Source organism: Nocardia sp. CA-120079 (assembly GCF_050955745.1).
GTDB lineage: Bacteria > Actinomycetota > Actinomycetes > Mycobacteriales > Mycobacteriaceae > Nocardia.
Genome location: NZ_CP192088.1, coordinates 4171404 through 4284983 on the forward strand (window position 1 = coordinate 4171404; position 113580 = coordinate 4284983).

The following is a 113580-nucleotide window of genomic DNA, read 5'->3' on the forward strand; positions in this document are numbered from 1 at the left end:
CCCGGCGGCGTCCGGCGGTCCACAGGCAGGCCGCCAGCAACAGTCGTGCTTGGACGAATGCTCTTGGGCGATGCTGAGTTCCGATCTCGCGCACCATCTGGTCGGCGCGGACGCAGGCTTGATCAGCCAAGTGGTCGGCAAGCAGGAGCCGGATGGCGGAGTCTTGTTCCAGTTCGGCGATGCTGGCGTGAATCGTCGTGTCCTGCTTGCGGTATGGCGGCATCCGCCGGAGTGCGTCGCGGGTCTCGGGCGGAATCGGCAGACCGAGGCGGATGCGTTCGTTGACCATGCGAGCGGCCAAGCGCGGCAGTGACTCGCGCTCGGCGATCGCCGCACCTTCGGTCAGGCGTTGGTCGGCGGCGGCGAGGTCGCCGCGTATTGCTTTGATACGTGCGCCGGTGCCGAAGCTGGCGAGCAGGAACCAGACCGCGCCACCGTGGCGGCCGAGATCAGCGCTCGAATCGAGTAGCTGCTCGGCTTCGTCGAGGCGGTTCTGCTCGTAGCGTATGGAGCCGAGTAGGGCGCCGGACATCCGTGATCCGTAGGTTGGCGAGCGGCCACGACGCGTGCGGGTGATTGCGGCATTGAAATGTTCTTCGGCGGCGGCGAGGTCGAGCTGTTCGAACGCAGCCAGACCGGCGACGCACCTGCCGTACATCACCCCGAACGGACCTTTGCTGCGACGGTGATATGGGGCTGCCCATTGCTGCCAGCGGCGGGCCTCGGTGAAGTCGAAACGGTCGAGTGCATCGATGGACGCGAGATTCGCCGCGTTCGTGGCGGTGAACGGGGTGTCGGCGTCCTCGAGATGCCGGGCCAGGAGGTCTGGCAGACCATCGAATCGGTCGGTGACGAACTGTGCCGCGCCCGTGATCGTTTCCGCCTCGATCCGCAGTTTGGTCGCCTCGGTACCGGTTGCCGCACCGGCGTCGAGTGCGGCGGCTACTTGCTCCAGCGCCAGCCGAACCTGCTCGGAGCGCTGTAGTCCGACGTTGGCCCAGGCGCGGCAGATCTGTAGCCTCGGCCGCGACTCCGCCAGGCGTTGTGGCAGTTTCGTCAGCAAGCCGAGGAACGTCGCCATGCGAGAGCCTTCGATGAGGTCCATGGCCCGTCGTTCGACCAGATCCGCGGCGTAGTCCGGATCGTCGGCTGCCAGTGCGTGATCGACTGCGGCGGTGACGATCTCGTGTTCATCGCACCACTCGGCCGCACGGCGGTGCAATTGTCTCGGACGTGCGGGATCACGGCGGACAAGTCGGCGCTGCAAGTAGTCGGCGAACAGGTGGTGGTATTGGAACCACTGGTCCTCTTCGTCGAGGCGGCGCAGGAACAGGTTGCGGTCGGCTATCTCTTCGAGTAGTTCCTGACTGTCGGATCGGTTCGTCAGCCGAACCGCCAGATCGGCGCACACTCGCTCCGTGATCGCCGTGGCCAGTAGGAATTCCAGTAGCGGAGGCTCGAGTGAGTCGAGCACGTTCTCGGCGAGGTAGTCGGCAAGTGCCCGGTGGCGGCCGGTGAGCTTGTCGATGAACGCGCCGGGATGATCGTGGCCGCGCAACGACAGCGATGCCAATTGCAGTGCGGCAGGCCAGCCTTCGGTCGTTTCCTGCAGGCGTTTCACCTCGTCGGTGGACAGCGACAGCCCACCGGAGTCGACCAGGAAAGCACTCGTTTCGTGAGGATCGAAACGCAGTTCCGCGACATCGATTTCGACCAGTTCGTCGCGTACCAGCATGCGACTCAGCGGTAGACACGCTCTGGTCCGGCTGGCGATGACCAGCCGCAGGTGATGGCAACCGTGCTCGAGCAGGTAATCCAGTGCGGCACATGTGGTTTCGCCGCGAACCCGATGCCAGTCATCTATCACGAGCACCATCGCCTGCCCACCCGAGTGGATTTCGTCGATCAGCGCGGACAGCACGTATCTTGCAGTGTCGGAAGATCGTTCATCCAGTAGCGTGCCGAGTTCACGCGCCAGCTCCGGAGCTACGCGCCGGATTGCCTCGACCAGATGGGAGAGGAACCAGGCGATATTGTCGTCGTCAGGGTCGGCTGTCAGCCATGCCACCGGTATGTCCTCGGCCGCCAGCGCTGTGGCCCATTGCAGAGCCAGGGTGGTCTTGCCGAATCCGGCCGGTCCGTGGATCAGCGTCAGGCGCCGGTCGCCGCCGCTACGCAATAGGGTGAGCAGCCGCGTGCGCGCGATCATCGTATGGGGTGCGGCAGGCGGACGGAATTTCGTTGCCGTGCTGGGCGGCGGGGGCGGTGTCGCCACATCCGGGGTGTGCGAGGCCACGGGAACGGCTGTGGCCGAACGGGATTCGATGACTGTTGGCGGCAACGCCAGAGCGTCCACCGCCTGGCCGGTCTCATGTTGGACCCGCCGCAGCATTTCCCCGAACTCGATCGCCGACCTCGGCCGGTCGGCCGGCTTCGCCGCCATGGCCGCTTCGATCGCCGCGCACACCGCCGTGGGGATGTGCTGATCGCGCAGAGTGGGTGCGGCGGCGGTGGCGATCCGGGCAAGTTGCACTTCCAGCGGTTCACCGGTGCGGCGCCCGAATGCGGCTCGCCCGGCCAGCAGGCAGTGCAAGGTAGCGCCCAGGCCGTAGATATCCGAGATCGGGTTGGGCGTCGCGCCGCCGAGTACCTCGGGGGCGGTGAATGCGGGCGTGCCCTGGATGGTGCGCAGGGATGAGGTGGTGCCGTCGCCGAATTGTGCGATGCCGAAGTCGGCGAGCTGGGGTTCGCCGTAGTCGGTGAGCAGAATATTGCCGGGCTTCACATCGCGATGCACGATGCCGATCGCATGGGCGGCGGCCAGCGCCGCGGCCATCTTGACGCCGATCGAAAGCACCTCCGGCCAGCGCAGCGGTCCCGAATCCCGCAGCACAGTCTCCAGCGATCCGCAGGCGTAGAACGGCATGACGATATACGGGCGGCCGGTGGCGGTGATGTCGACCTGCAGCACCTGGAGGATGTCGGGGTGTCCGAACAGCCGCCCTAATGCACGCTGTTCCCGGAGAAATTGCTCGCGCTCGCCGCCGCTGACCTCGGATCTGAGCACTTTGACCGCGACGTGGCGTTCGAGTGCGTATTCGTAGCAGCAATACACGACGCCGAAGCCACCATGGCCGACTTCGGTCGCGTCGCCGAATCCGGCCGCCGCTAGTTCCGCCGCGATTCCGCTGGGGAGGTCTCGCTGTGTCGCGGCCCCGTCGAGCTCGTCCATCGAATATTCGCCGGCACCTCCGAGTCAGAGCATCCACCCCGACCTGTGCATCAACGATAGCGCCGTTGCGGACACGCGGTAACCAGGCGCTCTTCGAGGTCGACAGCGACGGTATCAGTCGAGGTCGGCGCGGTGAGCAGTGATGACATCGACGATGAGATCGACGGTGTATTCGAACTCGCGATCGCGGTCCAGCGCGCCAGCTGGGGTGCGGCCAGGGTGACTTGTGGTAGCCCGGATGCCTCGAGCGCGTGCCGGCGTTCGGCGATTCCGTCGGCGTCGCTGATGCCGAATGTGTGAGGCGGCGGAATTCGTATGCCAGCGCACGCAGGCCGGCTTTGATCGAGTCCGTCGGCTCAGGCATTCGGAGTTGCTCGAGAATGTGTTCGGCGACGGTGTCGAGCAGGTCGTCTTTGCCGTCGAGGTCGGGATAGAGGCTTTTGGCGTCGACGCCCAGCGTGCGGCTGACGGATCGCATGCTCACCGCGGCGATGCCCTCGGTGTCGATCACCGCGAGCGCGGCGTCTCGAATCGACGCGCGCGAGAGCTGTGCCTGCGCATTCGGTGGCCGTCCGCGCCGAGGCGGCTCGGTCGTCGCTGCTGCGCTGGACTCGGCGACCATCGGCGCGCGCGTCGAGGAGATCAACTATCGGGCTGTTCGATGAACTCCGGGTAGACCGTGCAATGGCGGACCGTGCCTGATATCTCGGGAAGTTCGAGAGGTGTTGTCCACGTTCGGAAGTCGTCGTAGCAGTCGCTGTAGAAGTATCGGTGCTCGGTGTAGGCGTCGAAGTAGATGCGCCAGCCACCGTCGGGGAGTGCGATGACGCACTGTCCTTCGACGGGAGCGCCCCAACCGGCCCAATCGTCGGTCGCCACAAAGGTGTACGGGCCGAGCAGGCGGTCGGCGACGGCGAGTTCGATGTATTTGGTGGACTCGTTTTTGGTGAACGCGTAGTAGCGCCGGTCGACGCGGACCACGGTGGTGTCGATATAGCCGTAGGAGGTGTTGTCGGGCTGGGCCAGTCCGATCATCGGCCTCGGTACACTCCATGAGCGCAGTTTCGAGTCGGCGGTGATCAGGTGCGGTGTGAACCGGTAGCCGTCGGAGAGTGACACGATAACGTTGATGCTTCGGTCCGTATCGATGAACCACTCCGGTGCCCAAGTCGATGTCACGCCCGGTAGCGGCACCGTGATGTCGTAGAGGTGACTCCAGTTCAGCCGGTCCGCGCTGTAGGCGAAGCCGATGGTTCGCCCTTCCCAGCCGGTGGTGTAGGTGAGGTAGTAGTAGCCATCGACATTGCGAAACACGCTGGGATCGCGCAGCAGGCCCGCCGGCGGCCGGTAGGCGGGCCCGGACAGCTGCCGGAAGGTGATCGCATCGTCGGATTCGTAGACGTACAGATCGGTTTCGCTGTCATTGGTGAATGCGGTCATGGTGTATCGCGGTACCGAACGCGGTGGCTGCGTCGCCGCGGCGTGCCCGGCGGCGGGCAGCGCTGCGGCCAACGCCAGCAACGATCTTCGGCTGAGCGGCATGCGCTGATTGTGCCGTGAAGTCGTCTGAATATTTGTCGACACGCCGCGTGGTATCGGTGGGCCTAAAGGCAAGGCCTGTCCGGCCTTTCGAGATCAATCCTTGCGCATCCAGGCGAGCATGATGCGAGCCTTGCGGAGTCGCCAGCCTGCCGATGTCCGCACCGCGGTGCCGGCCAGTCGCAGGCCGCCGGTCTGGTGGGGCGGTTGGCCGTCGCGGTAGTAGTACACGAGCGAGTTCGCCGAGGCCGCTGCCTGGTCGCCGTCGACCTGCACCAGCAGATCAGTGGTCGTGTGCTGAGTGAGTTCGCCCTCGACCTGAGACTGCCGCATGAACTCGGCGACCTTGTCGATGCCGCGGACTTGGATGCGCGGCGAGTGAACCTCCACATCATCGGTGAAGACGGTGTCGACATCCTCGTACCGCACCTCGTCGAGCAGGCGGGCGAAGCGGGTGAACAGGTCGGCGATTTCGATCCGGTCGGCGATCAGAGTATCCGTGGACATGACATCCTCTTTCGTTGGTAACACCAACATTGGCAACGCCAACTATACATAGTTTTCATTGGCTGTGCCAATGAAATATGGAGATGTCGTCGATCACACCCGCGCACGCCCGGCTGCGGTGGCGGAATGTATTCTGCTGCAACGGGTTTGCGCGATGCGCGTCCTGGCTCGATGTAGGTGGCGACTTCGCCATGGGCTCCCACTGACAACGCGGATCGCCGCCGTGCGATCCACGCGTCTTGCGTAATCCCCAAGTACCGCAAGGCCTCGCGCTCTGAAAATGCCAGTCCCGCCGACGAATAGCGCAGGATTTGGAACCCGCGCTGGCCTCGGGCGCCGCACAGTGTCGGCAGGCTGGTCACGCGAGGTGTTCGTAATGCTGCCGATCAGATGGCGACAGCATCGCGAGGACCACAGCTCCTCACCACAGCGCCGCGGCAATGGGTGGCAGATCGTGGGCGGTGCGGATGCCTGGTGCTGCGGCACAGAGGTGGGGGATGGTGTTGACGGCGCGGTTGGCCGCGTAGGTCGGCGATGCGGCATTCGCCTGGGTCGACGTTTCTCCGGGCAGTAGGTCGACCTCGAGGGGTGTGTCACCTTCGACCGAGATATGCCATCCGGTCGGGCGTAGTGGCCAGTCGGTGCTGATGTTGGTGCTGCAGTATCGGGTTGAGCGGAACTGCAGTAGCGGTTTGCCGCGGCGGGTGCCGGAGACTGTGATCCGTTGTGCGATAACGGTTCCCTTGCGGAATACGGCGGCGCCGACCTGGACGTCCTGGTTGGCGGTGGCGAGTTCGCCGCGGACCTCGATTGCGTCGAGTGGTGGGCCGAAGGCGTCGGCGGCCAGGCGCAGTGATGGGCCGATTGTGCGGCGGGCTTGGGTCAGGCGGTGCGGCTCGAATGTCGCTTGGCTTGTGCCGAAGCCCATGCCGAGCAGTGTCCATGGGGTTTCGGAGTCGGTGAGGTCGGTGTATTCGTCGATCATCATGTGGTCCAGGCGTTGTTGGATCGAGCCGAGTGTGATGGGGATGGTTTCGGTGATGAAGCCGGGACTGTGGCCGGTGCTGTGGATCGAGGCTCCGCCGGACCAGCATGCCGCTTCCACGCGTGCGTAGAGGGCTTGATCCATGCTGGTCGGATGATGGAATATGCCGTGGGTGGTCACGATATTCGTGCCGGTGGCCAGTAGTCGGCAGACGGTGTCGATGTCGAGGACGCGCGGTGTGTAGACCACGCAATCGGCACCCAGTTCGATGATTTCGTCGATATGGCCGGTGGCGGTGATTCCGGTGTCTGTCGGCAGTTGGCACAGGCGGCCCGCGTCGGTGCCGATTTTGTCCGGGGTGTGGGTGTGGACCCCGACCAGCGTGAGGGTGGGATGTTCGATGAGGGCGCGCAGAGCGGGTCGGCCGACATTCCCGGTGGCCCACTGGACTACCCGGTGCCGTCGCGCCGTTTGCTCGATTGTGGTGTGCGGCAAGGGATTCGTTTCGTCTCGGTGGCGGCCGGTCGGTGTCACGGTCGCCCCAGGCGCAAGGATGCTGCCCATCGGCCGATGCTCCACCGATATCGTCGGCTACTCCGAAACAGTCTCTGCGCCGCGGTCGGGTCGAGGTAGAGCCGAGTGAGTGTGGTGCTGCTGATGCGCCAGCGACCTGTCGCTCCGGTCACGGCGGTCAGCCGCGCGTATGTCATGACGGATCCGCCTGCAGGCGAGTCGATTTGATGCCTGTGATCACCCACCGGCCATCGCGAATGCCATAGTCGTGTCCACATCGGTGTCATCGGCGAGTACGGTGCCGAACGCGGACACATCCCTGGTGTCGAGAGTGCGGAAATAACGCGCTTTGAGCGACTCGATCACGTTGATCGCCTGCAATATCTGTGGATCCACCGCGGTTTCCACTCGCCTTCCTGGTTGTCGACGATCGGTACCTGCCGCGCCGTCGTGAAAGAAATTCCCGCGGCCGCCCAGTGCTATCGAATATTCGATGAGATCTATCGAATAGATGGCAAAATCGTAGGTTGGTGGTGAACACGCGTCAAGCTGGGCCGGAGGGTTCGTCGGCCGCGAGTCCCCATTCTCGGCGGAAGTGGCGAGTCCTTGGGCTTGACGCGTTTTCGCAGGCCCGCTTAAGGTGCTGTCAAATATTCGATGCACTACATCGAATATTCGATAATGATCGTTGCTCTGCCGCTGGAATTTCTTCACGACGGTGCCGCAGCCGCGATCGTCGACAACAGGAAGAGCAGGAACAGCGGGTGGATCCGGATGCAATGCAGGCGATCAACGCGATCGAGTCGCTCAAAGCGCGCTATTGCCGCACTCTCGACACCAAGGACTGGGCGGCAGTCGGCTCCGTCCTCGCCGATGACATCGACGTGGACACGACGGCGCTGGGCGGTATCCGTGTCACGGGCGCGGCGAACTACGTGGCTGCGCTGCAACGTGATTACGGCGACGCGGTGACGGTTCATCACGGGCACATGCCCGAAATCGCGATCACCGCCGCGGGTGCGGCGACCGGAACATGGGCGGTGCAGGTGCTGCTGGTCAAGCCGGACGGCAAACGCCTCCTGGCATTCGGCCACCACAACGATACCTACGGCATTCGCGATGGCCGGTGGGTGATCACAGGCATCAAATCGACTCGCCTACAGGCGGATCCGTCATGACCTATACGCGGCGAACCTTCATGATCGGGACCGGGGCGGCGGCCTTCGGTCTGGCTGCGGCGGTGTCGGGACGTGTGTCCGCGGCTCCCGGTGACGAGGCGCCGCCGGATCCGACGGCGGCGGTGGCGGCCGTCTGTGCGATCAAACAGGTCAAGGCGCGCTATTTCCGGGCGGTCGATACCAAGGACTGGGAGCTACTCGAGCAACAGGTCACGCCCGACGTCGTGATCGACACAACCGGGTCGGCCGGAATCGTCACGACCGGCGCGGCCGCCTTCATCGCGTATCTGAAGCTGACCGTCGGTGCTGCCCGGACCGTCCATCAGGGGCACATGCCCGAAATCGAGGTGCAGTCACCTAACACCGCGACCGGGGTGTGGGCGCTGCAGGATCTGTTGATCTTTCCGGGCAACATCCGAGTCATCGGATTCGGGCACTACCACGAAACCTACGCATTCGACGGTGATCGCTGGCGCATCAAAAGCTCGAAACTCACCCGCGTCTACCTCGACCCGCTCGCGGAGGAGAAACTGTTCGGTATGTGAGGACCGTGTCGCCCGGTCAGGCCTCGGGCCGGGCAACACTGGTGATCGCGGTCGTTATCCGGATCAGGTGCTGGCCGATGGTCTCGGTCTGTTCCCGCGGGAGTTCGCCGAGGGGGTGGACCGAGAGCAGTAGCGCCGCGTGTCCTTGCGGGTCGAGTACCGGCGCGGTGATGGCGGATATCGGGTGGGGCTGAGCGGAGGTGACGTCCGGAAATCCGAGCGTGGTGAATTCCACGCGTAGCTGGTCGAGGGTCTCCTGGATATTCGATGGGAGTGCGATCGTGCCGGTGTCGAGCGTGCCGATGAGGCTGGCGGCTTGTCCGATGGCGGGTGAGGTGTAGTCCACATCGAATCCGCGGCCGCGAATCCGGTTCAGCGCCTCGTTCAGGCGCTCGGCTATCGCCGTATTCGTGGACGCGGCCCGCTGGATCCAGGCGCGGCGTTCCTCGGCGGTGTCCCAGGCCGCGAACACGGCGCCGAACGGCGGCGCGTAGGGGATGCGATCACCGGGCCATGGTCGCTCGCCGCCCTCGAACGCGGTGATCACCAACGAGTCGGCGACTCTCTCGGTTACCGATGCGGCATAACCGAATTCGGCCGTAAGCCCGACCGCGGCGGCCCGCGCGGCCTCGACGAATGGGCGCGTGTTCACCGCCGCTGCCACGACGGCGAGCCCGGGGCCGAGCGCATAGGCCTTGCCCGCTGGATCGCGGGTGGCCCATCCGCGGTCGCACAGGGTCTTCAAGATCGCATGCGTGGTAGCCAGGGTCATATCCAGTTCGCGCGCGATGTCGCTGTAGCGGAGGCGCACGTTGCCGCGACGTGCCAGCAACTCCACGACATCGATGACACGTGCGGTCGGTGCCGAACTCGCACCACGCATCTTGACTCCCTTCCCGGTCTGCCCTACGGTCGAACCATCGAATATTTGATAGAGGTTATCGACTATTCGATAACCCTATCTGAGGGTGACTCGCGACGCAAACCGAGGGAAACATCCATGGCCCCACCGGACATTCTCATCACTGTCCACGAACTGACGCAGGCAAAAGCGCGATACTGCCTGGCCGTCGACACCCAGGACTGGGTGGCCCTCACCGATCTGATGGCCCCGGACATCGAACTGGACGTCAGCCACAGCAACACCGGCGTCCCCGTCATCACCGGCCGAGACAACGCGGTCGCGATGATTCGCACCGCGCTGACCGGCGCTCGCACCGCCCATCAGGTCCACACACCGCTGATCGACGCGGACGGCGACGAGGCCAGCGTCATCTGGGCCATGCAGGACCGCGTCGTATGGGACAACGGGTCGGCAGTGACCGGATACGGGCACTACCACGAACGCTGGGTACGCCGCCGCCACGATGGCTGGAAACTCGCCTCGCTCACCTTGACTCGGCTGATCACCGAACAATCCGGCCCGACAGACAGATAGAGGCATTCATGATGGCGCGGGCAACGATGCCGGTGACTTCGACCGAGATCGCGGAGCGGTCCGCGGTCGGTGAGATCAAGCAATGGGCGGGCGGATATCTGCGCCGTCATCCCGGTGCATCACTGGAAACCGTCGGTGGACAGGTCATCCTGGCCGTGCGAGCGATCCAGTACCTGTTCGTCGACATCGTCACGGGCAAGTTCCCGTTCCGTGAATTCGTGCTGCAGGCGGTGTTCATGGCCAAGACCTCCTACGTGCCGACCATCGCCGTGGCGATCCCGATCAGCGCGACGATGTCGATTCTGTTCGGCCTGCTGGCCGGTCAGGTCGGGGCGACCTCGCTCGCCGGTGCCGCGGGGGGCTTGGCGGTGATCCGGCAGGCGGCGCCGATGGTTACGGCCATCCTGTTGGCCGCTGCCGTCGGATCCGCCATCTGCGCCGACCTCGGAGCGAGAACGATCCGCGAAGAGATCGACGCGATGGAGGTCATGGGGGTCTCGCCACTGCGGATGCTGGTGGTGCCCCGCTTGGCCGCAGGCATCGTGGTCGCGCTCGGGCTGACGGTTCTGAGCGCCTTCGTCGGATTTCTGGCCGGATACCTATTCAACGTCTATGTCCAGGACGGCACCTCGGGAAGCTATCTGGCTACGTTCTCCTCTTTCGCCAGGATCGGCGACCTCTATCTGGCGATGGTGAAGGCCGTGGTGTTCGCCGTCATCGTCACCGTTGTCGCCTGTGAAAAAGGCCTGAGCACCAAGGGCGGTCCAGGAGGCGTCGCGAACTCCGTCAACGCCGCCGTCGTCGCATCCATCATCATGCTCATGCTGGTGAATGCGGGATTCACCGAGTTGTACACCATCCTCTTTCCGAGGACGACGCTCTGATGGCGTCGCGCTACTATCCGCCAGGAATCCGGCCGGTCGTAGTAGCCGGGACCACGGTGGCGGTTCCGGTCATGCGGCTGGGGTACATGGTCACCTTCTTCGGCCGTGTACTGGGCGGTATTCCCGTGGTGCTGCGGCACTATCGCGCGGAGTTCCTCCGTATTCTGTCGAATGTGACGTGGGGAAACGGCTCCATCGTCGTGGGCGGCGGAACCGGGCAGGTCGTTCTCGTGCTCGGCGCAGCGGCGGGGGCGATCGTCGCCATCGAGGGCTTCAGCGCACTGAAACTGCTTGGCATGGCACCGGCTACCGGGATGATCGCCTCGACGGCGGTGACCCGTGAATTGGCGCCCATCATGTCTTCGATCGCCTTCGCTGCGCAGGCGGGCTGCCGTTTCACCGCGCAGTTGGGATCCATGCGCATCGCGGAGGAGATCGACGCTCTCGACTCGATAGCGATCCGCCCGATACCGTACCTGGTCACGACGAGGATGCTGGCTTCGATCGTGGCGATGATTCCGCTGTACCTGGCCTGCCTCGCGACCAGCTACCTGGCCGTCGAAATCGTCGTCGGTCTGTCCGGCGGCCAGTCCCCAGGTACCTACGAACACTATTTCCGCTTGGTGCTCAGCGGCACCGACATTATCTATTCGCTGTCGAAGGCGCTCGTCTTCGTCATCATTACCACGACGATCCAGTGCTACTTCGGTTTCTACGCCTCGGGCGGCCCGCAAGGGGTCGGCGTGGCGGCCGGGCGTGCGATGCGCGCGAGTATCACCGCGATGATCTTCGTGAATCTGCTGATGACCATGACGCTGTGGGGCTTCGACTCCGGCGCGAGAATCAGTGGGTAACAGATGTCGATTGCGTTCGAATCCGACGGCAAGGTCCTGCCCGACTGGCAACTGCTTCTGCGCGGGACTGCCTTTCTCTTGGTCATCGTGACGGCCGCGGCCCTGATGATCGCCAGATCGCAAGGCGTATTCCGGCACACCGTGCGCGTCACAGCGGTGCTGGTCAATGTGGGCGACGGCTTGCCGGTGAAATCCGATGTGAAGTATCAGGGCGTTCTGGTCGGTCAGGTCGACAGTGTGACGCCGTCGAGCGACGGCGGCCCGAATTACGTGCAGATCGATCTGAAACCCGAACATGTGCAAGGGATTCCGGCGACGGTGACCGCACGTGTGGTGCCGAGCAACGTATTCGCGGTGCCGTCGGTCCAGCTGGTCTACCAGGGCGGCGGTGCACCGCTGGCCGCGGGTGCGCACATTCCCGAGGACCAGAGCCTGGATACGGTCCGGCTGCAGACATCCTTGACCGCGCTGAGCCGAATCGTCGCCGCCGCAGGGCGTTCGGAATCGGATCCGACACTCGGGGTCTTGGCCGTCGTCGAACGCGCCACCAGCGGCCGCGGCGCCGAGGCCGTCCGGGCCGGTGCCGAACTGACCCGTATCTCGGAGGCGTTCAATGCGGCGATGGCTCCCGACGGGACCGCATCGACACTCGATGCACTTGCGGATGCCCTTGCCGGACTTCGGAACTCGGCGCCCGACCTGATGAGCGCAGTGCACAATGCGGTGGGGCCGATGCGTGCGGTGGCAGGGCGCAGCGACCAGCTGGCGACCTTGCTGGCGGGCGGGCTGACCACCTCCACAACGATCGGCACCGCCTTGGGGAACAACACGGCGACGATCACCGACATGACCGCGAAGCTGTCCCCGGTGGTCGGCACTATCGCCGTGGGAAGTCGCAATTTTGTCCAGATGACCACGTCGCAGACCCGGTTGGCCCGGACGTTTCTCGGGCTGTGGGACACCGCGGATCAGAACGTCACGGCCAAGGTCATCGTCGAGCTGACGCCGCATCGGCAGTACACCCGCGCCGATTGCCCGCGCTACGGCGATCTCGAGGGGCCGAGTTGCCGCACGGCCCCGGTCGGTGGGCCCACCATCATCGGCCCGAATGCGGCTGCACCGGCGAGTTATTCGTCGCCGATCGGAGGAAATGTGGGTCCGGTCGGTAGCAGTCAGGAGCAGCAGCAGATCGAATCGATTCTCGGCGTCGGGCCGAATCCCGCGGCAGACATCCTGTTCGGCCCCTTACTCAGGGGCAACGACGTGAAGCTCGCCCCGGCACCGGATGCCCCGACAGGAGAGCCGCGATGAGCTACCGCAAACCGTTGCTCGGCCTGATCCTTTTCCTGGTGGTCTCGATCGGGCTGACCTGGACGATGTACGTGACACTGTCACGTGACGTCAGTGGGAAGACCGACACGTACTCCGCGATCTTCACCGACGTATCGGGACTGCACGCGCGCGATGACGTACGCATGGCCGGGGTGCGAGTCGGGCGAGTAAAAGCTGTCGAACTCGAGGGAACCCGCGCGAAGGTGACCTTCGAGGTCCAGCGCGGCCAGGTGTTGTACGGCAACACGGCAGCGTCGGTCATCTATCAGAATCTCATCGGGCAGCGCTATGTCGGACTGTCGCTGCGGGAATTCGGCGATCCGAAGGTCTTGCCGCCGGGCGGACAGATCCCGGTCGAGCACACCGAGCCTTCGTTCGATATTTCCAAGCTGCTAAACGGATTCGAGCCGCTGTTCAGCATGCTCGATCCGAAACAGGTCGACAACATCAGTGCGGCGGTGGTGCGGGCGCTGCAGGGCGACGATGGCGCGATCACCACTTTGATCGCCGAAACCGCTTCGCTAGCAAAGGCATTCGCGGGGCCGGACCAGGTGCTGGGGCAGGTGATCGACAATCTCGGCGCGGTACTGGGTGATATGTCCAAGCAGAGCGGCAATCTGAAGACGGTGGTGCAGCAGACGCGCAGGATCTTCGATGCGTTGGCGCAGCAGCGTGATGTGCTGTTCGAGCAGGTCGATTCGATCTCCGGTGTGCTGGGCCGTGCCGCGGAAGTAGTGCGCGGTGCCAGTCCCTCGATCAATGCGTTCGTCGATCGGCAACCAGGATTCGCCCAGCACTTCATGGACAACAAGCAGAAGTTCGCCGCGCTGGGTTTCAATTTGCCGTTCCTGCTGAAGGGAATGGCCCGGGTTACCGACAACGGCGCCTATGTGGACGCGTATCCCTGCGATGCGCAGGTCAGCATGCTGCCCGGATTCGATCCACTACTGGCGGCGATTCTCGGGGCGAGCAACCCCGGCGGCAAGGTCGAGAACTCGGCGATCTGCAGGTGAGGCAGCGATGATACGACGACTGAAAAGTGTATGGCAGGGTATGCGCGCCCGCCCGCTCGAGGACCGCAGCAAATTGGGGATCGGCCTGGTCGCGGTCACCGTGGTCGCGGTGGTGCTCGGGGTGACGGTATTCGTGAATTCGATGCACCTGGGGGAGCAGACTTATCGGGCCGATTTCGCGCAGGCCGCGGGTCTCGGCTCCGGCGATGCAGTGACCCTCGCGGGTATCCAGGTCGGCACTGTGACCGGGACGAGGCTGGCCGGGGACCACGTGGTGGTGACCATGAAGCTGCGCCGCGGCCTACCGCTGGGGTCCGATACCGGGGCCGCCATCAAACTGACGACGCTGCTCGGGTCGCGCTATGTCGAACTCCGTCCCGCCGGGTCGGGCCACCTGCGCGGTAATTCGATCGCGCTGTCTCGTACCGAGGTGCCCTACGACCTGCAAACCGCACTGCAGAATGCCACTACGACCTTCAGCAGCATCGATGCCGATCGGGTCGCGCGGACGATGAATGCCTTGTCCGAGCAACTGCGCGGTACACCGGCGTTGATGCCCGAAATCCTCGGCAATATCAGGTCGCTGTCCTCGGTGATCGCCGATCGTCGCACTCAGATCGGTTCACTGCTGAACGGTACCGAGCAGGTGCTCGAGGTGCTGCACGAGCAGCAGGCGGACCTGGCGGCGATGGTCGGTCAGGGGCGAAATGTGTTGGAGCAGATCATTTCTCGACGGCAGGCGATAGAAGGGTTGCTGACGGCGGCCACCACACTTGTCCAACAGCTGAAGCCCATCGCGGTGGATGACGGGCCGGAAATCCAGCAGCTGATCACCGATCTGACGCAGATGACGGCGATGATCGCCGGGCACGACGACCTGTTGCGCAACATATTGCAGATCCTGCCGGTGCCGTGGCGGTTGTTCGCGAACGCATCGGGGTCCGGCCAGGAATTGGCGGCCAATGCGCCCGACGGCATGTTCATCGATTCCTTCATGTGCGCGCTGAGCGGATATGCGAAACAAGTGAACCAGCAACCGTATTACCAGGACTGCAAATGAGTAGCGTGATTCGAGGAGTGAAGCTGGCGTCCGTCGCGCTCATCGGTGCCGTGGTCGCCGGATGTTCCAGCGGCCCGCCGGGCGGGCTGACCGATACCTCGATCACCATTACCGCGCAATTCGCGAATGCGAATGGTTTGTACACCGGCAATGCCGTCTCGGTACTCGGTATGCGGATCGGCAAAGTCGTCGACATCCAGGCGCGGGCGACGCACGTCGACGTCACCATGGATATCGACAAATGGGTCAAGATTCCGGCCGATGCCCTGGCGGTTGTCGTGTCGGACTCCGTGCTGACCGACCGGCATGTAGAACTCACTCCGGTATATCGCGACGGTCCGGCGCTAGCCGACCACACCGTCTTGAGCACCGATCGCACCAGGACCCCGGTGGATTTCGACAGCCTGCTCGCGATGGTCGACAAACTGTCCACCTCGCTGGGAGGGGACGGCAAAGGCCAGGGACCGGTCGGTGGTCTGCTCGATGTGGGCTCGCAGATCGTGGCCGGCAATGGGAATAATCTGCGCGATGCGATGAGCGAACTGTCGCGCGCAATGCAGCTCGGTCCGGACAATGGAGCTGCGACTCGTGCTGCCGTGACCTCGGTCGTGCAGAACCTCGATGCTTTGACCGCGGCCGCGGCCCGTAACGATCAGGCATTGCGAGAATTCGGTTCCGGTGTGCGGACACTCAGCGATATACTCGCCGACCTGAATTTGGGGGCGGGGGACACCGGGGCGAAACTCAATCAGATCATCATCGCGATGACCGATCTGCTGCAGCGTAATCAAGGCAATCTGCGGGCACTGGCTTCGAATTCGAACACGATCACCAAATCCATGGCCGACTACAACGACAATCTGGCGGAATTTCTCGACGTCTTTCCGCTGGTGACCGACAACGCGTACAACGCGATCGACCAGAATATCGGCGCACTGCGCGCCACGGTCGACTTGAACAAGTTCTTCCTCGACGGCCAGATGTTGAAGGCGGTCTGCAACCTGTTGGGGCTGAAGGAGCTCGGCTGTGCGACCGGAACCGCGCGCGATATGGGACCCGACTTCGGTATCGGCCAGATGCTCGCTGTCATGGCCGGCGCACCGCCGAAATAGCAGGGATGACTCGACTATGACGAAATTCGGTTCGCGACAACGCCTTCTCCGCATCACCGTGGTGGTGGCGGTATCGACCGCTGCCTGCTCGGCCACCGCCTGTTCGGTGACCCTGGACAAGCTCCCATTACCGGCGCCGGGCATCGGCGGCGAAAGCTATGGCTTGACGGCCACCTTCGCCAACGCGCTCAACCTGCCCGCCAAGGCGAAGGTCCGGCTCAATGGCGCCGATATCGGTGAGGTCGAGTCGATGCAGGCCGAAAACTACACGGCCGTGGTCGTGATGCGGATCAAATCCGGTGTGCGGTTGCCCGCCGGGACCACCGCTGAATTGCGTTCGGCCACACCGATGGGTGACGTGTTCGTCGCGCTCACCCCGCCCGCCGAGCCGGATCCCGCGGCTCCCGATCTGGGCGACGGCGCGCGCATTCCGCTGGCGTCGACATCGGCTGCGGCCACCATCGAGGAAGTTCTCACCAGGGCGGCCCTGTTCGTCAACGGCGGCGCCATCGAGAACATCACCAGCCTGGCCAATAGCCTCGGCGCGGCTGTCGGCGGGCGCGGTGATCGCCTGGCCGAACTGATCGAACAGACCAGACAGTTGGTGAACAATCTCGCGGTCCGGTCCGACCGGATCCGCGAAATCCTCGCGGCGACGGCCGATCTGAGCGCGACGATCGCCACGCAGCGGGCCGACGTCAGCGACGTTCTCGCCGCGGCCGGACCGGCCCTGGAGGTCATCGGCGATAACACCCGCGGCATTATCGATCTGGTCGGTCAGGTGAACCGGATCACCCAGCAGATCGCCCGATACCCCTCGGTCAACGGTACTAGCGACCGCAGCTTGATGGAATCGGTCAATTTGCTGGCCGACGGCATGAACACGGCAGCGAACAATCCCGACGCAAACCTCGACGCACTTATCGGACTGATCCCGCTGATCATGAAGGTGACGAGTGCGTCGTCGGCGCACGTGAATGTCGATGTCGCCCGGCTCGCGATCGGCGCGCTGCCGGATCCGAATACTCCGGCCGATGCTGGCGCCAGAATGCCGGACGCGACCGATTGGGTGAATTTCATCGGATCGCTGGAGTACACCCTCAACCGCTTGCGAGAAAAGGTCGAGCCGGGCCGATGAACACAGCCGTGATTCTGGAACCACCCGCGCGGGCGCTGGTATACACGGCGCGGCAAATGTCGCGCCACCGCCTGCTGACCTCCTGCATGGGCCTACTGCTCGTACTGGTCCTCGGGCTCGGATACCTGCTGTTGGGCTCTCTGCAACTCGATCCGTTCCGGTCGCAGTACCAGCTGCGAATCGAACTGACCCAATCCGGGGGACTGTTGCCCGATCAGGACGTCACGCTGCGCGGCGTCCGGGTTGGACGCGTGCGGTCGGTGGACGTCGATGGCGACAAGGTCGTCGCCGTTGCCGAAATCCGCTCGGGGGTGCGGATCCCTCGCGTAGGTGAGGTACGGGTCGCCTCGTTGTCGGCTGCGGGCGAACAGTATCTGGACTTCCTGCCGTCATCCGAGAACGGGCCATATCTGTCCGACGGTGACGTCGTAGGCAAAGAGCACACATCAACACCGGTTACGCTGGCCACCATGCTCGCCAGCATGAGCGGCACGCTGGCGCAGCTGGATCCGGCCCAGATCGAGGCGGTAGTGCGCGAACTCGGTGCGAGTTCTGCAGCACCGGAGAAACTGGCTGCCATCGCCGACGGCGGTACGTTCCTGCTCTCGACCCTGGATTCGGTTCTGCCGCAGACGGTTTCGCTACTGCACAACAGTAAGACAGTGCTGTTCACGTTGCGCGACGTCGCTCCGGGGCTGCAGGCGACCGCCGCCAACCTGTCACAGACGATGGCCGGAGTCGGATCGATGACCGGCGGCTACCAGACCCTGGTCGACAACACGCCGGGTGCGCTCACCGCGGTGGACAAGATCATCGCCGACAACTCGCCGATCATGGTGCAGTTGCTCGGCAACCTGGCCACCACGTCACAGATGGCCTACGTGCATGTGCCCGCGCTGCAAGAATTCTTCTTCCCACAGCAGCGCACCGGCTCGACGCTCGATGCCATCATCTCGGCCCTGCACGACGGCGGGGTGTGGGCCATTGCGAGTGTCTACCCGAAGCATGCGTGCGACTACGACCTGCCTCGCCTCCCGGGCACCATTCCGGATTCCCCGGAACCGTACCTGCACGCGCGGTGTACGGATACCGACCCGTCGATGATGCCACGCGGGGCGGCGAACGCGCCGCGGCCACCCGGCGACAACACGGCGACCGCTCCGCCCGGCGTGGATCCGCAGCAGCGCGCGGACCCGACACCGACCGGGCCGTACACCGTTCCGCAGCCGTACGGCGGCCCATTCGTGCAAGGGGGAGGGGGATAGCGCAGCGGGGGAACGACGATCGTGAACAGGAGACAAAGATGAACAAGAGCTCGGTGATAGCAATGGACAAGGTCGACGACTCGGTCTCGGGCGACGGCGGAAGTGTGACGTGCGATCAGTTGTCGGTCGCGAATCCCGATGTGAGCCACGATGATTCGGCGTTGCCGACCGTCGGTGCGGAAGTTTCCGCCACCGCCGCCACCACTGAGGACGACGCCGCTGAGGACGGTGCGGTCGCGGTCGCGGACGCCGTCGAGGACACCGGAAAATCCGGCCGCTCATGGCGCCGATGGCTGCCGCGTCCGCTGACCGGGATCCTGATGCTGTTCGTGGTGGTGTCGGTCATGCTCGCGGCGGTGTTCGGTTGGAAACTCGAGACCCGCAATGATCACGAAGCCGCTGGCACCGCGGCGTTGGCGGCCGCCGAGGACTACGCGACAGCGCTGACCAGCATCGACTCCTCACATATCGACAGCGATTTCGCGACCGTCCTGAACGGGGCTACCGGGGAATTCAAGAGCATGTACAGCAAATCGGCCGATCAGCTCAAACCGATGCTGCTGCAGGCCAAGTCGGTGAGCAAGGGACACGTCGTCGCCGCGAGCGTGCAGTCCGCTTCCGAGGACCACGCCGTGATCATGCTGTTCGTCGACGCCGAGATCACCAACATGACCAACCCGACGCCCCGCATCGACCGCAACCGCATCTTGATGACCATGGACCGCGTCGACGGTCGGTGGCTGACCAGCAAAGTCGAGCTGCCGTAGGCGGTCGGCCCGGGTACCCAACTGAAAAGACCGATACCGAAATTCGAGAAGGAGAGGTGAATCTCCGTGACCACCAGTGCGATCAGCGACATCTACTACGACCCCTACGATGTCGGACTCAATGCCGATCCCTACCCGATGTTCAAGCGGCTCCGTGAAGAGCTGCCCATCTATTACAACGAGCAGCACGACTTCTACGCGATCAGCCGGTGGGCCGATGTGAATGCGGGACTGCTCGATACGGGCACTTACAGTTCCGCACGCGGGGCCATCCTCGAGCTGATCAAGGCCGGAATCGAGATGCCGCCCGGAATTCTGATCTTCGAGGATCCGCCGGTCCACGATATCCACCGAAAGCTCTTGTCGCGCATGTTCACTCCGCGCAAGATCCGGGAACTCGAGGACAAGATTCGCCAGTTCTGCGTCCGCAGCCTCGATCCGCTGGTCGGTACCGGTCGGCTGGATTTCATCGCCGATATCGGCGCGCAGATGCCGATGCGCACGATCGGCATGCTGCTCGGCATTCCGGAGGAGGATCAGGAAGCGATCCGAGACTTCGCGAACGATCAGATGCGGACCGAGGAGGGCAAGCCGATGAAGGCCGCCTCCGAGGGACTGGCGACCGGCGACATCTTCTCCGCCTATATCGATTGGCGTGCCGAGCATCCCTCCGACGACATCATGACCGAGCTGCTCAACGTGGAGTTCGAGGACGAGCACGGAGTCGTACGACGCCTGACCCGCGATGAGTTGCTGATCTACGTGAACGTGGTTGCCGGTGCAGGTAACGAGACCACGACAAGGCTGATCGGTTGGGCGGGCAAGGTGCTCGCCGAACATCCCGACCAGCGGCGCGAACTGGTCGAGAACCCGCGGCTCATTCCGAACGCGGTCGAGGAACTGCTCCGGTTCGAGCCACCGGCACCGCACGTCGCGCGCTATGTGACCCGGGATGTCGAATTGCACGGCCGGACGGTTCCGGAGGGCAGCGTGATGATGAAGCTGATCGGCGCGGCGAACCGTGACCATCGCCAATTCCCGCCGGACGGAGACGTTTTCGATATCCATCGCGATACCCGCCAGCACCTGACCTTCAGTGTGGGGACGCACTACTGCATGGGCTCGGCGTTGGCCCGGTTGGAAGGCCGGATCGCGCTGGAGGAGATCTTGGCGCGCTTCCCCGAGTGGGAGGTCGACACGGCCAATACCAAGCTGTCGCCCACCTCGACTGTGCGTGGGTGGGAAACATTGCCCGCCTTCACATCCTGACCGACGAATCAACACAACGAAAAGAGGTAATCATGACCGGACGGGTCGAAGGAAAGGTCGCATTCATCACCGGCGCCGCGCGCGGCCAGGGTCGTAGCCACGCTGTGCGGCTGGCGCAGGAAGGCGCCGACATCATCGCCATCGACGTCTGCAAACAGCTCGACAATGTGCCGTTTCCGATGCCGACACCGGAAGATCTGGCGACCACCGCCGATCTCGTCAAGGCCGAAGGTCGGCGCGTGGTCACGGCAGAGGTCGACGTGCGCGACTACGCGGAACTGAAGGCGGCGGTCGACGGCGGCGTCGAGCAGTTGGGCCGACTGGACATCATCATCGCGAACGCGGGCATCGGCAATGAAGGTGGTCTGCTGGTCGATCTCGAGGAAAACCTGTGGGACGACATGATCGGCGTCAACCTGGGCGGTGTCTGGAAGACGGTGAAAGCCGGTGTGCCGCACATGATCTCGGCTGGTCGTGGCGGCTCGGTAATCCTCACCAGTTCGGTCGGCGGTCTCAAGGCGTACCCGCATGTCGGCCACTACGTGGCGGCCAAGCACGGTGTGGTCGGTTTGATGCGCACCTTCGCCGTCGAGTTGGGACAGCATTCGATCCGGGTCAACTCGGTGCATCCGACTCATGTCAGCACGGATATGTTGTTGAACGAGGGAACTTTCAAGCTGTTCCGACCCGACCTGGAGAACCCGGGCCCGAAGGATCTCGAGCCGATCTGCCAGATGTTCCACACCCTACCGGTGCCGTGGGTGGATCCGATCGATATCAGTAACGCGGTGCTCTACCTGGCATCGGAGGAATCCCGCTACGTGACCGGCGTACCTTTGCCGATCGACGCGGGCAGCATGCTGAAGTAGGGATGTCGGCGGCCATGACACAGTCGAAGAAGTTGGTCATCGGGGCCAGCGGGTTCGTGGGAAGCCATGTGACCCGGCGGTTGGCGACCGACGGTGCGGACGTGCGGGTGATGTTGCGCCCCACCAGTTCGACGCTGGGTATCGACGACCTCGATGTCGAGCGCGTTTACGGTGACGTCTTCGACGACGTCGCATTGCGCTCGGCGATGAAAGGGTGTGACGTCGTCTACTACTGTGTCGTGGACGCACGGATGTGGTTGCGCGATCCCGCGCCCCTGTTCCGAACCAATGTCGAAGGTTTACGGCATGTGCTGGACGCCGCCGTCGCGGCGGGGCCGGAGAAATTCGTCTTCACCAGTACCGCCGGAACGCTGGCAATCAGCGACCAGCGCCCGGTCACCGAGGGCGATCCGCACAATTGGAACGACGGCGGTCCCTATATCGCGGCCAGGGTCGCGGCCGAGGATCTCGTGATGCGCTACGTCCGGGAGAAATCCCTCCCGGCGGTGGCCATGTGCATCTCCACGACCTATGGCCCCGGCGACTGGGGGCCGACACCGCACGGTTCGGTGATCGCCCGGGTCGCCGCCGGGCGGTTTCCCTGCTATTTCGACTTCTCCTCGGAGGTGGTCGGCATCGAGGACGCCGCGCGTGCGATGGTCCTCGCGGGCTCCCGCGGCCGCCCCGGCGAGCGGTACATCATTTCCGACCGTTACATGAGCAGCCGCGAGCTCCATGAGATAGCCGCTGCCGCGGTGGGCGTGCGCGCACCGCGCATCAAGTTGCCCCTGGGAATGCTCTACCTCGCTGCCCGCGGCAACGACCTCGCCGCCCGTCTGATGAACCGCGACCTTCCCTTCGCCACAGTTGGTTTGCGCATGGCCGAGTTGATGTCGCCGCTAGATCACAGCAAGGCCGAGCGTGAACTCGGCTGGAAGCCCGAGCCGGTGGAGAATTCGATCCGCCGCGCGGCGGAGTTCTTCGAGCACCGCCGACGGGGACGGCAAACGGGATAGACGGGCAGCGGCGTGCCATCATGAGGCCATGGCCGCTCGCGAGGGTGACGCTCCGAGCGTCGAGGACAGGGTCGCGCGGCCGACCAACGCCGATGTCGCGCGGCTGGCGAACGTTTCGACCGCGACGGTCAGCTATGTCCTGAACAATGCCGAGGGCAAGCGGATTTCGGCGCGAACCCGGGAAGCGGTGTACGCCGCTGCCGAACAGTTGGGGTATCGGCCGAATGTCGCCGCGCGGAATCTGGCACGCGGCAAGGGGGGCGTGGTGCTGTACGTGGTGCCGCGGGTGGCGGTCGGTGACATGCCGATCGAGGCCGGTAACCGGATGACCACCGAACTCGCCCGCCACGGGTTGTTGCAGGTGCAGATCTTCCAGACCGAAGACGATCAGCAGGTCGTCGACGCCATCGGCAATCTCGATCCGACCGCGGTCGTCAGCATGTTTCCGCTGAGCGCTCGCGTACGCACCGCGGTGCGCGCGGCGAAGGTGCCGCATATCGAGATCGGACTGTTGCCCGCGCTCGGGGATCCGCTGCTGTCGGTCGGCACGTTGCGGGTCGGGCATCTGGTCTCGCGTGGGCACCGTAGGATCGCCTTCGCCTATACCGGAATCGCGAAATGGCGTGCCCTGGGCGACTATTGGTTCGAGGGCGTCGACCGGGCGGCACGCCTGCACGAGCTGCCGTCCGTCAGCGTCGGCGAGGTCACTCCGGACAATGTCGCGGCTGTGGTGGCCGGCTGGGTGCGCGACGGGGTGACCGCCGTGTGCGCACAGAGCGATGAGATTGCGGGCCTGGTGCTGTACGGCATCCACGAAGCCGGACTCCGCTGCCCCGACGACCTCGCTGTCATCGGTGTGGACGCAAACCCGATGGGAGCGTTCAGTTCACCGCCCTTGACCACCGTGGAGTTCGATCCCACCGCGGTCGCCAACGCCGCGATCGCGGCAGTCCTCACCGAGCTGGGGTATCCCGTGCTATCGGCTCCTGAGCCCACGGAGATCGCCCGGCTCGTCGTGCGCGCCTCGACCTAGACCGCGCGCTGCGAATATCGCCTATCGGAAATTCTCGTGGCAGGACGGCCTCGACGTAGGCTCTGGACAGCGCGCGGTTAAGCGCTTGATCCGGTGAAATCACCTCTACCAGCCGCATCCCCGGTGCGCGGGAACACCGTTGCCGCCGACAATCCGGGTCGACCCGCTCAGTGGCTGATATAGACCGACTTGATGTTGAAGTAGGACTCGATGCCCTTCTTGCCGCGCTCGCCGCCCCACCCCGACTGTTTGTGGCCGCAGATCGGCATCGAGGGGTCCGCCGCGAGCGCGGTGTTCACCCAGATCTGGCCGGCGCGGAGCTCGTTCACGACGCGGTGTGCGCGGCCGAGGTTTTCGGTCCAGATGGAGCCGGCGAGCCCGTAGTCGGTGTCGTTCGCGGCGGCGATCACCTCGTCCTCGTCGTCGAACGGGATTACCGAGCCGACCGGCCCGAAGATTTCCTCGCGGATGAGGCGCATGTCGGGGGTGGTGCCGGTGACGATCGTCGCCTCGTAGAAATAGCCGCGGCGGTCCATTGTTTTGCCGCCGGTTACCACCTGCGCGCCGCCGGCCACCCCGTCGTTCACGATGCCTTCCACGCGTTGGCGCTGCTTCTCGCTGATCAGCGGCCCGAGGACCGAGTTGGGATCATCGCTGCCGCCCATCGGCAGCATCTTGGCGAAGGCGGCGAGCCCGTCGACGACCTGTTCGTAGATGCCGCGCTGAACGTAGATGCGCGAGGTGCAGGAGCAGTTCTGGCCCGACCCGGCGAGCAAGCCCATGCCGGCACCCATGATTGCTTTGTCCAGATCGGCGTCGTCGAACATGATCAGCGGTGATTTGCCGCCGAGTTCGAGGGTGAGGCGCTTGAGGTTGCCTGCGGCCGCTTTGACGATCAGTCGTCCGACCTCCGTCGACCCGGTGAACGCGATCTTGTCGACGTCCGGGTGCGCGGTGAGCGCCGCGCCTGTGGTCTCACCGTAGCCGGTGATGACATTGAGGACACCGTCGGGCAGGCCCGCCTCGCGGAAGATTTCCTCCAGTTTCAGCGCGGTGAGTGGTGTCTCCTCGGCGGGTTTGAGGACAGCGCTGCAGCCCGCCGCGAGTGCGGGCGCGACCTTGAGCATCGCGACGAAGAACGGGCCGTTCCAGGGGATGATGAGGCCGACGACGCCGACCGGCTCGAGCTGAGTGAAGGTGTGGTAGTTCTCGAAGTGTCCGAGTAGTCCGTCGGATACGAGGTTGCTCGACTCGCCGTGGATCTTGCCGACCCAGCCGGCGTAGTACACCAGCATCTCGAGCGACACCTTGATGATCTGGCGCGCGGCCATCGCGTTCATGCCGTTGTCGCGGGCCTCGATCTCGGCGAGCTCGTCGGTGCGGGCCCGGATGATGTCCGCGGCGCGGAAGAGCACCTCCGCGCGGTGCGCGGCGGGCAGCTTGCGCCAGACACCCGACTCGAATGTTTCGCGTGCCCGGGCCACCGCAGCGTCAACGGTCGCCTGGTCGGAATCGACGACCTCCGCGATCAGCTCCTCGGTGGACGGGTCGAAGACCGGGATGATTCCCGAGCTAGGGCTTTCGACCGCAGGATCGATGTCGATGGTGTTACTCAATGTCCCTCATCCTTTCGCCGAGCCGCTCCGACACGGAGAAGCGCGATGCCTTCAGTTGTTGAGAACCCTGCGCTGTGCAGCACAGGAAAGATCTGGCCGCCTGCCGCCCGCAGGACTCGGGGCAGCGCCGACGGTTGGTCGAGGCTGGCCTTGCGTCCCGAGGCGAAGGATTCATGGTCGTTGTGGCTGAAGCTTAAGCGCTTAACCAGAACAGGTCCAGTACCTATCGATCCCGAGCCTGCGCACCCTCTCGGACGTAATGGGCACCGGCTGGTACGCCGCCGTCGCCGCCGAAGTACGGCCCGGCGCGACCGTCGTCAGTGACGGCGCGGTCGAGCTCAGCGCGGTGAGCAACTGTTCGCCGACGGCTACCGCGCCATGGACGACCGCCGGGCCGTCAAAACCCCTTTGCGCCCCTGACGGGTCGTCGGCGTGCACGGACTGGTCGGTGATCCAGCGGGCGTCGGGGGAGGCCCTCCTACGGCCGTCTCGCGCGATGTCGTCGCCACCAGGTCACGGCCCATACGGCGTGCAGGGTGCCGAGGATGAGTAGCACGACCACGCTGTCGAGGTTGGTTGCTACCGGATGGCTCGGTCCGAGTCTGTCGATGGCGCGGTAGATCAGGGTGAGATCGGCGGGGAGGGTGAAGGTCACCATCGCGGCCAGACACAGCGCCGTTCCCAGGACGAGGACGACGCTGTAGACGCGGACCGCGCGGCGTTCGTGCGATGGCAGGCGGAGGCTGGGATCTTCTGACGTGTCGGATCGGCGAAAGATGATATACCGCAGCCGGTTTCCGAAATAGCGTGCATATGCGATGCCGTCGCCGTACAGGTCGCGACATGCGGTGAGGTCCTGCAGCACGAAATAGATGTCCGTGCGCATGAACACCATGAACTGAAACGGCAAGGGCAGCAATGCGATCACGGCGAGCGCGGCCAGAATCCGGTGCGGCGTCGTTGCCTGGGCGGTCGCAGCCGCGAACACCACGGCGACGGCCGCGACCGAAAAGTTCGTCGACATACCTGCCAGATAGGCGGTGAGCCGATGTCGCCGTGGCGCGAGTTCGATTCCGCTGATATCTGTTTCGGCCACCAGGAACTGCAGGCGCGTTCCCAGTCGGATCCGGGCGTGCACGCCGGTCGCCCGCGCGACGACGAAGTGTGCCAGCTCGTGGACCAATACCAGCGACCACCCCGCGGTGACGCTGAGCGCGAGCACGACGCTGCCCGCAGGACTCCAGAGCAGGTTATGGAAACTCGGCAGCAAATCGGGCCGTACGGCGAGTGTCGCGATTGCGGCAACCATGAGACAGGCGAACAGCACTGGAAAGACCGGGCTCAGCGCGAACCGCACATGCTCGGGGCGTATCCACGCAAACGTTGCCGGTCGCGGCGGGACGCACGGCACCGGCCGCCCATCGACCTCGGCCACGAACTCGAGCTCCATCAGCGCCGCTACGAAGGACAGCACATCGAACTCGCGTCCCTCGGCCTCGGCCAGCCGCCCGGCTGCCTGTTCGATTGTGTGGCCGGCTCGCAGGTACTCCAGTGCGGTCGCCCCCGCCCTTGGGAGTGCCACGAACTGCCGAGTCTCGAACCGGCCTACGATCCACTCGTCGCGATCGGGCCGAGTCGCCAAGTCGTGCAGTCGGATTCGACTGTCGGGTCGCGGAGTGAGCGTCGTGCGCGCGTCGGTCACGGCGGGCCGCCGCATGCCGGGCAGTCCGGCCGAGAGGTAATGCGGTCGGGCGCCGACGCATCCAGACGAACCAGATTCACGTCATAGCGGAACCCTGGTTCGATCGGCGGGGCACCGGTCAGCGTCGCGAGCGCGAAATGCGTGAGGAGAGTGCCGGTGAGGGTCGCCGATACGATGTTGACCGGATGCCAGGGCAGTTGTGGCGCAAGGCTTTCCAGTGTCGTCTCAGGAGGCAGCCGCATATCCGCCTGTTCGGCTCGGTGATCGTGCAGGCATTCCCAGCAGGCACTTTGCCCGGGGCTGTGCAGGCTGCCCGACACGGTCGGGCCGTGGTAGCCGCCGACCACCCAGGGCACGCCTGCGGACAGGCACGCCCGGTTGGCCCATCGGCGGATCGTGCGCGGCTGATCAGCGCACAGGGCGAGCAGGTCGTATCCGGTTTCGAGCAGTTCGGCCAGGTCGGACTGCTTTGTTATCCGCCGCTGTTCGCCCGTGACCCGCACATCGGAGTTCAGCGCGCGCAAGTGCTGGACCGCGGCCTCGACCTTCGATCTGCCGATATCGTTCTCCCGGAACAGGATCTGGCGATTGAGGTTGGAAAGTTCCACCACGTCGGCGTCGACGCAATGCAGCTGTCCGACACCGGAGGCGACCAGGCCCTGCGCCACGATCCCGCCGGTTCCACCGACACCGACGAGCAGAACGCGGGACCGGCGCAGTCGAAGTTGCACGTCCCAAGCGCTGACCCGAGCCGTCCGGTCTATCCACCGAAAGAACGCCACACCGCGCGAATAGCGCTCCAGCTCCCGCTCCGAGAATTCCACCGGCACCGGAGCGCCGGCATCTTCGAGCAAGCCCGCGTCCGACAACTGTTGCATCGCGTCGGCCGCGGGCACTCCCGGATAATCGGACAGCACCACGTCGACTATCTCGTCGGGCGATCTGGTGCCATCCAGTGCGCTGATCAGAACCCGCACCCAGCCATCCGGATCTTCGATTTCCACTCCGAGGCCGTGGACCGTGGCACCGATCCTGATATTGCCGTCGATCGTGACATACCGACCGTGTTCCGGTTTGATCCGTGGCCGAAGCATCCGTTCAGCGCGCATTCGGCCTACCGGGCATACAACTGCTAATTGCCGCCATTACCGCCGCTGTCGCCGGTGGTCTCCTTCTTGTCCAGCGGCCGGATCACAATCGCCGCGCGCTTCTCGGCCGTGGATTCAGCAGGTGCCTTCTCGCGCTCGTTCTTCATCGGAACTCCTTCCATCGAAAACCGGACGACGAAGTTGGTCACCGCTCATCGAACTGCTGCGGACCCGTCGACCGCCGGACGAACGGGGGTCTTGTCGACTGCTTTCGCCATGACCACACTCCGTATCATCGGATACGTGCACACCCGAGACGGGTGACTGACGATTCGATGGTTCGCCGCTCGGGCGGTGGAAGTCAACGACGGTAATCCCAAGAGTGGGAAGAGATTTCGGCATTCGGGTGTCGTGCGAGCTGCCCGGAAGGGGTGGGCCGTGGTAGCCGACTACCACCTCGTCGGGCGATCTGGTGCCATGCTCTGCAGCGAGCCGATATCGGCACGGATCTGCGCCAGCGGTGGAACCAACATGGTGCCCGCGTCGAGCATCGGGGCCAGCACTCGGACGATCTGGCCATCGTGGGTTTGAAAGTCGCAAAGCGGGCCAACTCGGACATATCTGGAGCTGTTCCCCGAATACCTAGGAATCGCCATGACCGAAACACCCACCGGGTTGTATATCGAGACGTCGCCGACGGCGACACGGTCGGTTACCGAGCTCGTCAACGATGCGACCGAGCAAATGGCCCGCCTGATCCGGGACGAGATCAAGCTCGCGGAACTCGAAGTGCAGAGCAAAGGCAAACGTCTGGGACGCGGCGCGGTTGTGACCGGTGCCGGTGCGCTCGCGGCATGCTATGGCGCCGCCGCCGTCATCGCGGCGGTGATCATCGCCCTCGCCGGTCCGCTGTCCGGCTGGGCCGCCGCGCTGATCGTCGGAGCGGTGCTGCTCCTCGTCGGCGCCGCCTTGGCCGCTATCGGCAAGAAGGACCTGCAGAAGGGGGTGCCTCTGGTTCCGCGGGAGGCGATCAGCGGACTACAGCAAGACATCCATGCGATCAAGAGCGGAGGATAGCGATGCGTGATGAGAGCACTCCTTCAGTCGGATCGCCCGAGGCGGAGCTGCTGCGCGCCGATCGCGACCTGGCCAGACAAGAGCTGGGACAGACTATGGCGGAACTGACCGGCAAGCTCGATGTGAAGGGCAGAGCCGAGGCCGAACTGCATCAGACCGTGGACAATGCGCGCGCCAAAGTGCATCATGCGGCGGAAACCGTGCGGGAGAAGCGTGAGAGAGTCAGCGCCGCAACGCAAGACCGCGCCGTACAGTTCGCCGCCGTGACGCGCGGTCGTCCGGTGCCCGTCGCGGCCGCGGTGACCGCCGCGATCGCGGCCCTGGTGACCTGGCTCATCCTGCGTGACCGACGCAACTTGGGTAAAAGGCGGCCAACGCGCCACCGGCACTGATATGCAAACCCGCACCATCTGCTGACCCTGCGCACTGCCGGAGATGTTGGGCGGCAACATGTTCGGCACCCCGGATGTCCGAGTCGCAGCCCGTAGGGGTTGCTCTCGGACGGTACTATTACCTTTCGATCACAGATGTGGTCGACTGAATCACGTGGCCCGGCACGGGCTTTGAGGCACGTGTCGGCGCGCGACAGCCGATGAAATGTGGGGAAAACTATGAGCGCCACCAAGTTCGCCGCCACCGCCCTGCTCGCGATCGGTGCGACCGGCATTACCGCAGGCGCCGTGCAGGCCCAGCCGGTAGCAGCCGACACCACCGTGCAGGCGACCGATCACGGCATCAACTTCGTCACCGCACCGACAGCAGACCGCCGAGGAGTCAGCACCACCATCGAGGCCGGACGGTTCACCGTGGCCGCCGATGCTCTTTCGATCACCCTCACCGACGCCGTAGGCAGTACGGTGACCTCGATTCCGCTGGGGCTGCAGACCGCGGCCGGGACCGTCGCCCTCACGCCGGAGATCGCCAATGACGGCCGAACTCTCACCCTCACAGCGCAATCCGACACCACGCGGACCGCGCAGGCAATCGATGAGGCCTCCGACACGATCGCCCGCAAGCAGTACAACGCCGGGATCGGCGCGCTCATCGGCGCCGGGATCGGCGCGGTGATCGGCTTCTTCCTCGGTGGTGTCGGTGCCCTCGTCACCATCCCGATCGGCGCGGGCATCGGCGCCCTGATCGGCTACTCCACCCCCTGATTCCGGATCACGAGCACTTCGAGTCCCTGTGTGCCGCTGCCGAACAGCAGCGGTGCACAGGGACGTGCTCGACGACAAGAAGTTCTTCCTGCCCTACAGCGGTACCGCGGTCGTGCGCGGCGTCGTCCTGGACCGCTACCAGCAGTTGCCAACCCTGTTGGGCACGATTTCCGAACACCTCACCGACGAGCTGATGCAGGACCTCAACGGCCGCGTCGATATCGATGGCGAGGATCCCGCCGATGTCGCCTACGACTGGCTGAAGATCGAGAAGCTGGTCGAATAGCTAATTGTCGACCGGGGGTTGCAGGCTTATACGGTCGGCGAGGGCGTCGACGGCGTCCGCGTCGGCGTAGGCCTCGGTGGTCAGTTCGAGGAATGCGGCCCAGCGGTTTATCCGTGGTGTCCAGCGTTGGATATAGGCGTGGGCATGTTCGAACTCACCTTGCGTGCCGCTTATTCGCGCACGTGCAGCCGCTTCGGTGGCGGCCTGTACGGTGTGCTGGGCCAATGCCAATTGTTCTCGGCAGTGGTCGGCGTCCGGGACTTCCTCCCGCACGGTGTCGGCTTCGACGCGCAGGTTGCGGATGACTCCGGCCAGTCGGGGGTCGGCCGGCCCCGACCGTGGGGCGGAGGTGCCCGCGGCGATGGCTTTATCGCGGCGTTCACGTCGCCGCCGCTCCCGTTTCTCGGCCAGCGCCACTTGCTTACGGTAGGTCTCGGTGTCCGCGACGGTTACCACGGGATAGGTCAATACTGCTGTCGCCGAGAGCATTTCGACGCCATTGCTGTCGCAGACCTGGATGGTGACCTGGTCCAGCGGCCGGTCGGGGTCGGGTTCGTCCTCGAGGCGGGCATCCAGGACCGCGTTTCGGTATTCGATCATGATGTCTGCGACGACCCGATCGAACACCGCGGTGCCGACCTCGATGTGGTTGGTGCACGTGCGGCCGGTGCAGTCATCGGGAATGCCGAATTCGCCGTAACCGGAGTCGACAACGGATTTCCCGGTCGGACCGCTGCCGACAACCTCCCAGGTGTAGGTGTTGGATTGCGCTACTTCGGCTCGCTCCACACAGTCCTCGGACATGGCCTGACCGTACTTCATGAAGGTGCCGGGAATCGGGTTGTTCTCCGAAGCCGTCGAGATACGCCGTCGAGCCCGGCGCGTCGGCTCGGACAGCACCCTCGATCCCATCGGCGAGATCCGTTATTTGTGCTGGTTGCCGGGTATGCGAGCGGCAGGAGGTGAGAAGAGAATGGTTGCTTTGTTGCTGGTCCTGCTGCTTGCGCTGATCTTGTTCGGCGTGGGGTTCGCGGTGAAAGCTTTATGGTGGGTCGCGATTGCGGTCCTGGTGATCTGGGCGCTCGGCTTTGTATTCCGGTCGGCCGATACCGCGGGGACCCGCGGTCGCTGGTACCGCTGGTGATGCCGCGCTCACCGGAGGGGGCCGGTATGCGGATGGGCCTGGAAGAATTCCCACATGATCTGGTTGGCGTTGAGCGATGCGGTAGCGCCGACCAGTGGTTCGGGGGCGATCGGCGGCGAGCCCGGCCAGGTGTGCCCGCCGCCCAGCAGCGCGTATAGCTCGACGGCGCCGTTTACGGGGCACGGGTACCGGAACAGGGTGACATCGCCGGCAATCCGGCGCTCTTCAGGCTCTGGCCCGCAGCCGTTGCGTTGCGCCCAAGCGGCCGCCTGCGTCGGGATGTTCGCCGGTCTCGGGCTGTCGACGCCGCTCGGCATGGTGCCGCCCCGCCCGGCGGCGGAACCCGAACCATCAGCCGACGGCAGCAACTTGGCGTTGGGACCGGGTCCGCCGATGTAGGCGACGAACGGGTCGGCTGTCCCGTGAAACGCGATAACGGGTATCGGACGCGCCGGATGGCACCAGGGGAAGTCCTGCAGTCCGGCTACCGGTGCGACGGCCGCGATCCGGTCCGCGAGCTGACATGCCAGCGACGAAGTGGTGAAGCCACCCATCGATAGGCAGGTGACGAACACGCGCCGCAGATCGACGCACAGTGTCGATTCCACATGCGTTAGCAGTTCCGCGAGATAGGCGATATCGTCGCTGTTCTCGCTGAAATCCCAGCGCGGCCAACCAGGTTCGTCGAGTTGCGGAGTGACAAGGATCATTCTTCATCGTGAGAGGTAGGTTCTCACCACTGTGCCCGCTGTGGGGCGCGGTGTCGATGGGTGGAAAAAGCGATCGAACTTGTCGGTGGCGACCGCAATACTGTCGCGTGCCGATGAATTCGAGCCGCCGGTCCCGTCTCAACCACTGTGGCGAGATCCGATGAATCGGTAACGCGCCACACCTATTCTGTCGAGACACTCTGGAGGTACACCCGATGTCAGCCGAACTTTCCGCCCCCGCCTCGGGAGGGCGGACGCCGACCGTCATCCGGGTACTGGTACTCGCGACCTTCGTGGTGATCCTGAACGAAACCATCATGATCAACGCGATCCCACGGCTGATGGCCGACCTCGAGGTCACCGAGCGGGCGGCTCAGTGGGTGTCCACCGCGTTCATGTTGACGATGGCGGCCGTCATCCCGACGACCGGCTGGTTCCTGCAGCGGGTATCGACCAGACGGGCCTATGCCGTGGCCATGGGGGTCTTCCTCGCCGGTACCGCGCTGTCGGCCGTCGCGCCGTCGTTCGCGGTGCTGCTGCTCGGACGGGTCATTCAGGCCGGCGGCACCGCGGTAATGATGCCGCTGCTGATGACCACACTCATGACCGTTGTGCCCGAACAGGACCGCGGCCGGGTGATGGGCAATGTCACCCTTGCCATTTCGGTGGCGCCCGCGCTCGGTCCGGTGGTCTCCGGGATGGTGCTGCAGATCGGTTCGTGGCGTTGGCTTTTCGTGCTGGTCCTACCGATCACCGCGGTCGTCACGTGGCTGGGTCTGCGTCGGCTGGAGAATGTCGGTGAACCGCAGGCCGGGGCGATCGACTCGGTCAGCGTGGTGCTCGCCGCGCTCGGATTCGGCGGGCTGGTATTCGGGCTCAGCCGGTTCGAGAGCGACAACCTCACCAGCCCGGCTCTGATCGTCGCCGCGGGTTCGGCTCTCATCGCCGTATTCGTCTTCCGTCAGCTGCGCCTGCAGCGCACCGGCACCCCGCTGTTGGATCTGCGGGTCCTGCTTTCCGGCACCTACGCGAAGGCGCTGGTGCTGATGTCGGTCGCGTTCATGGCGATGCTCGGCTCGATGATCCTGTTGCCGCTGTATCTGCAGAATCTGCGTGGCCTGAGCCCCTTGCAGACCGGCCTGCTGGTGATGCCGGGTGGGCTGGCGATGGGTTTGCTCGGACCGACGGTCGGCCGCCTGTTCGACCGCTTCGGTGGACGCGTACTGGTCATTCCCGGCTCGGTCGGGATCGCCGCGGCGCTGGGCGGATTCACCCAGATCTCGATGTCCATGCCGTACTGGCAGCTGCTGGCACTGCACATCCTGCTGATGGTGTCGCTGGCCGCCGCCTTCACCCCGGTCTTCACCCTCGGGCTCGGCGCGCTTCCACAGCACCTGTACTCGCACGGCAGCTCCATGCTCGGCACGCTGCAGCAGGTCGCCGCGGCCTTCGGCACCGCCCTGGTGGTGACGGTGATGTCGGCCCGCAGCACCGGACTCGTCGCCGATGGCACCGACCCCGTCACGGCCCACCTCGACGGCATGCGTCTGGCCTTCCTGGTCTCCGCCGCCCTGGCACTGGTCGTGATCGTCATGGCCGTGCTGCTGCCGAGCCGGGCGGCGGCCGCTCCGGAGGAAGCCGAGGAACTCGACACCGCAGTTCCCGAATTGGTCAAGAACTGACCGCAATTCGGCACGACGAACCCCTGGTCCCGTTTGCTTGGGTTCACGCGGTCGTCGCAACACTCTCGATTTGAGAGGTTGCGGCGATCGTGTCGTTTCAGGAGGATTTGGCCCGGTTCGGTGATCAGTTGGTGCGGCTGGTGGACCGTTCGGTCACAGCGAATTTCACTCCCACAACCGCGAGCACGGCAATGTTGGAAGGTCTTCGGTCACGTTGTCATCGACCGTGACAACGACCTCCGGCGATCCATGGGCCAGCTCATCGGCGACATTCTGGGCCTGTTCGGCCGACCCCTGATAGTCCAACCTCAGCGCACCGGATTCGATCCGGATGTGTCGCGGCCTACGCATGTCCACCACTCCCGTTCCGTTGATGGCCAAATTGCCTGGTAACGAGGGTGAATCCGCACCCGGGACCGATCCATATCGTGACCCGTTGGTCGGTATACGTTCGGTGTATATCGCACCAGTGACGGGAGATCTAGGCTCGGTGCGTTCAGGGGCTCAATACATCAAACAACCAGTTCAACCACTACGGGAGGAGACAACCAAACGATGACTGACACAACGACCGCATTCGCCCGAGAAGCAAAGCCGCAGCGGCACAAGGTGACTGGTGACGTTCACCTGCTGCTGCGCCGAGGGACTGAAGTGCTGTTCGGCCAGCGCCAGAACACCGGCTTCGAGGATGGAGCCTGGCATCTGCCGAGCGGTCATCTCGAAGCCGACGAATCGGTGGTCGACGCCCTGATCCGCGAAGCCAGGGAAGAAATCGGCGTGACCATTGCGCCAGAGGATGTGCACTTCAGCCACATCATGCACAACTCGTCCTCAGGCGGGCGCATAGCGTTGTTCTTCATCGTGGACACATGGCAGGGGGAGCCAACCAACCTGGAACCTGAAAAGTGCAGTGCGCTCGAATGGTTCGCGGCAGGTGCACTGCCCGATCACATGATCCCGTACTGCCGCACAGCGATGGACCGCGTCGCGGCTGGCGACTCGTTCTCGGTCTACGGCTGGTAGATCACTGTGCCTCCGTCTGGCCCGGTGGTGTGCGTCAGCTACCTGGCGCAGGCGGAATTGTGGACCGTGCCCGTATTCCCTCTCGCCAACCACGGAGCGGAAATCCGCACCATCGAATGGTCGGTAGCGGCTGACGGGCCAATGACAGCGGCGGTGCTCGCATCTCTGGGGGCACCGACCCTGCTGATTGCCAACGACATTGGCGACGATGAGCACGGCCGAGGGGTTGCCCACTGGCTGGAACAACGCGGGGTCCAGCGTGCCTTCGCGATCAGGCCGGATGTCGTCACACCACGAATCGTCGTGAGTGGCGACGACCAGCACACCCGCACCTGGTTCGCCCATTTGCCGGGCGTTGTCGCCAGTTTGGAGCGTGCCGACCTGTCGCCGCTGGCGGATGGGGCATTCGTTTACCTGGATTGCTACGAGCTGATCGAATCAGGTGCACTTCGCGTGATCGAGGTCGCCCGTGCCGCCGAGGTGCCGCTGTTGCTCAATCTCGGTGGCTCCGTGCTTTCCACTGAGGTGGCAGCTGCTGTACGCGGGTACTCCGGCCTGCTGGTGCAAACGAACGTCGATGACACTGCCCACGCCGATGCGCCAGCTCTGGCCCGATCCATCTTGGACCGGACTCGTGCAGCCTGGGTAATCGTGACCGCTGGCGCCCATGGTGCCGTCGGGCTCAGTCGGTCGGAACGGGTCTTGGTGCCAGCGTTTCCGGTCGAGGTTCGACATACGCACTGCGCGGGTGCTGCCTTCTCGGGTGGCCTGCTTTATGGGCTCTGGGCTGGCTGGTCCGTGGGGCAAAGTATGTTGCTCGGATCGGCCAGTGGGGCACTCCGGTGTGCACGACACCAAGGTGCCCCTCTGCCGACCTTGGCCGAACTGCGGGCATTCATCGACAGTCGCCAACAGTTCGCCGCCAGCTAGAACAACCGCCACTCATCCATCCAGCCAGTTACTTCCGCGAAGCGCGCACGGCTCATCTGTTTCTTCTTGGCCTCCGCGTCGGACTCATCCTTGGCCCCGTACTGCCACCACGCCTCGTTCGTCTGCCGATCCATAACCAAGAACCGATCCTTGACGGCTGGCCCGCGTATCACGAGCGACACCGTGAACGACTCCGCGACGACTGCATGCACCATCGAGTGGTGCAGCGCGTAGCTTGTGCCCACCGGCTCCTCTCGAACGTGCAGCACTGGCAGCTTGTTCGGCTCCACCTGTTCGTCCAGCTCGGCGTTGCCGAACAAATAGTGCCGGTAGTGCCCGCGCAGAATCTTGCTGGCGTAGGACCAGCGGTGATTGTGCGGGCGGTCGAAGTAGCCCGGCGGGAATACATGCAGCCGTACCCGTACTCCCGGATCGTCCTCGCTGGCCAGCACGATTTTGTCCAGGATGTCGTAGTGCTCGCACAGGTCGAGCAGCTCGGGCCGGTTGGGTAGCTCCTCCAGCCGTGCACGCAAAATTCGCGGTTCGGCCGCAAGTTCGTTCAATGCCTCACGACAGTTCAGCTCGACATCGTCGATGTCGCCCCAGTCGATCCAGCGCAGATTTTCGGCGATCCGATCCATATCGTCCATTGGGTTCACTCCTCGGGCTTGGCGCTGGACTTCCACAGGCGGCAGACGGGCACAATGTCCTCGTAGGCCGCGCAAGAGGACTGGCCCATCACCACCTCTTCGGCTGGACACCCGCCCATGCAGGCACCGGCTTTGCACCCGCCGCATGAGCTTTCGGCGAGGACACTGGTGAACAACTCGAACTCGTTGGCACTGTGGTTGAGCTGTACTTGCCCCTCGACCATCTGGGCGAAGTGCAGCTCGGTGTCGAACAGGTAGGAGCAGACGTAGCAGCGGCCGTCCGGGAAGATCGAAATCCGGTCCAGTGTTCGGCCGATGCACCCTTGATAGCCCTCGGCGGCGTAGCGCTCCATCTGATCGCGCCGGGCGTACGTTGGCTGGTACCACACTCTTGTCTTGTACTGGGGCGCAACATCATTGAGGGTGTCGCAGAAACTCACCCATTCCGGCGGTGTCATGGCCATATCCGGATTGCCGTGCCCGGTGCCGATGGTCGAGAAGACGTGAAACTTCACCAGACTCACACCGAGGACATCCGCAATGTCGAGGAGTTGGAACACATCTCGTTCGTTGGCCTTGTTGACCGTGCAGATGATGCGAGTGTCGAAGCCGCGTTCGGCCAGCTCCCGCGTGGTTTTTATGGCTTCATCGAACGTGCCGGCACCACGCACGACATCGTGGGTCTTGCGGCTGCCACCGTCGAGACTCACCTGTACGTAGGCGAAGTCCTCCGGCACGAGCTGCCGGAAGCGCCGAAGTGCCGGTTTCTGGGCGTTCGTCGTGGTGATGACGTGCTCGTAGCCGAGCTGTTTGCTCAGTCGGATCACCTCGCGGTAGTGGGGGTGGAGCGTCGGCTCGCCACCGAGGATGGTCAATTTGCTCCCGCCCAGCCGACGCCACGTGGTGAGCGTGTCCACGATCTTGGGCAGCGGCATCTTCAACGCCCGGTCTAGCCGTTCGCCCATGTAGCAGTGCTCGCAGCGAAGTTGGCACGCCTCGGTGATGTAGAGGTACACGTTGCGGAAGCGGCCGTAGGCCACGCGGTCGATTCGGTCCGGCTGAGGAACGATGGCACCGCGCGGCATGCGGGCGTGGCCGTACCCATCACTGCTCGGTTTGAGGCTGGGCATGGGCAATGGAACAGTAGTCATTGTGCAGAACTCCGTGAAATGGGGTTCCCCCAAGGCCGGGTAGTTAGTGTTTTCGCTGGTGGCGCAAGCGGTTTGAGGATTTCGGGCATAGGGCAACGGAGCTCGTTGGTTCAGGAAGTCGACCAAGACAGCCTGTTGCCGAGGAGCTCCGTTGCCGTTTCATTCTCCCCTGCCTCCCGCGTTGGCGGCGATCACCCGGTCGGTGACCGTGGCCGCGGGCCGATTCGCTGCCGGTCATCTGGGCGAGTTGACCGTGGTGGTGCCCTTCGAGCTTGTCGACGCGGTCCTCGAGGAAACCCGGTCGGTGCAGCGCCGGTTGCGTGATCTCCCGTCTCGGGTCGGGGTCTATTTCCTCCTGGCGATGTGCTTGTTCCCCGAGGTGGGTTATCGGGCGGTCTGGGACAAACTCACAGCCTCGCTGACCGGGATACCCTTGCCCGCCCCGACCGCGAAAGCGTTGCGGGACTTGCGCCGTCGGGTGGGGGTCGCGCCGATGCGGATGTTGTTCGATGTGCTGGCCGGGCCGTTGGCGCAGCCGTCGACTCCGGGGGTTCGGTTCGGGCCGTATCGGATGGTGTCCTTCGATGGCTGCACCTCCCAGAAAGTGCCCGCCACCGCCCGGAACCGGGCCTGGCTGCGTGCCACCGCCCATTACGCCTACCCGATGCTGGAATTGATGACGCTGGTGGAGACCGGAACCCGCGCGGTGATCGGGGCAGTGTTCGGACCCACCGAGCTGGGCGAGACCGGCTACGCCTGCAAGCTGCTGCATCTACTGCGCCCGGACATGCTGGTGTTGTGGGACAGGGGCTTCGACAGCAACGACTTCCTCGTCAAAGTCTGCGCGACCGGTGCCCAAGTATTGGGTCGGTCGCGCAGCAACCGGCGCATCCCGGTCCTGACCCGCCTGGGCGATGGCTCATATCTGGCGGTCATCGCAGGGATCCCGGTGCGGATCATAGACGCCCAGATCACCGTGACCTGCATCGACGGCACCGTGTTCACCGCCAGCTACCGCCTCGTCACGACCCTGACCGACGCCCGCCGCTACCCGGCAGCGACGCTAGTGGCCCTCTACCACCAGCGGTGGGAACATGAATCCGCCTACTACGCGCTGCGCCACACGATCATGGCCGGACGAGTTCTACGCTCGGGCGACCCCGTCGGCGTCGAACAGGAAATGTGGGCCCTGCTGGGCCTGTACCAAGCGCTGCGCATCGTGATGGTCGACGCCGCCGAATCCCGTCCAGGTACCGACCCGGACCGCTGCAGCTTCACCATCGCTTTCCACACCGCCCGTAACCAGGTCCTCACCGCGGACGGGGTCGTCCCCACCGGGACCGGAAGCGGCCTTCTAGGGCGGATCGGCGTCCGGATCTTGGGGCACCTGCTACCACCACGCCGGCAACGGGTCAGCACCCGCAAGGTCAAATCACCGATGTCGCGCTACAACGAGCGCCTCGACGACGGACGCCCCGACACCAGCCGCACCGTCACCAATCTCGACCTCGCCATCGTAGTGCCCGACACCGAACAACTCCCGCTCCCAACCACTTCCCGCCACGACAGCCGCACCACTCCCGACCAGCGCCGACGCCACCGGATCCTGACCCTGCTCGACACCGACCCCACCCGCTTGTGGCGAGCCCGTGACATCGCCGCCCACTTCGGCGACATCACCCTCAACACCATGTACAGACAGTTGACCCGGTGGGCCGAGGACGGCCTCATCCACAAACTCGGCCCAGGCCTCTACAGCACCACCGCCTGGTCACCCGAAACCCTTGCATGACAAGCGAAAACACTAACTACCCGGCCTTGGGGGTTCCCCTGAAGTAGTGGACATCTGAGATAGCGGGACCGATGGTCCCTGGAAGGATGTTCGCCATGCCTCGTCCGCGTCGATCGTATTCGCCTGAGTATCGGGTGGAAGCGGCGCATCGAGTGATCGATTCCGGCCGGCCGGTGCGGGAGATCGCCCGTGAGCTGGACGTGCACGAGAACCTGCTGCACAAGTGGGTGCGAGAAGAACGCCGCCGTATGGCCGCGGCAGGCCAGAGCGGTGGCCGGGCTCGCGATGACGGTGGTGGCCAGCCACTTTCAGCCGATGAGCGCGCGGAATTGGTGCGGTTACGGGCGAAGGTCGCCGAGCAGGCCAAGGACATCGTGTTCCTGGAAAAAGCCTCGGCGTACTTTGCGGCACGGCATCCAAAGTGAGCAGGTTCGAGCTCATGGCGGCAGAGTGCGCCGGTCTCGACGTGACCCGGATGGCCGAACTGCTCGGCGTCTCGACCTCCGGCTACTACCGGTTCCTGCAGGTCCGTGCCAGCGTGGAGCCGTCGGCGCGGTTGCAGCGGCGCCGGGATCTGGAGGTGAAAATCCTTGCCCACCACCGTGCATCCGACGGCACCTACGGATCGCCCCGGATCACCACCGACCTGCTCGCCGAAGGCGAACGGGTATCGAAGAACACCGTGGCCGCGATCATGGCCGATCTCGGGATCGAGGGCATCAGCCCACGCTCGTTCAAGACCACCACCATCGCCGATCCAGCAGCATCGTTCCCGCCGGATCTGGTCGGACGTCGCTTCGACCGTGGCCGGCCCGACCTGGTCTGGTCCTCGGATATCACCTACCTGAGCTGTGGTGAGGGCGAGATGTTCCTATGCGCGATCCGCGACGAACATTCCCGGCGCGTACTGGGTTGGGCAGTCGCTGACCATATGCGCGCCGAGTTGGTCGTGCACGCCGTGGACCGCGCCGTGTTCGTCCGTGGTGGCCGCTGCCGGGGCACGATTCTGCACTCGGACAGGGGCAGCCAATACACCGCTGCCGTGACCGCCCAAGCCTGCGCCTGCCACGGCTTGCTCCGGTCGGCAGGAGCCACCGGGATCTGCTGGGACAACGCCGGCGCGGAATCGCTGTGGTCGAGTTTCAAGCACGAGTGCTACTACCGGCACACCTACGCCACCAAGGCGGAATTGGTTGCCGCAGTTGACAATTGGATGCACTTCTACAATCATCGGCGGCGACACTCGGCGATCGGGATGCGCTCACCGATCGACTACGAGCAGTCCCTCAAAGCCGCCCCCGAAGCAAGCTAACGCTGTCCACTTTTTCGGGGGAACCCCCAAGGCCGGGTAGTTAGTGTTTTCGCTTGTCATGCAAGGGTTTCGGGTGACCAGGCGGTGGTGCTGTAGAGGCCTGGGCCGAGTTTGTGGATGAGGCCGTCCTCGGCCCACCGGGTCAACTGTCTGTACATGGTGTTGAGGGTGATGTCGCCGAAGTGGGCGGCGATGTCACGGGCTCGCCACAAGCGGGTGGGGTCGGTGTCGAGCAGGGTCAGGATCCGGTGGCGTCGGCGCTGGTCGGGAGTGGTGCGGCTGTCGTGGCGGGAAGTGGTTGGGAGCGGGAGTTGTTCGGTGTCGGGCACTACGATGGCGAGGTCGAGATTGGTGACGGTGCGGCTGGTGTCGGGGCGTCCGTCGTCGAGGCGCTCGTTGTAGCGCGACATCGGTGATTTGACCTTGCGGGTGCTGACCCGTTGCCGGCGTGGTGGTAGCAGGTGCCCCAAGATCCGGACGCCGATCCGCCCTAGAAGGCCGCTTCCGGTCCCGGTGGGGACGACCCCGTCCGCGGTGAGGACCTGGTTACGGGCGGTGTGGAAAGCGATGGTGAAGCTGCAGCGGTCCGGGTCGGTACCTGGACGGGATTCGGCGGCGTCGACCATCACGATGCGCAGCGCTTGGTACAGGCCCAGCAGGGCCCACATTTCCTGTTCGACGCCGACGGGGTCGCCCGAGCGTAGAACTCGTCCGGCCATGATCGTGTGGCGCAGCGCGTAGTAGGCGGATTCATGTTCCCACCGCTGGTGGTAGAGGGCCACTAGCGTCGCTGCCGGGTAGCGGCGGGCGTCGGTCAGGGTCGTGACGAGGCGGTAGCTGGCGGTGAACACGGTGCCGTCGATGCAGGTCACGGTGATCTGGGCGTCTATGATCCGCACCGGGATCCCTGCGATGACCGCCAGATATGAGCCATCGCCCAGGCGGGTCAGGACCGGGATGCGCCGGTTGCTGCGCGACCGACCCAATACTTGGGCACCGGTCGCGCAGACTTTGACGAGGAAGTCGTTGCTGTCGAAGCCCCTGTCCCACAACACCAGCATGTCCGGGCGCAGTAGATGCAGCAGCTTGCAGGCGTAGCCGGTCTCGCCCAGCTCGGTGGGTCCGAACACTGCCCCGATCACCGCGCGGGTTCCGGTCTCCACCAGCGTCATCAATTCCAGCATCGGGTAGGCGTAATGGGCGGTGGCACGCAGCCAGGCCCGGTTCCGGGCGGTGGCGGGCACTTTCTGGGAGGTGCAGCCATCGAAGGACACCATCCGATACGGCCCGAACCGAACCCCCGGAGTCGACGGCTGCGCCAACGGCCCGGCCAGCACATCGAACAACATCCGCATCGGCGCGACCCCCACCCGACGGCGCAAGTCCCGCAACGCTTTCGCGGTCGGGGCGGGCAAGGGTATCCCGGTCAGCGAGGCTGTGAGTTTGTCCCAGACCGCCCGATAACCCACCTCGGGGAACAAGCACATCGCCAGGAGGAAATAGACCCCGACCCGAGACGGGAGATCACGCAACCGGCGCTGCACCGACCGGGTTTCCTCGAGGACCGCGTCGACAAGCTCGAAGGGCACCACCACGGTCAACTCGCCCAGATGACCGGCAGCGAATCGGCCCGCGGCCACGGTCACCGACCGGGTGATCGCCGCCAACGCGGGAGGCAGGGGAGAATGAAACGGCAACGGAGCTCCTCGGCAACAGGCTGTCTTGGTCGACTTCCTGAACCAACGAGCTCCGTTGCCCTATGCCCGAAATCCTCAAACCGCTTGCGCCACCAGCGAAAACACTAACTACCCGGCCTTGGGGGAACCCCAAAATAAGTAGCGGGGCAAGCAGATTTGCCGCTCCGTCGATGGTGTTGGTGGTGTCGAGCTGAGTGACGGCAATACCGGAGTCGGTGAAGCCCGCTCGGATACCGGCAGCCGTCTGGTGGTAGCGCTGCAACCTGGCCTTGAACAGCCGGGGCGAGTCGCCGCGCCGTGGATGCAACAAGCCACCGCAGTGAGCGCACTGCCAGGAGTCATCCCGGCTGGGTATCGCTGGAAGTCGGGGATCGCGGATGGGATCACGCTCGCACTGGTGGCACACCTTTCGGTTCTTCGCCCGCTGCTTGAGCGTCTTGGCGTCGGTTACGACTTCGATCGCCTCGATATGACCGGGTGGCGTCAACGCCCAAAGGGTGGTGAGCAGTTGGTCGACCTGGCTCGCAGAACCGGGGAAGTTGTCCAGCAGCACGGTATGCACGTCCGGATCGGCGTGCGCGGCATCGAAGTACGAGCGCAGCGCTTCCCCAACCGTGAACTCGTCAATCCAGCCCAGCCGTTCGCTACTGGTCGCGGTGGCGGCCAGTACGTCTGTCGGCACGTGCTCGCGCAGTCGGAAGATCCGCCGCTCTGGTGCCGATCCGAGGCGCAGTGTGAGAGTGGTTTTGCCTGCGGCCGGTGGACCGAAGATGGGTACAACAAGGGACAGGGCCACGGCCTACTCCTTTCGTTTGAGAGCCTGAATGTGTCCGGTCCCCAAGCTTCGGATTTCGGCCAAAAACCCACCACGACCACGGCGAATACGCGATATACATGGAACGCATACCGATCACGGAAACCAGTGGTAGCGTTCTCCGACCAGGGCAAACGGGGGATAAGGCAACCCTCGCGGACAATCCGGAGCGGTTCACATGACCGAAACGCCGCAGTACCAGCGCTATTGCGCGCGCTGCAGCAACCGTTTGAGCCGCTACAATGCCGAATCAGTGTGTGGCGCTTGCGAAGTCATGGCACGGGGGCACCGGCATCGCCCGCCGACGCTCCCGCCGGACTTTTGGCAGACCGACCAAATGCGCGATGCGCTCGCCACCTGGCACATGGGCCGGGTCTTCTTCGCTTACCGCAACCACCCGTATCACGGACAACAGCTGCCGCAGGAACTTATGGGCAGTTGGCTCGGTATGACACAGGTGCAGATCAGTCGAATCGAAAAGGGTTCAGCGCCAGAGCAACTGTCCAAACTGACGCGGTGGGCGCAGATTCTCCGTATTCCGCCCGAGTTGCTGTGGTTCAAGCTGCCCGACGAGGTGGGTGCGGCAGCCGTATCCATCGAACCTGCAAGCACGACAGGTAATAACGCGCTGGCGCTTGCACGCTGGTTGGCTGGCGATGGAACTGGCACCCCACCAATTAGTCACAGTGACGATCTGGAGCGGGTGAGCTTGGCGCTGGAGGACGCTCGCCGGTACTTCGACGGCTCGGTCCTGGAGTTCTTCCGTGCTCAACTTGCGCGTTGCAAAGCCGACGACGGTTCCCTTGGTCCAGCCGAGGCGTTGCCACTCACGCTCGCCGTGCTCGGCGCAATCCGACGGCACAGCAAGGATGTTCAGTCAGATGTGCGTCGGCAACTGTTGGTGGTTGGATCGGATGGCGCGGAATTCGCAGGGTGGCTGTACCGCGACCTCCATGACCCGGTGACGGCGACCTTCCTGTACGACCGTGCGATGGAGTGGGCGCAGGCCGCGGGCAGCCTGCCCATGCAGGGATACGTCCTGCTCAAGAAATCCCAGATGGCCTATGACTCGCGCGACGCGGGGACGCTGCTCGGATTGGCGCAAGCCGCCAAAGAGGGGCCGTGGCAGCTTCCGATCCGGGTGCAGGCGGAGGTTGTGCAGCAGGAAGCATTGGGACTCGCCATGATTGGCGAGCCAGCAGCCACCGTCGAACAAAGCCTTGGTCAGGCTCAGCACCTCCTCACCGAGGCCAGCAGTGCCGACGACCAAGGGTTGGTGAGCTACTTCAACGAGAGCACGCTTCTGGTTCGCTCAGCCTGCTGCTACACCGAGGCGGGCAAGCCGCAGCGGGCCACTGAACTGTTCGGTCAGGTGCTCGCCGATGGGGGACTGTCCCGGCGCGATGCTGGTTTCTTCAGTGCTCGACAGGCAAAAGCACTCGCACTCAGCGGCGAACCAGACGAGGCCGCCACGGTGGCAACCAAATCGGTCGCGGTGGCGCGCGAGACCCGTTCGGAGCGCACGATGAATGTCGTTGTGGATGTAGTGCGGACGCTCGACCCTTGGAACCACCGGCCGAATGTGCGGCAGCTCCGTGAAGCCTTGATGCCGTCGCGCTAAGCCGTGAGCCAGTCCGCAACGATGCGGATCACTTCGGCCTGGAACTCCTGGCTTTTCGGGTTGAGGTACTGCGGATCGTCATGGACGGCGAATCCGTGCTGTGATCCCTCGATTTCGATCAGCTCAACGGGTGCGGTGAATTGGGCGACGGCAGCACGGGAACCGTCGATTGGGACCAAGGTGTCTGCGTTGCCATGGACGATCAGAGTCGATCCCTTGATCTCGCCGAGGACTTCGTTCGGCTTCAGCCAGAACACCTCATTGAGCAGCGGCCGACCATGCCGCAGTGTCGGCGTGAACTGGATCGCTCCGGTTTCGTTGAGTTCTTCGGCCTTCTCGTCGGCGATCACATCGTTCGTCCAGTAGTCGCGAGTGTCGATGGTGCGCTTCTTGTAGTCGAACTGGGGGTTCAGCAGCACCAACCGAGATAGGTCTTCTGGGCGTTTGGCAGCGTAGTAGGCGCAGATTCCACCGCCGAAGCTGGCACCGAGCAGCGCCAGGTCACTGGCGCCCGTGGCGTTCTGCACAGCAGCGAGGCTGACGCGGATGTCGTTAAGGATGGCGGAGAGGGTCAGTTCCTCTTGGCGGCCTTCGCTGTCGCCGTGGCCACGGAGATCGAAACGGAGCGAAGCGATTCCAGCCTGAGCGAGGCCATTGGCCAGGCGGGCGAAGAATCCGCCCTCCTCGCGGGTGACCCCGCCACCATGCACCAGAACGACGGCGTGCGTCGTGGGTTGATCGGGAGTGACGATAGTCGCAGCCAGGTGCAGGCCGTCGAGGGTACGGATGCGGGTGATGGTGCTCGTCGGAACCACGGAGCCAGTCAACCAGAGCAGCCACACCGCCGCCAGACGATGATTACAAAGCGAGAACCGCTTCCTCGGCCGTACTGCGTGGCTACAGTAGCGCGATGCCGGACGTCAACCGCTACCTATGCCGTGACATCAACGGCGAAGCACATATTGTCCATCGAGCTGAGCTGGTCCGGCGAAGGTCCGTCTATGCGTTGATACAGGACGCGAACGATGTTCTGTTGCTGCGCGATAGCACTCGCACCGAGGCGCCGTGGGACATCCCGGCGGGGCGATGCGTTGTTACCTGCTGTAAATCTGCAACTGCGCACTCGTCAGCGTGGAGATGTGCAGGCCGACCTGATCAGCTGGCGTCAAGGTCGGCACGAATCGCGGGTGACGCTTGATGGTTTGGCTTCGGCCTCTGGTCCGTCACTGGTGAGTGATGCAAAGCTGGCGCTACTTCCCGTCCATGGGCAGAATGATGCTTTAATTCTGATCGGCGACAATACGGTTTTCGAAGGTCAGGCCGAGCACATAACGCGGTGCTCATCGCAGTCCATTTGCCGCGTGTCGTGCGGGCAGTAGGAGACACCAGCGAACACCTGCGAAATGGTCACCGAACGGCCAACCAGCACATGCGGAATGTGGACGCGGAGGTAGTCAGCTCCACGTACCACAAGCCACCGCATCCGCCTGCAATGTGATGCTGGTGCGGGCGCGTGACCGGTGCTCGCACGTACTCACCGATCCCGACGAACAGCAGCCGACCACCTTAGCCCTCACCGCCTGACCGACAGTCGGATCAGCAGCGACCGCACCTCATACACCCGCACTTGGACTCGATCTCGCGCCAGGTGCAGGACGCTGTCCTCGGCAGTCGAAGTTTCGCCCCTGTGCGTATTTGACATCGACTCACTCATCACCGGGCTCTGCATTGAGTTGTTCCAGCCGAATTCGGAAGTCATCGATTAAGCTGTCAGTGGTAAGCGGGGAGTCGAGATATGTGTACGGCAGCACCTTGGGTGCCAACTTGTGATATCGCGCCATGTAGTTTCCGCACTCGCTGGCAGATAGGCTGATGCGGGTACCCTCACGGTACCAATGGCGTCTTAACCATCGATAAGTTCCGCCTTCTGGCAGATAGAGCAGGTTTCCTTCATTCTTCTTCTGGGCGATGAACTCCCCTTCGTGGTAGTATCTCTTATCCCAGGTTCCCGTTTCTATCGTTCCTACCAGCGGTGGGTAATAGTACGATAGACCGTATAGCTGTCCGAACGAAAGTTGCAGACCGCAGTTGTGCCATCGGATCAGATATCTATTGGATCCATGAGAGTACTCCGTCGTGTACCTGTCTTCCACTGAGGTTTCCGTTACGAGGTCGCCCGTGAGGAGGTCTTCGAGTATCGAATCGAGTTCGGTTACTAGTTCGTCAAAATCTGCTCGGCCTTGTTCTCGTATTTCCTCGACTCTTCTCTCAATGCGAAGGCGTTCAACCTCTTTGTTGCGATACTTTTCCTTGGAGCGCATGGCTATATCTGCCAACATTAAGTGAGACGTATTCTTGACAGGGCGGCTTGCTTTGGTAATAAATTCCATCGCGGCGCGTGCATCCGAATATCTTTTCGGCGGGCTCTTCTCGAGCAGTCGAGTCACGAGTTGCCTCACCAGTGGCGGGAGCTCCTGAGGTAGGGGTGGTGGCAGCTCATCACGGTGTTGGCGGCGAAATTCTTCGGCTGTCGGTCCAGGGAATGGTCTCGTGCCAGTGAACATCTCGTAGGCGATGATGCCCAGGGCGTAGAGATCGGACTTTGCCGTTGCAATACCACTTTCCAGGTATTCGGGTGCCATGTATTCGAGGGTACCCTCGCCGCGCCGCGTTGCTGTGGAAGTGGCTTCACTGAGATCCCGGGATATTCCGAAATCTGTCAAGCGCCATTGCCCTTCCAGCAGTAGCACATTCCCTGGCTTGAGGTCTCGATGTACGATTCCGATCTCTGCGAGTTCCTGTAGCCCGAGTGCAATCTGGCGAAGAATATCCAATCCCTCACTGGTGGGAATGGGGGAATTAGATTCGGCTAGCCGGGCCTTGAGGCTTTGGGATGCACGGGGCATCACTATGTAAATGGTCCCATCATCGACCGCATACCCGAGGTGTCTGACGAGATGATTGCTGGTCGTTGCGGCCCCGACCTTCTGTCCGATTTCGATCTCGCGACTGTGTACCCGCCTTGCGAAATGATCGGACCCTGTCTGAATTACTTTGACAGCGACGGGCTTCCCATCATCTGCGTTGCCGCTGTGAACGGTTGCTGACGCTCCCTCGCCCAAAAGAGGGGAAGTCTCGTTGTATTTCCAAACTCTTCCCTCAACATCTGTGATTCTCTTCATGACCCGCCTGAAGGCTGCTATCTGACGTTGTGATGTGGATGCTCGCGCATCGGGCCAGCAGGTTTCTGTCTGCGGACCATCGCAGTACCAGCGTTGGAGCTCTGTGGGCTTGAGCGTGCCGACCGGCTTCGGACGATCCGCCATGCGTCCTCACGCGGTCGGCCACGGCAAAGCCCTACCGCATCCTAGTGATTGGGCAGTGAGCCATCGCAGGATACTACCTCCCGGGGGTAGCAGCCCAGTTGAAGCACCTCGCGTTAGTTCTTCAGCATTGGGCTTCACATAACGCCCGATCGATCTCGTCGGCCGTATGTGCCAAACGGACCGTACTGAGCGAACTCATCCGTTCGGGGATGCGGGGACAGGGGTTCCGCGAGGACGTGGTTGGGGGTGCTTGTCAGCATGAAAGTGGCGTGACCTTGGATCAGATCGGCGTGCGGCGGTACACCCCGGAACACCCCCCAAAACATCCCGGAACTACCTCCCCGCTCGTGCTGATGCAGGTAGACGGGGTGCGGATTTTGCGAATCGGAGGGGCCAGGCTACCTGGGCGTCGATGCCCAGCGCTGGTCCCTACCCGTCAGCCTGCCGCTGGGTACCCCGCCGGGTGCCTACTGGTGCGATCTGGATCGCTGGCCCTTCCACGGTCAGCGGGTTCGGGTTGTGGCACGTTGGGCCCACCATGTGGCCGTCGAACGACGCGTCATGGGCCGCACGCTCGCGTCTGAGTGCTGTGGTAGGTCCCTGTGAAACGGCCCCGGACCCTGCATGCATTGAAGCTCGAGGATGGTGGCTGCTCGGCCCAGCGGCTCGGCTCGATTGCGTCACCACGTCGGGCCGTATGGCGATCAGCCTCCGCAGGTCAGCGGATTACAAACGGATTCCCCACGGGCGCACCGGAATTGATCCAGACCGTCTTGGTTTCCAGGTATTCCCGGATGGCGTCGATACCGTTTTCCCGTCCGATGCCGGAATCCTTGAATCCGCCGAATGGCGCCATGAAACTGACGGCGCGATAGGTGTTCACCCACACGGTGCCGGAGCGAATGCGGTCGGCCATGCGTAGGGCACGGCCGATATCATTGGTCCAGACGCCTGCGCCGAGGCCGAAGCGGACATCGTTGGCGAGGGCGACGGCATCGTCCTCGGCGTGAAACGGAATGACGGCGAGTACCGGTCCGAAGACTTCTTCTTGGGCGATGCGCATCCGATTGTCGATGCCGGTGAAGATTGTCGGTTCGATGAACCAGCCGTTACCGCATTCCGGGCGCGTCGCGGGCGCTCCGCCCAAAGCCAGTGTGGCGCCTTCCTTTTCGGCGATCCGAAGATAATCCAGCACCTTCGTGTACTGCGCCGGTGTTGTGATCGGGCCGACCTGGGTGTGGTCGGACATCGGGTCGCCCATGCGGGCGGTGCGTGCGAGTTCCACTACGCGCGTGACGAATTCGTCGTGAATGCTGTCCTGGACGAGCAGTCGCGATCCGGCGATACAGGTCTGGCCGGTGGCGGCGAAAATGCCGGAGACGACTCCGTTGACGGCGGCGTCGAGATCGGCGTCGGCGAATACGATATTCGGGGATTTACCGCCCAGTTCGAGACTCACGTGCTTGAGGTCGCGGGCCGCGGCCTCGTTGATTGCGCGCCCGGTGAAATCGGATCCGGTGAAGGTGATCTTGCGGACCAGCGGATGCTCGACCAGGGCCGTACCGACGTCGGCGCCGGAGCCGGTCACCACATTGATCACGCCCGGCGGCAATCCGGCCGCATGGAACAGCCTGACCAGCTCGATCGTGGAGGCGGAGGTGAATTCCGACGGTTTGATCACCACTGTGCAGCCTGCGGCGAGGGCCGGGGCCAGTTTCCAGGTCAGCAGCATCAGCGGTGAATTCCACGGTGTGATGATGCCGACGACACCGACGGGCTCTTGGCGGGTGTAGGCGAAGTAGCCCTTCTTGTCCAGCGGCAGCACCGTCCCCTCGATCTTGTCGGCCAGTCCGCCGTAGTAGTAGAACCACTGCGGCAGATAGCTGAGCTGGCCGTACATCTCGGCGAACAATTTGCCGTTGTCGCGGACCTCGAGTTCGGCCAGTCGGTGCGCATGCTCGGCGAGGGTGTCGCCGAGGCGGCGCAGCAGTGCGCCGCGAGCGCTCGCGGTGAGTTCCGGCCAGGGACCGCAGGTGCAGGCCCGGTGGGCGGCCTGCACCGCGGCGTCGACATCCTCGGCGCCGCCTTTGGCGATCCGGGCCCATGGTTCGCCGCGATACGGGTTGTCGGTGGGCAACCACTCGCCGCCGATCGGCTGATGGTCACGCCCGTCGATGAACATCGGATACTGCTGCATGGCGAACCTCGGTGTCAGAAGACTCTGCGACCGATCATGAGTGATGATGAAGGCAGTTGAAAAATAAAAAGAATTGATGCCCGTATTTCCGCACGGCATATGAGTCCGGTGCGTGTCGCGATGGGCGTCTGTTCGACCAGAACCGTTCGACGGCAATCGATCTGGTCAATCCATTGTGGTTTCGCTGCGGTCGACGAGTCGGGCCGAGGGCCAGCGCCCCTCCGCTACCGCGGTGCGCACCTGCCGGATGAGTTCGGCCGCAACGACTTCGGCCGCAGCGGGTACGCGGCCGGTGCGCGGTATGCCGAGGACGATCAGGCGCCATACCTCCGGCTCGCATACCGGTGCGGCGCTGAGTGTTCCGCTGGCGACATCATCGGCAATGCCGACGCCGGGCAGGATCGTCCAGCCGTGCCCGCCGAGCACCAGCAGTTTCTGTAGACGCAGTGAATTGGTCTGGACGGTCACGTCGAAATTCACCTGCGTCCGCGCGGAGGCGCCGTCGATGAGGGCACGCAGCGCATGCCCTGGCGCGGGCATCACCATCGGATGGGACGCAACCTCGGCCAAGGTGACAGGACGGTCGGCATGCAGGCCGTCGCTCGTTGGTGCGACCGCCCAGAGCCGTTCCCGCGCAAGCGGTTCGACATTGAGCGACGGTGTGCTGGTCAGGTTGTACAGCAGGCTCAGATCCAGGTCGCCGTCATCGAGCCAGCGTTGCAGGTGTCCTGAATAACCAGTGAGCACGCGCAATTCGATGCCGGGATGATCGTGGGCGAGCGCCGACACCAGTGGTTCGGCCAAGAGGTCGGCGGCGCTCTCCAGCAGGCCGACGGTGACCACCCCGGTGACGACTCCGGGCGCCGGGCGGAGCTCGGCGCGGGCGCGATCGAGTTCGTGCAGGGCCCGCCGCGCCCGCTCGACCATGACCGTCCCGGCCTCGGTCGGGCGCATACCCTGCCGGGTGCGCTCGAACAGTGCGACACCGAGTTCCTGTTCCAGCATCCGTATCTGCCGGGTGACGGCCGGTTGGACCAGGTGCAGCAACTCCGCGGCCTTGGTGACGCTGCCGACCTCGGCCACCGTGACCATGGCCTTCAACTGCTTGAAGTCCATCCGCTCCTCCTGCGCATCGCGAACCGGCATAGTGGTATCAGAACTCAGCATTTTACCCAGGCCGGTATTAGCTCTCATGATGATAGTGGCGGGTGTGTATTGCCGAGGGGCGAGAGGAAGTCGTCGTGCACGAGCTCAACGAGGAAGAAACCGCGATCGTCGCGGTGGTGCGTGACTTCGTGGACCGGGAGGTCAAACCGGTCGCGCAGGAGCTCGACCATACGAACACCTACCCGGAGAAGCTGATCGACCAGATGAAACAGCTCGGCATCTACGGGCTGGCCATCCCGGAACCGTGGGGCGAGGCCAAGGTGTCCACGCCGTGCTACGCCGCCGTCACCGAGGAGCTCTCGCGCGGCTGGATGAGCCTGGCGGGGGCGATGGGCGGTCACACGGTGGTCGCAAAACTGTTGCTGGACTACGGCACTCAGGGGCAGAAGGACCGCTACCTGCCTCGGATGGCGACCGGCGAGCTGCGCGCGACCATGGCGCTGACCGAACCGGGCGGTGGATCGGATCTGCAAGCGATGCGCACGACAGCCCGCCGGGTCGGCGAGGAATACATCGTCAACGGGTCCAAGACCTGGATCAGCAATGCCCGCCGGTCGGATCTGGTCGCCCTGCTGTGCAAAACCGATCCGGCCGCGGACCCCGCGCATCGGGGGATCAGCATTCTGCTGGTGCAGAAGGGGCCCGGATTCACGGTGTCGCGGGATCTGCCCAAACTCGGCTACAAGGGTGTCGAGAGCTGTGAGCTGACCTTCGACGATATGCGGGTGCCCGTCTCGGCGCTGCTCGGCGGGGTCGAGGGCGCGGGCTTCGCGCAGATGATGCGCGGTCTGGAGGTCGGGCGGATCCAGGTGGCATCGCGTGCGCTCGGCGTCGGTCGGGCCGCGCTGGAGGATTCGATGCGCTACGCCCAGCAACGGGAAAGCTTCGGCAAACCCATCTGGCAGCACCAGTCCGTCGGCAACTATCTCGCCGATATGGCGACGAAACTGACCGCCGCACGCCAGTTGGTGCAGTACGCGGCGCGCCGTTACGACTTGGGCGAGCGCGCCGATATGGAGGCCGGGATGGCGAAGCTGTTCGCCTCCGAGACCGCCATGGAGATTGCGCTCAATGCCGTGCGCGTGCACGGTGGCTACGGGTATTCCACCGAATTCGATGTGGAACGCTACTTCCGCGACGCGCCGCTGATGATCGTCGGTGAGGGCACCAACGAGATTCAGCGCGGTGTGATCGCCCGCCAGCTGATCAGCCGTAATCGGATCAACTGAGTTGTCCGGCACCGACTTTCCCGGAAGGCACTGCATGCGCCGCCCTCTCGAAGACATCACCGTGGTCGCGGTCGAGCAGGCCGTTGCCGCCCCGTTCGCGACCCGTCAGCTCGCCGATCTCGGTGCCCGCGTGATCAAGATCGAACGCCCTGGTGGCGGCGATTTCGCCCGGCGCTACGACCGAACCGTCCACGGGGAGTCGAGCTATTTCGTGTGGCTCAATCGAGGCAAGGAGAGTGTCGAACTCGACGTCAAGGATCGCGCCGACCGCCGACTCCTCGATGCGATGATCGCCAGGGCCGATGTATTCGTGCAGAACCTGGTGCCTGGTGCCGCCGAACGGCTCGGAGTCGACGCCGAAACGCTGCGCGCGGCCCGGCCGGAGCTGATCCACTGCTCGATCTCCGGCTACGGCCCCGACGGTCCGTTTCGGTCGAAGAAGGCCTACGACCTGTTGCTGCAATGCGAGACCGGGCTCGTGATGTCGACGGGCACACCGGAAGTGCCCGCCAAAGCGGGCTTCTCGATAGCCGATATCGCCACCGGTATGTATGCCTACAGCGGCATCCTCACCGCGCTCTACGACCGGGTGCGCACCGGTATCGGCGCGAGTCTGCATGTCGCGATGATCGATGCGCTCGGGGAGTGGATGAGCCAACCCGCCTATTTCTCCCGCTACGGCGAGGAACCACCGCGCCGCACCGCGGCGAAACATCCATCGATCTCTCCATACGGTCCGTTCCGCACCGCCGACGGCACCGTATTCCTCGGTATCCAGAACGAGCGCGAGTGGACTGCGCTGTGCGACACGGTGCTGGGACGGACCGATCTGATCGAGGATCCGCGGTTCGCGACCAATACCGATCGGGTGGCACACGACGGCGAGTTGACGGTGCTGCTGGAGCGGGCATTTGCCGCATTCGGGACCGATGAGGTGATCGAGCTGCTGGAACAGGCCGGTATCGCGAATGCGCGGTTGCGCACACCGGCCGAGTTCACCGAGCACCCGCAGCTCGCGGCCCGTGATCGTTGGCGGCCGGTGGATACACCCGGTGGGGTAATGCGGGCCATGCTGCCACCGGTGGTGGGCGGCTGGGAACCGGCGATGGGTGCGGTACCTCGGATGGGGGAGCACACCGCCGCCCTGCGCGCGGAATTCGCGTCGGCAGAACATGTTTCGAAGGAGTCGCCGGCATGACCGAGGTGGTCGAACGCGCCGAATTGCTGGTGCCCGGTCCGGCGGAGGCGCTGAGCGGGCTGCTCGGTGTGCCATTGCCCGATCTCGACAAGGGACTTCCGCTCCTGTGGCACTGGATCTACTTGCTCGAACGACCCGCACAGGCGGACCTGGGACCCGATGGTCATCCAATTCGCAATACCGTTCCGGCGCCGCCGGGGCCGGGGCGACGCCGGATGTGGGCCGGAGGGCAGGTGCGCACCCGCGGTGCGCTGGTGTGCGGCGAACCGGCGACGAAACGAACGACAGTGCTGTCAACACAGCAGAAGCAAGGGCGCAGCGGTGCATTGACCTTCGTCGTCGTGGGCCACCAGATACTGCAGGGCGATCGGATCATCGTGGACGAACGCCAGGACATCGTCTACCGCGACGCCGTCGAGGCGACCGGAGGAACCGGCGTACCAGAACCGGGCCGGGACGCGAAAGTCCCTCCTGCCGAAAACGAATGGGCCATCGACACCTCGCCGACCCTGCTGTTCCGGTACTCCGCGCTCACCTACAACGGCCACCGCATCCACTACGACCGCGACTACGCCCGCGATGTCGAGGGCTATCCCGGTCTGCTCGTACACGGACCGTTGCAGGCGCTGGCCATGGCAGAGGCCGCCCGGGCCCGCGGCTACACCGGTGACCAGGTCTTCGACTATCGGCTGCGGTCGCCGCTGTTGGACCACCAAGGGCTGGTCGTCTCGGCGACCCCGCGCGACGGTGCGTTGGTGACCGTCGCGCGGGACGATTTCGGACGGCAAACCGCTACCGGGACATTGCATTCCGCCGACTGACGACGTGGTGGTCAGCGCCAGGCGGCGCAGCGGTTAGGCGTTGGCCTTCTCGTACGCCTGGGCTACTTCTGCTGAAATCCGTCCGCGGGCCGACACCGCGATGCCTTTGGCGCGGGCCCAGTCGCGGATGGCGACGGTGCGGGCGCGGTCGTTGGCCGTGCGCGAGGTCTGGCTCTTGCCCCGGGCCGCGCGGCCGATTCTGCGAGCGCTCGAGGCCCAGGGCTCGAAGATGCCGCGCAGCTGGCCGGCGTTGATGGTGGATAGGTCGATCTCGTATTCGACGCCGTCGAGGGCGAAGGCCACTGTTTCCTCGGCAGCGGATTTGCCGTCGAAGTCATCGACGAGCGTCACAACGACCTTGCGTGCCATGGGCATTCCTTTTCGTTGGTGGACAGCGGGGCAGAGGATCGTAAGCAGAGGGTCGTGATCATAACGAGCGGCCGCGCGACGATCGAAGCTGCCCCGAATCGAACCCGGACGTGCGCTGTTCCTGGGATTCATTCCCGGCGAGCTGGTTTCGACCAAGCGGTCGGTTCAGTGAATTGTCAGCGATCTACGCCCTGATTGTTGATGAGCGAGGACTCATGTGGGGTTTGTGGTTCGGTCTCGGAGCTGAACGGCTACCCTGGCGACATGTTGGCAAACTACCTGCGGCGAGTTGATCTGCCCGGCAAACGGAGTGGCTCAGGGGTGCGGACGAGCCGAAGCGTTTGCGAATCGTGAGTGCGGTCAATGCATCCGAGCAGTCGGTGCCCCGCGCTGAAGCACAGGTCATTGCCCTGTGCAATCAGAAAGGCGGTGTCGGTAAGACCACCTCGACCATCAATCTAGGCGCTGCGCTGGCCGAATGCGGGCAGCGGGTGCTGCTGGTCGACCTCGACCCGCAGGGCGCGTTGTCCGCCGGGTTGGGTGCCGTGCTGAACGACCTGCCGTGCACGGTATACGACCTGCTCGGGGGATCGGGAAAGCTGATCGACGAGGTGCTGATCAGGACTCACGTCGACAATGTCGATCTCCTGCCGAGCAATATCGATCTGTCCGCGGCCGAGATTCGGTTGGTCAACGAGGTCGGCCGGGAACATTCGCTGCGGCGGGTACTCGACCCGATTCGGGACCGCTACGACTACATACTCATCGACTGTCAGCCGTCGTTGAGCCTGCTCACCGTGAACGCGCTGGCCTGTGCGGACGGTGTGATCGTCCCGATGGAGTGCGAGTTCTTCTCGCTGCGCGGGGTCGCGCTGCTCACCGATACCATGGACAAGGTGCGGGACCGGCTGAATCCGGGCCTGAGCCTGTTCGGCATCGTGGTCACGATGTTCGACCAACGCCTGCTGCATTCGCGTCAAGTACTGGCTCGGGTTGCCGAGGTCTTCGGCGACCAGGTCTACGACACGGTGATTTCGCGGACGGTCCGCTTCCCCGACGCCAGTGTTGCCGGTGAACCCATCATCACCTGGGCACCTCGATCCGCCGGCGCCGAGCAATACCGGGCCTTGGCCCGCGAGGTCATCCACCGATCCGGCCGCTGACCCCAGGTCTACGACATGCGCGACCACGCCGCATCGGGGTAGGGTCGCCGTGCTCTGCCCGATCGCCCGATCTTTCGGATGTCGTCGGCGCCGTCACACCGACGAGGAGGACCCGGTGAGTCGAAGGGGTATCCGCCGCGCCGGGGACCATGCGGTCGTACTCGGTGGCGGGATCGCGGGTCTGTTCGCGGCCCGTATTCTGGCTGACCACTATGCGGTGGTGACCGTCGTCGAGCGAGATCGGTTGTCGGCCGCGGAAACCAAACGCCGCGGCACTCCGCAATCGCAACATTCCCACGGCCTGCTGATGCGCGCCGCCGATATTGCCGAGTCTCGGTTTCCCGGCCTGATCGACGAGCTGATCACCGATGGTGCGAAGGCCGTCAGCGCATTCGACGATTTCCGGGCGATCTTCTTCGGAAACGTCCTGTATCGCGCTGAATTGGGCAGAACGTCCGTTGCCGCCAGCCGGCCATTTCTGGAATCGCATGTGCGTGCCCGGGTATCGGCGCTGCCGAATGTGACGATATGGGACGACGCTGTCGTAGCCGAGTTGGTCGCCTCCGATACCGGCGTCGGCGGAGTTCGGGTGCTGCGCCGGGAGACCGGCGGCGAACCGGAACATGTCCATGCCGATCTGGTGGTCGACGCGATGGGCCGGGGTTCACGAGCCGGTGCCTGGCTCGAGTCGCTGGGGTACCGGCGGCCACGCGAAGATCAGGTGCCTGTCGATATCGGCTACGCCACTTGCCATTTCCGCCTGCCGCTGGACGCGGTCGGCGGCGATCGGATCGTCCTGGTGGGACCGATGCCGAGTCGACCGCGCGGGTTCGGTTTCGCGGCACAGGAGGGGGATTTGTGGGTGCTCTCGGCGTTCGGCGTCGGGAAGGAAAATCACCCACCGGCAAGTCCGGACGCATTGCTGGATTACGCCGCAGTGTGTGCGCCCGACGATGTCGCTACCGTAATCCGCCGCGCGATACCTGTCGACGACGTCGCGACCTATCGGTTCCGCACGGCGATATGGCGCCGATACGAACTGCTGAATCGTGTTCCGGGCGGGATACTTTCGATCGGCGATGCGGTATGCAGTTTCAATCCGATCTACGGCAGCGGAATGACTGTCGCGGCCATTGCGGCGGATCTACTCGATGAGGTACTCCAGCAGGGGACCGACGATCTGCCACGCCGCTATTATCGCCGCGTCGGCCGCATGCTGCGCACCCCATGGTGGCTGACAAAGGTCAGCGATATGACGATGCCCCCCGTCGAGCTCGGCTCACCAGGGGTGAAATCACTTGCGCATTCAGGCTTGAACAGGATGTTCCGGGCAGCGGCGGACGATCCGGCGACTGCGGCGAAATTCCTCGATGTGCTGAATATGACGAAATCCCCACTGCACATGTTCGATCCACGGGTCGCCGCCGCGACGATGGGATTGCATCGTTTTCGAGGACGCCGTACCGCGTAGGCCGACCGTGCCGGCCCGGCACAGATTCGTTCTGTGCCGGGCCGGCACCGCTGTTCCCGGTCTCGGGACCAGCGCTACCCCGGACCTCGCCGAGTATTTCCGATCACTCGGCCAAGGCGCGCCGCAGAGCTCCGGCCAGTTCGGCGTTCTGCCGCTGTGACACCTCCGCGGACAGGATCGCTTGGGAGCCGTGGAACGTGCCGCGCCATTGGTGCAACTCGACCGACACTCCGGCCGCCATCAGGCGCAATGCGTAGTCGATGTCTTCGTCGCGATTCGGGCAGAACTCCGCGGCGGCGATGTAAGCGGGTGGCAGGCCCGACAGATCGGTGGCCCGCGCCGGAGCCGCGTACCGCGTGGCGGGCGTGGAGCCCAGGTAGTGCCCCCACATTTGCGCGACTTTGTCGCGAGTCACGAACGGCGTATCGGTGAAATTCCGCTGCGACCACGTCTCCTGCCGGTCATCGAGCCCGGCCTGGTGCAGCAGTTGGAAACGGATCGGCGGTCCCTGTTCGTCGCGCGCCCGCAATGCCACCGCGGCCGCGAGGCCCGCGCCCGCGCTGTGGCCGCCGATCGCTATGCGCGTCGGGTCGATGTCGAGTTCGGTTGCATGCTCGGCAGTCCATTTCAGCACCGCGTAGATGTCATCGTGTGCGGCGGGGAACGGGTTTTCGGGAGCCAGCCGGTAGGCCACGGAGATCACGGTCGCGCCGGAGCCGTTGGCGAGCATGGTTGCCCACGGATGTTCTGTATCGAGATCACCCATCACGAATCCGCCGCCGTGCAGCCACACGATGGCGCCCTGGGACTGGTTCGGACGATAGATCCGCACCGGTACATCGGGATCGGCTGGGACCGTGCGGTTTTCGATGTCCAAGTTCGCGGTATCGGTAACCGGTATCGCGGCGGCCAGCTCGGCGAGCTGTTTGCGCGCGGTGGAGGGGTCGGACAGGTCGGACGGCGGGAACAGCGAGAGGAATGGTTCGAGTTCGGGATCCATGACAGTTATCCTGGCGATCAGCCGCTCGGAGTTCATCCGCCAACCGTCGGGCATTCCGGCCTCGCTCCGCGACGAGCGCCGCATATCCTCCAGTGATGGATGCCTTGGTGGTCCGATTGTCGCAATTGGATGTGGAAGCGGAAGGCGCGCTGCGCGTCGTGATGTTCTACGACACCCTGATGCGCCGGCGGGTGGATCTTCCGGCGCTTGCTCGGGCCTCGGCGGTCCTGGCCGAGTGCGTGACCGGTATTCGACTGCACGGCACGGGACGAGTGAGCCGATTCGCACCCGACGGGCGGGAAGTGTCGGGTCCGCCGCCGTGCACGTCCACCACTGGGACGATCGTCCTCGATGAGGAGGAGATCGGCACGGTCTGGCTGGAACGCACCGACATCTCCCGCTCGCTCGACGAGCTGCTGTTGGAGCGGCTCGCCATCGCCGCGGCGGCGGTCGTCGAGCGATACGGCCCAGCACGCACCACTATGGCCGACCCGGCCCTGGTCGAACTGGTGATCAGCGCCGACAGCGATGAGGCGGCCAGGGCTCGCGCATTGCGGCTCTTGGGTTTTGCCGCAGACCTGCCGGTGCGCGTCGTGGCCGTTCGATCTCAGCTACCGCTCGACCAGGTCGGTGGCTTGATCTGCCCAGCCCGCCCGGTGAAGGCGGCACCGCTGGCGGAGGTGGGTGTCATCCTGGCCACGACTGTGGACCCGGCCAGGTTTCCGGCAGGCGTACGTGCGGGCATCGGAGCCGCCGATCGCCCCGACCGGTCCTGGCGGGAAGCCCGGACCGCCCTGCGTTTCGCCACCGCGCGCAGCCCGATCGTCCGCTACCAGGACCTCGGGGCGCTGGCCTTGCTCGCGCAGGTACCCCAGGAGGCTGCGCGCGATAACGCCGATGTGGCCGCGATCGCCGGAATGGCCAGTACTTCGGAGGATTTGGAGACGCTCGACGCCTACTGCGCGACCGGCTCGCTGCGTCGGGCGGCCGAACTGCTGCACCTGCACCACAGCAGCGTCGCCCGCCGCCTCGAGCAGATCGAAAAGATGACGGGCATCGAACTCGCGGAGCCCACCGGACTGTTGCGGGCCAGGCTCGCGCTCACGGCGTGGCGGCTGCTCGACGAGCGAATTTGACCAGCAGCTTTCCGGAAAAGAAATCCTTTGTCCCAGACGGGTCGGCGGCGGCGCATGGGCGATAATTGGTTGGTGATGTCTTCGCCAGGATCTCCGATCATCGGTGCCGCGGATGCGCCGCCCGGCCAGTCGGGCGCGCGGTCCGCGGTCGGTAGCTTCCGCTTCTGGTTCGCCAGCCGCCGGTGGGAGTGGTCGCCGGAGGTCTACCGGATGCACGGCTACCGGCCCGGGGAAATCGAGCCGACCACCGAACTGCTGCTGGCCCACAAACATCCCGACGACCGCGAACACGTCGCCGAACTCATCGCCCGTTCCGTCGACCGCGGCGAACCGTTCTCGAGCCGCCACCGGTTCATCGACACCTCCGGGGGCGAACACAATGTCATGGTGGTCGCCGACCGAATCCTCGACGACGACGGCCAACCGGTGGGCACGACCGGTTTCTATATCGACCTCAGCGCCACCCTCGCCGAAGCCGAACGTGAAGCGCTCGAGGTGCGTTTGCCGGAACTGATCGAGGCGCGTGCGGTGATCGAGCAAGCCAAGGGTGTGCTGATGCGGCTGTACAGGATCAATGCCGAGCAGGCGTTCAAGGTGCTGATTTGGCGCTCGCAGGAAACCAATGTCAAGCTGCGCGTGCTAGCCGAACAACTGCTCGCCGAGCTGGCCTCTGTCCCAGCGCCCGAACCCGCGACCGTCGCCACCTTCGATCACGTTCTGCTGACCCTGCACGAACGCATACCCAAGGACTGACCGAACCCGATTTCCCAGCAGCGAGAGGTTGCGCCGCCGATGCCGGGCGTCGGCGAACTACGGTGTGGCGGTGGTACTGGAACCGAATGACCGGTTTGCTGGATTCGTTGTGCAGGCTCGGCTTGGTCATGGCGGTAGCAGTGATGTGTATCTGGCCGAGGATCCGGAACGGGCGCGGCCGGTATCGCTGAAGATTCTGGGTCCCGAGGACAGCCGGTCATCCGAGGCGCGTGCGCGATTCGTGCACGAATTCGACATCCTGTCCGTGCTGCGGCATCCCAATATCGTGCGGATGTACACCCACGGCGAAACCGACGGCAGGCTGTGGTCGGCGCACGAGTACGTGGCAGGCACAACAGGTGCGATATTGGTGCCGATGCCGCACCGGCAGCCGGACCTGCGGCGGGTGCTGCACGTGCTCACTCGGGTCGCGGCGGGTTTGGATTTCGTGCACGCCAACGACATCGTGCATCTCGACGTCAAACCGGCGAATCTCTTGGTGGGCACGGACGACCCTGCGACGGTGAAACTTTCGGATTTCGACCAGGCCCGATGGCTGCACCGGCCCGAACCGCCCCTGGCCACAAATGGTTTCGTCGTCGTCTCGGTGCCATACGCCGCACCCGAGCTGCTGCAGGCGGGCGCTGTATGCCCGGCGACGGACCAGTACGCACTGATCTCCACCGCCATCGAGCTGCTCACCGGCCGCCCGCCGTTCCCCCGCGGAAATCTCATGGCCACCGCGCAGGCCCACCTGCACGATCCGCCCCCCGATATCTCCGCCCGCCGACACTGGATCCCACCCGAGGTCGACTCGATCGTGCACCGTTCGCTCGCAAAGGATCCGAGCGCCCGCTACGACACCTGCGCCGAACCCATCGCCCTCCTCACCGAGGCACTCCGCGAGACCCGGCCGGTCAACCCCTTCCTGAAGCGGTTGAACACGGCGTTCACCCGATCGGCGCTACGCCGGTAGCGGTATCGGCGGCGACGACATTCCCGACCGGGCCGGGCGAATTCGAATCACCCTGATTTTCACGATGTGGAAAAGGTGTTGCTTATTTCCGCGTGCGTCCGCAAGGTGAGTCGAGATATTCGCCCGGCGTAGTCGGTATTCCGGAGTGTCGTCCACCGAGAGAAATGCGGGTTATCGAAAAATATGACGACCTGCCGACAAGATGAGATATCGGTTGAACTGAGCTCGCTGCGGCCGCTGCTATTCACCGTTTATGTACCCGCGGCGGCGTACGGGATCGGTATGGGGGCCGCGGCGCCGGTCATGATATTGACCGCGCTCGACTTGGGCGCATCGGTTGCGGTAGCCGGATTCTGTGTCGCGCTGGTCGGGCTCGGACAGATATTCGGAGACATTCCCGCTGGTCAGGTCGTATCCCGGCTCGGTGAGCGGGTATCGATCATCGGCGCGAGCACTGCGGGCGTCATCGGTGTCCTATTGTGCGTGCTCGCGACCACGGTGCCGATCTTGTGCGGGGGCCTGGTTATCGTCGGGCTGTCGAACGCGATATGGGGCCTGGCCCGGATGAGCTATTTGTCGGAGGCCGTGCCATTCGAACGCAGAGCGCGGGCAATGGCGCTATTCGGCGGTTCCATGCGGTTCGGTTTCTTCGTCGGTCCATTTCTCGGTGCCGCCGCGATCACGGTAATCGGCACACGCGGCGGATTCGTCGTCCAATTGATTGCGATAGCGGTGGCCGGATGGCTGATGGCCCGGCTTCCGGACCCGCGGACCTCGGCCGTCGGGACCATCCGGCAACCGTCGCTGTCCTTACTCGGCGTCGGCAGAGCTCATCGCAAACTGTTGCTGACACTGGGCGCGGGTTCGTTGCTGATGGGTGCCGCGCGTTCGTCGCGGGAAGCCGTGCTGCCGTTGTGGGCCGATCACCTCGGCACCACCGCCGCCACGGCCAGTCTGATCTTCGGCATCGGGGCCGGTCTGGATGTGCTGTGCGCGTATCCGGCGGGCCATCTGATGGACCGGTACGGCAGACGATTCATCGCCGTGCCGTCGCTCACCATCCTGGCCCTCACGTATTTCGCTGTGCCGCTGACCGATTCGGCACTCACTCTCGGCGTCGTCGCGGTGGTCATGGGGATCGGCAACGGGATCGGTAACGGCGTCATCATGACCATCGGCGCCGATATCGCCCCTGCGGCAACCCGTGCCGAATTCCTTGCCGCGTGGCGGCTCACCCATGACGGTGGCTTTTTCGCCGGTCCGATGGCGATCAGCGGATTGGCGGCGGTCGGTCCACTGGCTGTCGCGGTCCTGACCATCGGCGCCGTGTCGGCGCTCGGCGCCGTCGTCATGGGTCGATATATCCCCGTCTACATTCCCTGGCCCAACCGGATCGACCGAAAGGTGGCCGCACAATGAGTGCGCGAGTGCGTAGCAGGCTCTTCATAGGCGCGATAGTTGCCGTAACCGTCGCAATGGCGTTGAGCGCCTGTGGCGGTGGCGATGTTCGTAAATCCGGTGGCGTCCCGCTCTTTCGCTATCAAGGCTGGGCCTCGCAGGTCACGATTCCCGAACTCGCCGAGGATCTCGGCCTTTTCGAAGGCAAGGTGAAACTGGACTGGCAGGGAAACACCATCAGTGGTCCACAGGATATCCAGTCGGCGGCTACCGGTCAGGTCGACTTCGGGGGCGCTTTCGGCGGTGCGGTGGCGAAGCTGGCCAACGCTGGTGCGCCGATTACCGCGGTGCTGAACTACTACGGCTCCGACGACAAGACGTTCACGGGGTTCTACGTTTCCGGGAACAGCCCGATCACGACGCCGAAAGACCTGCTGAACAAGAAGATCGGCGTGAACACGCTGGGTGGCCAGTCCGAGGCGGATATCCACGACGCGCTGAAGAAGAGCGGTTTCGACGAGGAACAGATCAGATCGGTTCAGTTGGTGGTCTTGCCGCCGCCGAATACCGAGGACGCCCTCCGGCGTGGACAGGTCGACGTCGCCGCCTTGAGTGGACAGTTCCAGCAGCGGGCAATCGCGAACGGTGGTCTCCGTGCGGTGTTCACCGACTACGAGGAATTCGGTCCGTTCAACGGCGGTCAATACGTCTTTCGCAATGACTTCCTCGCTAAGAACCCGGCCAGTGTCGAGGCATTCGTGAGTGGAGTCGCCAAGGCGATCGAATGGCAGAAGACCACACCGCGTGATGAAGTCATCGCCAGGTTCGCTCAGATCATCGAGAAGCGGCAACGTCCGGGCGAGGATGCTTCGTCGGTGAAGTTCTGGCAGTCGGTCGGGGTGCCCGCCCCCAGCGGGGTAATCGCCGACACCGATTTCCTGCGCTGGGAGAGTTGGTTGCGGGATACCGGCGGGATCACCGGCTCCTTCGAGCCGTCGAAGTTCTTCACCAATAAGTTCAATCCGAACGCACCGAAGTAATACGCGATCATTCAGTGGGAAAGACGAAGTCGCGGATGAGCGCTGCGAGTTCGAGGGGGCGATCGCCCTGGACCGAGTGCCCGGCGCCGTCGACGACCGCGACCTGGGCGCCGGGGCGGCGGCGGCGCAACTCCGCGACGTCGGCGTTGTCGACAACTGGTGATCGTGCGCCGCGTACGAGCAGTAGTGGTGCTTGTACGGCGGATACGTCGTCCCACAGTGGGCTGAAGTCGACCGACCCGTCGGCGGTGGGGCGGAGTCGGTCGTAGCGCCAGATCCAGCGGCCGTCGTCGCGCGGGCGTGCGTTGTGTAGGACTCCGCGCCGCAGCGACTGGACCGAGCGGCTCGGATTGTGCGCGACGGTGCGCTCCAGGATCTCGTCGAAGGATCCGAAATCGGTGGGGCCGTTGACGAATGCGACTATCGCCGCGGTCTTGTTCGGGTTGTCGCCGGTGCCCGGGGTGACGTCGACGATGATCAGGCGGCGCACCAGGTCCGGGCGGCGCGCGGCCAGTCGCACTGCGGTCAGTCCACCGAGGGACATACCGACAACCGCCTTCGCCTGTGCCGCGACGTAGTCCACGGCAGTGGCGACCGCATTGGCCAGCCGGTGCGGTGTGTACAGATGGTCGGGCCACCAGTCGGAATGGCCGTGGCCGGGCAGATCCAGTGCGACGAGTGGGCGGTTCAGCGCCAGCGCCACGGTGTCCCAGGTGTGCGCGTTCTGCGCGCCACCGTGCAAGAGCACCAACTCCGGCTCGCCCGCACCCCAGCGCAGACCACTGATGTGGCGACCGGAGCCGATGTCGATCGAGAACCGTTGCACCAGGGGCGGACCGGACCAGGGCAGCCCGGCCTCGGCCGCATTCTCGGCGAACAGTCCGAATTCGTCATAGTCCGGTGTTGTCATCTGAGCACGAAACCCTGTTTGTCGAAGATGGATTCAGCTGAAGTGGACGATCGAGAGCAGTCCGACGATCAGTGAGTACGTTGCGAACGGTAGCAGGGTGCGAGTTTGGAAGTGCCGCTCCAGATAGCGCACGGCCAGCCAGGACGACGCCCCGGACACGATGGCGCCGACGAGTATCGGCCCGCGGATGCCGTCGGTCTCCGGTCCGAACAGTTCCGGTAATTCCACGATCCCGGCGCCCAGGATTGCCGGAGTGGCAAGCAGGAAGGCGAATTTGGCCGCGTGGGTGTGTTCGAGACCGCGCCACAATCCCCCGACCATGGTCAGACCCGCGCGGCTGAACCCGGTCAGCAGGGCGCCGGCTTGCGCGAATCCGATGCCTACGGCGTCGCGCGTCCCGAGGGCGGCCAGCGGCCGGTCGGATTGGCGGGCCGGATGCGATGCGGCGGTGAGGGCGAAACGTCGCCCGTATTCCGCCAGCGTCGGCTCATTGCGCCGGCGCAGCCCCTCACCGATCACCAACACCACGCCATTGAGAGTCAGGAAGATGGCCGCATCGATGGGCCCCTCGAACAAAGCGTGCAGTGGATGGACGAGCAGCGGCCCGAGGATGGCGACCGGCGTAGAGGCGATCACGATCAGCCAAGCCATTCGCTGCGGAACGGTATCCAGCCGCCGGGTGCGCAGCGTCATGACGAAACCGGCGATTATCGCGCTCCAGTCGCGCCAGTAATACCCGAGCAACGCCACCGCTGTCGCCACGTGTAACGCGACCACGAACGCCAGGTAGGGATTGCCCGCGCCGGACTCGTTCTGGACCAACAACTTCCGCCAATCACCGCCCACCCATGCGGCGATCAGCACGGAGTGACCGAGGCTGGAGATCGGAAACAGCTCGGTGACCCCCTGCACCGCACCGATGACAGTCGCTTCGAGATAGGTGATCATCGCGGACGATTCTCGCACGTGCCCGACAGTGCTTCCGGCTGGGACCAGCACCCTCCGATTTGTCCGAATACCGGTTCTCGCAGCACCTTTCGTGAGTGTGTTGCCGACCGCCGACTTTCCACGGCGTTCGCCGAGCTGAGCACTGTTGCGCCGCCGGTGGTCGCGGCTGGACTCTGCTGCGTCGTGATACGCGAGCCCTGCTGGCGGCGTCGTGCACGGAAAGGCCCGCGATGTCCAGCAATTCGTCGGCGAGCATCGAGCGAACTTCATCGCGTGGAGCAAGGCACCATCGGGGCGAGAAGGTCGACTACCGTGCAGCGACACTCACAAGGAATGCGGCGATTCAGTGCGCGCCTTGGCCTCTGGGATCGGCACCGGGGCCACACACGAGAAGTTTTCGACCTGCCCGGCGACACAGTGTGCCGCCGGGCAGGTTCCTTCCCCGTTCGCTGCGCAAACGCCGCCACGTCGCACAGCGCTGCCATGCTAGCCCAACCGGCCCGCAGATCTATGTCGCCACGCCGACGTTGGCGTGTTCGGCGTGTTCGAAGCCGATGCGTGCACGTCGATGCACGAGGCCGCCCGACGACCGAGGCATAAAGCACCGTGTCGCAGTGGAGCGCGACCGCGGTAACTACTGCGCCGCAGCGGGTTCGGTCGCCGGGGCCGGCAGTCCGGCGAGTCGGTGCGGCGCGAGTAGGGATTTCACGGTTGCGGCGGGCAGCAGACCGAGTTCGATGGCGACTTCCTCGACGGGGCGGCCGGTGTGCAAGGCCTGCTTGGCGATTCGGGCGCTGGCGGCATAGCCGATGTGGGGAGTGAGGGCGGTGACGATGCCGATGGAGCTGCGGACACCCTGTTCCAGATGGTCGCGGTGCGGGGTGATGCCAGCGACGCATCTGGTTGCCAGGGCCTCGATGGCGGCGGTGAGGTGGGCGGTGGTGCGGAGCAGGCTGTAGGCGATGATCGGCTCGAAGGCGTTGAGCTGGAGCTGGCCCGCCTCGGCGGCCATGGTGACGGTCATATCATTGCCCACAGCCGCGAATGCGACCTGATTGACGACCTCCGGGATAACCGGATTGACCTTGCCTGGCATGATCGATGATCCGGCTTGCATTGGGGGAAGCGAGATTTCACCCAGACCGGTCGTCGGTCCCGAGGACATGAGCCGCAGGTCGTTGCAGATCTTGGACAGTTTGACCGCGACGCGCTTGATGATGCCGGAGACCTGTACGAACGCGCCGCAGTCCTGGGTGGCTTCGATGAGGTCGGTGGCCGAGGTCACCGGAATCCGAGTGATTTCGGCGAGATGGGTGCAGGCCAGCGCCGGATAATCCGGGTGGCCGTTGATCCCGGTGCCGATCGCGGTGCCACCGAGATTGCATTCGCGCAGCAGTGCGGTGCCCTCGTCGAGGCGGGCGCAGTCCTCGCGCACCATGATCGCGAAGGTGCCGAACTCCTGCCCGAGCGTCATGGGTACGGCATCCTGGAGCTGGGTGCGGCCCATCTTGATGATGTCGGCGAATTCGATTGCCTTGCTGTCGAATTCGACCGCCAGCCGACCGAGTGCGGCGACCAGATCGTGGATGTGGTGCACGATGGCGAGTTTCACCGCGGTCGGGTAGACGTCGTTGGTGGACTGGCCCAGATTCACATGGTCGAGCGGGTCCAGTTCGGTGTAGCTGCCGCGTTCGTGGCCGAGCAACTCCAGCGCCCGGTTGGCGATGACCTCATTGGCATTCATATTCGTCGAGGTACCGGCCCCGCCCTGGATGGGATCGATGGGGAACTGGTCGTGCAGTGCACCACCGCGGATCTCGTCGCAGGTCGCGTCGATAACGTCGGCACGGCGCGAATCGAGCAGGCCGAGGTCCCGGTTGGCGCGGCAGGCGGCCTGTTTGACCGCGGCGAGCGCGGTGATCAGGGCCGGGTAATTGCCGATGCGGTCGCCCGTAATGGCGAAATTGTCCAGCGCACGGGCGGTGTGGACGCCCCAGTAGGCCTCGCGCGGCACCGCGCGGGTGCCGAGGGAATCGCGTTCGGTACGAGTGCTTTCGGTCATCGAATTCCTGTTCAGTTGGATGTGTGCGGGAGCGGCTGTGTCGCGGGGTGATTCGAGAGTTCGCCGAGCAGGTTCGTCGTCATCCACCGGCGCAGCTCGCTACCGGACAGGCCGAGGTCGACCAGGTAGCCGAGCTTCGCGAGTGCGGCCTCCCTGGTCATATCGCCGCCACCGATGGCACCGGCAGCGCGCATGGCCCGGCCCGGTTGGTAGCGGTCGAGATCGACTGTGCCGCTGTCACAGTGGGTGATGACGACTACCGGCGTTCCCCGAGCGGTGGCCGCGCGGATCGCCTCGACCGTTGCCGAACCGTGCAGTGGCAGCGTGCCTGTGCCGTAGCACTCGAGTACCAGCCCGTCCTGGTAGTGGCGCAGTGCCGTATCGAGGAGGTCCGGATGCATTCCGGGAAAGACGGTGAACAGGCCGACGGGTGGGCTGTCGCTGCGTGGTCGCGGCTCGGGCAGTCGCGGTGGTGCGGGCGGCGGTGTGCATTCCCGGACCGTGGTGAATCCGTCGTAGTCATCGCAGGCGCGTTTACTGGCCCGCACGGCCGGATGCAGCGACTCGCCGAAGGCGATTGACGTTCCCGGAACGGTATGGGTGGCAATGCTGTTCAGCGCAAGCGTCAGGTTGCTCCGCGCGTCGCTACCGGGCAGGCCTAGCGGGATCTGCGCTCCTGTCAGCACGACGGGCACCTCGATATCGCGCAGCTCGAATGCCATCCGAGCGCCTACATAAGCCATCGTATCGGTGCCGTGCACAACGACGACTCCATCCGGTTGCCGCTCCGCTATACCGGAGCGGACGCGTGCGGCGATCCGGCAGCCGGTATCGGGCCCGGCGTCGGCACTATCGATGACCTGCTCGAGTTCGGTGTAGTCGAACCGAACCGCGATGCCGTACTCGCACTCGAATCGTGCAATGGTGTCTGCGATTTCGCTGCCGAGTCCTCGGCGAGGCCGCAGTCCGTCACCGTGGTCGGCCATCCCGAATGTGCCACCGGTGTAGAGGATGTCGACACTGATCTGCGAAAGGCGGTGCGGCACCGTCGCGATCGAAGTCACGAGTGCTCCGCTCCGGCTTCCGGCATCGGAGCGAGCACGTCCGGATCCAGTCGACCTCGCACTCGGAACCAACCCACCACCATCGCCGCGACGACCAGCAGGAATGCCGCCAGCGTGATGCGCCCGATCTCGTCGTCGAAGAACATCAGCAGAATGACGGCGAGTAGGAAGCCGAGGGTGAGGATATTGAGCACCGGTGCGAAGGGCAGCCGGAAGGCGGGCCTGCGGTATCGCCCCTGCTCGGCTCGGCGCACGAAGATCCAGTGGCAGATCATGATCGATGCCCAGGTGCCGACGATGCCGAGTCCGGCCAGATTCAGCACGATCTCGAAGGCCTTTTGCGGCATGACCAGATTGAGCACCACGCCCGCGATACCGACCACGCTCGTGATCAGAATGCCGCCGTACGGTGCGCCATTGCGGTTCATGCGCTGGGCGAAACGTGGTGCGGTACCGGCCACCGCCATCGATCGCAGGGTGCGACCGGTCGCGTAGAGACCGGCATTCAGGCTCGACATCGCGGCGGTGAGCACCACCAGATTCATGACGTCGGCGGCGTGCGGGATGCCGATCGAACTCATCACCGTGACGAACGGACTTTGACTGGGGGAGTAGGCCGTCCACGGCAGCAGCAGTGTGAACAGGACGACCGAGCCCGCGTAGAACAGGATGATCCGCCACATGATGGAGTTCACCGCGCGCGGCACCACGAGCCGAGGATTGTCTGCTTCACCCGCTGCGACGCCGATCATCTCGGTGCCGCCGAAGGCGAACACCACACCGAGGGCGATGGTGAGCATGGGCGCAAGGCCGCGGGGGAACAGTCCGCCGTGATCGGTGATCGTCGAGATGCCGGGGTCGTGCCCGCCGACCGAAGTGCCGGTGACGATGAATCCGATGGCCAGCACCATGAATACGACGATGGTCCCGACCTTGACCAGGGCGAACCAGAATTCGAGCTCGCCGAACAGTCGCACCGACATCACATTGAGCGCGACGACGACCGTCAGAGCGATGAGCGCCAGCACCCACTGCGGCACGGGCACGAAGAACGACCAGAAATGCGCGTAGAGCGCGACCGCCGTGATGTCGGCGACGAGGGTCGTCGACCAGTTCAGGAAGTACAGCCAGCCCACCGAATACGCGCCGCGCTCACCGAGGAATTCGCGGGCATAGGACACGAACGCCCCGGACGAAGGCCGGTACATCACCAGTTCGCCGAGTGCGCGTACGACCATGAACGTGAAGATTCCGCACACGATGTAGACGAGGGCGAGGGACGGTCCGGCGAGCGACATCCGACCGCTGGCGCCGAGGAACAACCCGGTGCCGATCGATCCGCCGATCGCGATCATCTGCATATGGCGCTTGCGTAGCCGTTTCTGGTAGCCGAGGTCCCCGATATCGATCCGCGGTGCGGGCGTGGTGGCGGCGGTCGACTGTTGGTCGTGATGTTGCATCGAAAACCTTCCGTGGGCCGGATCCAGCCCCGAAGAAGTAAGGCTGTCAGGCTGTAAGACAGGTTGACTGTAATGGGGGTCACAGCGGCTGTCAATGCCATACTTGGTCGCGTGACGGTCGAGGAAGGGTACGTGCAGCGCATCGGCGCCACCGAAGCGGTCTTTCGTCGGCTGAAGAGCCTCATCCAGAGCGAGGATTACGCGGTGGGCGATCGGCTGCCGGCGGAGTTGGCGCTGGCCAAGCAGTTCGGGGTGAGTCGGCCGGTGGTCCGCGAGGCGCTACATGCCTGCGCCATCCTCGGACTCACCGAAACCCACACCGGCCGAGGCACTTTCATCGTCTCCAAGAACGCCGATACCCAGCCGACCTTCGCGGGTGTCGGTGCCGGTGATCTGATCGAGGCGCGCAGGCTCGTCGAAATACCGGCCGCCGGATTCGCCGCCGAGCGCCGCACGCCGGAACAGGTGCGGCAGCTGTTCGAGATCCTGGACAAACTGGCGGCGGCCCCGGACGCACACGAATGGGTGCGCTACGACGGCGAATTGCATACCGCAATCGCGGCCGCGAGCGGCAATACGATGCTGACCGCCATGGTCGCCGACACCCGCCGCGCGTTGGATCTGCAATCGGAGTTCTTGAACCTGACTCAGGACCGCCGCACCGATTCCGACCGCGAGCACGAGGCCATCGTGCGGGCCATCGAGGCCGGTGCGCCGGAAGCCGCGCGTGCGGCGATGACCGATCACCTCGAGCGAGTCGCCGAAACGGTCGCCCGCATCGGCGCCTGAGCGGCCTACCGTCGCGGTTCGGGCGGCTGGTGTGTGCGCTGGATCGTGAGTGATGCGGCGAGCAGGCGTGAGTTGTTCGGATCGGCGGGATCGACACCGGTGAGTTCGGCGATGCGGCGCAGTCGATAGCTGAAGGTGTTGGGGTGCACATGAAGTCGTGCCGCCGCGGCTTTGCGGTCGGAGCCGTAGCGCAGGTGTGCCTCCAACGCCTCCAGAAGATGGGGGTTGCTCAGCAGTGGCGTGATCCGCTCGGCCAGCCGGTCGCGGGCGTGGCCCGGTCGGGTGAGTTGGTATTCGAGCAGCAGATCATCGAGTCGGTAGGTTCCGGTCGGGCGGCCGAGCAGGCGTGCGAGCGTTGCGAGTTCGGCGACTTCCGCGGCGGCATCGGGCAGTTCGGCGCGCGGGACCGCCGGGCATTCGGCCAGATGTGCCGACGCGCCGAATTGTTCGGCGAGCTCGGCCGCCAGCGCGGCGTAACGGGTCGACTCTGGTTCCTCGGAATACCTTGGGAGCAGGGCGATTCCGGTGGACCCGTCGAAAGTTACCAGGGCGGTGCCGTTGCTGATCGTGTCCAGGGTGCGGTGCAGGATCCGTATCCGTCGCCGGGCCAGTAGATCGGCGACGGAGGTGGGCTGGTCGTCGGAATCGATATGGATACCGAGCACCGTGTAGCGGTCGCTGAGCGGGGTGTCGGCGCGGGCGGCCTGTTCATCGGCGGGTTGGCCGCGCAGTAGTGCCGAGCACAGTTCGCGGCGGGCTTCCCGCTCGGCGTTGTAGATGGATTGCTCGACCGCCGTGTAGGTCTCGACGACGATGATATTGATGTGCTTGAGCAGATCGAGCAGGCGGGAGCCGACCTGGACCAGGTCGGCCATTTCTTCGGGCGTCGCGAGTGCGGCGGCCTCGGCGAGCACCGATTGCGCCGAACCGTGGATTGCTTCGATCAGGATCGACAGCGGAAAGCGGTCTTCGGCATGCCGCTCGGCGACCGGTGCCACGAAGGTCGCGACCTCGGCTCCGGTGAATTCGCGGTCTTCGCCGATGGCGTGCAGTACGGCGCGGCCGCAGGCATAGATGGCGGGCAGCACCTCCGCGGTGAAATGGCCCTCGGGCAGATCGGTCGCGGGCGGCGTCGCGCCGAGGCCCTCGGCGAGCATGCGCTCGGAGATCTGCGGCCATCGGGTCAGTAGCCGGGTCACCAATGGAGCGTCTCGGATGGCCGAGGTCGTAGCGATTGCCATGCGCCGATTGTTGCCGACGACAGTGGCCCGTTCAACGTTTCGGTTTTATCAACCAGAACTTTGTCATCGACGACAAACCCGCGCGGACTTTATTCGTCATGGCGTGTAGTGACGTCAGCTAATGACCGTTCTAGATTTCGAATACCGCGTAATCACGATGGCGGCCATCACATTTCGTGCGATTTGTGACCTGTGGCATAGCGACCGGCGTGGGGCGGAACCGATCGGAATGGGAAGTACGAAATGTTTGCAATGAAGCAACGCGGCTGTCGCGCCTTCGCGGGTGCCGCCCTCATCGCTGGACTGTCCGTGGCGCATGGGCTCGGAATCGGTGCGGCGGGCGCGGAGCCCGCCGAATCCGATCAGCAATTCCTCGTCGAACAGATCAACGCGGGACTGGCCCCGGCTCCGGACGGGCGACAGCCACAGGCCATCGTGGATACCGGAAGTGGATCGGGCTGGGCGAAGAGCATCGCCTCCAATACCGTCGGTGAGGGGCCCGAAACGACCACGGCTCTCGCGGCTTTCGCGTACGGCCTCGCGCACCCGGATGTCGCGCCAGCGGGTGCGAACCGGTGGGACTGCACGCCGAGTGCCGAGCATCCGAACCCGGTGGTTTTGCTGCACGGGACCTGGCTCAACGCATTCGACACTTTTGCCTATCTCTCGCCGCAGTTGGCGCGGGCGGGATTCTGTGTGTTCGCCTTCAATTTCGGGCGATCGGGGCTGATGGAGGGCGGTGGGATCGGGGCGGTGCTCCCCGGTCGCTACGGGGTCGGTCCGATGGCCGAATCCTCTCGCCAGCTGGCGGATTTCGTGGATCGGGTGCGCGCCGCCACGGGCGCGGAGAAGGTCGACATCGTCGGCCATTCACAGGGTGGGACGGTGGCGAATCAGTATCTGAAATTCGACGGGGGCGCAGATAAGGTCGGCAAGCTGGTCACTTTCGGTGCCACCCACCACGGCACGTCGTTGATGGGCATCGCGTTGCTGGGGCGGGCCATCAATAACCTCGGTGTGAATATCCTCGGCTTCTACGAACCGATCGTCGGGCTGTCGAATATCGAACAGGCGGTGGGGTCTTCGTTCTATGCGCGGCTCAACGCGAACGGCGATACCGTGCCCGGTGTCGATTACACGGTCGTCGGGTCGCGGTACGACGAGGTCACCAACCCCTATAACTGGACATTCCTGCAGGCCGGGCCGGATGCCGCGGTCGACAACATCACGCTGCAGGACGGCTGCGAACAGGATCTGTCCGACCACCTGACCATGATGTATTCACCGCGTTCGGCTTCCATCGCGCTCGAGGCCCTGGATCCCGCGCACCATTCGAATTTGGACTGCAGCTTCAACCCATGGTTGATCGGAGGTGGCGGCGCCCTCTGAGTTCGACCGATGAACCCTGCCCGAACCCCCCGAGCCGGGCAAGGTGTGCACTTCCCACTCTCGGGAGGTTTGACGACCTGAGTGAAAATTGACTGTGCCACTGTCCGTACTCGGGTCCATACGAATCGGACCGTGGTTACGGGTCAGCACACCCGGTTGCACCTGACCGCGGTAACGACACAGCAGGAGACCTCGGTGATGCAGCGGGCGCGGTTCGATCCGGGCGAACTGCGGGCGATGGTGACGAGGCTGGAGCGCCTCATCGCCGAAGCCAACCGAACCGTCGTCGAACTGAAGGCCGCGATCGAATTCGCGGAGGTGGAGTCGGTCGCGGTGTCCGACGAGGCGCGTTCGGATGCGGCATCCGTGGAGGTGTATTCGGATGCGGCATCCGTGGAGGTGCAGTCGGTCGCCGCACCTGTTGCGGTGCATTCGAATGTTCCGCCTGTTGCGGTGCATTCGGACGGTCCGCCTGCTGCGGTGCGTACGGATTTCGCAACTGCGGCAATGCGGTCGGAAACCGCCTCAGGTCGACCGACGACAGACCAACCCACAGCAAGTCGGCACCGCCCACTCGTGCGCGAGCCCGCACCAACTCCGTGGTCCCGTCGGACAGTGGACACCCCGTGGTCGCAACGCACCGTCCGTCCGCGCCCGGCGAGACCGAAAGCACCCGCCGAACCCCCCACATCCCCTGCACCGGAACCGATCCCACTCGCAGCCCCAGCCGCACCGATAATCCAGCGAACCCCGCCCCGACAACCCACCGCGGTCCACACGGGCCGCGAGCCCGCCGTATCGGCACCGACTGGTTCACTGCGTGAGACCGCGGACCCGGAAGCGATTCGACCGTCCACGGATGTCCAAGCGCCGAAGATAGTTTCGCCACCGGTGAATATCCGGCAGCCAGATCCTCTGCCGCCGTCGGCGAATGTCGCCGAGCCCGTCGCGGTGGCAGTGCCGGTGGATGTCGGGGCACACCCGACTCCACCTCTGCCCGTCGATGTCCGAGAACCTGTGACGGCCCGACCGCAGCCTGTGGATGTTGGCGAGCCGGACCCAACGTCGCAGCTGCTGAATGCCGCCGAGCCCGCGGCGCTACCGGCAGACGTTCGGGAGCCGCAAGCAGGTCCGCGGCCGACCGATATTTCGGAACCCGAGACGGCACGCCCGCCGATGGACGCCGGGGCGCCCGACCAGGTGCCGGCGCCGGCTGATGTCGCGGAGGCGCTATCGGAAGATGATCGCGAGTTCGAGCCGGCGCTGCTACCGGCCGAGGTTGCGGAGCCAGCGGCGGAGGCACTACTGCCGGAGGATGTTCGCGAACCCGAGACTCTGTCGCTTTTGGTGGGTGTTTCGGAACCCGAGTCGATACCCGCGCCAGTGGACGACATCGAGGCACCTGCGGCTGTGCCATTCCTGGTGGAGTCGGTGTCCGCTGGCGCGGCGTCACCGGGAGATATCCGGGAACCGGAAGCCGTGTCGGCACCGAGTGGTCCGCTTGGCGAGACCGCGAACCCGGCGGCGATTCGACCGTCGGCGGAAGTTCAAGCGCCGGAGGTAGTTTCGCCGGCCGGTGATGTTCGGCCGTCGGATCCTCTGCCGCCGACGATGGATATCGCGGAACTTGTACCGATCAAGGTCGCAGAACGCCCGGCTCCACCTGTGTCGGTCGACGTTTCGGATCCCGAGTCGATACCCGCGCCGGTGGACGACATCGAGGCACCTGCGGCTGTGCCGTTCCGGGCGGATGCTGCCGAGCCCGCGGGGGTGGCGCTGCCGACGGATGTTCAGGACCCGGGGGCGGTGTTGTTGTCGGCTGGTGTTGTGGAGGCTGCGGGGGTGGCGCTGCCGACGGATGTTCAGGACCCCGGGTCGGTGTTGTTGCAGGCTGATGTCGTGGAGGCTGCGGGGGTGGCGCTGCCGACGGATGTTCACGACCTCGGGTCGGTGTTGTTGTCGGCTGATGTCGTGGAGGCTGCGGGGGCGCTGCCGACGGATGTTCAGGACCCGGGGTCGGCGTTGTTGCAGGCTGATGTCGTGGAGCCAGCGGCGGAGGTACTGCCGCAGGATATTCGCGAACCCGAGGCTATATCGCTTCGGGTGGACGTCAGTGGGGCGGATGAGGTGCCGCTACCAGCTGACGTTTCAGTTCCCGAGTCGGGACGCGCGCCGGTGGAAATCGAGGCACCCGGGGCGGTGTCGTTGCCAGCAGGTGTTCGGGAGCATGAGGCGCGGCCGCTACCGGCCTATATCTCCGAGCCCGAGATGGCACGCCCGCGGGTGGATTTTGCAGCGCCCGAGATGGTCCCGTTGTCAGCGGTTTCTGCCGGGCCTGCGGAAGGGGCGTTACCGGCGGATGTCCGGGGGCTGGAGGCAGTGCCGGTACCGGCGGACGTTCAGCAGCCCGACGTGGCATCGTTGCCGGTCTATGGGCAAGAGCCGGGGTCGGTTCCGTTGCCGGTCTATGGGCAAGAGCCGGGGTCGGTTCCGTTGCCGGTCTATGGGCAAGAGCCGGGGTCGGTTCCGTTGCCGGTCTACGGGCAAGAACCCGAGTCGGTACCGCTGCCGATCTACATGGGTGAGCCCGGGGTGGTGTGGCCACCTGCGGAGGAGTTGAAGCCGGAGACTGTGCCGCTGCCGGTCTATGTCGAGACGTCCGAGGCGGTACGGCTTCCGACCTATCCTGACATCGAGATGCCGTGCTCCCGTGCGGGTTCCGTCGATTCGGCGAAGCCGACGACCGCTGTCGAGTTGGCGGCGCAGCACGGTCTGGACATCGTCGGGTTCGATGGGCCGAATGTCGATAAGTATGTTGTCGGGGAGGTGACGGCAGCGGTGGATGACATGCTCACCAGATATCCGATCGCCTTGCGCGGCATACGGATTACCGACCCGAACGATAGCGCGCCCGCTGCGCATGGGCCGTCTCCGGCATTGCCGCAATCGGATGCGTCGGCGATTTGGATGGTGCTCGATGGCGGTGCATTGGCGACCTTGGTCCCGGCCACCGGGAGTGCGCAGCCGCGTAGGTGGTTGCGGCGGCGGCGCCACGCCGACAGGCCGGTGTACGCAGCGGTCGTGCGTGAGTTCGGTTGTGCGCTCGATGTCGCGGGGGACTTTCGGGCCCGGCACGAGGCGCAGCGCCGACTGATCACCGAATCACTGCGTGGCAGTGCGGATCTCACCTACAACCCGCTGGATCCGAGCCCCGCCCTGCTCGATGCGTTCACCGATGTCGCGCTGCACGGGGATCGGGCGGGGAAGTTGGCGAAGGAGTTGCACGACATGCTGGTGAAGATGGCGCGAGCCGAGTCGACCGACCTGTCGGCGTGATCAGGGCCAGGCGTGCATCTCGACTTGGGCTGGTTCACAAGACGGGTGATCGTTGGCTTGTGTGTTGACGGAGTCTTGGTCGCCGACCCTCGGTAGCCACCGGATTGTTCGTTACCGTCAGCGCGTTCGATTGCCCGCGTTCGGGAGGATCAGCGGTGACGGAGATCGGAGCACAACGATCCGACGAGCGGGCGGGCGGTGAATTCGGCGCGTGGCTCGCCTTCACCGGCTGCCTCATCGCGGTATTCATGCAGATGATCGACGTGACCATCGTCAACACCGCACTGCCGAATCTCACCGCAGACCTGCGGGCCGCGCAATCAGCGCAGGTGCTGGTTGTCTCCGGCTATTCGCTGGCCTTCGCGTGCACCCTGCCGACCGCGGCGCGCATCGGCGCGATCTTCGGCCGCCGCACTGTATTCCTGGTATCGGTCACGGCGTTCACCGCGGCCTCGGTCTGGTGCGGGATATCCTCCAGCGCAATCGAATTGGTAATCGCAAGGATTGGACAGGGGGTCGCGGGTGCCGGGATGGCGGCACAGACCATTGCCATCCTCATCGCAAGCTTCCCACCGAATCGACATCAACAGGTCTTCGCGCTCTACGGTGCGAGCGCCGGATTCGCCGGCATGCTCGGGCCGATCCTAGGCGGTGCGCTGGTCACCGCCGATATCGGCGGACTCGGTTGGCATTCGATATTCCTGATGAACCTGCCCATCGGTGTGCTCGCCTTGGTTCTCGGCTTCAAATATCTGCACCTCGGCAGGCCGCTGGAACGCGATCGCCTCGACCTGGGCGGCGTGGCATTGTCCACCGTGAGCCTGTTCGCCTTACTCGCCGCTCTCGCGGATATTCAGCAGAATGGTTGGCGGCCACGGCCGTTCGGCGTTATCGCCGCGGCCTTCGCGCTGGGCGCGGTGTTCTTCGGCTACGAGCGCCGGCTGGTCCGGCGCGGCGGCAGTCCGCTGGTGCGTCTGGATCTGTTCGCCGATCGCGGCTTCGCGATCGGTGCGGCGCTGGTGGCGAGTTTCTTCGGCCTGTTCACCGCATTCGTCTTCACTGTATCGATCACCCTGCAGGACGAATTGCATTGGTCCGCACTGCGCACCGGTGTGGCGATGACACCATTCGCACTGGGCGCGGGCACCGGCGCCCTTGCCTCGATGTCGCTGGTAAAGCGTTGGGGGGTAAGAGCCCTCGCATTCGGCATTGCGATGTATGGCTGCTGCGTGGCGATCGGCGCGGCATATCTGCGGCTCACCGCGGGCGAGGTGAATCTCGCGTTGGCGCTCGGCCCGGTCTTCATCGCCGGATTCGGGGTCGGCCTGTTCGGTGTGCAAGTGCAACCGCTGATGCTGGCGGGCTTGGAGCAGCGCCAAATGGCCGAAGCATCCGGGCAACTGCCCACCATCGAGCAGATCGGCAATGCGGTCGGGCTCGCACTGCTGAGCGTCGTGTTCTTCCGCACCCATACTCTGCACGGCAGCATTGTCATGCTGATGGCCATCGCGGTCATCGCCATCGCCATGGCGGTGCCGACTCTGGCGTTGCCCGCACCGTCGCAGGAACCCACATAGGGTCAGGCAGAGCCGGTGGTGCCCAGTGGAGACGGTTCGCCAGGCTCGGATCCGATGAGCAGCCGCTTGAGAATCTTTCCGGTTTCGCCGCGGGGGAGTGCATTGAGGAAGGTGACATCGCGCGGTACGGAGAAACGGCTGAGCCGATTGCGAATGTAGGACCGGATCATATCCGAATCCAGCCCCGCGCCTTCGCGTTTCACCACGAAGGCAGCCAGACGCTGCCCGAACTCGGTATCCGGCACGCCGACCACAGCGACCTCACTGACCTGCGGCAGGTGCGCCAGGGCCTCTTCGACCGGACGCGGGAACACATTCTCACCGCCCGAGATGATCATCTCGTCATCGCGGCCGGCGATGAACATTCGACCCGCGACATCGAGGTAGCCGAGGTCACCGGTGTCGAGCATGCCGTCGGCCTCGGCGGGTGGCGCGGAATTGACATAGCCGTCGAACAGCATGTGGTTGCCGACGAAAATATGGCCGGTGACGCCGATCGGAACCGGACGCTGATCCGGACCGAGCACCGCGATCCTGGTGCCGAGCGGCGGTCGGCCCGCGGTGGTCGGTGCGGTGCGCAGATCGTCGGGAGTCGCGATGGTGGCCCAGGACACCTCGGTGGAACCGTAGACGTTGTAGAGGATCTCGCCGTAGGTGTCCATGAATCGAAGCACGGTCGCCCCGGCCAGCGGTGCGCCGCAGCTGATCACGGTGCGCAGACTGGATGTGTCGTAGCGAGCACGCACGGTGGTGGGCAGATCGAGGACGCGATTCACCATCGTCGGCACCACGATCATGCTCTCGACCTGGTGTTCGGCGACCAGGCGCAGACAGTCCTCCGCGTCGAACCGCTCCGGCAACACCACTGTCGCACGCAGCGCCGTACTGAGCTGGAGTCCGGCCAGGCCCCACGTGTGGAACAGTGGGGCAGGGATGAGCATCGCGGCGTCCATTGTCAACGGAATCCGCGACAGCAGGGCGGCGATGGTGCCGAAACCCTTCGGATGGGGGCGACGCGCACCCTTCGGTGTGCCGCTGGTTCCCGAGGTCAGCACGATCAGCCTGCCGGGCTGTGCCGGGATGCGAAATTCATACTGCCCCATGGCGATCAGGTCGTCGATGGTGGAGCGCCCCGGCACCGGCGGGCGACCGTCGGTATTGAACCGCGGCAGATCGGTATGCAGATAGCGGACCAGTTGTTCCAGATCACCGTCGACGAACAGCGCCGAAAGCCGGTGGCGCTGCACGATTTCCTCGATGCGCCGCCCGGACAGCCCCGCATTCAACAGCGCGACGTCGACCCCGAGTTTCCCGGCGGCGACCATGGTTTCGACCATGCCCGCATGGTTGCGCGACAGCAACCCCACCGCGTCACCGGACGCGAGCCCCAGGGTGGCCATGGCTCCGGCCAGCGCATTCGTGCGTTCATGCATCTGAGCGAAGGTGCGGGTACCCGAGTCGTCGACGACAGCGATCCGATCCGGCGAATGCGCGGCTCCCGCCGCGTACCCGCCCGCCAGATTGAAACCCCATTTCGCCAGGGAGCGAACCTGTTTGATGCTGGTTGCGGGGTTGGTGGGCCGCGCGACACCGGTACTCATGATCTGCTTGGCCACCCCCACCTGCCGCCGCAGCGGTGAATTCTCGGCATTGACCGCGACCGAGGTGTGTGCGCCGCGAATGACGTCGACCGCGTGCCGCAATCCGCTGGCGACCCACGCCACCACTGCGGCATTGGACTGCTCTGGCAGCAGCGGATGCATCCGGCCCGGTGCGAACAGCGTGATGACGATTTTGGTGCGCTCCTCGTCACCGCGCAGGCGTACCGAGGCGAAACTGCCGGTGCCGAGGCACTCCAATTCGAAGCTCTCGTACCAGCGACATACCCGGAACCGCACCTGGTGAGTGCGGATTCCGGATTCCGGGGTACCGACCCGTACCTCCAGAATGCCGTTGTCGGTACGGGATTCCACGCGTTCGCAGCCGCCGATGCCGGCGAATAACCGTGGATAGGTCTGCGGTTCGAGCAGCAGATCCCAGAACGCTCGCCGGGCGATCGCGAATTCCGCGCCCACATCGATGATGTCGGTAACCAACTCATGCACTTCTCGTCGGCCGGTTCGAACAGCTCGGGTCGGCGGGAAACCCCTATAAACGCAAGTATGCGAGGCCGCACCCGTGTTGCCCACCATTCACTGCGAAGTTGGGTCCGTGCCCAACCGGCGGCCGGGACCCATGTGAATGACCCCAATATTCGCCGGAATCCACCCCGCCGGGCCTCGCGCACCCGCCCTGGGATCGATCACAATGCACATGCGGCCCAATAATGTTGTGCTCCAATCGGATTGCCCGAATGTTCAGGCAAACCTAAGCTGGGGAACACATGGTGATCACCGGGCACCGTCGCCGACACCGTGTCTCGAATACTCGCAGGTGCGACACCGAGGCCGCAGTCGGTGCCGCAGGCGTAGCGGTGTTCGGGGGCAGGCCGCGCTCATCCGGTTCGGGTAATCCGATCCCTCCCCGGATCTGCGTGGGCGCGTCCTGCCGAGGATTACGTTGCGAAAGCGAGGACCGCGCTGGCCAGAGTCAGGCAGTACCAGTAGGTATAGAGCAGGTAGGTGGTGTGGTCGGCACGGCGATCGCGCCGCCGGAGCACGCGGTAGGCGATGACGAAGGACAGCAGCGCCGCGGCCAGTGCGAGCAGTGCCGCGGGGGCCGGTGCGTCCCGATAGACGAGGAAATGCATGGCAACCGGATAGATCATGAATGCCGCCGCCAAGAACCGGCGGCAGGCCGGCTCACCGAAAACCACTATGGCGGTGCGTCTTCCGACCGCCACATCACCGTCGATATCGCGCAGATCTTGCAGGGACACCAGCACACCCAGGGGTATGGCTATCGCCGCGATCCAGGTCCAGGCCGCCGGGGTCAGCGGAGTCACGATTTGCCAGGCGGCCGCGAGTTGGGCGATCGTTCCCGCGACCATCGCGGCATTCTTACCCCACAGTGCGCGGGCACCGCCGAAGTGATTGTGGAAGACCCACGCCACGATCCAGAGCACCGTCCATTCCAGGACCTGTAGCATCGCACCCAGTGCGAGGAAGGCGGCAGTGACCCAGACCAGCCGCCACTTGGCGCCCTCCGGGGTGAGGAGTCCGACGACGAGCGGCCGGTGCGGCTTGTTGTGGCGATCCTCCTCGATGCCGGTCAGCTGGTTGGACAGGTTGAACGTGTAGATGTAAAGCCAGAAATAGACCAGACATTCGGCCAATACCAGCGGTAGTGCGGCGACACCTGCATGGGTGCTGGCCCATGCGGCGACCGCGAAGGTCGTCGCGGGTACAACGGTTGCTGTCAGGTCGCCTGCGCTGAACGACCAGCAGATGTGGAACTCATGCAGTAGGCCGCTGGTCAGCACGCCGACCCTGCGACGCGCGGCCGCTTCGGGGGGTGTGGCCATATCTATCTACCCGGCTCCGATGCGAATGCATCGACGTCCACCGGATCTCGGCGCCACACCCGCATACCGAGTTTCGTCGGTGCGGGCAGATGCGCCAGCGATACGGGCACGGGCCGAGTCGACAGCGGATCGACGCGCCAGCGTGCCGCGATCGTCGCCAATGCCAAACTGGCCTCGACCAGTCCGAACTGGTCACCGATGCAGCGTCGCGCACCGGCGCCGAAGGATATGAACAGTGTTCGGTCCGGCTCCGCGCCGATCCAGCGATCGGGCACGAATTCGCCTGCTCGCTCATAGATTTCATCGCGCCGATGAATGACGTGCGGACTGACCGCGACGGTCGTGCCCGCCGGAAGCGGGACGCCGTCGAGGGTGGTGTCCGCAGAAACCACCCTCGTGAGCAACCATCCGGCCGGATACAACCGTAGCGTTTCGGTCACCGCCCGATTGACGACCGGAAGATTCGCCAGGTCCTGGTAGCGAGCGGTTCGATCGCTCAGCACGATATCGACCTCGCGCTGAACCTGCCGTCGTAGCTCCGGATTTCGTCCGAGCAGATACAGCGCCCAGGTCAATGTGCTCGCGGTGGTTTCCGCACCGGCGAACAGAAAGGTGAAGACCTGGTCGATCAGTTCCTCGTCGCTCATCGCGACCTGCGCGCCGGTGGAGTCCGGATCGCGGGCACGCATGAGGGAGGACAGCAGATCACCGTGGTCGCGATTGTCGGCCCGCCGCTGGTCGATGAGTTCGGCGGCCACCGCCCGCAGCCGGTTTCGCGCCTGGTAATAGCGCCGGTTGGCCGGTGTGGGCAGTCGATTGACGGCCGGTGGCAGCACCATTCGCCGGAATATGCTCCCGGCAATGGTCGCGAAATCGTCGGCGACCTGCTGCACCGAGGTCTCCGGAAACGACGAGGAGAACATTGTCCGAACTGCCACCCGGACAGTGAGTTTCGACATTTCCGCGCCCAGTTGGATTTGCTGTCCGTCCTGCCAGGAGCCGATCACGTCTTCGATCGAGTCGACCATGGCCTCGGAGTATCCGGGCATACGTCCCGGTTGGAAGGCGGGCTGGCTCAGGCGGCGCTGTCGACGGTGCCTGCTGTGCGGGCAGGTTCCGATGCCATCGCCCGCGACCTCGCGGGAGCGATCGTAGAGTGGTCCGCCGCGATCGAAGGTGCGGTCGTCGAGCAGCACCACCCGGGCCAACTCGGGATCGCAGACCACCACGACCGGCAGCGGGCCCAATTGGACTCGGCTGAGGCGGCCGTGGGTGGGGAGTGAGGATAGAAATCCGATCGGGTCGGTGAGAAAACGGATGCCGTGGCCGAGAATCGGGACCGTGTTCGGAGCTAGCGGGATCGACTCGATCGGGTTCTTCATGCGGGCCTGCTCGTCATCATCGCGGCGAGTAGTCGAAGATCCTCGGTGGCATCGTCGGCGGATACGCCGGTGAGGCAGTCCAACGCGGCATCGAGCTCCCGGCGGGCTTCCCGTTCCGCCCACTCGCGCGCTCCGGTGAGTTCGATCAGGCAGGCGATCCGGTGCAGCGTTTCGGTATCTCGGCCGACATCTCGATACAACTCGCGCAGCGCATCCGCGGTGGGGCCGGTCGAATCCAGTGCGCGCGCGATCGGCGGGGATTTCTTCCGGTTGGCGAGGTCGGGGTACAGCGGCTTACCGGTCACGTTCGGATTGCCCCAGATGCCGAGCATGTCATCGATCAATTGGAACGCGATGCCGAGATGGTGCCCGAATTCGGCCAGCGCTCTGGCTTGTTCCTGGTCGGCGCCACCGGCGATCGCGCCCATTTCGCAGGCGCAGGACAACAGTGCCGCGGTCTTCGACTCGATCATGGCGAGGGATTCGTCGACGGTCTCGCGTTGTTCGGACTCGATATCCGCGGACTTTTCGTTGCATAGCGCGTCGAGGGCTTTCGACAGCAGCGTGATGCCGGGGCGGCCGACCATCTCGTTGATCGCCATGGCCAGTAGCGCATCTCCGGCCAGCTGGGCGCCGCGTTCGCCATAGACCGACCAGGCCGATCGGCGGTTGCGTCGCTGCTCGTCGCCGTCGGTCAGGTCGTCGTGCAGTAATGCGAAATCGTGCACGAGCTCGACCGCGACGGCCTCGGTGACGCCCTGCGGTGGCTCCGCGGATGCTACGGCTTTGGCGGATGCGAGTACCAGCGCCGGACGAATCGATTTGCCGACCTGTTTGCTGGGCCTTCCCGTGGCGTCCAGCCAGCCGGCGTGGTAGCCGACGATCATTCGGATCGGTGGGGCAATGCGGTCCAGGGAGGAGCGGTATGCGGGCTCGACCAGACGCTTGGCCTCGTCGAGCACCGTGGCCGCGGTTCGCGACCCGGATTCGTACCTGGTGATGCCCACTACCCGTCCTTCGATGCCCGCCTCGCTCGTACTCAGTCGCACGTAGCATTGAGATGGTATCAACATTTGGATGGTATGCGCATCTGTAAACGAACAGAACGGTTGGTGGAGAACCGATGAGTCGTCAGAGCAGAGCCGCATTGCAGCAACGCAATCGCGACCGGGTCCTAGCGGCGGCCAAGGCGGAATTCGCCGAGCGCGGTTTCCGGGGCGCGACGGTGGATGACATCGCCGAGCGCGCGGATCTCACTCGCGGCGCGGTGTACTCCAACTTCGCTGGTAAGCGGGCGTTGTACCTGGCGGTGCTGGCCGCGGAGGCCGAAGGGGCGCCGGAACTGCTGGATGGTCGCCCGGCGCGCACGCCGGTAGCGGCCGTCGGCCGATTCGCCCGCACCTGGGTCGACCGGTTCCCCGGTTCGGCAAATCCGGTCGCCGGGGTCTCGCAGCTGCGCTCACCGATGCTGGCGCACGACCTCATTCCCGAACTCGTCGTCGACGAATGTCTACGCGGCTCGTTCGTGCAGCTGATCAAGCTGGACGCCATCCTCCTCGGCCTGGCGCTGGCGGGCCTGGACGGCGGTGGTGAGTCCGTGCTGCCCGGCCGTTGGCTCGGCATCGCCGAATCGGTGATCACCCTGCTCTACGGTGCGACCCAATTATCTTTCGTCGCACCGGAATTCGTGGACCGAGCGAAAGTGATCGCCGCATGCGAGCAGATGGTGCACCATCGGATCGACGACACCACCCGGGCTATGGCGGACACCGTCGCGGTGACCGGCGTCGACGAACCGTGGACGCCACCACCATGCCGCGACCTGGTCCACACGGTGGCAGCGGATCTCTCGGGCGCGAACGTGGTTGCCGTACTCGGGATGAACAAGCTCGGCGCCGTCGCGGATATCCTGCGTGACCAGCCCAGCGGAGGTCGCACCACGATCGCGATGGCCACCGCCGACGGGACGGAGGTGGCACAGCTGGCTCGACTCGCGGTCAGCGACATCAGCCGGTCGCTGCGCGCCGCATTTCCGTGCCCCGCGGTTCCCGGTATGCAGGTGGTTCTCGACGAATCCGGCAAACTCGCACGGTCGTGCGGCGTCGATACCGTCGATGACGACACCGAGAGTGCGGTCTTCGTCGATGGCGAACGGGTGGTGGCGCGGGCGACGGGCGCGGGTGCCTGTCAGGCGCTGGCGAAAACGCTCGGCACTCTGGAAGACTTACGCTCGGTCCGGAGCCGTTGAACTGGCATATTCGGTTGCGGCGGCCTTGCCCGCGCCTCGCCCCTCGGCCCGCGCCGTGATGCGGCCGTTCTCGACGAGGACCGCGAACTCGGAATTGTCGTCGCCCCGGTCGAATCCGCATGCGGCCGCTAGTGTCCAGGCATCATCGACGACCACCTGTAGCCGAGGTAGCGCCGCGGTCGGAAACGCATGGCGCAATGATCGGCAGATGTCCGCGATCGCCAGCCGCGCCAACGGTGCGAGCTCCGCGGGACGATCGCTCACCAGCGCCAGCGTGATATCGGTGTGCTCCGGCCAGATCGACAGCGCCGCTTCGATGGTGGCGATCCGGTGCATGCCGACGACGGCGATCAGGCCGTCGCCGTCGAGCCGGGCCGAGTCGGCGCGCACGCGATCGATGCAGCTCGGCGGTTCCCAAGGCTCGTCGACCCGAGTGACGCGCGCGTCGGTCGGGGACGGCGGGCTCGGCGTTTTCACGCCGCCGAGTAGTGCGACCTGTTCGCACAGCGCGATGGCCCGTGCCGGATCGGTGAATTCGGGCGCGACGTAGGACAGCTGGGTCGTCCCGTACAGGATCGTCAGCACGGATTCGGCGCTGGCGATGAAACTTTCCAGCGGCGCGGACGTCGGCTGGCTGATTGCCCGCAGCGATACGGCCAGCAGCAGCGCGTCGAGCGCGAGCAGCTGTGCGAACGGTCGCCGGATCTGTTCGCTCATCAGGACTTCGGGTACGAAATCGACGCTGAGCGCGGGGGAGGTGAACTGCTCGTCCTCGCCGTATTCATACTGGCTCGACTGCGGCAGTTGTTCGAGCCAGGTGCTGGCGAACGCGCCGAGCGCGGCGGCCGGTGTGGTGGCCTTCGCGCCGCCTGGGGGCGCGGGAGCCTGTTCGGCTTCGTGTGCGAGCACCGCGAGATATAGCGCCCGCTTGCCCGGAAAATTGGAGTAGACCGCACCCCGCGTCATATCCGCGCGCTCGGCGATCCCGTCGACCGTCGCGCCGCGGAATCCGCGCTGCGCGAACTCGGACTTGGCCGCGGCCAACACCTTTCTGCGGGTGGCGTCCTGCTGCTGTGCCCTCGTCAGACGAACCATCGGTCCCTTCGCTGTTCCCTTGCTTCCTGCGGCACCGCGCAGCGTACCGGTTCGATACTCGCGCACGGCGCTACGAATGGCCGAGATGTAGCTGGTGGCGCGGCGATCGTGCCCTGTTCGGCGTTGTCACCCACATTCGGATGCGTCTATCATCCAAATGGTAACAACATCTCGACTGCCGATGTCCTCGCGCGTCAGTTGCCGCCGTCTGACCGCGGAGGGGATGGTCAGACGGCACCGGGCACAGGGTGCCCGCCGAGTCGATTCCGGTTCGCGCCGCATTTGTGGTGGATACCAGGTGCTTCGGCGGCGGCTGACTACGGGCTGTTCATCGTGAGCCGATTCCGCGACGAACTCGCCGACGGCCAGCAGGTACCGGTGGCGGTGCGACCGTCGGCGTGCTGACCTGGATCTTCGTCGAGGGTCACGGGGCCGGCCTACTGGGTTTCACGCCGCAGCCGATCATGTCGCTGGTGCTGATGCTGATCGTGTCTGTGATCTACGGTCTGTCCACCGATTACGAGGTGTTCCTGCTCGCCCGTATCGTCGAGGCACGCAGGGCGCGCGCGTCCACGACCGACGCGGTCCGCACTGCAGTCGCGCGGACGGGCCGGATCATCTCGGCCGCCGCGCTGATCTTGATAGTGGTGACCGGTGTCTTCGCCCTGTCCGATCTGGAGATGATGCGGTACATCGCGCTCGGCATGGTCACCGCGCTGTTCATCGATGCCACCGTGCTGCGCGTGCTGCTGGTTCCCGCGACCATGAAGGTGCTCGGTGACGCGTGCTGGTGGGCTCCGGCTTGGCTGCGCCGCATCCAGCGGAAAGTCGTTGTCCGCGAGCCAGTTACCGACAGCGCAGATGCGATGCCGACGACCCGTCGATCGGACCCGACCTCGGTCTGACGCGTCTCAGCTCGCCAGATCGGCGACATGCCGCTTACGGCCGGATTCGGCGGCCCGGACTGCGGCGGCGATCGCGACGACCGGCGGAACCCAGCGGGCCTCACTCGGCGAAATCCCCCAGCAGGCCGAACCGGCCGACAGGCGGGTCGGCGGGAGCGGGATACTCGCACCGTCGTTGTGTACGGTGACGCCGATACCGCGCAGTGCGCCGATCGCCATGGCCGCCTTGGCTGCGCCGACGACCAGGTGGATCTCGCGGCGCTGCGGGCCTGGGATTTCGATCACCGGGCCGGACAGGTTGTTGGCCCGGAGGTACCGGCGCACGGTGGCGGCCAGTGCCCCGGTGAGTTCGATGGCCGAAATCTGCGCGTCGGTGATCAGACAGACACCATTGGTCGTTTCCGCGACCGTCCAACCACGTCGGCGGCAGTCCTGCACCGTATCCGATGTGGCCTCGGTGACGGAACTCGGAAACGTTGTCGGCACTATCTTCTCCGTTCTCGGCTCAAATCTGCGACCATCAGCGTCACATCCGTACCTGGGCATCAAATCTGTTCGGGCTTAGAGTTTCCCAACAGATTTCTTACGGCCCTGATTGTGCGGCGTTCCCAATCCCGGTGACATCACCCCGAGGTCGCGGCCGCTGTCCTCCTTTGGTCGTACCGCATGCCGAGTCATTCGGGCAAACCACGGATTGCCTGTGCAGTCCGACGTGTGCGAAACAGGTTGCGGCGGAAGCTGGATCGGGCCTGGTATCTCCGTATTTCCTTTGCCTGGCACATCAGTTGCTGGCAGGTCGCCACAGTGTCAGGCTGGTCGACTCGGACGTGTTGACGGCACGGGTGTCCCGCGCTTCCTCCTGACAGAAGTGCGATCAGCGATATCACAGCAGCCCCGGGCTCCAAGGCGCCGGACGTATCGAACGCTGATGCGGCACCAGGAGATCGCGCGTCGTCCCGGCCGGTGCCGGTCAGTCGAGTCGGCGCGCAACCTCGCCGAGGCCGGTGGCGATGGCCTCCTGCTGTTCGGGGGTCAACACATCGATGAGGACACGGCGCACCGTTTCCACGTGCCCGGGGGCGATCCGCTCGAGTCGGTCGCGGCCGGCTGCGGTGAGGTTGGCGATGACGCCGCGGACATCGGTGGGGCACGCTGCGCGGCGTACCAGACCGGCCTTCTCCATTTGGGTGACCTGGTAGTTCAGACCGCTTTTCGAGGTGTAGAGGGCATCGGCCAATTCGGTCATGCGCAGTTGGCCCTCGGGTGCCGCGGCGAGGCGGACCAGGACCTCGTACTGGGTGTGCGAGAGCCCCTCGTGTTTGAGGTGCTGTTCGACCTGTCGGCCGACGAGCGCCCCCGCCGCCAGGAAACCCTGCCAGGTGCGCATCTCCCGCTCGTTCAGCCATTTCGCGTCAGCCACGACGGCCATCCTACCGGGGTTGTTCAAATTTGAACAACAGGCTATATTCGGTTCGCGTTCAAATTTGAACTAGTTGGGATGGAGGACGGCGATGGCCGGACAGATGCCGGTGCTCTACCTCTCGCACGGCGCCCCGCCGCTGGCCGATCACCCGCGGTGGCCCGGTGAGCTGGCCGCATGGTCGCGCGAATTACCGCGTCCCACAGCGATTTTGATGGTATCCGCGCACTGGGAGGCCGCGCCGATCGCGCTCGGCGCCACCACGACGGTGCCGCTGGTCTATGACTTCGGCGGCTTTCCGGAGCGCTACTACCACGTGCGATATGCCGCACCGGGCGCGCCGGAACTGGCGGTCGAGGTGCGCAAGTTGCTCGGCGGCGGTGTCGTCGATGTGCCGGATCGCGGGCTGGACCACGGGGCCTACGTGCCGCTGAAGGAGATGTATCCCGACGCCGATGTCCCGGTGCTGCAGCTGTCCATGCCGACCCTGGACCCCCAGCGGCTGATGGAATTGGGCCGTCGGCTCGCGCCGCTGCGCGACGAGGGCGTGCTGATCGTCGGCAGCGGCTTCTTCACCCACAACCTGCGCGCCATCACCGCTGATGACGAGCACGTCTACGACTTCACCGCCGAATTCGACGACTGGGGCCGCGAAACCCTCGCCGCCCACGATCTCGACGCCCTGCTCGACTTCGAAAACAAGGCCCCCGCAGCACATCTCGCGCATCCGCGCACTGACCATTTCGCGCCGCTGTTCGTCGCCCTCGGTGCGGGCGCCGACGATTTCACCAACCAACGCACCGTCATCGACGGCTTCTGGCTGGGCATGGCCCGGCGCTCCATCCAGCTCGGCTGATCCACCCCACATCGAAAGGCATCCCATGACCGCGACCATCACCGCCCCCGCTGCGAACACCGAAACCGCAACGCCCACACACACTTACGATCTCGGCCTGCTCGTCCTGCGGCTGGCCGTCGGACTCACCATGGCCGCACACGGCGCGCAGAAACTGTTCGGCTGGTTCGACGGTGGCGGCCTCGATGGCACCGGCGCATTCTTCACGATGAGCGGCTACCCGTCGGGCAAGGCGATGGCCGTGGTCGCCGGCCTGAGTGAAACCCTAGGCGGACTCGCCCTTGCTGTCGGCCTGCTCACCCCGCTCGCCGCCGCCGCACTGGTCGGAACCCTGCTCAATGCGATCGCCGTCAAATGGGGCGGTGGCTTCTTCGCCCCGAAGGGCATCGAATACGAACTGCTCCTCACCCTGGCCGCCGCCTCGCTCGCCCTCACCGGTCCGGGCCGCTACGCCGTCGACCGCGTGATCCCGGCTCTGCGCAACCACCGTCTCGTTTTCGGCATTGCCGCGATCGTGCTGGCCCTGGTTGTTGCGGGCGCGGTCCTGATCGTCCGCAACTGACGTGTTCAATCGGATAGACCCGCCGGGCGGGTCTGCACTCCCGGCGAGTGGGATGCGTTCACTGCTGGGGTAGTCGATGAAGTGTTCGACCGTCCCTGATCGGCATCGGGCCGGATGTCACAGTCGCGTGAATGTTCGTGCGCGACTGTGACATCCAGGCCGCGCTACCCGACGCGCGCGGCCTCGCGGGCGAGGATGCGCTCGCGCTGTTCTTCGAACTTCATGACGTCGCGAGTGAGTTTCTCGAGGTACTCGCCGAGTTCCTCGCGGCTGCGTTCGCCGCGTGCGGTGAAGTCCGTGCGGTTGAAGACTTTCCAGATCCGCAGGACTGGCAATACGACCTCGTCCAAGTGCTGACGCAGGTCGTATATCCCGTGCTTGACCATCAGCACGCCATTGCGACGCCAGTTCGGCATTCCGGTGCCTGGCATGGAAAACGTTTTGAGGATCTTGGTCACCGCCTCGATCGTCTGGTCCGGAGCGATGTCGAAGGCAGCGCCGGTGATGTTGCGATAGAACATCATGTGCAGATTCTCGTCGGCGGCGATGCGTTGCAACATCCGATCGGCGATCGGGTCGTCGCAGACTCGTGCAGTGGTGCGGTGACTGATCCGGGTAGCCAGCTCCTGGAACGTCACGTATGCGACTTGATCGAGCACACCGGCGAAGTTCTCCGGCGCGTGCACGCCGCGCGTCAAATGCACCATCCGGTCGTTCTCCAGGGCGACGGGGTCGACAGCGCGGGTGCATACGAGGTAGTCGCGCATGGCGATGGCGTGGCGGTTTTCCTCGGCGGTCCAGCGGCCGACCCAGGTGCCCCACGCACCGTCGTTGGTGAAGTTGTCGGAGATCACGCGGTGGTAGGAAGGCAAATTGTCTTCGGTGAGCAGATTCGTGATCATCGCGACTTTGGCGACTTCCGAGAGCCGTGACTGTGCGGGATCCCAATCCTGCCCACCCATTGCTGCAAAGTTGCGGCCCTCGTCCCAGGGCACATAATCGTGCGGATACCAGTCCTTGACTGTGGCCAGATGCCGGTCGATGTTGGCACCGACAACCGGTTCCAGCTCCGTCAGCAGTTCAAGTTGCGTCAAGTCCTCTGTCATGCAGCGCCTTTCGATTCGGTGGAACCAACCACGGAAAGTACCGCTGTTCACGCATTACTGACTGTGCGACCGAGCCACCCCAACACCCTAAACGAGCACCTTCGATTCGGTGCGCACCAGACCTATTTCCCCGCACCTGGGGTCGACCATAACCAGATGTGCGGTCGCGCAGGAAACGGGCATTTGCCCCAAAGTAGCCTTCTCGCAGGTCTCGGTCCGCCCTCGCTGCACTCGCCAGCTTCGAGTTCAGGTAGTCCCGCGGGAAATAGGGGCCGACATCGGGGCAGATGGAATGCAGCCCTCAGCCGGCGGCGGACTTGGGGGTGCGGATTTCGACTATCGGCAGGACCAGGGCGGTAGGGGCGTCGGCTGGGACGACGGGGTTATTGGGCGCGATGGGCTGAATCCGTTGGTAGGCAACGCCCTGCGCGGGACGCAGGTCCTCTTCGCCCTTGTTGGGCCAGTAGGCGGCGCAGCGTTCGGCTTGGGCGGTGATGGTCAGCGACGGGTTGACGCCCAGGTTGGCGGAGACGGCGGCGCCATCGACGACGCTGAGCGTCGGGTAGCCGAAAACTCGGTGGAAGGCGTCGATTACGCCGGTGCCGCGGTCCGCGCCGATGGGTGCGCCGCCGAGGAAGTGGGCGGTGAGCGGGATATTGAAGACTTCGCCCCAGCTGCCGCCCGCGACGCCGCCGATTTCCTCCGCGACCTTGCGGGTCACCTCGTTGCCCGCCGGAATCCAGGTCGGATTGGGTTCGCCGTGACCCTGTTTGCTGGTGAGCTTGCGGCCGAACAGGGTGCGCTTGGTGTAGGTGGTGATCGAATTGTCGAGGTGCTGCATCACCAGTGAGATGATGGTGCGCTCACTCCAGTTCTTCACGCTCAGGAAACTGATGAGCGTGAACGGGTTTCGCACGACCAGACCGAGGAAGCGCAGCCAGCGCGGCACCCGGCCGCCGCCGTCGACCATCAGGGTCTGCAGCAGTCCCATCGCATTCGAGCCCTTGCCGTAGCGCACCGGCTCGATATGGGTGTCGTGGGTCGGGTGGATCGATGACGTGATCGCGACGCCACGGGTGAAGTCGACATCCGGATTCACCTTCCGGGTCGCCGCGCCCACAATGGATTCGGAGTTGGTGCGTGTGAGTTGGCCGAGTCGGTCCGACAACTCGGGGAGCACACCCCGATCCCGCATGGCGTGCAACAACTTCTGGGTGCCGAGCGTGCCTGCGGCGAGTACGACCTGGTCGGCGGTGTAGGTGTGCGGGCGCTTGCGGAACCATGCGCCGGTGCGTTCGGTCGAGATATCCCAGGTGCCGTCGGGCAGCGGCCGGATAGCGGTCACCGTCGTCATCGGAATCACCTGCGCGCCAGATTTTTCCGCGAGATATAGGTAATTCTTCACCAGGGTGTTCTTCGCGCCGTGGCGGCAGCCGGTCATGCATTCACCGCATTCGAGGCAGCCGGTGCGGTCCGGTCCGACACCTCCGAAGTACGGATCCGCCACGGTCTTTCCCGGCTCGCCGAAGAAGACGCCGACCGGGGTCTGCACGAAGGTTTCGCCGCAGCCCATATCGTCGGCGACCTTTTTGAACACCTCGTCCGCCGGTGTCAGATGCGGGTTCTGCACGACGCCGAGCATCTTCTTCGCGCGCTCGTAGTACGGGGTCAGTTCGGCGCGCCAGTCGGTGATATCGCGCCACTGTTGGTCCTGGAAGAACGGCTCCGGCGGCACGTAGAGGGTGTTGGCGTAGTTGAGCGAACCGCCGCCGACCCCCGCACCCCCGAGGATCAACACATTGCGCAGCGGGTGGATGCGCTGGATGCCGTAGCAGCCCAGCTTGGGCGCCCACAGGAATTTGCGCAGGTCCCAGCTGGTTTCGGGCAGCTCGTCATCGGTATAGCGTCGACCGGCCTCGAGCACACCGACCCGGTAGCCCTTCTCGATCAGCCGCAGCGCGGTGACGCTGCCGCCGAATCCCGAACCGACCACGAGTACGTCGAAATCCGTTTCTCGCTGGTCCATTGTGGTGCTCCTCGATCCGTGTCGCCAGTGACACCGGTAACACTACTACCGAGTAGCAAAGACTCAGAGCTGGGTCTGCCACCAGGCGACGGTGGCCGCGATGGCCTCCTCGATCGGCGTCGGATGCAGGCCGAGGCGCTGCTCGCTGGCCGACGAGTCCAGCACGAACGGCCGCGTGACCTGGTAACTCATCTCGGCGAGCTCGCGCATCGTCTCATTGGTGAGTCCCATCATGCGCAGCAGGGCGGCTGGTGCCGCGAACACCTTGGGGGCTGCGAGGCCGGCGGCGGCGGCGATCGCGTCGAAGAGTTGCTGCTGGGTGATCGGCGGCGCGGTCGGGGCGTGCAGGAAGGAATTCCAGACCGATTCGTCGGCGGCCGCGCGGATCATGGCGGCGGCAAGGTCGGGCATATAGGTGTAGGAGTGCGGCAGATTCAGCTTGCCGAATGCCTGCACTCGCTTGCCGGTGAGAATCGGGACGAAGACCTGCTCCCCGGCCTGCGACGCCCGCACATATGGGCCCAGGAAGTCCGCGGCGGCGACGCTTACCGTCGCGGCGGCGTGTGCCTCGCGAGCGCGCACCAGTTGGGTGCGGACGCTGGGCTTGCCGAAATCGGCATTGCGCGGCAGGTCTTCGGTGATGGGACCGTCCACCTTGCCGTAGGAGTAGATATTTTCCGCGAAAACCACGACCACGCCGGCGTTTTCGGCCTCGTCGAGCACGGTGCGCTCAGCCGGCGGCAGCTCCGCGCGCCAAGCCTTGGCCGTATATTCCGAGCCGCCCAGGCAATGGTAAACGGCGGTCGCGCCATCGAATTCGCCCGAAAGCTGTTCGGGCAGTGTCACATTGACCTTGCGTCGCTCGACGAGTGGATGATCGGGGCCGCCTCCGGAACGAGTCAGCACCCGTACCTGTTTGCCCGCCGCGGCCAATTGCTCGGCAATGGTGGTTCCGGTGGGCCCGGCTCCGGTGACGATGTGCAGCTCCGACATAGTGCGTCCTTGTCTACTTTGGTGAGCGGTGCTCTCTGTTGTGCACAAGCATGCAGTCGGAACCGACCAAAGTCAAGAGCAGTGCTCGCATTAGTTGACATCGCTCTCTGGAGCGCGCATGGTGATCGGTATGGCGACGACACCACGTGCCCGGGCCAGGGCCCAGACCATGAACGATATCGTCCGGATCGGCCGCGAACATCTGGCCACCGACGGCGCGGCGGCCCTCTCGCTGCGCGCGGTTGCCCGCGATCTCGGTGTGGTGTCGTCGGCGGTATACCGCTATGTGCGCAGCCGCGATGAACTGCTGACGCTGCTGGTGATCGACGGCTACAACGCACTCGGCGACGCGGTCGACGCGGCGCTGGCCGATGCCCCCGACGATCCGATCGAGGGCCTGCGCATCGTCGGTCGTACCGTCCGGGGCTGGGCGCTGGCCGAACCGGCCCGCTACGGACTCTTGTTCGGCACTCCGGTGCCGGGCTACGACGCCCCCGCCGAGCAGACCACTGTGCCCGGCACGCGGGTCATCGCGACCATGCAAACCCTCTTCGCTCGCGCGTACCGCGCAGACATGCTCACCGCTCCGGTCAAGGAGCGCCCGTTATCCTCGGCGCTCGCAGCCAATTTCACGGATATCAGGGCCGCATTCGACCACGACCTCCCGGACTGGCTCGTCGCCCGCGGCATCACCATGTGGGTCGGCCTGTTCGGCGCCGTAACCTTCGACGTCTTCGATCAATACGGCACAGACACCTTCACCGACCGTGCCGAGCTGTTCGAACTCCAACTCGACGGTCTCCTCGAACAACTCGGCTACCGCGGTTAGTGCCGCAGGCGGGGCGGCGGTGCGCCGTGGGGGAGTCGGGGGCCGATGGCGAGCAGACTGCCCGCGGTTCGGCCTTTGCCCCAGCCGATTTTCTCGCGGTAGCGGCCGATCTGGTCCTGTGCGATCGGGCTGCCGGGAGGCAGTGGGGTCGATTCGGGGTCCACGTAGAGGGCGTCGGTGGGGCAGTAGGCCTCGCACATGAAGCAGGTCTGGCAGTCGGATTGCCTTGCGATGATCGGGATCCCGGAATCGGTGCGGTCGAATACGTTGGTGGGGCAGGCGTCCACACATTTATCGCAGCCGATGCAGGCCTCTGCGAGTACGACCTCGATCATGACGCGACCGCGGCAGTCTTGGTCCACACGGCGTCGAGGCCGCCGGACAGAATGTGGTGGCGCTGCGCCGGATCCGGTTCCGGATGGTCGGCGCGCTTGCTCATGCCGCGAGTCTCGGTGCGCGCCAGAGTCGATTCGTACATGAGCCGACCGACCGCGGTGATGGCGGCGGCCTGCCTGGCCCGGATGCGATCGTCACCGGTGCGGCCACCGAGCTCCTTGCCTGCGCGCTCCCAGAGCGTGTCGAGTGCGTCGAGTGCGGGCCGCAGTCGCTCGCCGTGGCGCAGGTAGTTCTTCTGGAACGGAATCAGCTCGCCCTGCGCGGCCTCGACGACCTCGGCGGCATCGAGGGTGGGGGAGTCGCCGGGCCGCAAGCCGGTTCGTCCCGCGCCGCGCAGAGCGGCATCGTCGGGCCGAGACGAGGCGAGCGCGAACCTTGCCGCACCCGCACCGGCCCAACTTCCCGACGACATCGCCCATGCCGAATTGTGGCTGCCGCCACCGGTGAAACCACCGCAGATGCGTTCCCTGGTCGCCGCATCGCCCGCCGCGAACAGACCAGGCACCGTTGTCGCGCAGTCGTCGGCCACGACATCGATACCGCCGGTGCCGCGCACCGTGCCCTCGGCGAGCAGATCGACCTCGAAGCGATCGGTGAACGGATTGATACCGCGCCGATCGAACTGCAGAAAGAAGTTGGGCTGACCGAGCCGCATCTGCGTCTGCACCGACCGGTCGGCGCGGTCGAGTTGGGCGAATACCTTCTCCGACAACAGGGTTCGGGCGATCACCGAACGGCCCTTCGTGGAGCCCGCGCCCTCGAGTACCTGTCCGTCCTCGTGGAAGAACGTCGCGTAGCCGTAGTAGGCGGTCTTGGTGATGGTCGAACCCTTCGGCACGATCGCGTAGGCATTGGAGAATTCCATGCCGGAGAAGCGCGCCCCTACCTCGGCGGCCATCAGTGCGCCGTCACCGGTATCGACATTGGTGCCCAACGCGCGCGACAGGAATGCACACCCGCCACTGGCCAGCACCACCGCACCCGCCGCGATGCGGTAGTCGCGGTCGAGTTGACGCTGATATCCCGCCGCGCCGCGGACCGTGCCCGCATCGTCGACAAGCAGTTCGAGAGCCGGTGAATGGTCGAGGATCCGGACACCGAGCCGCTTGACCCACGCGCGCATCCGGCGCATGTACTCCGGGCCCTGCACCCCGGTGCGCAGCTGTTCGCCGGTCGCCGGATCGGTGGGGAACGGGTACTTGCCCTCCACGGCAAGCCGATTCATGTTGGTGTAGGTCTGATCGAGGACCCGATCCATCCAATAGTGATCGGCGAGATGGCCGCCGAGCGCCTCCCGGCTGGCCTTGGCATTCGCACGGGCGGTCGCCTCCGGGGCGACGTACCAGACGCCGGTGCCGGAAGGTGCTGTCGCACCGCTGGTTCCGCAGTAGCCCTTGTCCACCAGGGTCACCTCGGCGCCGGCCTCCCGTGCGTGGATGGCCGCCCATGCTGCGGCCGGACCGCCGCCGATCACCAGTACATCGGTGCTGGTCTGCCAGAGTTCACTCATGCGTCTGCTCCTGATACGTCGGGATTGCAGCGAGAAAGCGGCAATCGTCGGCGGAATGCGGGGTCAGCGCGGGGAATTCAATTCTGTGTGCGTCGTCGGGATCGCGAAACCCTTCGAATCAGCGCGATTTTGACGGCATCGACATTCTTGCGCGAGGAATCGGCGCAGCGGGCGCAGAACCATTGCCGCGCCCGGATGATCCGGCGATAGTTCCTGCCACATCCCGATCGGTAGAAATATCAGGAGGAACCATGACTGCCGCCGATCAACCCCGTTCGGGTGCCCAAGCGGTCGACCGCGCGATTCACGTACTGAACTGCTTCGAGGGCGATGATCCCGAACTGTCGGTGAGCGAATTGGCGCATCGGGCCGGACTTCCGGTCAGCACGACTTACCGGCTGGCCCAGGCATTGGTGCGGGGTCGGTTGCTGGAGCAGGATCCGGCGACCGATCGCTATCGCATCGGGCACGGGCTCGCTTCGCTGGCCCGGCCCGCGCTGTCGCGGCTGGGCATCGACGCGGCCGCACCGCACCTCTATGCGCTGGCCGCGGGCATCAAGATCACCGTAAGCCTGAGCATCGCCGACGACCGGGACGCGGTCACGGTCTTTCAGGCGCGGCCGCCGGTGTACTTCTGCCCCAACCAGTTGCCGCAAGCCCGCCAGCCATTGCGTTCCAGTGCCGTCGGCCAGGCACTGCTGGCCTTCTCGCCCGTTGTCGACGGACTCGATCGACGGCCTGCGCCACTGATGGATCTGGATCGCGTGCGGCGCAGCGGTTTCGCCGTAGAGCTCATCGAGCGCGAGGATCCGGTCCGCTCGGTGGCGGTGCCGGTCCTCGGCCCGGATAAGCAGGTTTGGGGTGCGCTCGGCGTGCAGGCCCGTTCCGCGCGGCTGAACGAGGAACTGGTGCGTGGCATCGTGCCCGCTATGCGGCAGATCGCGGGCCGGATCGGGCCACTGTTCCAGTCCACCGCCGCCATCACCGATGCGCCGGTGGAGTTGTACTCACCGTGATTTTCACAATGTGAAATCGGCATTGTCGTCGCTGGCGGGCGACCCCACCATGGACACAAAGCCGCGGGGTCGCCGCTTCTATCCGAAACCCACGAAGGTCGTTGACATGATCGAATCCATTGCGCTGATCCGCCGTCGCACGGTGGATTTCATGCGCCTGCCCCATGGAGTCTGTCGCGCCTGAATCCGCGGTCGCCGAAATTGGTCGCCGCATTGCTCGAATCAGGTAATCCTCTGCGCTTTACCTGCCGTTGCGGCGTGCCCTACAGCGCTGCGGCAGTGCGCATTCCGTGAAAGAACTTCCATGACGCTGTCCCAGAAAACCAGGCCACGGTTCGTCCGTGCGGTGGCCGCCGTACTCACCATTCCCACCGCGGTCGCGGTGCTCGCCGGCTGCGGAAAATCCGAGCCGGGCACCAACGCCGACGGCAAGGCCGTACTGCGCTACCAGGGATCGACCGGCCAGGTCTCGGCCTACGAACTGGCGGACGATCTCGGCTACTTCAGCAAGATCGCGCTGCACTGGGAGGGTGACACCACCAGCGGACCAGCGAATATCCAGGCCGCCGCGACCCGTCAGATCGAGTTCGGCAGCGCCTTCAACGGCGCGGTCGTCAAGTTGGCCGCGGGCGGCGCGCCCGTCACGTCGGTGCTCAGCTCGTACGGCGCGGATGCGCAGTCGTTCACCGGCTACTTCGTCCGTGACGATTCGGGCATCAACTCGCCCAGGGATCTGATCGGCAAGAAGGTCGGCATCAATACCCTTGGCGCACACCATGAATTCATCACCCGGGAATGGCTGCACCAGCAGGGCCTCACCGACCAAGAGATCAAACAGGTCGAGTTGATCGTGGTGCCGCCGGCCAATACCGAGGACGCCCTGCGCAAGGGCCAGATCGATGTCGGCGCGCTGGGCGGAGTCTTCCGGGAGAGCGCATCCGGGCGCGGCGGTATCCACGCGCTCTACACCGATAAGGATCTGTTCGGCCAATTCGACTACGGCACTTATGTTTTCCGCAAGGACTACATCGCCCAGAACCCGGAGGCCGTCAAGGACTTCGTCCAGGGGACGGCGCGGGCGACGCGCTGGCTGCAGGTGACCCCGCGCGACGAGGTGGTCGCGCGCTTCACCTCGATCATCAACAAGCGCGGACGCAACGAGAACACCGAGCTGCTGAAATTCTGGCGGAGCCCGGGCCTGCCGGTCCCCGGCGCGGTGATCGCGGAGAAGGAACTGCAGATCTGGATCGATTGGCTGGTCCGCAACGGTGATGTGCCCGCCGGAAAGCTGACGGCGAAGGATCTGTACACCAACAAGGACAACCCGTACGCCAACGGGACCTACGGTCCGACCACCGGTCCGACCGGAGAGGTGGTCGCGTCGAAATGAGTCAGGTGAAACTCGCACTCACCGGAGTGCGCAAACAGTTCCCGGTCCGTGGCTCGAACCAGGAGTTCACCGCGATCGAGGATATTTCGTTGGAACTGCACGATGGCGAGTTCCTGGTGCTTGTGGGCCCGAGCGGTTCCGGGAAGTCGACGCTGCTCGATCTCCTCGGCGGGCTCAGTAAGCCGAGTGCCGGGCGAATCCTGTTGGACGGCAAGCCGATCAGCGGTCCTGGTCTGGATCGCGGCATCGTCTTCCAGCAGTACGCGCTGCTGCCGTGGCGCACCGCCCGGGCAAATATCGAATTCGGTTTGGAAGCGAAGGGTGTCCGGCGTCGGGAACGCCGGAAGATCGCCGACGAATACCTGGAACTGGTGGGTCTGGCCGGATTCGGCGACCGATACCCGCATGAGCTGTCCGGCGGCATGAAACAGCGAGTCGCCATCGCCCGCAGCCTCGCCTTCGACCCGGAGGTGCTGCTGATGGACGAGCCGTTCGCCGCACTCGACGCCCAGACTCGGGAGTCGTTGCAGGACGAGCTGTTACGGATCTGGCGGGCCACCGGCAAGACGATTCTGTTCATCACCCACGGCATCGACGAGGCCGTCTACCTCGGCCAGCGCGTCGCCGTGCTGACCTCACGTCCCGGGCGGGTCAAGTCCGTGATCGATATCGATATCGACCGGAACTCCGGTGCGGATGTGCGCTCCAGCGAACCCTTCCGGGAGGCACGGCACCAGATCTGGTCGCAGTTGCAGAGCGAAGTTACCCGGGCGCAGGGACTCGAACGCGAGTCGCTGTCGGCCACGAGCACCGAGAGGAAGCCGGTTCATGTCTAGCGCAGTGCAAGTCGTCGAGAAGTCACGGCCGGTTGTCGTCCGCAGCCGGGCCGAATCCGCGCCGACACGCAAAATCGATGTGTCGCGGGTAGTGCGGGCGGTCGCGCTGCTTGCGTGGCGAATCTTCAAGCCCACCTTCGCCATCGGTCTGCTGGTCGCGGTGTGGGAGGCGGCGCCGCGTCTCGGTTTGGTGGACGAGGTCTTCCTGCCGCCGTTTTCGACCGTCGCGCAGGCCTTCATCGATCTCGTGCAGAGCGGTGAGATGTGGGAGCACGTCTCGACGAGCCTGACCCGGTCGGCGATCGGATTCTCGCTCGCGCTCGCGGTGGCCATTCCGGTCGGTGTCGCCATCGCCTGGTATCGAGCGGTGGCGGACTTTCTGAACCCGATCCTCGAATTGTTCCGCAACACCGCGGCACTGGCGCTGCTGCCGGTGTTCATCCTGATCCTGGGCATCGGGGAGACCTCCAAGATCGCGCTCGTGGTGTACGCGAGCTTCTTCCCGATCCTGTTGAACACCATCACCGGTGTGCGCACCGTGGACCCGCTGCTGATCAAATCCGCCGTCTCGCTCGGCTTCTCGCCGATTCGGCTGTTCCAAAAGGTGATTTTGCCCGCCGCCGTGCCATCGATCTTCACCGGCGTACGAATGGCGGCGGCATCCTCGATCCTGGTGCTCATCGCCGCCGAAATGGTCGGTGCCCGTGCCGGACTCGGCTACTTGATCACCGCGGCCCAGCAGAACTTCCAGATCCCGAATATGTATGCGGGCATCATCGCCATCTCGCTGCTCGGGCTGAGTTTCAACGGCCTACTCGTCGCTCTCGAACGCCGCCTGTCCCGGTGGCGCGCCGAACCCTCCCGTTAAGGACTCCGATGTCGTTACCCCGCAAGCAATTCCACCTCAACGCCTTCCTGATGGGCGTCGGCCATCATGAGGCGGCCTGGCGGCATCCCCGGACCGATGAGCGCCGGGTACTGGATGTGCGGCACTTCCAGGAGCTCGGCCGGATCGCCGAACGCGGCAAACTCGATTCGGTCTTCTTCGCCGACGGATTGGCCATCGGACCTCGGATCAAGCGCAATACCCTCGCCGTATTCGAGCCGGTCACCTTGCTCGCCGCGATCGCCGCGGCGACCGAACGAGTCGGGCTCATCGCGACGGCGTCGACCACCTACAACGAACCGTTCAACCTGGCCCGCAAATTCGCCTCCCTCGATCACATCAGCAGCGGTCGAGCGGGCTGGAATATCGTCACCTCGGGCAACGAGGACGAGGCCTTCAACTTCGGCTTCGACGCCATTCCCGAACATGCCAGGCGCTACGAGCGGGCACAGGAGTTCGTGGATGTCACCGTGCGGCTCTGGGACAGTTGGGAGTCTTCGGCGATCGTGCTCGATCCGGACCAGGGCATCTTCGCCGACCCGGACAAGGTGCACACCATCGACTACGCCAGCGATCGGTTCCGGGTGCGCGGCCCGCTGAATTCGCCGCGCAGCCCGCAGGGGCGGCCACTGCTGGTGCAGGCCGGCTCGTCGGAGAGCGGTAAGGATTTCGCCGCGCGCTACGCCGAGGCCGTGTTCACCGCACAGCGTTCGCTCGCGGAGGGACAGGCGTTCTATCGGGACCTGAAGGCGCGGTTGCCGAAGTACGGTCGCTCGGCCGATGAACTCAAGGTGCTGCCCGGTCTGGTGCCGTTCATCGCCGACACCCGCGAAGAAGCGCTGGCCCTCGAACAGGAATTCACCGACCTCATCTCACCGGATTACGCCCTGCGGCAGCTGTCCGCGCTGCTCGGTGTCGATCTCACCGAACACGCACTCGACGCACCACTGCCGCCGCTGCCCGCGGAGAGCGAAATCGAGGGCGGAAAGAGCAGATTCACGCTGGTCAAGGAACTCGCCGAGCGCGAGAACCTCACGGTGCGCCAGCTCATCGGCAAACTGGGCGGCGGGCGCGGGCACCGGACCTTCGCAGGCACACCCGCCGATATCGCCGACGAACTGCAGTCCTGGTTCGACAACGGCGCCGCCGACGGCTTCAACATCATGCCGCCGTACCTGCCGGGCGGCCTCGAGGACTTCGTGGACCGGGTGGTCCCGATCCTGCAGGAGCGTGGCCTGTTCCGCACCGATTACACCGCGACGACACTGCGCGGGCACTACGGGCTGGCACCGGTGGAAAGCCAATTCACCCGGGTACGAACCGAACTCGGCGCATGAGTCCCCGACTGACCAGGCGGCGCGCCGTCGACTTCATGCGAATGGGCAGCAGCGGTTGTCGCCCGAGCTCCGCCGACCATTCCCATCCATTGCCGAAGAAGGTACGACCATGACCACTGTCAGCGAGCCCATCACCACCCTCCGGATCACGCCCGTCGCCGGACATATCGGCGCCGAGATCGCGGGCGTCGACCTGCGGGCCGAACTCACCGATCAGGAGGTCGCCGACATCACCGCGGCCCTCTACGAATACAAGGTGCTGTTCTTCCGCGACCAGCACATCGGTCACGCCGAACACATCGCCTTCTCCCGGCGATTCGGCGCCGTCACGCCGTCACATCCCTACGACGATGACGCGCCGACCGAGTTCCCCGAAATTCTGGCCGTCGACAGCCGACTCTACGAAAAGCGTTTCGGCATCAAGAAATTCACCTACACCAACCACTGGCACACCGATGTCTCCGCACTGATCAACCCGCCCGCCGCCTCACTGCTGCGGGCCGAGATCGCACCGGAACGCGGTGGGGACACCAGCTGGACGAATCTCGCCGCCGCCTACGCGAACCTGCCCGAGTCGCTGCGCACGTTCGTCGAGGGGCTGCGGGCCGTGCACCGGTTCGGCGGCAGCCGTCCGGCATGGAACGAAGAGAGTGACTACGCGAAGAAGGTCGCCGATGCCCCGCTGGTGACCGAACATCCCGTCGTGCGCGTGCACCCGGTGACCGGTGAGAAGGTGCTGTTCGTCAACCCCGGCTTCACCACCCACATCGTCGGGCTGAGTCCGGCACAGAGCGACGCCGTACTCCAATTGCTGTTCGACGAACTGTCGAACCCGGCCTACACCGTCCGATTCCGTTGGGAAAAGGGCAGCCTGGCATTCTGGGACAACCGCGCCACCGCCCACCTGGCTCCGGGCGACCTCAACCACCTCGATGTCACCCGCGTGCTGTACCGCACCACTCTCGAGGGCGACATCCCGGTCGGCGTCGACGGCGAGCAGTCGCGCTCGATCTCGGGTGATCAGTTCACCGGATCCTGACATGGGTTGGGGTCGGCACCCACGGGTGCCGACCCCTTGATTCGGCTAGCGAGGGACGGTGACCGGGTCGGCGCAGCTGGCCGCGGCATCGACGAAGGAGCAGGGTTTGGGGGCGCGGGTCGGGCGGTAGTCGGGGGTGACGCCGCCCCGGTGGGTGATGGCGGTGTATGCGGGTACTGCGTCGGTGGGCTTGCGGGTGAGGGTGGGGTCGGTGCGGACGTCGACCGTGTAGAGGCCGAAACGCGGTGTGTAGGAACCCCATTCGTAGTTGTCGGTGAGACTCCAGTAGTTGTAGCCGATGAGGTTCATGCCGTCGGCCTTGGCGCGCTGCAGCCAGTAGACGGTATCGCGGAGGTCGTCGGCGCGGGTGTAGCCGTCGGCTCGGGGCATGCCGTTTTCGGTGGGCATGCCGTTCTCGACGATGTAAAGCGGGCGGCCTGGGAACTTGCGTGAATAGTGTTGCAGTGCATAGTAGATGCCCTCCGGCTCCAAGGGGTTGTTCCACAGCTGGCTGAAGCTCAGCTCGGTAACGGTTTCGGGGGACGCGCCGTAGTAGTAGTCGATGCCGATGTAATCGAGTTTCGCGGCGACCGCATTGATGAACGAGCCGTTGACCGCATCCTCACCGGCCGGAATGTAGGCGACATTGCTGGTGACCATCGCGCCCGGCTGCACGGCGTGGATGTAGTCGTAGATGGCATTGTGCGCCTGGGCGATTCGGTCTTGCATCATCGGAATGGCGGCGGGGGAGAGGCCGCCGTGCGAGGTCTCGTTCATGATGTAGGCCGCAGGTTCGTTGAAGGTGACCCACAGCGGGGCGGCCGCGGCATATCGGTCGACGACGGTGCGCGCGTTGGCGAGCCAGTCCTCGACGATATTCGGATTCGACCAGCCGCCGCGGTCGACCTCCCAACCCGGATACACCCAGTGATCGATGGTGAGCATCGGACGCATCCCGGCAGCCGTGATCGCGGCGATCACATTGTCGTAGAAGCGAAGTCCGGCCTCATCCCATTCACCCGGCCGCGGCTGGACGCGCGCCCACTCGATGCCGATCCGATAGACCTTGACGCCGAGCTGCGCGGCCAGATCGATATCGGACCGGTAGCGATGGTAGAAGTCGACGGACTCCAGATAGGCGTCGTCCGTCTTGCCCGCGGCCACGTACCGGGACCAATTGCTATCCGGCGCATACCCTTCGGACTGATATCCCGATGCGGCGACGCCCCAGAGAAAGTCCGAGCCGAGCGGCTGGACCTGCGCAGGCGGCGCGGGCTGTGCCATCGCGGGCGTTGGACCACCGGCTATTACGCCGGCGGTGCCGGCTACCAGCGTGATCAAGATATGGCGGCTACGCAGCGATCGCATCGAACTCCTGCTTCCTGGGCGGGTGACGGGCGCTCGTGGACCTCCGGTGCAGGCCGAGTCGGGCGGGACCACGCGACGAGAGTAACTGGTCGGTCGTCTTCTCTCGGGGAGGATGCTGTTATCGGTAATGGGCGCCGGTCTCAACTGCAACATTTGCCGTGGTGAACCCGACTGGGGGAGCGGGGGTGTCGGGCTGCGCGGGGTAGGGGCAGTGGGAAAGAAATTGAGGCACAGGGGAATCGGCTCATGTTGGCGTTCTATACGAAGACCGGGGCCATGGTGAAGGAGTTGAAGGCGCCGACAATACAGTACGATATTGCATTCAGATATGTAGATATGCGCATCTACTTATGTAATCTCATCGCCCAAATCCCACCACAAATCACCTACAAAGCAACACTCAGCACCCAGCGACAACCGTTTGCCAAAAGGAGAAGAGCGATCTGACTACGTTGCGCTACCAGGAAGGTCCTTGACTTCGAGCGCGCTCTAAAACCTAGCGTGGGTGGCATGGCAGCAATATTGATCACCGGAGCGAACAAGGGTCTCGGCTTCGAGACCGCCCGCCAACTCGTCGCGGCGGGCCACACCGTTTACCTCGGCAGCCGCGACGCCGAGCGCGGTCGTCAGGCGGCCGAGGAGTTGGGCGCGCGGGCAGTTCAGCTCGATATCACCGACGATGCGTCCGTCGCGGCCGCGGTGCGGACCATCGAGGCCGACGGTGGTCTGGATGTCCTGGTCAACAATGCCGGTATCCAAGCGGAGATGACCGACCGGAACAACGTCGTCGGCGCTGCGGACCTGACCGCGGGTGTGATGCGAAAGACCTTCGACACCAACGTTTTCGGCACGGTACGCGTCCTGCACGCCTTCCTGCCGCTGCTGCAGCGCTCGGCGGCGCCGGTCGTGGTCAATGTCAGCAGCGGTCTTGCGTCGCTGACCAGGGTCTCGACCCCGGGCACCCCGGCACACGCCTACCCGGGTGTCGCGTATCCGGCGTCGAAGACGGTGGTCAACATGCTCACCGTGCAGTACGCGAAGGCCTTCCCGGGTATCCGGATCAATGCGGTGGAGCCCGGTTTCACGAAGACCGATCTCAACGGGAATACCGGCACCCAGACGTTGGAGCAAGGTGCCGAGATCATCGTACGCATGGCGCAGCTCGGCCCCGATGGGCCCACCGGAAGCTACGTCGATGCCGAAGGTGCGCTGCCCTGGTGATCGACGACGGCCGTGGCGACGATGTACCCCTTGGGATCGCGCCACGTCTGGCCCGGATGGTGGGTGAACCAATCCTCGACGTCCTCGCGCAGATCGTTCAGAATCGCCTGCCGTCGTGGGTAGTTCGGCGTGACGCCGTAGAACGTGAACAGCGCCTCGGCGAAGCGCACCAGCGGATCCGGAGTATCGAAGACGAGTGCATTATCCGATCGCTGGATCCGCACCTCGCCGAAAACCTCGGACATCAGCTCCGGCAAGGTGTCGGAGTCGACGGTCATCGCCTCGCCCACGCCGAGGCCGTAGGTCGCGGCATGCGCGGCCACGAGTTCGGTGGTGTATGGGTAGGTTCCGGGATGATTGACGACCACGGCAATCGTCCCGCCGGGTTTGGTCGTGCGCCGGAACTCCCTGAGCGCGGCCAGCGGATTCGCGAGGTGATACAGCATATGTCGTGCGGTGAGCGCGTCGAAGCTGTTGTCGTCGAACGGGATCCGGTCGGCACTGCCGAATACGCCGCGGACCCCGGGTACTGCATTGGCGGCGGCGACCATTGCGGGAGAGGTGTCGATACCGACCAGCGGACCCCGGTGACCGGTCTCGGCGAGGTGGGCGAGGAACCGGGCGTCGCCGCAGCCGATATCGGCTAGATGTTCGGCTCCGGTGAGTTCCAGCGCGGTCAGCACATTCGCGGTTGGGTCGTCGGGACGCTCCGAATAGCGCTCGTGGGTATTGATCCGCACCTTCAAAGGTGTCGGATCGGCGTATTCGGCATCGAGACGGTAGCTGCACATCGCGGTCGTCCTTCGGTCCAGTTGGCCGGTGGTTGACCAGGTCGCCGGTTCGGCGATCGGGTCCGCGGGCTTTCCGGCGGTGAGCGTACCTCCCGAGGCGGCGTGTGGCGTTCCCTTTCGTGGGGTGACTACGAACCGTTCGACCGTCCAGTGGTGACGGTGGGGAGCCGCGGCGTGATCGGTGTGGTCTCGATCGGCTCGTGCGTATCCTCGGTGCCCGGGCGTTCATCGTCCAGAATAGGTTCGCCGAGCCCGATTTTCTCCTGGAGACGCTTCATCCAGGCCGGCGCCCACCAGCAGTCGTCGCCGAGCAGTTTCATGACTGCGGGTACCAGCAGCATGCGCAGCACGGTCGCATCAATGAATAATGCGGCGATCATGCCGTAGGCGATGTACTGCATCATCACCAGATCGGAGAAGGCGAACGCACCGGTCACCACGAGCAGGATCAGCGCCGCGGCGGTGATGATGCGGCCGGTGTGGGCTGTGCCTGTGTGCACCGCGTCGCTGGTGCTCGCGCCTTTGGCCCTGGCCTCGACCATGCGGGAGAGCAGGAAGACTTCGTAATCGGTGGACAGGCCGTAGATGATCGCGATGATCAGCACGAGCACATTCGACTGGATCGGCTGCGGGGTGAAGTTCAATAGTCCTGCGGCGTGGCCGTCGACGAAGATCCAGGTCAGGATGCCGAGGGTGGAGCCGAGGCCGAGCGCGCTCATCAGTGCGGCCTTGATCGGCAGGACCAGCGAGCCGAAGGTGAGGAACATCAGCAGCGTGGTCACGAACAGGACCAGGGCGATCATGACCGGGATGCGGTAGAGCAGTGCGTCGATGCTGTCCTTCTGCATGGCCGGAATGCCGCCGACGTACATGCTGACGCCGTCGGGGAGTTCCATCTTGCGGAGGTATTCGATGGTTTCCCCGCCTTCGTTCGGGTTCACCAGTGTCGCCTTTGAGCGGTAGACGTTGTCCTGGGTCGAGGATTTGGACGGCATCTCGAACTGGCTGGCCAACCCGGGGGCGTGTCCGGCCGCGCGCCAGGCCTCGCCGACCGGCGTGCTGTTGTCGGCGACGAAGACGAGTTCGATGGGATCGGATCGGCGCTGTGGGAAGAAGGTGTCGATCTGTTCCTGTGCGACGCGAGTCGGGTTGTCCGGTGGCAGATATCGCTCGCTGAAGCCGCCGAAGATGAGGTTCTTGACCGGGATGATCAGCAGGAAGAGCACGATGACCAGTGGGATCGCGACGGTGAGCGGTCGCTGCATCACCCAGCGTGTGGTTTTTCCCCAGAAACCGCCCTCGATTTGTTCGGCGGTCTTGGTTCTTCGGAACCGGTTGAACCCCAACATATCCACGCGCGGACCGAGGACGGCCAGGCTGGCGGGCAGGATGGTGATGGCGGTGAAGGCGGCCAGCAGGACGGTCGCGATGGCTCCGTAGGCCATCGATTTGAGGAAGCCCTGAGGGAACAGCAGCATGCTGCCGAGGCTGGCGATGATCATGGTCGCCGAGAACACGACGGTGCGTCCGGCGGTGACGACGGTGCGGCGTACTGCGGCGCGAGTGTCGTAGCCTGCGGCCTGTTCTTCGCGGAATCGGCTCACGATGAACAGGCCGTAGTCGATGGCCAGGCCGAGGCCGATCATCGACAGGACCGAGGAGACAAAGGAATTGACCTCGGTGAAGCGGGTCAGGAACATGATGATGCCGGAGGCGCCGATCACGGTGAGTCCACCGACGAGCAGCGGCAGGGCGGCCGCGACGAGGCCACCGAAGATGCAGAACAGCAGCACCGCGACGGCGGGGATGGCCAGCACTTCCATGCGGTGCACGTCGTCGGCCATCGTGTCGTTGAGTGTGCCCGCCACCGCCTGCAGGCCGCTGACCTGCACGTCGATGCCGGGGATTGTGAAGGCGTCCTTGACTTTGCGGAAGTTGCGCACGGAGTCGGTGTCGTTGTCGCCCGCGATGGCGATCGCGGCCACGGCGCGCTTCTTGTCTTCGGTGGCCGCCTTCGCACCGCTGATCTTCGCGCCGTCGACGCGCCAGTAGGACGCGTTGACGCCGGTGATCTCGTTCGGGTACTTGCGCGGCAGGCTGTTCAGATTGTCGATGATCGGTTGGCTGAATTCCGGATCGTCGACGGTCTTGCCGTCCGGTGCGGTGTAGAGCACGACGACGTCGAAGTCGTGATTGCGTCCGAAGGCGGCGTCGGCGAGGCGCGCGGCCTGTGCGGATTCGGAAGTGGGATCGTCCATACCGCCGGAGCTGAGGTGGTCCTCGAGTCCGAAGCCGTATGCACCGAGTGCAAGGAGTGCGCCCACCACGACCGCGAGTACGCCGAAGCGCAGCCGGTAGACGAGTTTTCCCCAGCGCGTGAACATCAGCGCGCTCCTTGCCTGCAGGAAAATTGGTGTGCTGCTTGCTGCGCCGCGCCGATCGCCAAGGGGCTGCATCCTTTCCGGGGGTGCACGCTCGATGTGCCTGTAATCAAAGGTACAGGCCATTGTGAAGTGTTAGTCTTTCAGAAGTGATGCCGAGTTGTGCGCGGATGTGACGCGGATTGCATTGACTGCCAAAGTGTTTGATTCGTGCCGACTGGCAGTCGATGCAGACGTGCGTGTTATGAAGTCCGCCGGGGCGTGACGGCGAGGTCGGTCGGGCCGAGGATTTTGCGGAGAGTTGCGGCGAGCGTGTGCAATTCGTCCGGATCGAGCTTGTCGGCGAAGCATCGCTCGATGCCCGCGAGATAGCCGGGCGCGGCCGCGTGCAGACGCTCCCTGCCGGCATCGGTGATGGCGACGAATGCGGATCGGCCGTCGTCGGGATTGGATTCGCGCGCGACCAGGCCTGCCGCGGTCATCTCGGTGACGAGTCTGCTGACCCGAGTGCGGCTGAGCACGACGCGTTCGCCGAGATCGGTCATGCGCAGTGGTTCGACGCCGTCGAGTTCGAGCAGTACGTCGTACCACGCGAGTGGGAGTCCGAAGTCCCTGCGCAGCTCGGCATCCAAGCGTGGGACGAGGTTGGCGTGCACCCGCAGCAGTGCCGACCATGCGGTGCCGGCCGCCTCACGATGCTTCTCCGATTGCGTCACGTGCCGATTCTAACCACTTGCGTGCACCCGCACGCATATAATAGCGTGCGCACGCACATAAAATTTGTGTATGTCATCAGGAAGGAAAATCTCATGACCACAGTCATCGCCCGTGACGAACTGGCCGCCGCGATCGAGGCCGGTACGGTGACGGTCCTGGACACCCTCGGTGCGGGCTACTACGAGAAAGCGCATCTGCCGGGCGCGCTCACCTTGGTCGAAGCTGATGTGGAATCCCGAGCTGCGCGTTTGCTTCCGGACCGGCACGCACCCATCGTGACCTACTGCTCGAACTACGCCTGCCAGAACAGCGAGGTCGTCGCGGTCGAACTGCGAGCCCTCGGATATACGAACGTCCGTGCCTACCGTGCCGGCATCCAGGACTGGACCGAAGCGGGCCTGCCGATCGAATCCGAATCCTGAGTCCGATCGAACCGGGTCGGGCGGTGCACCGGCTGACCCGGTTCGATCGACGAGTCGATGCGCGGTCTTGTGCCCGATTGGGGATCAGCGGATGATCGTAGACGTAACGATTTCTGGTCGGGGGCATCGTCATCGTCGATCAGTCAGGAAACGTTGTAATGACCACCAGAATTGCCTCGGCGATCGCCGCGATCGCCATCACCGTATCTGTTGGCGCTCTTGCCGCTCCTGCGGCATCGGCGGAACCGGTTACTCCTGCGTTCGGTTCGGTCGCTTTCTGCTTCAACGTCCCGCTGGGTCCTTTCTTCAGCTTCAGCATCTGCATCTGAGATTGCCGGGCGGGCAAAGCCGCGAACCAGCGCGGCATTCATAACAAAGTGAACCTGTCGGTGGGCCGGGCTACCGTGGAGTGATGGCCGCGCATCTGACGCACTGGGGAGTGTTCGAAGCCGAGAGCGATGGGCAGCGGTTGACCGCAGTGCGTCCGTGGCGCGGGGATCCGGAACCGACGGCATTGATCGAGAATGTGGCCTCGGCACAACATCATCCGACGCGGATCGATCAGCCTTATGTGCGACAGGGGTGGTTGGCGCACGGGCCGGGTGCACCCGGGCGCGGCGATGAGTCGTTTGTCGCGGTGCCGTGGGAAACCGCGGTGGAGTTGGTGTCCGGTGAGTTGAATCGGGTGTACGGCGAGTACGGCGCGGAGTCGGTGTACGGCGGGTCGTACGGGTGGTCGAGTGCGGGGCGGTTTCATCACGCGCAGAGTCAGGTTCATCGGTTTCTGAACTGTCTCGGCGGTTATGTCCGGAGTGTGCACAGCTACAGTCTGGGAACCTCACAGGTGTTGTTGCCGCATGTGATCGGCTCGATGGGGCTGTTCGAGGGGCACGCGACCGCCAAGAGCGTGCTCGTCGAAAACACCGATCTGGTGGTGGCCTTCGGTGGGCTGTCGCCGAAGAACTCCGCGGTGTCGCCGGGTGGTGTGTCGCGGCACAACACGAGAACCTGGATCGCGGCCGCGCGGGCGCGCGGCTGCCGATTCGTATCGATCAGCCCACTGCGCGATGATATTCCGGCGGAGGCCGCGGCGGAGTGGATCGCACTGCGGCCGGGTAGCGATGCGGCGCTGATGCTGGCGCTGGCCGAGGTGTTGGATGCGGATGGGTTGGCGGACAACGATTTTCTGGATCGGTACACGGTCGGGTACGCACGGTTCATCGGTTATGTGCGTGGCGAAACCGATGGCGTCGTCAAGGATCCCGCGTGGGCGGAAGCGATCACCGGGCTGGCGGCCGAGCGGATCCGGTCGCTGGCACGTGAGATGGCTGCCGCGCGCACGATGATCAATGTGAGCTGGTCGTTGCAGCGTGCCGAGCACGGTGTGCAACCGCTGTGGCTCGGGGTGGTGCTTGCGGCGATGCTGGGCCAGATCGGTCTGCCAGGTGGAGGATTCGGGCACAGTTACGGATCTTGCGCGCACGTCGGTGATCCGGCGCGCGGGCAGTCGGTGCCGAGATTTCCGCAGGGCCGCAATGGTGTTTCGACGTTCATTCCGGTGGCCAGAATCGCCGATATGCTGCTGAATCCGGGGGAGCCGTTCGATTTCAACGGTATGCGGTTGGTTTATCCGGATATCAAGTTGGTGTATTGGTGCGGCGGGAACCCTTTTCACCATCACCAGGATCTGGCCAGACTGCACACGGCGTTCACCCGGCCGCAGACGGTGGTCGTGCACGATGCGTTCTGGACCGCCACCGCGCGCCACGCCGATGTCGTCCTCCCGGCGACCATGAGCATCGAACGCGACGACTTCGGCTCCGGGCAGAACGATCGCGAGTTCTTCCCGATGAAGGCGCTCACCCGGCCGCACGGCGCCTCGCGCGACGACTACGCAATTTTCGCCGAACTGGCCGAAAGTATCGGTGTCGGTAAGGAATTCACCGAGGGACGCACCGTCGCGGAGTGGTTGCGGCACCTGTACCAGCAATGGCGCGCCGGGCTCGACGATCCGACGGTCCCGGAGTTCGACGAATTCTGGGACAGCGAGTCGTTCACAGTCGCGGTGCCCGATCCGGAGCAGGTGCTGTTCGCGGATTTCCGCGCGGATCCGGAGCGCTTCCCGCTGACCACTCCCAGCGGCAAGATCGAGATCTTTTCCGAAACGATCGACGGGTTCGGATATGCCGATACCCCAGGCCACCCGGTCTGGTTGGAACCGCGGGAATGGCTGGGCGCCGCGACACGGTTCCCGCTGCAGCTCGTCGCGAATCAGCCGCGCACCAAACTGCACAGTCAGCTCGATGTCGGCGCGCACAGTCGGTCGGTGAAAATCGGTGGGCGAGAACCGGTGCGGTTACATCC

Annotated in this window: 101 protein-coding genes and 4 pseudogenes (2 of these 105 running past the window's edge); 58 read left to right on the forward strand and 47 right to left on the reverse strand. The window is 64.7% G+C overall.

Annotated features, from left to right (window positions below; all coding sequences use genetic code 11):
• A protein-coding gene (locus ACQPYR_RS18895; RefSeq protein WP_433633968.1) for a protein kinase domain-containing protein crosses the window boundary here: on the reverse strand, nt 1–3232 show its 5' portion. It extends 182 nt beyond the left edge of the window; the window shows 3232 of its 3414 coding nt (coding positions 1–3232); it begins with the start codon at nt 3230–3232; the stop codon falls past the left edge of the window.
• A gap of 132 nt (nt 3233–3364) precedes the next feature.
• Between ACQPYR_RS18895 and ACQPYR_RS18900 the strand changes: the two genes are divergently transcribed.
• Nucleotides 3365–3532: a hypothetical protein gene (locus ACQPYR_RS18900; protein ID WP_433633970.1), complete on the forward strand. Its 168-nt coding sequence runs from the start codon at nt 3365–3367 to the stop codon at nt 3530–3532.
• A 157-nt stretch (nt 3533–3689) separates the two neighbouring features.
• Here ACQPYR_RS18900 and ACQPYR_RS18905 read toward each other — a convergent pair.
• The 5 genes and pseudogenes from ACQPYR_RS18905 to ACQPYR_RS18925 all read right to left on the reverse strand — a co-directional run.
• Nucleotides 3690–3854: pseudogene (locus tag ACQPYR_RS18905) on the reverse strand (TetR/AcrR family transcriptional regulator); the annotation flags it as partial.
• 20 nt (nt 3855–3874) lie between these two features.
• Nucleotides 3875–4774 carry a glycoside hydrolase gene (locus ACQPYR_RS18910; protein ID WP_433633972.1) on the reverse strand — a complete coding sequence of 300 codons (900 nt, stop codon included), beginning with the start codon at nt 4772–4774 and terminating at the stop codon, nt 3875–3877.
• Between the two features lie 93 nt (nt 4775–4867).
• Complete coding sequence (locus ACQPYR_RS18915) at nt 4868–5278, reverse strand: nuclear transport factor 2 family protein (RefSeq protein WP_433633974.1); 411 nt, start codon at nt 5276–5278, stop codon at nt 4868–4870.
• A gap of 421 nt (nt 5279–5699) precedes the next feature.
• On the reverse strand, nt 5700–6827 hold the full coding sequence (locus ACQPYR_RS18920) for an NAD(P)H-dependent amine dehydrogenase family protein (protein WP_433633976.1): 1128 nt from the start codon (nt 6825–6827) through the stop codon (nt 5700–5702).
• A 186-nt stretch (nt 6828–7013) separates the two neighbouring features.
• Nucleotides 7014–7490 carry a hypothetical protein gene (locus tag ACQPYR_RS18925; protein WP_433633978.1) on the reverse strand — a complete coding sequence of 159 codons (477 nt, stop codon included), beginning with the start codon at nt 7488–7490 and terminating at the stop codon, nt 7014–7016.
• Nucleotides 7491–7540: 50 nt separating this feature from the next.
• Here ACQPYR_RS18925 and ACQPYR_RS18930 point away from each other — a divergent pair, with 50 nt between their 5' ends.
• Nucleotides 7541–7954, forward strand: a complete 414-nt coding sequence (locus ACQPYR_RS18930; RefSeq protein WP_433633980.1) for a nuclear transport factor 2 family protein — start codon at nt 7541–7543, stop codon at nt 7952–7954.
• Entirely contained in the window at nt 7951–8499 is a 549-nt protein-coding gene (locus tag ACQPYR_RS18935) for a nuclear transport factor 2 family protein (protein WP_433633982.1), read from the forward strand. Before ACQPYR_RS18930 ends, ACQPYR_RS18935 begins: the two co-directional genes overlap by 4 nt.
• A 16-nt stretch (nt 8500–8515) precedes the next feature.
• Here the strand turns inward: ACQPYR_RS18935 and ACQPYR_RS18940 are convergent, their stop codons facing one another.
• Nucleotides 8516–9382: an IclR family transcriptional regulator gene (locus ACQPYR_RS18940; RefSeq protein ID WP_433633984.1), complete on the reverse strand. Its 867-nt coding sequence runs from the start codon at nt 9380–9382 to the stop codon at nt 8516–8518.
• A gap of 117 nt (nt 9383–9499) precedes the next feature.
• Between ACQPYR_RS18940 and ACQPYR_RS18945 the strand changes: the two genes are divergently transcribed.
• The 14 genes from ACQPYR_RS18945 (at nt 9500) to ACQPYR_RS19010 (ending at nt 23549) form a co-directional block, all read left to right on the forward strand.
• Nucleotides 9500–9937: a nuclear transport factor 2 family protein gene (locus ACQPYR_RS18945; protein ID WP_433633986.1), complete on the forward strand. Its 438-nt coding sequence runs from the start codon at nt 9500–9502 to the stop codon at nt 9935–9937.
• 26 nt (nt 9938–9963) lie between these two features.
• Complete coding sequence (locus ACQPYR_RS18950) at nt 9964–10821, forward strand: MlaE family ABC transporter permease (protein WP_433633988.1); 858 nt, start codon at nt 9964–9966, stop codon at nt 10819–10821.
• Entirely contained in the window at nt 10821–11675 is an 855-nt protein-coding gene (locus ACQPYR_RS18955) for an ABC transporter permease (RefSeq protein ID WP_433633990.1), read from the forward strand. The genes ACQPYR_RS18950 and ACQPYR_RS18955 overlap by 1 nt, the downstream gene beginning before the upstream one ends.
• Before the next feature lie 3 nt (nt 11676–11678).
• Nucleotides 11679–12986, forward strand: a complete 1308-nt coding sequence (locus tag ACQPYR_RS18960) for an MlaD family protein (RefSeq protein WP_433633992.1) — start codon at nt 11679–11681, stop codon at nt 12984–12986.
• Entirely contained in the window at nt 12983–14020 is a 1038-nt protein-coding gene (locus ACQPYR_RS18965; protein ID WP_433633994.1) for an MCE family protein, read from the forward strand. Before ACQPYR_RS18960 ends, ACQPYR_RS18965 begins: the two co-directional genes overlap by 4 nt.
• 40 nt (nt 14021–14060) lie before the next feature.
• Nucleotides 14061–15080 carry an MCE family protein gene (locus ACQPYR_RS18970; RefSeq protein ID WP_433633996.1) on the forward strand — a complete coding sequence of 340 codons (1020 nt, stop codon included), beginning with the start codon at nt 14061–14063 and terminating at the stop codon, nt 15078–15080.
• Entirely contained in the window at nt 15077–16192 is a 1116-nt protein-coding gene (locus tag ACQPYR_RS18975) for an MCE family protein (protein ID WP_433633998.1), read from the forward strand. The genes ACQPYR_RS18970 and ACQPYR_RS18975 overlap by 4 nt, the downstream gene beginning before the upstream one ends.
• A 16-nt stretch (nt 16193–16208) precedes the next feature.
• The gene (locus ACQPYR_RS18980) at nt 16209–17330 is read left to right on the forward strand and encodes an MlaD family protein (RefSeq protein ID WP_433634000.1); all 1122 of its coding nucleotides are present in this window, start codon (nt 16209–16211) and stop codon (nt 17328–17330) included.
• On the forward strand, nt 17327–18595 hold the full coding sequence (locus ACQPYR_RS18985; RefSeq protein ID WP_433634002.1) for an MlaD family protein: 1269 nt from the start codon (nt 17327–17329) through the stop codon (nt 18593–18595). The genes ACQPYR_RS18980 and ACQPYR_RS18985 overlap by 4 nt, the downstream gene beginning before the upstream one ends.
• Before the next feature lie 38 nt (nt 18596–18633).
• Nucleotides 18634–19362 carry a hypothetical protein gene (locus ACQPYR_RS18990; protein ID WP_433634004.1) on the forward strand — a complete coding sequence of 243 codons (729 nt, stop codon included), beginning with the start codon at nt 18634–18636 and terminating at the stop codon, nt 19360–19362.
• Nucleotides 19363–19428: 66 nt separating this feature from the next.
• A complete protein-coding gene (locus tag ACQPYR_RS18995; RefSeq protein WP_433634006.1) occupies nt 19429–20631 on the forward strand; it encodes a cytochrome P450 in 1203 nt (400 codons plus the stop codon).
• Nucleotides 20632–20663: 32 nt separating this feature from the next.
• The gene (locus tag ACQPYR_RS19000) at nt 20664–21500 is read left to right on the forward strand and encodes a mycofactocin-coupled SDR family oxidoreductase (protein WP_433634008.1); all 837 of its coding nucleotides are present in this window, start codon (nt 20664–20666) and stop codon (nt 21498–21500) included.
• A gap of 14 nt (nt 21501–21514) precedes the next feature.
• Nucleotides 21515–22516, forward strand: a complete 1002-nt coding sequence (locus ACQPYR_RS19005; protein ID WP_433634010.1) for an NAD-dependent epimerase/dehydratase family protein — start codon at nt 21515–21517, stop codon at nt 22514–22516.
• 28 nt (nt 22517–22544) lie between these two features.
• Nucleotides 22545–23549, forward strand: coding sequence for a LacI family DNA-binding transcriptional regulator (locus tag ACQPYR_RS19010; RefSeq protein ID WP_433634012.1), 1005 nt, complete (start codon nt 22545–22547; stop codon nt 23547–23549).
• Between the two features lie 167 nt (nt 23550–23716).
• Here ACQPYR_RS19010 and ACQPYR_RS19015 read toward each other — a convergent pair whose 3' ends face one another.
• Nucleotides 23717–25165 (reverse strand): aldehyde dehydrogenase family protein, encoded by a 1449-nt coding sequence (locus tag ACQPYR_RS19015; RefSeq protein ID WP_433634014.1) that lies wholly within the window; start codon nt 25163–25165, stop codon nt 23717–23719.
• Between the two features lie 229 nt (nt 25166–25394).
• Between ACQPYR_RS19015 and ACQPYR_RS19020 the strand changes: the two are divergent.
• Nucleotides 25395–25514 (forward strand): annotated as a pseudogene (locus ACQPYR_RS19020) (IMP dehydrogenase); the annotation flags it as partial.
• A 129-nt stretch (nt 25515–25643) separates the two neighbouring features.
• Here ACQPYR_RS19020 and ACQPYR_RS19025 read toward each other — a convergent pair.
• From ACQPYR_RS19025 to ACQPYR_RS19035, 3 genes are read right to left on the reverse strand one after another with little or no spacing between them, the layout of a single operon-like run.
• On the reverse strand, nt 25644–26867 hold the full coding sequence (locus ACQPYR_RS19025) for a site-2 protease family protein (RefSeq protein WP_433634016.1): 1224 nt from the start codon (nt 26865–26867) through the stop codon (nt 25644–25646).
• Nucleotides 26864–27976, reverse strand: a complete 1113-nt coding sequence (locus ACQPYR_RS19030) for a HesA/MoeB/ThiF family protein (protein ID WP_433634018.1) — start codon at nt 27974–27976, stop codon at nt 26864–26866. Before ACQPYR_RS19030 ends, ACQPYR_RS19025 begins: the two co-directional genes overlap by 4 nt.
• A 23-nt stretch (nt 27977–27999) precedes the next feature.
• Nucleotides 28000–28122 (reverse strand): hypothetical protein, encoded by a 123-nt coding sequence (locus ACQPYR_RS19035; RefSeq protein ID WP_281006183.1) that lies wholly within the window; start codon nt 28120–28122, stop codon nt 28000–28002.
• Between the two features lie 487 nt (nt 28123–28609).
• Between ACQPYR_RS19035 and ACQPYR_RS19040 the strand changes: the two genes are divergently transcribed.
• From ACQPYR_RS19040 to ACQPYR_RS19055, 4 genes and pseudogenes are all read left to right on the forward strand, one after another.
• Nucleotides 28610–29032 carry a phage holin family protein gene (locus ACQPYR_RS19040; RefSeq protein ID WP_433634020.1) on the forward strand — a complete coding sequence of 141 codons (423 nt, stop codon included), beginning with the start codon at nt 28610–28612 and terminating at the stop codon, nt 29030–29032.
• A 2-nt stretch (nt 29033–29034) separates the two neighbouring features.
• Nucleotides 29035–29424, forward strand: a complete 390-nt coding sequence (locus ACQPYR_RS19045; protein WP_433634022.1) for a DUF3618 domain-containing protein — start codon at nt 29035–29037, stop codon at nt 29422–29424.
• Nucleotides 29425–29643: 219 nt separating this feature from the next.
• Nucleotides 29644–30189 (forward strand): hypothetical protein, encoded by a 546-nt coding sequence (locus ACQPYR_RS19050; RefSeq protein ID WP_433634024.1) that lies wholly within the window; start codon nt 29644–29646, stop codon nt 30187–30189.
• A gap of 70 nt (nt 30190–30259) precedes the next feature.
• Nucleotides 30260–30475: pseudogene (locus ACQPYR_RS19055) on the forward strand (glycine betaine ABC transporter substrate-binding protein); the annotation flags it as partial.
• On the opposite strand, the gene ACQPYR_RS19060 reads toward ACQPYR_RS19055, so the two are convergent.
• Nucleotides 30476–31387 carry a hypothetical protein gene (locus ACQPYR_RS19060; RefSeq protein ID WP_433634026.1) on the reverse strand — a complete coding sequence of 304 codons (912 nt, stop codon included), beginning with the start codon at nt 31385–31387 and terminating at the stop codon, nt 30476–30478.
• Between the two features lie 61 nt (nt 31388–31448).
• On the opposite strand from ACQPYR_RS19060, the gene ACQPYR_RS19065 reads away from it, so the two are divergent.
• Nucleotides 31449–31619: a hypothetical protein gene (locus ACQPYR_RS19065; protein WP_433634028.1), complete on the forward strand. Its 171-nt coding sequence runs from the start codon at nt 31449–31451 to the stop codon at nt 31617–31619.
• A gap of 8 nt (nt 31620–31627) precedes the next feature.
• Here the strand turns inward: ACQPYR_RS19065 and ACQPYR_RS19070 are convergent, their stop codons facing one another.
• Nucleotides 31628–32329, reverse strand: coding sequence for an alpha/beta hydrolase family esterase (locus tag ACQPYR_RS19070; RefSeq protein WP_433634030.1), 702 nt, complete (start codon nt 32327–32329; stop codon nt 31628–31630).
• A 215-nt stretch (nt 32330–32544) separates the two neighbouring features.
• Here ACQPYR_RS19070 and ACQPYR_RS19075 point away from each other — a divergent pair, with 215 nt between their 5' ends.
• Nucleotides 32545–34011, forward strand: coding sequence for a DHA2 family efflux MFS transporter permease subunit (locus tag ACQPYR_RS19075; RefSeq protein WP_433634032.1), 1467 nt, complete (start codon nt 32545–32547; stop codon nt 34009–34011).
• Between the two features lie 165 nt (nt 34012–34176).
• On the opposite strand, the gene ACQPYR_RS19080 is transcribed toward ACQPYR_RS19075, so the two are convergent.
• On the reverse strand, nt 34177–34362 hold the full coding sequence (locus ACQPYR_RS19080) for a hypothetical protein (RefSeq protein ID WP_364352791.1): 186 nt from the start codon (nt 34360–34362) through the stop codon (nt 34177–34179).
• Between the two features lie 204 nt (nt 34363–34566).
• On the opposite strand from ACQPYR_RS19080, the gene ACQPYR_RS19085 reads away from it, so the two are divergent.
• Entirely contained in the window at nt 34567–35034 is a 468-nt protein-coding gene (locus ACQPYR_RS19085) for an NUDIX hydrolase (protein WP_433634034.1), read from the forward strand.
• 24 nt (nt 35035–35058) lie between these two features.
• Entirely contained in the window at nt 35059–35964 is a 906-nt protein-coding gene (locus tag ACQPYR_RS19090) for a carbohydrate kinase family protein (RefSeq protein ID WP_433634036.1), read from the forward strand.
• Here ACQPYR_RS19090 and ACQPYR_RS19095 read toward each other — a convergent pair.
• Both ACQPYR_RS19095 and ACQPYR_RS19100 read right to left on the reverse strand, forming a co-directional pair.
• Nucleotides 35961–36614 carry a hypothetical protein gene (locus ACQPYR_RS19095; protein WP_433634038.1) on the reverse strand — a complete coding sequence of 218 codons (654 nt, stop codon included), beginning with the start codon at nt 36612–36614 and terminating at the stop codon, nt 35961–35963. The two genes, ACQPYR_RS19090 and ACQPYR_RS19095, sit on opposite strands and share 4 nt — an antisense overlap.
• 5 nt (nt 36615–36619) lie before the next feature.
• Nucleotides 36620–37765: a radical SAM protein gene (locus ACQPYR_RS19100; protein WP_433634040.1), complete on the reverse strand. Its 1146-nt coding sequence runs from the start codon at nt 37763–37765 to the stop codon at nt 36620–36622.
• 151 nt (nt 37766–37916) lie between these two features.
• Between ACQPYR_RS19100 and ACQPYR_RS19105 the strand changes: the two genes are divergently transcribed.
• The 3 genes from ACQPYR_RS19105 (at nt 37917) to ACQPYR_RS19115 (ending at nt 40869) form a co-directional block, all read left to right on the forward strand.
• Entirely contained in the window at nt 37917–39557 is a 1641-nt protein-coding gene (locus ACQPYR_RS19105; RefSeq protein WP_433622791.1) for an IS4 family transposase, read from the forward strand.
• Nucleotides 39558–39652: 95 nt separating this feature from the next.
• Nucleotides 39653–39982 (forward strand): transposase, encoded by a 330-nt coding sequence (locus ACQPYR_RS19110; RefSeq protein ID WP_433634042.1) that lies wholly within the window; start codon nt 39653–39655, stop codon nt 39980–39982.
• Nucleotides 39979–40869, forward strand: a complete 891-nt coding sequence (locus tag ACQPYR_RS19115; protein ID WP_433622792.1) for an IS3 family transposase — start codon at nt 39979–39981, stop codon at nt 40867–40869. The genes ACQPYR_RS19110 and ACQPYR_RS19115 overlap by 4 nt, the downstream gene beginning before the upstream one ends.
• A gap of 56 nt (nt 40870–40925) precedes the next feature.
• Here the strand turns inward: ACQPYR_RS19115 and ACQPYR_RS19120 are convergent, their stop codons facing one another.
• Both ACQPYR_RS19120 and ACQPYR_RS19125 read right to left on the reverse strand, forming a co-directional pair.
• The gene (locus ACQPYR_RS19120; protein ID WP_433635183.1) at nt 40926–42509 is read right to left on the reverse strand and encodes an IS4 family transposase; all 1584 of its coding nucleotides are present in this window, start codon (nt 42507–42509) and stop codon (nt 40926–40928) included.
• Nucleotides 42394–43362, reverse strand: a complete 969-nt coding sequence (locus ACQPYR_RS19125) for a hypothetical protein (RefSeq protein ID WP_433634044.1) — start codon at nt 43360–43362, stop codon at nt 42394–42396. The genes ACQPYR_RS19120 and ACQPYR_RS19125 overlap by 116 nt, the downstream gene beginning before the upstream one ends.
• Nucleotides 43363–43558: 196 nt before the next feature.
• On the opposite strand from ACQPYR_RS19125, the gene ACQPYR_RS19130 reads away from it, so the two are divergent.
• The gene (locus tag ACQPYR_RS19130) at nt 43559–45001 is read left to right on the forward strand and encodes an XRE family transcriptional regulator (RefSeq protein ID WP_433634045.1); all 1443 of its coding nucleotides are present in this window, start codon (nt 43559–43561) and stop codon (nt 44999–45001) included.
• On the opposite strand, the gene ACQPYR_RS19135 is transcribed toward ACQPYR_RS19130, so the two are convergent.
• The 4 genes from ACQPYR_RS19135 to ACQPYR_RS19150 all read right to left on the reverse strand — a co-directional run bounded on the left by ACQPYR_RS19135 (nt 44998) and on the right by ACQPYR_RS19150 (nt 51670).
• A complete protein-coding gene (locus tag ACQPYR_RS19135; protein WP_433634046.1) occupies nt 44998–45816 on the reverse strand; it encodes an alpha/beta hydrolase in 819 nt (272 codons plus the stop codon). The genes ACQPYR_RS19130 and ACQPYR_RS19135 overlap by 4 nt on opposite strands.
• A gap of 891 nt (nt 45817–46707) precedes the next feature.
• Nucleotides 46708–48183, reverse strand: coding sequence for a serine/threonine-protein kinase (locus ACQPYR_RS19140; protein WP_433634048.1), 1476 nt, complete (start codon nt 48181–48183; stop codon nt 46708–46710).
• An 862-nt stretch (nt 48184–49045) separates the two neighbouring features.
• Nucleotides 49046–50524 (reverse strand): aldehyde dehydrogenase, encoded by a 1479-nt coding sequence (locus tag ACQPYR_RS19145; RefSeq protein WP_433634050.1) that lies wholly within the window; start codon nt 50522–50524, stop codon nt 49046–49048.
• A 165-nt stretch (nt 50525–50689) separates the two neighbouring features.
• On the reverse strand, nt 50690–51670 hold the full coding sequence (locus ACQPYR_RS19150) for a LysR family transcriptional regulator (RefSeq protein ID WP_433634052.1): 981 nt from the start codon (nt 51668–51670) through the stop codon (nt 50690–50692).
• Nucleotides 51671–51765: 95 nt separating this feature from the next.
• Between ACQPYR_RS19150 and ACQPYR_RS19155 the strand changes: the two genes are divergently transcribed.
• Genes ACQPYR_RS19155 through ACQPYR_RS19165 form a run of 3 tightly spaced genes read left to right on the forward strand, consistent with a single transcriptional unit; the run spans nt 51766 to nt 54939 of the window.
• Entirely contained in the window at nt 51766–52920 is a 1155-nt protein-coding gene (locus tag ACQPYR_RS19155; RefSeq protein ID WP_433634054.1) for an acyl-CoA dehydrogenase family protein, read from the forward strand.
• A gap of 34 nt (nt 52921–52954) precedes the next feature.
• Nucleotides 52955–54118: a CaiB/BaiF CoA transferase family protein gene (locus tag ACQPYR_RS19160; RefSeq protein ID WP_433634056.1), complete on the forward strand. Its 1164-nt coding sequence runs from the start codon at nt 52955–52957 to the stop codon at nt 54116–54118.
• Nucleotides 54115–54939 (forward strand): FAS1-like dehydratase domain-containing protein, encoded by an 825-nt coding sequence (locus ACQPYR_RS19165; protein ID WP_433634058.1) that lies wholly within the window; start codon nt 54115–54117, stop codon nt 54937–54939. The genes ACQPYR_RS19160 and ACQPYR_RS19165 overlap by 4 nt, the downstream gene beginning before the upstream one ends.
• A gap of 33 nt (nt 54940–54972) precedes the next feature.
• Here the strand turns inward: ACQPYR_RS19165 and ACQPYR_RS19170 are convergent, their stop codons facing one another.
• Complete coding sequence (locus ACQPYR_RS19170) at nt 54973–55308, reverse strand: histone-like nucleoid-structuring protein Lsr2 (RefSeq protein WP_433634060.1); 336 nt, start codon at nt 55306–55308, stop codon at nt 54973–54975.
• 350 nt (nt 55309–55658) lie between these two features.
• Here ACQPYR_RS19170 and ACQPYR_RS19175 point away from each other — a divergent pair, with 350 nt between their 5' ends.
• A complete protein-coding gene (locus tag ACQPYR_RS19175) occupies nt 55659–56471 on the forward strand; it encodes a ParA family protein (protein ID WP_433634062.1) in 813 nt (270 codons plus the stop codon).
• 115 nt (nt 56472–56586) lie between these two features.
• Nucleotides 56587–57942 (forward strand): NAD(P)/FAD-dependent oxidoreductase, encoded by a 1356-nt coding sequence (locus ACQPYR_RS19180; protein ID WP_433634064.1) that lies wholly within the window; start codon nt 56587–56589, stop codon nt 57940–57942.
• Between the two features lie 103 nt (nt 57943–58045).
• Here ACQPYR_RS19180 and ACQPYR_RS19185 read toward each other — a convergent pair whose 3' ends face one another.
• A complete protein-coding gene (locus ACQPYR_RS19185) occupies nt 58046–58978 on the reverse strand; it encodes an alpha/beta hydrolase (protein WP_433634066.1) in 933 nt (310 codons plus the stop codon).
• 59 nt (nt 58979–59037) lie between these two features.
• On the opposite strand from ACQPYR_RS19185, the gene ACQPYR_RS19190 reads away from it, so the two are divergent.
• The 5 genes from ACQPYR_RS19190 (at nt 59038) to ACQPYR_RS19210 (ending at nt 64245) form a co-directional block, all read left to right on the forward strand.
• Nucleotides 59038–60078 (forward strand): PucR family transcriptional regulator, encoded by a 1041-nt coding sequence (locus ACQPYR_RS19190; RefSeq protein WP_433634068.1) that lies wholly within the window; start codon nt 59038–59040, stop codon nt 60076–60078.
• A gap of 75 nt (nt 60079–60153) precedes the next feature.
• Nucleotides 60154–60831: a PAS and ANTAR domain-containing protein gene (locus ACQPYR_RS19195; protein ID WP_433635184.1), complete on the forward strand. Its 678-nt coding sequence runs from the start codon at nt 60154–60156 to the stop codon at nt 60829–60831.
• A gap of 109 nt (nt 60832–60940) precedes the next feature.
• Nucleotides 60941–61807 carry a serine/threonine-protein kinase gene (locus ACQPYR_RS19200; RefSeq protein WP_433634070.1) on the forward strand — a complete coding sequence of 289 codons (867 nt, stop codon included), beginning with the start codon at nt 60941–60943 and terminating at the stop codon, nt 61805–61807.
• A gap of 183 nt (nt 61808–61990) precedes the next feature.
• On the forward strand, nt 61991–63226 hold the full coding sequence (locus ACQPYR_RS19205; RefSeq protein WP_433634072.1) for an MFS transporter: 1236 nt from the start codon (nt 61991–61993) through the stop codon (nt 63224–63226).
• Entirely contained in the window at nt 63223–64245 is a 1023-nt protein-coding gene (locus ACQPYR_RS19210; protein ID WP_433634074.1) for an ABC transporter substrate-binding protein, read from the forward strand. The genes ACQPYR_RS19205 and ACQPYR_RS19210 overlap by 4 nt, the downstream gene beginning before the upstream one ends.
• A 7-nt stretch (nt 64246–64252) precedes the next feature.
• Here ACQPYR_RS19210 and ACQPYR_RS19215 read toward each other — a convergent pair whose 3' ends face one another.
• The 5 genes from ACQPYR_RS19215 to ACQPYR_RS19235 all read right to left on the reverse strand — a co-directional run bounded on the left by ACQPYR_RS19215 (nt 64253) and on the right by ACQPYR_RS19235 (nt 70689).
• Complete coding sequence (locus tag ACQPYR_RS19215; protein WP_433634076.1) at nt 64253–65155, reverse strand: alpha/beta fold hydrolase; 903 nt, start codon at nt 65153–65155, stop codon at nt 64253–64255.
• A 33-nt stretch (nt 65156–65188) separates the two neighbouring features.
• Nucleotides 65189–66103, reverse strand: a complete 915-nt coding sequence (locus ACQPYR_RS19220; protein ID WP_433635185.1) for an undecaprenyl-diphosphate phosphatase — start codon at nt 66101–66103, stop codon at nt 65189–65191.
• 634 nt (nt 66104–66737) lie between these two features.
• Nucleotides 66738–68165, reverse strand: coding sequence for an aspartate ammonia-lyase (locus ACQPYR_RS19225; protein WP_433634078.1), 1428 nt, complete (start codon nt 68163–68165; stop codon nt 66738–66740).
• Between the two features lie 11 nt (nt 68166–68176).
• On the reverse strand, nt 68177–69229 hold the full coding sequence (locus tag ACQPYR_RS19230; protein ID WP_433634080.1) for an asparaginase domain-containing protein: 1053 nt from the start codon (nt 69227–69229) through the stop codon (nt 68177–68179).
• A complete protein-coding gene (locus tag ACQPYR_RS19235; protein WP_433634082.1) occupies nt 69226–70689 on the reverse strand; it encodes an amino acid permease in 1464 nt (487 codons plus the stop codon). The genes ACQPYR_RS19230 and ACQPYR_RS19235 overlap by 4 nt, the downstream gene beginning before the upstream one ends.
• A gap of 111 nt (nt 70690–70800) precedes the next feature.
• Between ACQPYR_RS19235 and ACQPYR_RS19240 the strand changes: the two genes are divergently transcribed.
• Nucleotides 70801–71478 (forward strand): FadR/GntR family transcriptional regulator, encoded by a 678-nt coding sequence (locus ACQPYR_RS19240; RefSeq protein WP_433634084.1) that lies wholly within the window; start codon nt 70801–70803, stop codon nt 71476–71478.
• A gap of 5 nt (nt 71479–71483) precedes the next feature.
• Here the strand turns inward: ACQPYR_RS19240 and ACQPYR_RS19245 are convergent, their stop codons facing one another.
• Nucleotides 71484–72719, reverse strand: coding sequence for a PucR family transcriptional regulator (locus tag ACQPYR_RS19245; RefSeq protein ID WP_433634086.1), 1236 nt, complete (start codon nt 72717–72719; stop codon nt 71484–71486).
• Nucleotides 72720–72962: 243 nt separating this feature from the next.
• Here ACQPYR_RS19245 and ACQPYR_RS19250 point away from each other — a divergent pair, with 243 nt between their 5' ends.
• The 3 genes from ACQPYR_RS19250 (at nt 72963) to ACQPYR_RS19260 (ending at nt 79021) form a co-directional block, all read left to right on the forward strand.
• Nucleotides 72963–74108, forward strand: a complete 1146-nt coding sequence (locus ACQPYR_RS19250) for an esterase/lipase family protein (protein WP_433634088.1) — start codon at nt 72963–72965, stop codon at nt 74106–74108.
• 1665 nt (nt 74109–75773) lie between these two features.
• Nucleotides 75774–77444 carry a hypothetical protein gene (locus tag ACQPYR_RS19255; RefSeq protein ID WP_433634090.1) on the forward strand — a complete coding sequence of 557 codons (1671 nt, stop codon included), beginning with the start codon at nt 75774–75776 and terminating at the stop codon, nt 77442–77444.
• Nucleotides 77445–77599: 155 nt separating this feature from the next.
• A complete protein-coding gene (locus ACQPYR_RS19260; RefSeq protein ID WP_433634092.1) occupies nt 77600–79021 on the forward strand; it encodes an MFS transporter in 1422 nt (473 codons plus the stop codon).
• 2 nt (nt 79022–79023) lie between these two features.
• On the opposite strand, the gene ACQPYR_RS19265 is transcribed toward ACQPYR_RS19260, so the two are convergent.
• The 4 genes from ACQPYR_RS19265 to ACQPYR_RS19280 form a co-directional block, all read right to left on the reverse strand.
• On the reverse strand, nt 79024–81117 hold the full coding sequence (locus tag ACQPYR_RS19265; RefSeq protein WP_433634094.1) for an AMP-binding protein: 2094 nt from the start codon (nt 81115–81117) through the stop codon (nt 79024–79026).
• A 458-nt stretch (nt 81118–81575) separates the two neighbouring features.
• Complete coding sequence (locus tag ACQPYR_RS19270) at nt 81576–82484, reverse strand: UbiA family prenyltransferase (protein WP_433634096.1); 909 nt, start codon at nt 82482–82484, stop codon at nt 81576–81578.
• A gap of 2 nt (nt 82485–82486) precedes the next feature.
• Nucleotides 82487–83866 carry a cytochrome P450 gene (locus tag ACQPYR_RS19275; RefSeq protein ID WP_433634098.1) on the reverse strand — a complete coding sequence of 460 codons (1380 nt, stop codon included), beginning with the start codon at nt 83864–83866 and terminating at the stop codon, nt 82487–82489.
• Complete coding sequence (locus ACQPYR_RS19280; RefSeq protein ID WP_433634100.1) at nt 83863–84873, reverse strand: polyprenyl synthetase family protein; 1011 nt, start codon at nt 84871–84873, stop codon at nt 83863–83865. Before ACQPYR_RS19280 ends, ACQPYR_RS19275 begins: the two co-directional genes overlap by 4 nt.
• 116 nt (nt 84874–84989) lie before the next feature.
• Between ACQPYR_RS19280 and ACQPYR_RS19285 the strand changes: the two genes are divergently transcribed.
• A complete protein-coding gene (locus ACQPYR_RS19285; RefSeq protein WP_433634102.1) occupies nt 84990–86114 on the forward strand; it encodes a TetR/AcrR family transcriptional regulator in 1125 nt (374 codons plus the stop codon).
• Here ACQPYR_RS19285 and ACQPYR_RS19290 read toward each other — a convergent pair.
• Nucleotides 86091–87209 (reverse strand): TetR/AcrR family transcriptional regulator, encoded by a 1119-nt coding sequence (locus tag ACQPYR_RS19290; protein ID WP_433634104.1) that lies wholly within the window; start codon nt 87207–87209, stop codon nt 86091–86093. The two genes, ACQPYR_RS19285 and ACQPYR_RS19290, sit on opposite strands and share 24 nt — an antisense overlap.
• Nucleotides 87210–87586: 377 nt before the next feature.
• On the opposite strand from ACQPYR_RS19290, the pseudogene ACQPYR_RS19295 reads away from it, so the two are divergent.
• Nucleotides 87587–88114, forward strand: a pseudogene (locus tag ACQPYR_RS19295) (MMPL family transporter); the annotation flags it as partial.
• Between the two features lie 6 nt (nt 88115–88120).
• On the opposite strand, the gene ACQPYR_RS19300 reads toward ACQPYR_RS19295, so the two are convergent.
• Entirely contained in the window at nt 88121–88600 is a 480-nt protein-coding gene (locus tag ACQPYR_RS19300) for a hypothetical protein (RefSeq protein ID WP_433634106.1), read from the reverse strand.
• A gap of 484 nt (nt 88601–89084) precedes the next feature.
• Nucleotides 89085–89534 carry a MarR family winged helix-turn-helix transcriptional regulator gene (locus tag ACQPYR_RS19305; RefSeq protein ID WP_433634108.1) on the reverse strand — a complete coding sequence of 150 codons (450 nt, stop codon included), beginning with the start codon at nt 89532–89534 and terminating at the stop codon, nt 89085–89087.
• A 91-nt stretch (nt 89535–89625) separates the two neighbouring features.
• Between ACQPYR_RS19305 and ACQPYR_RS19310 the strand changes: the two genes are divergently transcribed.
• Together ACQPYR_RS19310 and ACQPYR_RS19315 are read left to right on the forward strand one after the other, a co-directional pair.
• The gene (locus ACQPYR_RS19310) at nt 89626–90390 is read left to right on the forward strand and encodes a dioxygenase family protein (protein WP_433634110.1); all 765 of its coding nucleotides are present in this window, start codon (nt 89626–89628) and stop codon (nt 90388–90390) included.
• A gap of 25 nt (nt 90391–90415) precedes the next feature.
• Nucleotides 90416–90952 carry a DoxX family protein gene (locus tag ACQPYR_RS19315; RefSeq protein WP_433634112.1) on the forward strand — a complete coding sequence of 179 codons (537 nt, stop codon included), beginning with the start codon at nt 90416–90418 and terminating at the stop codon, nt 90950–90952.
• A 164-nt stretch (nt 90953–91116) separates the two neighbouring features.
• Here ACQPYR_RS19315 and ACQPYR_RS19320 read toward each other — a convergent pair whose 3' ends face one another.
• From ACQPYR_RS19320 to ACQPYR_RS19330, 3 genes are all read right to left on the reverse strand, one after another.
• Nucleotides 91117–92058, reverse strand: a complete 942-nt coding sequence (locus tag ACQPYR_RS19320) for an acyl-ACP desaturase (RefSeq protein ID WP_433634114.1) — start codon at nt 92056–92058, stop codon at nt 91117–91119.
• Between the two features lie 301 nt (nt 92059–92359).
• A complete protein-coding gene (locus ACQPYR_RS19325) occupies nt 92360–94084 on the reverse strand; it encodes a GMC oxidoreductase (RefSeq protein ID WP_433634116.1) in 1725 nt (574 codons plus the stop codon).
• A gap of 63 nt (nt 94085–94147) precedes the next feature.
• Complete coding sequence (locus ACQPYR_RS19330) at nt 94148–95077, reverse strand: NAD-dependent epimerase/dehydratase family protein (RefSeq protein ID WP_433634118.1); 930 nt, start codon at nt 95075–95077, stop codon at nt 94148–94150.
• 130 nt (nt 95078–95207) lie between these two features.
• Here ACQPYR_RS19330 and ACQPYR_RS19335 point away from each other — a divergent pair, with 130 nt between their 5' ends.
• The gene (locus tag ACQPYR_RS19335; protein ID WP_433635186.1) at nt 95208–95906 is read left to right on the forward strand and encodes a TetR/AcrR family transcriptional regulator; all 699 of its coding nucleotides are present in this window, start codon (nt 95208–95210) and stop codon (nt 95904–95906) included.
• Here ACQPYR_RS19335 and ACQPYR_RS19340 read toward each other — a convergent pair.
• Together ACQPYR_RS19340 and ACQPYR_RS19345 are read right to left on the reverse strand one after the other, a co-directional pair.
• The gene (locus ACQPYR_RS19340) at nt 95903–96241 is read right to left on the reverse strand and encodes a 4Fe-4S dicluster domain-containing protein (RefSeq protein WP_433634121.1); all 339 of its coding nucleotides are present in this window, start codon (nt 96239–96241) and stop codon (nt 95903–95905) included. The two genes, ACQPYR_RS19335 and ACQPYR_RS19340, sit on opposite strands and share 4 nt — an antisense overlap.
• Nucleotides 96238–97812, reverse strand: coding sequence for an FAD-dependent oxidoreductase (locus ACQPYR_RS19345; protein WP_433634123.1), 1575 nt, complete (start codon nt 97810–97812; stop codon nt 96238–96240). Before ACQPYR_RS19345 ends, ACQPYR_RS19340 begins: the two co-directional genes overlap by 4 nt.
• A gap of 251 nt (nt 97813–98063) precedes the next feature.
• Between ACQPYR_RS19345 and ACQPYR_RS19350 the strand changes: the two genes are divergently transcribed.
• The 6 genes from ACQPYR_RS19350 to ACQPYR_RS19375 all read left to right on the forward strand — a co-directional run bounded on the left by ACQPYR_RS19350 (nt 98064) and on the right by ACQPYR_RS19375 (nt 104316).
• Nucleotides 98064–98828 (forward strand): IclR family transcriptional regulator, encoded by a 765-nt coding sequence (locus ACQPYR_RS19350; RefSeq protein ID WP_433634126.1) that lies wholly within the window; start codon nt 98064–98066, stop codon nt 98826–98828.
• Nucleotides 98829–99132: 304 nt separating this feature from the next.
• Nucleotides 99133–100218: an ABC transporter substrate-binding protein gene (locus ACQPYR_RS19355; protein WP_433634128.1), complete on the forward strand. Its 1086-nt coding sequence runs from the start codon at nt 99133–99135 to the stop codon at nt 100216–100218.
• Nucleotides 100215–101054: an ABC transporter ATP-binding protein gene (locus tag ACQPYR_RS19360; RefSeq protein WP_433634131.1), complete on the forward strand. Its 840-nt coding sequence runs from the start codon at nt 100215–100217 to the stop codon at nt 101052–101054. The genes ACQPYR_RS19355 and ACQPYR_RS19360 overlap by 4 nt, the downstream gene beginning before the upstream one ends.
• Nucleotides 101047–101922 (forward strand): ABC transporter permease, encoded by an 876-nt coding sequence (locus tag ACQPYR_RS19365; protein ID WP_433634133.1) that lies wholly within the window; start codon nt 101047–101049, stop codon nt 101920–101922. The genes ACQPYR_RS19360 and ACQPYR_RS19365 overlap by 8 nt, the downstream gene beginning before the upstream one ends.
• A gap of 8 nt (nt 101923–101930) precedes the next feature.
• On the forward strand, nt 101931–103277 hold the full coding sequence (locus ACQPYR_RS19370) for an LLM class flavin-dependent oxidoreductase (RefSeq protein ID WP_433634135.1): 1347 nt from the start codon (nt 101931–101933) through the stop codon (nt 103275–103277).
• 109 nt (nt 103278–103386) lie between these two features.
• Nucleotides 103387–104316 (forward strand): TauD/TfdA dioxygenase family protein, encoded by a 930-nt coding sequence (locus ACQPYR_RS19375; RefSeq protein WP_433634137.1) that lies wholly within the window; start codon nt 103387–103389, stop codon nt 104314–104316.
• A 45-nt stretch (nt 104317–104361) separates the two neighbouring features.
• On the opposite strand, the gene ACQPYR_RS19380 is transcribed toward ACQPYR_RS19375, so the two are convergent.
• On the reverse strand, nt 104362–105684 hold the full coding sequence (locus ACQPYR_RS19380) for a glycoside hydrolase family 1 protein (protein WP_433634140.1): 1323 nt from the start codon (nt 105682–105684) through the stop codon (nt 104362–104364).
• Between the two features lie 510 nt (nt 105685–106194).
• Between ACQPYR_RS19380 and ACQPYR_RS19385 the strand changes: the two genes are divergently transcribed.
• Nucleotides 106195–106905 carry an SDR family oxidoreductase gene (locus ACQPYR_RS19385; protein WP_433634143.1) on the forward strand — a complete coding sequence of 237 codons (711 nt, stop codon included), beginning with the start codon at nt 106195–106197 and terminating at the stop codon, nt 106903–106905.
• Here the strand turns inward: ACQPYR_RS19385 and ACQPYR_RS19390 are convergent.
• The 3 genes from ACQPYR_RS19390 to ACQPYR_RS19400 form a co-directional block, all read right to left on the reverse strand.
• Entirely contained in the window at nt 106872–107696 is an 825-nt protein-coding gene (locus tag ACQPYR_RS19390; RefSeq protein WP_433634145.1) for a class I SAM-dependent methyltransferase, read from the reverse strand. The genes ACQPYR_RS19385 and ACQPYR_RS19390 overlap by 34 nt on opposite strands.
• Before the next feature lie 128 nt (nt 107697–107824).
• Complete coding sequence (locus ACQPYR_RS19395; RefSeq protein ID WP_433634147.1) at nt 107825–110080, reverse strand: MMPL family transporter; 2256 nt, start codon at nt 110078–110080, stop codon at nt 107825–107827.
• A gap of 239 nt (nt 110081–110319) precedes the next feature.
• Complete coding sequence (locus ACQPYR_RS19400) at nt 110320–110793, reverse strand: MarR family winged helix-turn-helix transcriptional regulator (protein ID WP_433634149.1); 474 nt, start codon at nt 110791–110793, stop codon at nt 110320–110322.
• Between the two features lie 93 nt (nt 110794–110886).
• On the opposite strand from ACQPYR_RS19400, the gene ACQPYR_RS19405 reads away from it, so the two are divergent.
• Nucleotides 110887–111216 carry a rhodanese-like domain-containing protein gene (locus ACQPYR_RS19405; RefSeq protein WP_433634151.1) on the forward strand — a complete coding sequence of 110 codons (330 nt, stop codon included), beginning with the start codon at nt 110887–110889 and terminating at the stop codon, nt 111214–111216.
• 139 nt (nt 111217–111355) lie between these two features.
• Here the strand turns inward: ACQPYR_RS19405 and ACQPYR_RS19410 are convergent, their stop codons facing one another.
• Nucleotides 111356–111583, reverse strand: coding sequence for a hypothetical protein (locus tag ACQPYR_RS19410; RefSeq protein WP_433634153.1), 228 nt, complete (start codon nt 111581–111583; stop codon nt 111356–111358).
• A gap of 45 nt (nt 111584–111628) precedes the next feature.
• On the opposite strand from ACQPYR_RS19410, the gene ACQPYR_RS19415 reads away from it, so the two are divergent.
• On the forward strand, nt 111629–113580 hold the 5' portion of the coding sequence (locus ACQPYR_RS19415) for a molybdopterin guanine dinucleotide-containing S/N-oxide reductase (protein ID WP_433634155.1). Its footprint extends 331 nt past the window's final position; 1952 of the gene's 2283 nt are visible here — the first part of the coding sequence; its start codon is at nt 111629–111631; its stop codon lies off the right edge, out of view.

Excerpts from the sequence above, each read along its gene's own strand:
- ACQPYR_RS18910 (WP_433633972.1), bottom strand. The coding sequence starts at position 4,774 with ATGCCGCTCAGCCGAAGATCGTTGCTGGCGTTGGCCGCAGCGCTGCCC.
- ACQPYR_RS18915 (WP_433633974.1), bottom strand. The coding sequence starts at position 5,278 with ATGTCCACGGATACTCTGATCGCCGACCGGATCGAAATCGCCGACCTG.
- ACQPYR_RS18920 (WP_433633976.1), bottom strand. The coding sequence starts at position 6,827 with ATGGGCAGCATCCTTGCGCCTGGGGCGACCGTGACACCGACCGGCCGC.
- ACQPYR_RS18935 (WP_433633982.1), top strand. The coding sequence starts at position 7,951 with ATGACCTATACGCGGCGAACCTTCATGATCGGGACCGGGGCGGCGGCC.
- ACQPYR_RS18940 (WP_433633984.1), bottom strand. The coding sequence starts at position 9,382 with ATGCGTGGTGCGAGTTCGGCACCGACCGCACGTGTCATCGATGTCGTG.
- ACQPYR_RS18945 (WP_433633986.1), top strand. The coding sequence starts at position 9,500 with ATGGCCCCACCGGACATTCTCATCACTGTCCACGAACTGACGCAGGCA.
- ACQPYR_RS18950 (WP_433633988.1), top strand. The coding sequence starts at position 9,964 with ATGCCGGTGACTTCGACCGAGATCGCGGAGCGGTCCGCGGTCGGTGAG.
- ACQPYR_RS18955 (WP_433633990.1), top strand. The coding sequence starts at position 10,821 with ATGGCGTCGCGCTACTATCCGCCAGGAATCCGGCCGGTCGTAGTAGCC.
- ACQPYR_RS18960 (WP_433633992.1), top strand. The coding sequence starts at position 11,679 with ATGTCGATTGCGTTCGAATCCGACGGCAAGGTCCTGCCCGACTGGCAA.
- ACQPYR_RS18965 (WP_433633994.1), top strand. The coding sequence starts at position 12,983 with ATGAGCTACCGCAAACCGTTGCTCGGCCTGATCCTTTTCCTGGTGGTC.
- ACQPYR_RS18970 (WP_433633996.1), top strand. The coding sequence starts at position 14,061 with ATGCGCGCCCGCCCGCTCGAGGACCGCAGCAAATTGGGGATCGGCCTG.
- ACQPYR_RS18975 (WP_433633998.1), top strand. The coding sequence starts at position 15,077 with ATGAGTAGCGTGATTCGAGGAGTGAAGCTGGCGTCCGTCGCGCTCATC.
- ACQPYR_RS18980 (WP_433634000.1), top strand. The coding sequence starts at position 16,209 with ATGACGAAATTCGGTTCGCGACAACGCCTTCTCCGCATCACCGTGGTG.
- ACQPYR_RS18985 (WP_433634002.1), top strand. The coding sequence starts at position 17,327 with ATGAACACAGCCGTGATTCTGGAACCACCCGCGCGGGCGCTGGTATAC.
- ACQPYR_RS18990 (WP_433634004.1), top strand. The coding sequence starts at position 18,634 with ATGAACAAGAGCTCGGTGATAGCAATGGACAAGGTCGACGACTCGGTC.
- ACQPYR_RS19000 (WP_433634008.1), top strand. The coding sequence starts at position 20,664 with ATGACCGGACGGGTCGAAGGAAAGGTCGCATTCATCACCGGCGCCGCG.
- ACQPYR_RS19005 (WP_433634010.1), top strand. The coding sequence starts at position 21,515 with ATGACACAGTCGAAGAAGTTGGTCATCGGGGCCAGCGGGTTCGTGGGA.
- ACQPYR_RS19010 (WP_433634012.1), top strand. The coding sequence starts at position 22,545 with ATGGCCGCTCGCGAGGGTGACGCTCCGAGCGTCGAGGACAGGGTCGCG.
- ACQPYR_RS19030 (WP_433634018.1), bottom strand. The coding sequence starts at position 27,976 with ATGCGCGCTGAACGGATGCTTCGGCCACGGATCAAACCGGAACACGGT.
- ACQPYR_RS19035 (WP_281006183.1), bottom strand. The coding sequence starts at position 28,122 with ATGAAGAACGAGCGCGAGAAGGCACCTGCTGAATCCACGGCCGAGAAG.
- ACQPYR_RS19040 (WP_433634020.1), top strand. The coding sequence starts at position 28,610 with ATGACCGAAACACCCACCGGGTTGTATATCGAGACGTCGCCGACGGCG.
- ACQPYR_RS19045 (WP_433634022.1), top strand. The coding sequence starts at position 29,035 with ATGCGTGATGAGAGCACTCCTTCAGTCGGATCGCCCGAGGCGGAGCTG.
- ACQPYR_RS19050 (WP_433634024.1), top strand. The coding sequence starts at position 29,644 with ATGAGCGCCACCAAGTTCGCCGCCACCGCCCTGCTCGCGATCGGTGCG.
- ACQPYR_RS19060 (WP_433634026.1), bottom strand. The coding sequence starts at position 31,387 with ATGGGATCGAGGGTGCTGTCCGAGCCGACGCGCCGGGCTCGACGGCGT.
- ACQPYR_RS19065 (WP_433634028.1), top strand. The coding sequence starts at position 31,449 with ATGGTTGCTTTGTTGCTGGTCCTGCTGCTTGCGCTGATCTTGTTCGGC.
- ACQPYR_RS19070 (WP_433634030.1), bottom strand. The coding sequence starts at position 32,329 with ATGATCCTTGTCACTCCGCAACTCGACGAACCTGGTTGGCCGCGCTGG.
- ACQPYR_RS19075 (WP_433634032.1), top strand. The coding sequence starts at position 32,545 with ATGTCAGCCGAACTTTCCGCCCCCGCCTCGGGAGGGCGGACGCCGACC.
- ACQPYR_RS19080 (WP_364352791.1), bottom strand. The coding sequence starts at position 34,362 with ATGCGTAGGCCGCGACACATCCGGATCGAATCCGGTGCGCTGAGGTTG.
- ACQPYR_RS19085 (WP_433634034.1), top strand. The coding sequence starts at position 34,567 with ATGACTGACACAACGACCGCATTCGCCCGAGAAGCAAAGCCGCAGCGG.
- ACQPYR_RS19095 (WP_433634038.1), bottom strand. The coding sequence starts at position 36,614 with ATGGACGATATGGATCGGATCGCCGAAAATCTGCGCTGGATCGACTGG.
- ACQPYR_RS19100 (WP_433634040.1), bottom strand. The coding sequence starts at position 37,765 with ATGACTACTGTTCCATTGCCCATGCCCAGCCTCAAACCGAGCAGTGAT.
- ACQPYR_RS19110 (WP_433634042.1), top strand. The coding sequence starts at position 39,653 with ATGCCTCGTCCGCGTCGATCGTATTCGCCTGAGTATCGGGTGGAAGCG.
- ACQPYR_RS19130 (WP_433634045.1), top strand. The coding sequence starts at position 43,559 with ATGACCGAAACGCCGCAGTACCAGCGCTATTGCGCGCGCTGCAGCAAC.
- ACQPYR_RS19140 (WP_433634048.1), bottom strand. The coding sequence starts at position 48,183 with ATGAAGAGAATCACAGATGTTGAGGGAAGAGTTTGGAAATACAACGAG.
- ACQPYR_RS19145 (WP_433634050.1), bottom strand. The coding sequence starts at position 50,524 with ATGCAGCAGTATCCGATGTTCATCGACGGGCGTGACCATCAGCCGATC.
- ACQPYR_RS19150 (WP_433634052.1), bottom strand. The coding sequence starts at position 51,670 with ATGCCGGTTCGCGATGCGCAGGAGGAGCGGATGGACTTCAAGCAGTTG.
- ACQPYR_RS19160 (WP_433634056.1), top strand. The coding sequence starts at position 52,955 with ATGCGCCGCCCTCTCGAAGACATCACCGTGGTCGCGGTCGAGCAGGCC.
- ACQPYR_RS19165 (WP_433634058.1), top strand. The coding sequence starts at position 54,115 with ATGACCGAGGTGGTCGAACGCGCCGAATTGCTGGTGCCCGGTCCGGCG.
- ACQPYR_RS19170 (WP_433634060.1), bottom strand. The coding sequence starts at position 55,308 with ATGGCACGCAAGGTCGTTGTGACGCTCGTCGATGACTTCGACGGCAAA.
- ACQPYR_RS19185 (WP_433634066.1), bottom strand. The coding sequence starts at position 58,978 with ATGAACTCCGAGCGGCTGATCGCCAGGATAACTGTCATGGATCCCGAA.
- ACQPYR_RS19190 (WP_433634068.1), top strand. The coding sequence starts at position 59,038 with ATGGATGCCTTGGTGGTCCGATTGTCGCAATTGGATGTGGAAGCGGAA.
- ACQPYR_RS19195 (WP_433635184.1), top strand. The coding sequence starts at position 60,154 with ATGTCTTCGCCAGGATCTCCGATCATCGGTGCCGCGGATGCGCCGCCC.
- ACQPYR_RS19205 (WP_433634072.1), top strand. The coding sequence starts at position 61,991 with ATGACGACCTGCCGACAAGATGAGATATCGGTTGAACTGAGCTCGCTG.
- ACQPYR_RS19210 (WP_433634074.1), top strand. The coding sequence starts at position 63,223 with ATGAGTGCGCGAGTGCGTAGCAGGCTCTTCATAGGCGCGATAGTTGCC.
- ACQPYR_RS19215 (WP_433634076.1), bottom strand. The coding sequence starts at position 65,155 with ATGACAACACCGGACTATGACGAATTCGGACTGTTCGCCGAGAATGCG.
- ACQPYR_RS19220 (WP_433635185.1), bottom strand. The coding sequence starts at position 66,103 with ATGATCACCTATCTCGAAGCGACTGTCATCGGTGCGGTGCAGGGGGTC.
- ACQPYR_RS19225 (WP_433634078.1), bottom strand. The coding sequence starts at position 68,165 with ATGACCGAAAGCACTCGTACCGAACGCGATTCCCTCGGCACCCGCGCG.
- ACQPYR_RS19235 (WP_433634082.1), bottom strand. The coding sequence starts at position 70,689 with ATGCAACATCACGACCAACAGTCGACCGCCGCCACCACGCCCGCACCG.
- ACQPYR_RS19245 (WP_433634086.1), bottom strand. The coding sequence starts at position 72,719 with ATGGCAATCGCTACGACCTCGGCCATCCGAGACGCTCCATTGGTGACC.
- ACQPYR_RS19250 (WP_433634088.1), top strand. The coding sequence starts at position 72,963 with ATGTTTGCAATGAAGCAACGCGGCTGTCGCGCCTTCGCGGGTGCCGCC.
- ACQPYR_RS19270 (WP_433634096.1), bottom strand. The coding sequence starts at position 82,484 with ATGGCCACACCCCCCGAAGCGGCCGCGCGTCGCAGGGTCGGCGTGCTG.
- ACQPYR_RS19275 (WP_433634098.1), bottom strand. The coding sequence starts at position 83,866 with ATGAAGAACCCGATCGAGTCGATCCCGCTAGCTCCGAACACGGTCCCG.
- ACQPYR_RS19285 (WP_433634102.1), top strand. The coding sequence starts at position 84,990 with ATGAGTCGTCAGAGCAGAGCCGCATTGCAGCAACGCAATCGCGACCGG.
- ACQPYR_RS19290 (WP_433634104.1), bottom strand. The coding sequence starts at position 87,209 with ATGGTTCGTCTGACGAGGGCACAGCAGCAGGACGCCACCCGCAGAAAG.
- ACQPYR_RS19310 (WP_433634110.1), top strand. The coding sequence starts at position 89,626 with ATGGCCGGACAGATGCCGGTGCTCTACCTCTCGCACGGCGCCCCGCCG.
- ACQPYR_RS19315 (WP_433634112.1), top strand. The coding sequence starts at position 90,416 with ATGACCGCGACCATCACCGCCCCCGCTGCGAACACCGAAACCGCAACG.
- ACQPYR_RS19320 (WP_433634114.1), bottom strand. The coding sequence starts at position 92,058 with ATGACAGAGGACTTGACGCAACTTGAACTGCTGACGGAGCTGGAACCG.
- ACQPYR_RS19325 (WP_433634116.1), bottom strand. The coding sequence starts at position 94,084 with ATGGACCAGCGAGAAACGGATTTCGACGTACTCGTGGTCGGTTCGGGA.
- ACQPYR_RS19330 (WP_433634118.1), bottom strand. The coding sequence starts at position 95,077 with ATGTCGGAGCTGCACATCGTCACCGGAGCCGGGCCCACCGGAACCACC.
- ACQPYR_RS19335 (WP_433635186.1), top strand. The coding sequence starts at position 95,208 with ATGGCGACGACACCACGTGCCCGGGCCAGGGCCCAGACCATGAACGAT.
- ACQPYR_RS19340 (WP_433634121.1), bottom strand. The coding sequence starts at position 96,241 with ATGATCGAGGTCGTACTCGCAGAGGCCTGCATCGGCTGCGATAAATGT.
- ACQPYR_RS19345 (WP_433634123.1), bottom strand. The coding sequence starts at position 97,812 with ATGAGTGAACTCTGGCAGACCAGCACCGATGTACTGGTGATCGGCGGC.
- ACQPYR_RS19350 (WP_433634126.1), top strand. The coding sequence starts at position 98,064 with ATGACTGCCGCCGATCAACCCCGTTCGGGTGCCCAAGCGGTCGACCGC.
- ACQPYR_RS19355 (WP_433634128.1), top strand. The coding sequence starts at position 99,133 with ATGACGCTGTCCCAGAAAACCAGGCCACGGTTCGTCCGTGCGGTGGCC.
- ACQPYR_RS19360 (WP_433634131.1), top strand. The coding sequence starts at position 100,215 with ATGAGTCAGGTGAAACTCGCACTCACCGGAGTGCGCAAACAGTTCCCG.
- ACQPYR_RS19365 (WP_433634133.1), top strand. The coding sequence starts at position 101,047 with ATGTCTAGCGCAGTGCAAGTCGTCGAGAAGTCACGGCCGGTTGTCGTC.
- ACQPYR_RS19370 (WP_433634135.1), top strand. The coding sequence starts at position 101,931 with ATGTCGTTACCCCGCAAGCAATTCCACCTCAACGCCTTCCTGATGGGC.
- ACQPYR_RS19375 (WP_433634137.1), top strand. The coding sequence starts at position 103,387 with ATGACCACTGTCAGCGAGCCCATCACCACCCTCCGGATCACGCCCGTC.
- ACQPYR_RS19380 (WP_433634140.1), bottom strand. The coding sequence starts at position 105,684 with ATGCGATCGCTGCGTAGCCGCCATATCTTGATCACGCTGGTAGCCGGC.
- ACQPYR_RS19385 (WP_433634143.1), top strand. The coding sequence starts at position 106,195 with ATGGCAGCAATATTGATCACCGGAGCGAACAAGGGTCTCGGCTTCGAG.
- ACQPYR_RS19390 (WP_433634145.1), bottom strand. The coding sequence starts at position 107,696 with ATGTGCAGCTACCGTCTCGATGCCGAATACGCCGATCCGACACCTTTG.
- ACQPYR_RS19395 (WP_433634147.1), bottom strand. The coding sequence starts at position 110,080 with ATGTTCACGCGCTGGGGAAAACTCGTCTACCGGCTGCGCTTCGGCGTA.
- ACQPYR_RS19405 (WP_433634151.1), top strand. The coding sequence starts at position 110,887 with ATGACCACAGTCATCGCCCGTGACGAACTGGCCGCCGCGATCGAGGCC.
- ACQPYR_RS19410 (WP_433634153.1), bottom strand. The coding sequence starts at position 111,583 with ATGCCGCGCTGGTTCGCGGCTTTGCCCGCCCGGCAATCTCAGATGCAG.